The organism is Aliishimia ponticola (genome assembly GCF_004803475.1).
Lineage (GTDB): Bacteria > Pseudomonadota > Alphaproteobacteria > Rhodobacterales > Rhodobacteraceae > Aliishimia > Aliishimia ponticola.
The window spans coordinates 1-112627 of sequence record NZ_SRKY01000003.1; the positions used below are offsets into that span (position 1 = coordinate 1).

Annotated in this window: 109 protein-coding genes, 3 tRNA genes and 1 other RNA gene (1 of these 113 cut by a window edge); 59 read left to right on the forward strand and 54 right to left on the reverse strand. The window is 62.2% G+C overall.

Annotated elements, in window-relative coordinates; translation table 11 throughout:
• Nucleotides 1–567: 567 nt before the first annotated feature.
• The 4 genes from E4Z66_RS11105 to E4Z66_RS19940 form a co-directional block, all read right to left on the reverse strand.
• Complete coding sequence (locus tag E4Z66_RS11105; protein ID WP_136463107.1) at nt 568–945, reverse strand: response regulator; 378 nt, start codon at nt 943–945, stop codon at nt 568–570.
• Complete coding sequence (locus E4Z66_RS11110; protein ID WP_168797783.1) at nt 938–4387, reverse strand: CheR family methyltransferase; 3450 nt, start codon at nt 4385–4387, stop codon at nt 938–940. Before E4Z66_RS11110 ends, E4Z66_RS11105 begins: the two co-directional genes overlap by 8 nt.
• 173 nt (nt 4388–4560) lie before the next feature.
• Nucleotides 4561–7119: an ATP-binding protein gene (locus E4Z66_RS11115; RefSeq protein ID WP_136463109.1), complete on the reverse strand. Its 2559-nt coding sequence runs from the start codon at nt 7117–7119 to the stop codon at nt 4561–4563.
• Nucleotides 7120–7282: 163 nt separating this feature from the next.
• On the reverse strand, nt 7283–9886 hold the full coding sequence (locus E4Z66_RS19940; protein WP_136463110.1) for a pre-peptidase C-terminal domain-containing protein: 2604 nt from the start codon (nt 9884–9886) through the stop codon (nt 7283–7285).
• Between the two features lie 205 nt (nt 9887–10091).
• Here E4Z66_RS19940 and E4Z66_RS11125 point away from each other — a divergent pair, with 205 nt between their 5' ends.
• A complete protein-coding gene (locus tag E4Z66_RS11125; protein ID WP_136463111.1) occupies nt 10092–10865 on the forward strand; it encodes an SDR family oxidoreductase in 774 nt (257 codons plus the stop codon).
• 2 nt (nt 10866–10867) lie between these two features.
• Here E4Z66_RS11125 and E4Z66_RS11130 read toward each other — a convergent pair whose 3' ends face one another.
• The gene (locus E4Z66_RS11130; protein ID WP_136463112.1) at nt 10868–11206 is read right to left on the reverse strand and encodes a hypothetical protein; all 339 of its coding nucleotides are present in this window, start codon (nt 11204–11206) and stop codon (nt 10868–10870) included.
• Nucleotides 11207–11312: 106 nt separating this feature from the next.
• The gene (locus tag E4Z66_RS11135) at nt 11313–11552 is read right to left on the reverse strand and encodes an Lrp/AsnC family transcriptional regulator (RefSeq protein WP_136463113.1); all 240 of its coding nucleotides are present in this window, start codon (nt 11550–11552) and stop codon (nt 11313–11315) included.
• A 124-nt stretch (nt 11553–11676) separates the two neighbouring features.
• Between E4Z66_RS11135 and hisB the strand changes: the two genes are divergently transcribed.
• Nucleotides 11677–12264 (forward strand): imidazoleglycerol-phosphate dehydratase HisB, encoded by a 588-nt coding sequence (hisB, locus tag E4Z66_RS11140; protein ID WP_136463114.1) that lies wholly within the window; start codon nt 11677–11679, stop codon nt 12262–12264.
• Between the two features lie 75 nt (nt 12265–12339).
• Here hisB and E4Z66_RS11145 read toward each other — a convergent pair whose 3' ends face one another.
• The gene (locus E4Z66_RS11145; RefSeq protein ID WP_136463115.1) at nt 12340–13563 is read right to left on the reverse strand and encodes a multidrug effflux MFS transporter; all 1224 of its coding nucleotides are present in this window, start codon (nt 13561–13563) and stop codon (nt 12340–12342) included.
• 98 nt (nt 13564–13661) lie between these two features.
• On the opposite strand from E4Z66_RS11145, the gene E4Z66_RS11150 reads away from it, so the two are divergent.
• Nucleotides 13662–14246: a TetR/AcrR family transcriptional regulator gene (locus E4Z66_RS11150; protein WP_136463116.1), complete on the forward strand. Its 585-nt coding sequence runs from the start codon at nt 13662–13664 to the stop codon at nt 14244–14246.
• Between the two features lie 67 nt (nt 14247–14313).
• Nucleotides 14314–14943 carry an imidazole glycerol phosphate synthase subunit HisH gene (gene hisH / locus E4Z66_RS11155; RefSeq protein ID WP_136463117.1) on the forward strand — a complete coding sequence of 210 codons (630 nt, stop codon included), beginning with the start codon at nt 14314–14316 and terminating at the stop codon, nt 14941–14943.
• 72 nt (nt 14944–15015) lie between these two features.
• On the opposite strand, the gene E4Z66_RS11160 is transcribed toward hisH, so the two are convergent.
• Entirely contained in the window at nt 15016–15396 is a 381-nt protein-coding gene (locus E4Z66_RS11160) for a DUF2147 domain-containing protein (RefSeq protein ID WP_136463118.1), read from the reverse strand.
• Nucleotides 15397–15524: 128 nt separating this feature from the next.
• On the opposite strand from E4Z66_RS11160, the gene hisA reads away from it, so the two are divergent.
• The 5 genes from hisA (at nt 15525) to E4Z66_RS11185 (ending at nt 18416) form a co-directional block, all read left to right on the forward strand.
• Nucleotides 15525–16241 (forward strand): 1-(5-phosphoribosyl)-5-[(5-phosphoribosylamino)methylideneamino]imidazole-4-carboxamide isomerase, encoded by a 717-nt coding sequence (gene hisA, locus E4Z66_RS11165; protein ID WP_136463119.1) that lies wholly within the window; start codon nt 15525–15527, stop codon nt 16239–16241.
• Entirely contained in the window at nt 16241–16576 is a 336-nt protein-coding gene (locus E4Z66_RS11170) for a hypothetical protein (protein WP_136463120.1), read from the forward strand. Before hisA ends, E4Z66_RS11170 begins: the two co-directional genes overlap by 1 nt.
• A 98-nt stretch (nt 16577–16674) precedes the next feature.
• On the forward strand, nt 16675–17436 hold the full coding sequence (gene hisF, locus E4Z66_RS11175) for an imidazole glycerol phosphate synthase subunit HisF (protein WP_136463121.1): 762 nt from the start codon (nt 16675–16677) through the stop codon (nt 17434–17436).
• The gene (locus tag E4Z66_RS11180) at nt 17433–17738 is read left to right on the forward strand and encodes a phosphoribosyl-ATP diphosphatase (protein WP_136463122.1); all 306 of its coding nucleotides are present in this window, start codon (nt 17433–17435) and stop codon (nt 17736–17738) included. The genes hisF and E4Z66_RS11180 overlap by 4 nt, the downstream gene beginning before the upstream one ends.
• Before the next feature lie 138 nt (nt 17739–17876).
• On the forward strand, nt 17877–18416 hold the full coding sequence (locus E4Z66_RS11185; RefSeq protein WP_136463123.1) for a cytochrome b: 540 nt from the start codon (nt 17877–17879) through the stop codon (nt 18414–18416).
• Nucleotides 18417–18469: 53 nt separating this feature from the next.
• Here E4Z66_RS11185 and E4Z66_RS11190 read toward each other — a convergent pair whose 3' ends face one another.
• The 3 genes from E4Z66_RS11190 to rlmB form a co-directional block, all read right to left on the reverse strand.
• A complete protein-coding gene (locus E4Z66_RS11190) occupies nt 18470–18940 on the reverse strand; it encodes a CoA-binding protein (protein WP_136463124.1) in 471 nt (156 codons plus the stop codon).
• Nucleotides 18941–19155: 215 nt separating this feature from the next.
• A complete protein-coding gene (locus E4Z66_RS20005; RefSeq protein ID WP_136463125.1) occupies nt 19156–19437 on the reverse strand; it encodes a hypothetical protein in 282 nt (93 codons plus the stop codon).
• Nucleotides 19438–19452: 15 nt separating this feature from the next.
• On the reverse strand, nt 19453–20235 hold the full coding sequence (rlmB, locus tag E4Z66_RS11200; RefSeq protein WP_211097148.1) for a 23S rRNA (guanosine(2251)-2'-O)-methyltransferase RlmB: 783 nt from the start codon (nt 20233–20235) through the stop codon (nt 19453–19455).
• 82 nt (nt 20236–20317) lie between these two features.
• Here rlmB and E4Z66_RS19670 point away from each other — a divergent pair.
• From E4Z66_RS19670 to E4Z66_RS11220, 5 genes are all read left to right on the forward strand, one after another.
• Nucleotides 20318–20401, forward strand: a tRNA-Tyr gene (locus tag E4Z66_RS19670).
• Nucleotides 20402–20552: 151 nt separating this feature from the next.
• Nucleotides 20553–21554: a hypothetical protein gene (locus E4Z66_RS11205; RefSeq protein WP_136463126.1), complete on the forward strand. Its 1002-nt coding sequence runs from the start codon at nt 20553–20555 to the stop codon at nt 21552–21554.
• Nucleotides 21555–21740: 186 nt separating this feature from the next.
• Nucleotides 21741–22160: a hypothetical protein gene (locus E4Z66_RS11210; protein WP_136463127.1), complete on the forward strand. Its 420-nt coding sequence runs from the start codon at nt 21741–21743 to the stop codon at nt 22158–22160.
• A gap of 35 nt (nt 22161–22195) precedes the next feature.
• A complete protein-coding gene (locus tag E4Z66_RS11215; protein ID WP_136463128.1) occupies nt 22196–23494 on the forward strand; it encodes an O-acetylhomoserine aminocarboxypropyltransferase/cysteine synthase family protein in 1299 nt (432 codons plus the stop codon).
• 136 nt (nt 23495–23630) lie between these two features.
• Complete coding sequence (locus tag E4Z66_RS11220) at nt 23631–26252, forward strand: hypothetical protein (RefSeq protein WP_136463129.1); 2622 nt, start codon at nt 23631–23633, stop codon at nt 26250–26252.
• Between the two features lie 94 nt (nt 26253–26346).
• Here the strand turns inward: E4Z66_RS11220 and hppD are convergent, their stop codons facing one another.
• Nucleotides 26347–27453: a 4-hydroxyphenylpyruvate dioxygenase gene (gene hppD / locus E4Z66_RS11225; protein ID WP_136463130.1), complete on the reverse strand. Its 1107-nt coding sequence runs from the start codon at nt 27451–27453 to the stop codon at nt 26347–26349.
• 142 nt (nt 27454–27595) lie between these two features.
• Between hppD and E4Z66_RS11230 the strand changes: the two genes are divergently transcribed.
• Nucleotides 27596–28051, forward strand: a complete 456-nt coding sequence (locus tag E4Z66_RS11230) for an Lrp/AsnC family transcriptional regulator (protein WP_136463131.1) — start codon at nt 27596–27598, stop codon at nt 28049–28051.
• Nucleotides 28052–28057: 6 nt separating this feature from the next.
• On the opposite strand, the gene E4Z66_RS11235 is transcribed toward E4Z66_RS11230, so the two are convergent.
• Nucleotides 28058–28669: a hypothetical protein gene (locus E4Z66_RS11235; protein ID WP_136463132.1), complete on the reverse strand. Its 612-nt coding sequence runs from the start codon at nt 28667–28669 to the stop codon at nt 28058–28060.
• Nucleotides 28670–28850: 181 nt separating this feature from the next.
• On the opposite strand from E4Z66_RS11235, the gene E4Z66_RS11240 reads away from it, so the two are divergent.
• The 7 genes from E4Z66_RS11240 (at nt 28851) to E4Z66_RS11270 (ending at nt 38190) form a co-directional block, all read left to right on the forward strand.
• On the forward strand, nt 28851–30776 hold the full coding sequence (locus E4Z66_RS11240) for a cation:proton antiporter domain-containing protein (RefSeq protein WP_136463133.1): 1926 nt from the start codon (nt 28851–28853) through the stop codon (nt 30774–30776).
• Nucleotides 30777–30858: 82 nt separating this feature from the next.
• Complete coding sequence (locus E4Z66_RS11245) at nt 30859–31881, forward strand: ligase-associated DNA damage response exonuclease (protein ID WP_136463134.1); 1023 nt, start codon at nt 30859–30861, stop codon at nt 31879–31881.
• The gene (locus E4Z66_RS11250; protein WP_136463135.1) at nt 31878–33467 is read left to right on the forward strand and encodes an ATP-dependent DNA ligase; all 1590 of its coding nucleotides are present in this window, start codon (nt 31878–31880) and stop codon (nt 33465–33467) included. Before E4Z66_RS11245 ends, E4Z66_RS11250 begins: the two co-directional genes overlap by 4 nt.
• The gene (locus E4Z66_RS11255; RefSeq protein ID WP_136463136.1) at nt 33460–34335 is read left to right on the forward strand and encodes an amidohydrolase family protein; all 876 of its coding nucleotides are present in this window, start codon (nt 33460–33462) and stop codon (nt 34333–34335) included. The genes E4Z66_RS11250 and E4Z66_RS11255 overlap by 8 nt, the downstream gene beginning before the upstream one ends.
• Before the next feature lie 80 nt (nt 34336–34415).
• Nucleotides 34416–36233 carry a M3 family oligoendopeptidase gene (locus E4Z66_RS11260; RefSeq protein ID WP_136463137.1) on the forward strand — a complete coding sequence of 606 codons (1818 nt, stop codon included), beginning with the start codon at nt 34416–34418 and terminating at the stop codon, nt 36231–36233.
• A 95-nt stretch (nt 36234–36328) separates the two neighbouring features.
• Nucleotides 36329–36706 carry a thiol-disulfide oxidoreductase DCC family protein gene (locus E4Z66_RS11265; RefSeq protein WP_136463138.1) on the forward strand — a complete coding sequence of 126 codons (378 nt, stop codon included), beginning with the start codon at nt 36329–36331 and terminating at the stop codon, nt 36704–36706.
• A 167-nt stretch (nt 36707–36873) separates the two neighbouring features.
• Nucleotides 36874–38190 (forward strand): adenylate/guanylate cyclase domain-containing protein, encoded by a 1317-nt coding sequence (locus E4Z66_RS11270; protein WP_168797784.1) that lies wholly within the window; start codon nt 36874–36876, stop codon nt 38188–38190.
• A 63-nt stretch (nt 38191–38253) separates the two neighbouring features.
• On the opposite strand, the gene rpoH is transcribed toward E4Z66_RS11270, so the two are convergent.
• Both rpoH and E4Z66_RS11280 read right to left on the reverse strand, forming a co-directional pair.
• Nucleotides 38254–39150, reverse strand: a complete 897-nt coding sequence (gene rpoH / locus E4Z66_RS11275) for an RNA polymerase sigma factor RpoH (protein ID WP_136463140.1) — start codon at nt 39148–39150, stop codon at nt 38254–38256.
• Between the two features lie 173 nt (nt 39151–39323).
• On the reverse strand, nt 39324–40346 hold the full coding sequence (locus E4Z66_RS11280) for an RluA family pseudouridine synthase (protein WP_136463141.1): 1023 nt from the start codon (nt 40344–40346) through the stop codon (nt 39324–39326).
• Here E4Z66_RS11280 and E4Z66_RS11285 point away from each other — a divergent pair, their 5' ends adjacent.
• Nucleotides 40347–40649, forward strand: coding sequence for a DUF6476 family protein (locus tag E4Z66_RS11285; RefSeq protein WP_136463142.1), 303 nt, complete (start codon nt 40347–40349; stop codon nt 40647–40649).
• Nucleotides 40650–40786: 137 nt separating this feature from the next.
• On the opposite strand, the gene E4Z66_RS11290 is transcribed toward E4Z66_RS11285, so the two are convergent.
• Together E4Z66_RS11290 and E4Z66_RS11295 are read right to left on the reverse strand one after the other, a co-directional pair.
• Nucleotides 40787–40863, reverse strand: a tRNA-His gene (locus tag E4Z66_RS11290).
• Nucleotides 40864–40950: 87 nt separating this feature from the next.
• Complete coding sequence (locus E4Z66_RS11295) at nt 40951–41451, reverse strand: GNAT family N-acetyltransferase (protein WP_425456135.1); 501 nt, start codon at nt 41449–41451, stop codon at nt 40951–40953.
• Nucleotides 41452–41514: 63 nt separating this feature from the next.
• On the opposite strand from E4Z66_RS11295, the gene E4Z66_RS11300 reads away from it, so the two are divergent.
• Complete coding sequence (locus E4Z66_RS11300) at nt 41515–41706, forward strand: DUF6324 family protein (protein WP_136463143.1); 192 nt, start codon at nt 41515–41517, stop codon at nt 41704–41706.
• Here E4Z66_RS11300 and E4Z66_RS11305 read toward each other — a convergent pair.
• Entirely contained in the window at nt 41696–42154 is a 459-nt protein-coding gene (locus E4Z66_RS11305; protein ID WP_425456136.1) for an MmcB family DNA repair protein, read from the reverse strand. The two genes, E4Z66_RS11300 and E4Z66_RS11305, sit on opposite strands and share 11 nt — an antisense overlap.
• 119 nt (nt 42155–42273) lie before the next feature.
• On the opposite strand from E4Z66_RS11305, the gene E4Z66_RS11310 reads away from it, so the two are divergent.
• The 3 genes from E4Z66_RS11310 (at nt 42274) to ssrS (ending at nt 44549) form a co-directional block, all read left to right on the forward strand.
• On the forward strand, nt 42274–43560 hold the full coding sequence (locus tag E4Z66_RS11310; protein ID WP_136463144.1) for an AAA family ATPase: 1287 nt from the start codon (nt 42274–42276) through the stop codon (nt 43558–43560).
• Nucleotides 43557–44303 (forward strand): COG3904 family protein, encoded by a 747-nt coding sequence (locus E4Z66_RS11315; RefSeq protein ID WP_136463145.1) that lies wholly within the window; start codon nt 43557–43559, stop codon nt 44301–44303. The genes E4Z66_RS11310 and E4Z66_RS11315 overlap by 4 nt, the downstream gene beginning before the upstream one ends.
• Nucleotides 44304–44393: 90 nt before the next feature.
• Nucleotides 44394–44549, forward strand: a non-coding RNA gene (ssrS, locus tag E4Z66_RS20010) — 6S RNA.
• A gap of 113 nt (nt 44550–44662) precedes the next feature.
• Here ssrS and E4Z66_RS11320 read toward each other — a convergent pair.
• From E4Z66_RS11320 to E4Z66_RS11340, 5 genes are all read right to left on the reverse strand, one after another.
• Entirely contained in the window at nt 44663–45001 is a 339-nt protein-coding gene (locus tag E4Z66_RS11320) for a hypothetical protein (protein WP_136463146.1), read from the reverse strand.
• A 96-nt stretch (nt 45002–45097) separates the two neighbouring features.
• Nucleotides 45098–45565, reverse strand: a complete 468-nt coding sequence (gene nusB, locus E4Z66_RS11325; RefSeq protein WP_136463147.1) for a transcription antitermination factor NusB — start codon at nt 45563–45565, stop codon at nt 45098–45100.
• Nucleotides 45562–46113 (reverse strand): 6,7-dimethyl-8-ribityllumazine synthase, encoded by a 552-nt coding sequence (locus tag E4Z66_RS11330; RefSeq protein WP_136463148.1) that lies wholly within the window; start codon nt 46111–46113, stop codon nt 45562–45564. The genes nusB and E4Z66_RS11330 overlap by 4 nt, the downstream gene beginning before the upstream one ends.
• 1 nt (nt 46114) lies before the next feature.
• Nucleotides 46115–47236 (reverse strand): 3,4-dihydroxy-2-butanone-4-phosphate synthase, encoded by a 1122-nt coding sequence (gene ribB, locus E4Z66_RS11335; RefSeq protein WP_136463149.1) that lies wholly within the window; start codon nt 47234–47236, stop codon nt 46115–46117.
• Between the two features lie 443 nt (nt 47237–47679).
• Nucleotides 47680–48270 carry a riboflavin synthase gene (locus E4Z66_RS11340; RefSeq protein ID WP_136463150.1) on the reverse strand — a complete coding sequence of 197 codons (591 nt, stop codon included), beginning with the start codon at nt 48268–48270 and terminating at the stop codon, nt 47680–47682.
• 130 nt (nt 48271–48400) lie between these two features.
• Here E4Z66_RS11340 and E4Z66_RS11345 point away from each other — a divergent pair, with 130 nt between their 5' ends.
• The 3 genes from E4Z66_RS11345 (at nt 48401) to E4Z66_RS11355 (ending at nt 52970) form a co-directional block, all read left to right on the forward strand.
• Nucleotides 48401–49693 carry a capsule biosynthesis protein gene (locus E4Z66_RS11345; protein ID WP_136463151.1) on the forward strand — a complete coding sequence of 431 codons (1293 nt, stop codon included), beginning with the start codon at nt 48401–48403 and terminating at the stop codon, nt 49691–49693.
• Nucleotides 49694–49850: 157 nt separating this feature from the next.
• Complete coding sequence (locus tag E4Z66_RS11350) at nt 49851–50942, forward strand: polysaccharide biosynthesis/export family protein (protein WP_211097158.1); 1092 nt, start codon at nt 49851–49853, stop codon at nt 50940–50942.
• Nucleotides 50943–50948: 6 nt separating this feature from the next.
• Entirely contained in the window at nt 50949–52970 is a 2022-nt protein-coding gene (locus E4Z66_RS11355) for a capsular polysaccharide biosynthesis protein (protein ID WP_425456137.1), read from the forward strand.
• Between the two features lie 33 nt (nt 52971–53003).
• On the opposite strand, the gene ribD is transcribed toward E4Z66_RS11355, so the two are convergent.
• The 14 genes from ribD to E4Z66_RS11425 all read right to left on the reverse strand — a co-directional run bounded on the left by ribD (nt 53004) and on the right by E4Z66_RS11425 (nt 67583).
• Complete coding sequence (ribD, locus tag E4Z66_RS11360) at nt 53004–54098, reverse strand: bifunctional diaminohydroxyphosphoribosylaminopyrimidine deaminase/5-amino-6-(5-phosphoribosylamino)uracil reductase RibD (protein WP_281276220.1); 1095 nt, start codon at nt 54096–54098, stop codon at nt 53004–53006.
• On the reverse strand, nt 54095–54562 hold the full coding sequence (nrdR, locus tag E4Z66_RS11365; protein WP_136463152.1) for a transcriptional regulator NrdR: 468 nt from the start codon (nt 54560–54562) through the stop codon (nt 54095–54097). Before nrdR ends, ribD begins: the two co-directional genes overlap by 4 nt.
• Before the next feature lie 127 nt (nt 54563–54689).
• On the reverse strand, nt 54690–55106 hold the full coding sequence (locus E4Z66_RS11370) for a secondary thiamine-phosphate synthase enzyme YjbQ (RefSeq protein WP_136463153.1): 417 nt from the start codon (nt 55104–55106) through the stop codon (nt 54690–54692).
• A 24-nt stretch (nt 55107–55130) separates the two neighbouring features.
• Complete coding sequence (locus tag E4Z66_RS11375; protein ID WP_136463154.1) at nt 55131–55529, reverse strand: hypothetical protein; 399 nt, start codon at nt 55527–55529, stop codon at nt 55131–55133.
• Nucleotides 55526–55930, reverse strand: coding sequence for a hypothetical protein (locus E4Z66_RS11380; protein ID WP_136463155.1), 405 nt, complete (start codon nt 55928–55930; stop codon nt 55526–55528). The genes E4Z66_RS11375 and E4Z66_RS11380 overlap by 4 nt, the downstream gene beginning before the upstream one ends.
• Nucleotides 55931–56049: 119 nt before the next feature.
• Nucleotides 56050–56358, reverse strand: coding sequence for a DUF1294 domain-containing protein (locus E4Z66_RS11385; protein ID WP_281276222.1), 309 nt, complete (start codon nt 56356–56358; stop codon nt 56050–56052).
• 14 nt (nt 56359–56372) lie between these two features.
• Nucleotides 56373–58358: an RNA polymerase sigma factor RpoD gene (gene rpoD, locus E4Z66_RS11390; RefSeq protein ID WP_136463157.1), complete on the reverse strand. Its 1986-nt coding sequence runs from the start codon at nt 58356–58358 to the stop codon at nt 56373–56375.
• A 123-nt stretch (nt 58359–58481) separates the two neighbouring features.
• On the reverse strand, nt 58482–60428 hold the full coding sequence (dnaG, locus tag E4Z66_RS11395) for a DNA primase (RefSeq protein WP_136463158.1): 1947 nt from the start codon (nt 60426–60428) through the stop codon (nt 58482–58484).
• A 32-nt stretch (nt 60429–60460) separates the two neighbouring features.
• A complete protein-coding gene (locus tag E4Z66_RS11400; RefSeq protein ID WP_136463159.1) occupies nt 60461–60808 on the reverse strand; it encodes a hypothetical protein in 348 nt (115 codons plus the stop codon).
• Between the two features lie 92 nt (nt 60809–60900).
• Nucleotides 60901–61446, reverse strand: a complete 546-nt coding sequence (locus E4Z66_RS11405) for a sarcosine oxidase subunit gamma (RefSeq protein WP_136463160.1) — start codon at nt 61444–61446, stop codon at nt 60901–60903.
• Complete coding sequence (locus E4Z66_RS11410) at nt 61439–64360, reverse strand: sarcosine oxidase subunit alpha family protein (protein ID WP_136463161.1); 2922 nt, start codon at nt 64358–64360, stop codon at nt 61439–61441. The genes E4Z66_RS11405 and E4Z66_RS11410 overlap by 8 nt, the downstream gene beginning before the upstream one ends.
• On the reverse strand, nt 64357–64629 hold the full coding sequence (locus E4Z66_RS11415) for a sarcosine oxidase subunit delta (RefSeq protein WP_136463162.1): 273 nt from the start codon (nt 64627–64629) through the stop codon (nt 64357–64359). Before E4Z66_RS11415 ends, E4Z66_RS11410 begins: the two co-directional genes overlap by 4 nt.
• Before the next feature lie 119 nt (nt 64630–64748).
• Complete coding sequence (locus E4Z66_RS11420; RefSeq protein ID WP_136463707.1) at nt 64749–66002, reverse strand: sarcosine oxidase subunit beta family protein; 1254 nt, start codon at nt 66000–66002, stop codon at nt 64749–64751.
• Nucleotides 66003–66152: 150 nt separating this feature from the next.
• Complete coding sequence (locus E4Z66_RS11425) at nt 66153–67583, reverse strand: Glu/Leu/Phe/Val family dehydrogenase (protein WP_136463163.1); 1431 nt, start codon at nt 67581–67583, stop codon at nt 66153–66155.
• Nucleotides 67584–67892: 309 nt separating this feature from the next.
• On the opposite strand from E4Z66_RS11425, the gene E4Z66_RS11430 reads away from it, so the two are divergent.
• The 3 genes from E4Z66_RS11430 to E4Z66_RS11440 are packed head-to-tail and all read left to right on the forward strand — an operon-like array spanning nt 67893 to nt 70397.
• Nucleotides 67893–69299 carry a TadE/TadG family type IV pilus assembly protein gene (locus E4Z66_RS11430; protein WP_136463164.1) on the forward strand — a complete coding sequence of 469 codons (1407 nt, stop codon included), beginning with the start codon at nt 67893–67895 and terminating at the stop codon, nt 69297–69299.
• The gene (locus tag E4Z66_RS11435) at nt 69296–69835 is read left to right on the forward strand and encodes a TadE/TadG family type IV pilus assembly protein (RefSeq protein ID WP_136463165.1); all 540 of its coding nucleotides are present in this window, start codon (nt 69296–69298) and stop codon (nt 69833–69835) included. Before E4Z66_RS11430 ends, E4Z66_RS11435 begins: the two co-directional genes overlap by 4 nt.
• Nucleotide 69836: 1 nt before the next feature.
• Complete coding sequence (locus E4Z66_RS11440) at nt 69837–70397, forward strand: TadE/TadG family type IV pilus assembly protein (RefSeq protein WP_136463166.1); 561 nt, start codon at nt 69837–69839, stop codon at nt 70395–70397.
• A 69-nt stretch (nt 70398–70466) separates the two neighbouring features.
• Here E4Z66_RS11440 and E4Z66_RS11445 read toward each other — a convergent pair whose 3' ends face one another.
• Entirely contained in the window at nt 70467–70961 is a 495-nt protein-coding gene (locus tag E4Z66_RS11445) for a hypothetical protein (RefSeq protein WP_136463167.1), read from the reverse strand.
• A gap of 160 nt (nt 70962–71121) precedes the next feature.
• On the opposite strand from E4Z66_RS11445, the gene E4Z66_RS11450 reads away from it, so the two are divergent.
• Both E4Z66_RS11450 and E4Z66_RS11455 read left to right on the forward strand, forming a co-directional pair.
• Nucleotides 71122–72033 carry a pirin family protein gene (locus tag E4Z66_RS11450; RefSeq protein WP_136463168.1) on the forward strand — a complete coding sequence of 304 codons (912 nt, stop codon included), beginning with the start codon at nt 71122–71124 and terminating at the stop codon, nt 72031–72033.
• A gap of 147 nt (nt 72034–72180) precedes the next feature.
• Nucleotides 72181–72801 carry a glutathione S-transferase family protein gene (locus E4Z66_RS11455; protein ID WP_136463169.1) on the forward strand — a complete coding sequence of 207 codons (621 nt, stop codon included), beginning with the start codon at nt 72181–72183 and terminating at the stop codon, nt 72799–72801.
• Nucleotides 72802–72830: 29 nt separating this feature from the next.
• On the opposite strand, the gene E4Z66_RS11460 is transcribed toward E4Z66_RS11455, so the two are convergent.
• The gene (locus tag E4Z66_RS11460; protein ID WP_136463170.1) at nt 72831–73418 is read right to left on the reverse strand and encodes a TetR/AcrR family transcriptional regulator; all 588 of its coding nucleotides are present in this window, start codon (nt 73416–73418) and stop codon (nt 72831–72833) included.
• A 79-nt stretch (nt 73419–73497) separates the two neighbouring features.
• Here E4Z66_RS11460 and E4Z66_RS11465 point away from each other — a divergent pair, with 79 nt between their 5' ends.
• The 10 genes from E4Z66_RS11465 (at nt 73498) to E4Z66_RS11510 (ending at nt 80580) form a co-directional block, all read left to right on the forward strand.
• Nucleotides 73498–73794: a hypothetical protein gene (locus tag E4Z66_RS11465; RefSeq protein ID WP_246035996.1), complete on the forward strand. Its 297-nt coding sequence runs from the start codon at nt 73498–73500 to the stop codon at nt 73792–73794.
• A gap of 84 nt (nt 73795–73878) precedes the next feature.
• Nucleotides 73879–75165: a homoserine dehydrogenase gene (locus E4Z66_RS11470; RefSeq protein ID WP_136463172.1), complete on the forward strand. Its 1287-nt coding sequence runs from the start codon at nt 73879–73881 to the stop codon at nt 75163–75165.
• Nucleotides 75165–75542: a VOC family protein gene (locus E4Z66_RS11475; RefSeq protein ID WP_136463173.1), complete on the forward strand. Its 378-nt coding sequence runs from the start codon at nt 75165–75167 to the stop codon at nt 75540–75542. The genes E4Z66_RS11470 and E4Z66_RS11475 overlap by 1 nt, the downstream gene beginning before the upstream one ends.
• Nucleotides 75543–75569: 27 nt before the next feature.
• On the forward strand, nt 75570–76529 hold the full coding sequence (gene glpX / locus E4Z66_RS11480; protein ID WP_136463174.1) for a class II fructose-bisphosphatase: 960 nt from the start codon (nt 75570–75572) through the stop codon (nt 76527–76529).
• A 57-nt stretch (nt 76530–76586) separates the two neighbouring features.
• Entirely contained in the window at nt 76587–77174 is a 588-nt protein-coding gene (locus E4Z66_RS11485; RefSeq protein WP_136463175.1) for a hypothetical protein, read from the forward strand.
• 84 nt (nt 77175–77258) lie between these two features.
• A complete protein-coding gene (gene recJ, locus E4Z66_RS11490; protein ID WP_246035997.1) occupies nt 77259–79031 on the forward strand; it encodes a single-stranded-DNA-specific exonuclease RecJ in 1773 nt (590 codons plus the stop codon).
• Nucleotides 79032–79119: 88 nt separating this feature from the next.
• A tRNA-Glu gene (locus tag E4Z66_RS11495) sits at nt 79120–79194 on the forward strand.
• Nucleotides 79195–79269: 75 nt separating this feature from the next.
• Nucleotides 79270–79581: a hypothetical protein gene (locus tag E4Z66_RS11500; protein ID WP_136463177.1), complete on the forward strand. Its 312-nt coding sequence runs from the start codon at nt 79270–79272 to the stop codon at nt 79579–79581.
• A gap of 126 nt (nt 79582–79707) precedes the next feature.
• Nucleotides 79708–80058: a hypothetical protein gene (locus E4Z66_RS11505; RefSeq protein ID WP_136463178.1), complete on the forward strand. Its 351-nt coding sequence runs from the start codon at nt 79708–79710 to the stop codon at nt 80056–80058.
• Nucleotides 80059–80172: 114 nt separating this feature from the next.
• A complete protein-coding gene (locus E4Z66_RS11510; RefSeq protein WP_136463179.1) occupies nt 80173–80580 on the forward strand; it encodes a hypothetical protein in 408 nt (135 codons plus the stop codon).
• Nucleotides 80581–80927: 347 nt separating this feature from the next.
• On the opposite strand, the gene E4Z66_RS11515 is transcribed toward E4Z66_RS11510, so the two are convergent.
• Together E4Z66_RS11515 and E4Z66_RS11520 are read right to left on the reverse strand one after the other, a co-directional pair.
• A complete protein-coding gene (locus tag E4Z66_RS11515) occupies nt 80928–81395 on the reverse strand; it encodes a hypothetical protein (protein WP_136463180.1) in 468 nt (155 codons plus the stop codon).
• Nucleotides 81392–81793: a hypothetical protein gene (locus E4Z66_RS11520; RefSeq protein ID WP_136463181.1), complete on the reverse strand. Its 402-nt coding sequence runs from the start codon at nt 81791–81793 to the stop codon at nt 81392–81394. The genes E4Z66_RS11515 and E4Z66_RS11520 overlap by 4 nt, the downstream gene beginning before the upstream one ends.
• 586 nt (nt 81794–82379) lie before the next feature.
• On the opposite strand from E4Z66_RS11520, the gene E4Z66_RS11525 reads away from it, so the two are divergent.
• Nucleotides 82380–84083: a plasmid recombination protein gene (locus tag E4Z66_RS11525; protein WP_136463182.1), complete on the forward strand. Its 1704-nt coding sequence runs from the start codon at nt 82380–82382 to the stop codon at nt 84081–84083.
• A gap of 44 nt (nt 84084–84127) precedes the next feature.
• Here E4Z66_RS11525 and E4Z66_RS11530 read toward each other — a convergent pair whose 3' ends face one another.
• Nucleotides 84128–84823: a hypothetical protein gene (locus E4Z66_RS11530; protein ID WP_136463183.1), complete on the reverse strand. Its 696-nt coding sequence runs from the start codon at nt 84821–84823 to the stop codon at nt 84128–84130.
• A 328-nt stretch (nt 84824–85151) separates the two neighbouring features.
• On the opposite strand from E4Z66_RS11530, the gene E4Z66_RS11535 reads away from it, so the two are divergent.
• From E4Z66_RS11535 to E4Z66_RS11560, 6 genes are all read left to right on the forward strand, one after another.
• Nucleotides 85152–86354: a DNA cytosine methyltransferase gene (locus tag E4Z66_RS11535; protein ID WP_136463184.1), complete on the forward strand. Its 1203-nt coding sequence runs from the start codon at nt 85152–85154 to the stop codon at nt 86352–86354.
• A 44-nt stretch (nt 86355–86398) separates the two neighbouring features.
• Nucleotides 86399–87121, forward strand: a complete 723-nt coding sequence (locus E4Z66_RS11540) for a GIY-YIG nuclease family protein (RefSeq protein ID WP_168797786.1) — start codon at nt 86399–86401, stop codon at nt 87119–87121.
• 23 nt (nt 87122–87144) lie between these two features.
• Nucleotides 87145–87591, forward strand: a complete 447-nt coding sequence (locus E4Z66_RS11545) for a very short patch repair endonuclease (protein WP_136463186.1) — start codon at nt 87145–87147, stop codon at nt 87589–87591.
• A 285-nt stretch (nt 87592–87876) separates the two neighbouring features.
• Nucleotides 87877–89277: a Fic family protein gene (locus tag E4Z66_RS11550; RefSeq protein ID WP_168797787.1), complete on the forward strand. Its 1401-nt coding sequence runs from the start codon at nt 87877–87879 to the stop codon at nt 89275–89277.
• A 749-nt stretch (nt 89278–90026) separates the two neighbouring features.
• Entirely contained in the window at nt 90027–91805 is a 1779-nt protein-coding gene (locus tag E4Z66_RS11555) for an autotransporter assembly complex protein TamA (RefSeq protein ID WP_246035998.1), read from the forward strand.
• Complete coding sequence (locus E4Z66_RS11560) at nt 91805–95563, forward strand: translocation/assembly module TamB domain-containing protein (RefSeq protein WP_136463189.1); 3759 nt, start codon at nt 91805–91807, stop codon at nt 95561–95563. Before E4Z66_RS11555 ends, E4Z66_RS11560 begins: the two co-directional genes overlap by 1 nt.
• Here the strand turns inward: E4Z66_RS11560 and E4Z66_RS11565 are convergent.
• The 5 genes from E4Z66_RS11565 to E4Z66_RS11585 all read right to left on the reverse strand — a co-directional run bounded on the left by E4Z66_RS11565 (nt 95557) and on the right by E4Z66_RS11585 (nt 100276).
• The gene (locus E4Z66_RS11565) at nt 95557–96618 is read right to left on the reverse strand and encodes a GGDEF domain-containing protein (RefSeq protein ID WP_136463190.1); all 1062 of its coding nucleotides are present in this window, start codon (nt 96616–96618) and stop codon (nt 95557–95559) included. The genes E4Z66_RS11560 and E4Z66_RS11565 overlap by 7 nt on opposite strands.
• Complete coding sequence (locus E4Z66_RS11570) at nt 96615–97202, reverse strand: heme NO-binding domain-containing protein (RefSeq protein WP_136463191.1); 588 nt, start codon at nt 97200–97202, stop codon at nt 96615–96617. Before E4Z66_RS11570 ends, E4Z66_RS11565 begins: the two co-directional genes overlap by 4 nt.
• 90 nt (nt 97203–97292) lie before the next feature.
• Nucleotides 97293–98855, reverse strand: coding sequence for a trimethylamine methyltransferase family protein (locus E4Z66_RS11575; protein ID WP_136463192.1), 1563 nt, complete (start codon nt 98853–98855; stop codon nt 97293–97295).
• 423 nt (nt 98856–99278) lie between these two features.
• Nucleotides 99279–99998, reverse strand: coding sequence for an HAD family hydrolase (locus tag E4Z66_RS11580; RefSeq protein ID WP_136463193.1), 720 nt, complete (start codon nt 99996–99998; stop codon nt 99279–99281).
• Complete coding sequence (locus tag E4Z66_RS11585) at nt 99995–100276, reverse strand: DUF3572 domain-containing protein (protein WP_136463194.1); 282 nt, start codon at nt 100274–100276, stop codon at nt 99995–99997. The genes E4Z66_RS11580 and E4Z66_RS11585 overlap by 4 nt, the downstream gene beginning before the upstream one ends.
• A 112-nt stretch (nt 100277–100388) precedes the next feature.
• On the opposite strand from E4Z66_RS11585, the gene E4Z66_RS11590 reads away from it, so the two are divergent.
• On the forward strand, nt 100389–101777 hold the full coding sequence (locus E4Z66_RS11590; RefSeq protein ID WP_168797788.1) for a diguanylate cyclase: 1389 nt from the start codon (nt 100389–100391) through the stop codon (nt 101775–101777).
• A gap of 88 nt (nt 101778–101865) precedes the next feature.
• Here the strand turns inward: E4Z66_RS11590 and E4Z66_RS11595 are convergent, their stop codons facing one another.
• The 4 genes from E4Z66_RS11595 to E4Z66_RS11610 form a co-directional block, all read right to left on the reverse strand.
• Nucleotides 101866–102357, reverse strand: coding sequence for a periplasmic heavy metal sensor (locus tag E4Z66_RS11595; RefSeq protein ID WP_168797789.1), 492 nt, complete (start codon nt 102355–102357; stop codon nt 101866–101868).
• A 1-nt stretch (nt 102358) separates the two neighbouring features.
• Nucleotides 102359–102736 (reverse strand): hypothetical protein, encoded by a 378-nt coding sequence (locus E4Z66_RS11600; RefSeq protein WP_136463197.1) that lies wholly within the window; start codon nt 102734–102736, stop codon nt 102359–102361.
• A complete protein-coding gene (locus E4Z66_RS11605; protein WP_136463198.1) occupies nt 102723–103322 on the reverse strand; it encodes a sigma-70 family RNA polymerase sigma factor in 600 nt (199 codons plus the stop codon). The genes E4Z66_RS11600 and E4Z66_RS11605 overlap by 14 nt, the downstream gene beginning before the upstream one ends.
• A 152-nt stretch (nt 103323–103474) precedes the next feature.
• Nucleotides 103475–103939: an EF-hand domain-containing protein gene (locus E4Z66_RS11610; RefSeq protein ID WP_136463199.1), complete on the reverse strand. Its 465-nt coding sequence runs from the start codon at nt 103937–103939 to the stop codon at nt 103475–103477.
• A gap of 227 nt (nt 103940–104166) precedes the next feature.
• Here E4Z66_RS11610 and E4Z66_RS11615 point away from each other — a divergent pair, with 227 nt between their 5' ends.
• Both E4Z66_RS11615 and E4Z66_RS11620 read left to right on the forward strand, forming a co-directional pair.
• Nucleotides 104167–104589 (forward strand): DUF983 domain-containing protein, encoded by a 423-nt coding sequence (locus E4Z66_RS11615; protein WP_136463200.1) that lies wholly within the window; start codon nt 104167–104169, stop codon nt 104587–104589.
• Between the two features lie 28 nt (nt 104590–104617).
• The gene (locus E4Z66_RS11620) at nt 104618–105358 is read left to right on the forward strand and encodes an NUDIX hydrolase (RefSeq protein WP_136463201.1); all 741 of its coding nucleotides are present in this window, start codon (nt 104618–104620) and stop codon (nt 105356–105358) included.
• A 93-nt stretch (nt 105359–105451) separates the two neighbouring features.
• Here E4Z66_RS11620 and E4Z66_RS11625 read toward each other — a convergent pair whose 3' ends face one another.
• Nucleotides 105452–106360, reverse strand: a complete 909-nt coding sequence (locus tag E4Z66_RS11625; protein ID WP_136463202.1) for a DMT family transporter — start codon at nt 106358–106360, stop codon at nt 105452–105454.
• Nucleotides 106361–106374: 14 nt separating this feature from the next.
• On the reverse strand, nt 106375–107301 hold the full coding sequence (locus tag E4Z66_RS11630; RefSeq protein WP_136463203.1) for a fatty acid desaturase: 927 nt from the start codon (nt 107299–107301) through the stop codon (nt 106375–106377).
• Between the two features lie 108 nt (nt 107302–107409).
• Between E4Z66_RS11630 and E4Z66_RS11635 the strand changes: the two genes are divergently transcribed.
• The 3 genes from E4Z66_RS11635 to E4Z66_RS11645 all read left to right on the forward strand — a co-directional run bounded on the left by E4Z66_RS11635 (nt 107410) and on the right by E4Z66_RS11645 (nt 110962).
• Nucleotides 107410–108267 carry a helix-turn-helix domain-containing protein gene (locus E4Z66_RS11635; RefSeq protein ID WP_136463204.1) on the forward strand — a complete coding sequence of 286 codons (858 nt, stop codon included), beginning with the start codon at nt 107410–107412 and terminating at the stop codon, nt 108265–108267.
• A gap of 230 nt (nt 108268–108497) precedes the next feature.
• The gene (locus E4Z66_RS11640; RefSeq protein ID WP_136463205.1) at nt 108498–109871 is read left to right on the forward strand and encodes an L-serine ammonia-lyase; all 1374 of its coding nucleotides are present in this window, start codon (nt 108498–108500) and stop codon (nt 109869–109871) included.
• A gap of 170 nt (nt 109872–110041) precedes the next feature.
• Nucleotides 110042–110962, forward strand: a complete 921-nt coding sequence (locus E4Z66_RS11645) for a DMT family transporter (protein ID WP_136463206.1) — start codon at nt 110042–110044, stop codon at nt 110960–110962.
• On the opposite strand, the gene E4Z66_RS11650 is transcribed toward E4Z66_RS11645, so the two are convergent.
• Complete coding sequence (locus tag E4Z66_RS11650) at nt 110901–111602, reverse strand: thiamine diphosphokinase (protein WP_136463207.1); 702 nt, start codon at nt 111600–111602, stop codon at nt 110901–110903. The genes E4Z66_RS11645 and E4Z66_RS11650 overlap by 62 nt on opposite strands.
• Before the next feature lie 138 nt (nt 111603–111740).
• Between E4Z66_RS11650 and E4Z66_RS11655 the strand changes: the two genes are divergently transcribed.
• Nucleotides 111741–112627: the 5' end (the start) of a hypothetical protein gene (locus tag E4Z66_RS11655; RefSeq protein WP_211097149.1), read on the forward strand. 1699 nt of this gene lie beyond the right edge of the window; only the first 887 of its 2586 coding nucleotides appear in the window; its start codon is at nt 111741–111743; its stop codon lies beyond the right edge, outside the window.

Sequence of the window (112627 nt, forward strand, 5' to 3'; positions counted from 1 at the left end):
TCGGGCCGAAACCCTAAGAGCGCGATATGCAGTTGTTTGTTCATCGAAATGAACCAAACCGCCCACATATCTCTTCAGATACCATCAATTTCAAATAGCGTAGAGCCAAATAAAGACTGGATGCGCCCTTTACTCTCTGGCGCGCCCCGCCTCAATTGCCTCTGATATCGTTCCGCCTCGTCTGCACCGGCTTGCGCCGCCGCCCCGTCTGGCGTCCCGTCGTGCGCCTCAGCGCCGCCGGTGAAGGGGCTTTTACGGATACCCACCAAAACCCGCAACCCCTTTTTTCATCCAAGAGCCAAAAAATTCGACTTTTTTGTGATGGCCCCTACGCCCGACCCAACAACCCTTTGAAAATCAGGGGATTTCGCCCCTGCCCCGACATTAACCAGTTTGAACCAGGCGGCATGTCAGCGGGGATTGTGGGGCGGGATAGGCGGGCTTGGCGCCCCCTGCCCTGTGGAATCGGGGGTTTCGGCCTGCCATTACTCCCGGAATCGTCGGGATCGTCGCCAGAATTTCGTGAAATTCGTGCTGACACAGGCGGCCAAGGCCGATTCTGCCGACTCAATCGGCCTTCAGATCCAGAATCGCATCCACGAACGTCTGCGGCGGGCATGGTTTGCGACACACCACAGCGTCGGGGAACTCTTTGAGCAGTTCGGAGGACAGCGCATGGCCCGAATGGAAGATCAGCCCAGTGCCCGCCTCCTTGAGCATGGCCGCCAATTCCTGGGGCGAGCCATCCGGCAGCCGCAGGTCCAGCACGGCGATATCGAACGGGCGTGACGCGACCTTGTGAAAGGCATCCTGTACCGTGGTGGCCAGTTCGACATCCTTGCAGCCGATGCTGGTCAGCACATCGGAGAGCGCCATGGATATGACGACCTGATCTTCAACGATCAGGATCGAAACATTGGGCACGCATTGATCGGCTTCAAGCATCCGCAGGCTTTTCCATATCGAACGCCAATGTGAGCTTCAGGCCCGTATCGGCAAACTCGCGATGAACTTCGGCCTTGAGCTGCAACATCGCCATATCGATGAGCTTGCTGCCGAAACCAACACGCTCCTCTTGCGGCTCAAAGCCAGGCACTGTTTCCAACCAATTTACCGACAGGCGCCCGTTGTCGTCCTTGCTCCATTCCACCTTGAGACTGCCCCCGTCTTTCGACAGCGCACCGTATTTCAGCGCATTGGTGGCAAGCTCGTGGAACAGAAGCGTGAGCGTTGTCAGCCCTTCTGAGCCAAGAGTTACAGTCGGCCCCTTAAGATCGAACTTTTGGACAGTGCGGTGCGGTGCGATCACCCGGTCCAGCAACAGCTTTAGATCGACATTGGCCAGATTGTCCTGCTTGCGCGCCAGATCATAGGCATCCCCCAAAGCGGCAATGCGCGAAATCAGGGCCGATGCGAAATCGATGGTCTCGGGGTTCTTCTTCGGTGCGGCCTGCACAAGCGCGCTGATGACGGCAAACAGGTTCTTCACCCGGTGGCTCATTTCCGCGATCAGCACCTCGCGGTTTTCCACCGCCAGCTTGTCATTGGTCACGTCAAGGGTCGGACCAACCACGTGCAGGTCACCATTGACGTCCTCATGCGGCATTCCGCGGGTTCTGATCCACCGGAACGGCTTGCCCGCCTGCTTTACGGTGAAATCGAACTCGTAGCTTTCGCCCAGCTTGATCGCCTTGTCCAAGGCGCTTTCGAACACCGGGACGAATTGCGGGCTCATCACCGACTTCATGTTGTCCAGTGTCACCGTCGGCGCATCTTCCGGCAGGCCCATATGGCTCGCGAAACGGTTGTTGATCGTCACAGTGCCCGTGGCGACATCCAGATCGGCCAGGCCCATGCGCCCCGCCTCCAGCGAGAGGTTCAACAGCTCTGCCTCGATGCGCAGTTCCTCTTTCAGCTGATGCATCTCTGTGACGTCGACCAGAACCAGCGTGACGCCATCGGTATGGCCGTTGGTCCCGATATAGGGGCGGATCTGCGCGAGGTAGGACTGGCGTTCGTCGTCAGAGGTGACTTCCAGGCTGACCGCCTCCCCGCTGTCGAGAACTTGCTGCGCCGCTTCGCGCAGGTTCAGACCTTTAAGCGGCAAATTCAGCTCGCTGATATAGCGGCCGCGATCGCTTTCCTTGATCGGCATGGCCTGCACCGTGGCCTCGGTGAAGTGCCGGATACGGAACGTCCGATCGAGAACGATCATCGGCAGGTCTGAGGACCGCATGAAGTTCTCAAGATCGGCATTGGCGACAGACACCTCTTCGATCTTGTTCTTGAGTTCCTCATTCGCGGTGGTAAGTTCCTCATTCGCCGATTGCAACTCTTCGTTCATCGACATCATTTCTTCGTTGGAGCTTTTCAACTCCTCGTTCGCGGTCTCGATCTCTTCGACCTTGCTGTGCAATTCCTCGCGCGCAAAGTTCAGGTCGCGTTGAAGCTCATGGATGCGCCGGTCGCGCGATGCGGGTTGCACGGCGACGCCTGCGGCTCGGGCTTTCAGCGCCTCCTTCGCGTGGAAGATCAGCGCGACGCTTTCATCGGGCAGCGGATAGGCAAAGACATCGACTTTCTGCGTTCCGAAGCTCGACACCACGTCGATATCCTGCAGCGCCATCTCCTCGCGCCTTTCGACGCATTCAGAGATGAAGGGAATGACAATGTCCCGCAGGCCCGGCTTTGCCAGCGTGCTCAAATCCCGCTCTGACACCGGACGGGATTCAAGATACAGACTCAAATCTCCCGAGGATGCGATGATCCGGCCATCTTCCGCGACCCGCACGAAAGGCGGCGCGAAGCGTTCGTATATCTCCAGGTTGCTCTCATCCAACCGTTTGTGCCGCGGGAAGTCCCGTGACTTCGGCATCGTCCGAGAGCGGATGCCGTTGTGCCGGAACTGATCCCCAAGCGGAAGGTTGAGCATGGCGCGGCGCGGCGCATCCGTGCGGCGGAAAATCCGCATCCGGCGAATGATCGGGGTGAACAGGTCTTCGCGGCGCGAGACATTCTCGGACGTTCCGAGAAACAAATAGCCGTCCTGTTTCAGGCTGAAGTGGAACAGCGGAAGGACTTCTCTTTGCACCTCGTCGCCGAAATAGATCAGCAAATTCCGGCAGCAGATCAGGTCGATCTTGGAAAACGGCGCATCCGCGATCAGACTATGGGTCGAAAAGCGTACCATGTCGCGGATGCTGCGCACGATTTCGAACTGGGTATCAAGACCGACGGTATAGGCGTCCTGATACTTCTTCGGGATCTCTGAAAACACTGCGGTCGGATACCGCGCATTTCGCGCCACGCCGATCATTTGCTCGTCGATGTCGGTGCCGAAAATTTGCACCAGCGGACGTCGGTTCAGCTTTTCGCAGACATCATCCACCAGCATCGCGACGCTGTAGGCCTCCTGCCCGCTGGAACAGCCTGGCACCCAAATCCGGATTTCGTCGGAATTGCGCGCTTTTTCCACTAGCGGGACGATCACGTTATCCCGCAGGGCATCATACGCCTCCGGGTCGCGGAAGAAGGCAGTCACGTTGATAAGGAAGTCCTGACACAAGGTCTGGCATTCCTCTACATCGCTTTGCATCCGCGCGTAGTAGTCTTCGATGGAACTGAGTTCCAAAAGCTGCATGCGTCGTTCGACCCGGCGGAACAGGGTCGAGCGCTTATACCCCGAAAAGTCATGCCCGGTGGTCTGCCGCAGCAGATCGAAAAGACGCAACATCGCACGTTCGGCATCGTCCGCGTCATCGGGAAACAGCATGCCTTGCGAATTATTGAAGAAGCGGAAAACCCGGTCGACGATCTGCTCTGCCGGAAGGACAAAATCGATCAGGCCTGTCGATTGGGCGGACAGCGGCATCCCATCGTAAGCGGATTCCCGGCCGTCCTGACTGACGCAGACCCCGCCATGTTCCTTGATCGCGCGAATGCCAACCGATCCATCAGCCCCGGTCCCGGACAGCACGACGGCAGCAGCGCGGTCGCCCTGCACCTCTGCGAGCGACTTGAAGAAGCTGTCGATGGGGCGCCGCAGGCCGCGCGGTTCGCTGAATTCGGTCAGGCGGAACGTGCCATCCTGCAGCTCAAGGCTGGCCCCGGGCGGGATCACGTGGACCGTGTCGGGTTCCAGAAAGGAGCCATCTTCGATCTGGCGCACCTTTAGCGGTGTCTTCCGCGCCAGCAACTCGACGATCAGGCTTTCATGGTTGGGGTCAAGGTGGAGCACCAAAACGAAGGCCATGCCCGTTTCGAAATCCACCGATTGGAACATCTTGGTGACGGCTTCCAATCCGCCCGCGGACGCGCCAATACCGACGACCGGAAATGTGAATGCCGGGTCGATATAGGTAAGCCCCGGCCTGTCCCCGTCGTCCATCTGTGACCTCCTGCCATGGTCAAGCCTCTGTGAACTCGACTTTTTATTTCGCTTCATATTGTTCTTGGTTTTAACCGCAACGCAACCCTTAGTTGACTGTTGTCAGATCATCAATCGTCACGATGCTGGTCGGAAGATACAATATCCCGCTGTTTGGACAAGGAGGCGTAACCTTACAGCGCGTTGAGGCTGATGGCCTTTCCAATCGCCTCAAGCAAGTCGGCCCGGCGCACCGGTTTCATGAGCCGAATGTCCTGAGAGGTCAGCCCCTTACCGTGTACTTTGGCCTCATCCGCATAGCCGGACAGGAACACAATCGGGAAATCGGGCTGTTCCTGGCGGATCGCGCTGGCCAAATCGGCCCCTTGAAGCGTGCCCGGCATCACGATGTCGGTCAGCACCACATCAAGCCCTTTGATGCTGCGGAAAACCTTGAGAGCTTCGTCACCAGACTTGCTGGAAATGACCGATAGGCCCGCGCGTTCCAGCGTTCTGACAAGCGTGTCGGCAACTGCCGGGTCATCTTCCACGACAAGGATTCGCGTCCCCGGCGGCGCAGGTTCGACAGGGATCGCATCCTCGCGCGTCTCGGACGCGGCGGCCACGGCACCCTCCGCAACCGGGAAGTAGAGCTTGAAGGTCGTGCCCTCCCCCAGCTCGGAATAGACTTGGACGGTGCCGCCCGACTGCTGCATGAACCCCATGACCATCGACAGGCCAAGGCCCGTCCCTTCGCCCGGCGGCTTCGACGTGTAGAACGGCTCAAAAATATGGCGGCGCACTTCTTCGGAAATGCCTGTGCCAGTGTCGGTGACAGCCAGCATGACATAGCGCCCGGGCGGGATTACTTCTTGGCGCGCGGCGATATAGTCTTCATCCATTCGGATATTCGCGGTTTCGACCGTGAGGTGACCACGCCCATCCATCGCGTCACGTGCATTGACGATCAGGTTCAAAAGCGCAGTCTGCAGTGATCCGCGGTCGATGCACACCGGCCAAAGCCCATCCAAGAGAGAGGTTTCGACCCGGATCGTTTCCGGCAACGTGCGCGCAATCCAGTTCTTTGCGTCGCCCACCAACTGATTGAGGTCCATCACCTCCGGCTCCAACCGCGCCTGACGGGCAAATGCGAGCAGGTTTTTCGTCAGATCCCCGCCGCGCAGTGCTGCCTGCATGGCTTCATTGATCCGCTGATTGCGCAGGGCCGGGTCGGCTTCATCACGCATGACCTCCAAGCTGCCAATAATGATCGCGAGCAGATTGTTGAAATCATGCGCAACGCCGCCGGTTAGCTTGCCGACGCTTTCCAGCTTTTGGGCACGGTGCGTAATATCGCGTTGTTCGTCAGCATGCTGCAGCGCCACGACCTCCGAGGTCACATCCAGAACGATCGCATTGAGCAATCTGCGCCCCCCCGAAACGAGGGTATCGCCAAAGAAGTCCACCCAACGCAGGCTGCCGTCGCGATGGCGGATTTTGAACCGGTGGCGGATTGGCGCACCGGTATCGAAACCGGCTTCCAGCTTGCTATAGAATTCAGGCACATCAAGCGGATCATGGGCCCTGAATATCAGCTCGTTATCAGCATGAAACTCAGCGTCCGAGTATCCCCAAATCTCCTCGCATCTGGGGCTGATATACAGCAGTTCTGCATTCCAATCGGCGTTCATATAGGTTTGCACGATTGCGCCGGGCAAGTTGGAGGCAAGCTGGCTCAAGGACTTGTGCGCTTCCAACTGCCGCTGTTCCGCTTCACGGATTTGCGTCAGGTCCATATGGATCGCCGTCACCAAGGTCTGGCCCGTCTCGGCATCGCGGCGGCTCTGCCAATGCGACCTGAGATGCCGCACCTGCCCATCCGATGGCCGAACAATCCGGAAATCGGTAAACCCTTTCCCAACCTCCGGATCGGCTGCTTTATCCATCGCGTGCATCACCAGACCCAGATCGTCGGGATGCAGCAGATCCATCATCTCGGACAAGGGGATTTGGCCCGTCGAGCGTGCAAGCCCACACAGATCGGTCATCCCGTCATCAAAGGCGATGGTGCCCTCCCCGATGATCCATTTCGACGTCCCCAGACCCGCAAGCTGCTGCGCGCTTACAAGGCGGTCGGACAGCTCGCGCACCCTGCGCGCTGCGCGCGCCTGATCATTGGCGAAATTGTTGATTTGCCACATTAAAACCGTCGAGATCACGCCCAGCCCAAGCACCGTGTAGCAATATTCCAAAATCGCGCTGGTCGAATGCAGGCCGGTGTCGAAGGCACCGCCAAGAAATCCCGGCATGAACAGCACGAACAGCGCGCCGAAAAACATGGCCAGGACATGCACGGGTGACACATGCGGCCAGTTATCCGGCGGCAGCACGAAGGCAACAAAAATACCGGTCGAAACAAAACCGATCGCGCCAACGATGTGCCATAGATCGGTAATTTCACCGATGGGCAGGATGGAAAGCGCGCCAAATATCGTGGCGATTGCCCCGCCAATGGGGCCACCCAGAAACCCCGCGAACATCAAGGGCCCCGACGCCAGCAGATGCATGACCTCTGCATGGGACATGATGTGCGACATGACCTCGAAGAGGAACGTGAGCACGCCCAGAATGAGGCCGGTCAAAATCCCCTGCCAACGCCGCTCATTCTTCAGCCGGGGCGACACGCGCACGAAGTACAGCGCGAGCCCCGCCAAGAAGAACCAACCGGTGCTTTCCAAAACAGCAGAGAGCATTCGAGTCCGTTACCCATTAAACAAACGGCGTCCACCAGCCGCCGCTGTTCATGCACTCAATGCCCTTAAAAAATGATTGTTGCCTCGGCGGCCCCGGTCAAAGGGCACGCAGGATCGCGGGTTTTATTACAAAAATTTGACGTAGAAGCCCTGTCAGTCAGGCTTAAACGAACAGGAAATCCGTTTCATCCAGATCGGCCATCAGGCCCGAGAATGTCAGCACATTCGTACCGAAGATGACATATTCCGCGTCCGCCAAGCTGGTGTCGATCAACAGCCCAGCATAGGTGAGCCCCAGCCCGGACAGGTCGATCAGATCGCTTTCGTCGAAACCGACGATCAGGTCCGTCCCCTCATCATGGCCGAATTTGAACACGTCATTGCCGGTGCCGCCATCCAGAATGTCATTGCCCATCCCGCCGATCAGAATGTCGTCATGCTGGCCGCCATACAGCGTGTCATCGCCATCGCCGCCGTCGATCAGATCGTTCCAGCGGTTTCCATAAAGGATGTCGTCGCCAGCGCCGCCCAACACGGTGTCATGGCCGCTTCCGGCATAGATCATATCCGCGCCCGCATCGCCCTCCAGCTGGTCGGAGCCAAGGCCGCCGATCAAAAGATCATCGCCTGCCCCGCCCCGCAGGATATCAGAGCCGTTGCGCCCTTCGATTTTGTTGTCGGCGGCGTTGCCGGTCAAAACATCGTCGCCGGCGCCGCCCAGAATACGTTCCAGTTCAACATCTCGCGCGATCACGAACCCGCTCAGACCGCCCTCCACATAGGAAATGCCGCCCCCGCCCATCTCGGAATAGTCGCCTTCGGCAGCGCGCAGGTCGATCACGACGTCGTCGCTCCCGCCATAGCGGATCCGGTCAATCCCGCCCGTATCCCAGATCGTCATCAGGTAGTCATCTTCGCCCAGAACATAATCGGTGTTGCCTGAGCGGTAATCGGTATTCGCGCCGTACATGTCCTGAAGCGCGATCATATCGAGACTGCCGAACCCCCACAGAAATCCGCTGCCAAGGTCTTCGGGCTCCGCATCGCCCAGACCATCCCAGAAATCATTGTAGGTCATCGCCGTGTACGGCACCTGATTGAGGTCGAAATCCCCAAGGTCGGATTCGTCACGCACGCCCACAAATGGTCGGCTGTCACCACCGTAATCATGCGGATGCGCAAGGCCGATCGCATGGCCCAGCTCGTGCAGGATGACGTGGTTCATGAAACCACCACGGGCCAGCGCGGTTTCGGTCCAATAGTCATCGTCCAGCAAGACGACGCCATCGCTATAGAAGGTGCTGCCCGCCGGACGCGCCTGCCCGATCAGGTTGTCCGAATAGCCAAAGGACGAAAGGTCAGCGACGGCGATCTGGATATCGGCAGCGCCCGCATCGGAGGTTTGAACGAACTCGATATCCGCGAAATCGGACACATGGCGCAACAGGGCCATGATCTCTTGCCGTTCATCCTGGGTGAACCCGTCCGAGACGACCAACTGCCCGACATCATTGACGGTTTGCCCTGCCGCGGCGAAAAATACAGTGACCCGGTCATCGGTTGGAAGCGCCGCATCCTGCCACGTGATCGCCTCCACCGGCGATGCGGTCGTCAGGTTCTGGACACTTAGGCCGACAAGCCCTTCCTCGGACCCGGCGGCCAAGCTCATTTCGATGTAATAGCGCCCGGAATACTCGGCCGTGAAGCTGACATAGGCGTTGGAACTGTCCGCGCTTTCGTCATCATTATCCGCGATCAGGTTGCCAGCGTCGTCGCGCAGGCGCAGGAAAGTATCCGCCTCACCATAGGTGCGCGAAAAGGCTTCGACCCCATAGGTGTTGCCAGCCTCAAGGTCGACGAACAGCACGTCGATATCGCCCATGCCCAGCGCAAAGGGATAGTAGTATTCGGGTTCGACGAACCAGTTGGAACTCAGATTGGATTGCGGCTCTGCAAGGGACCGGATCTCATAGACGCCGCCTTCGGCGCCGGTGGGCATCGTGACCTGCACGTAATAGGCCCCGTTCACCTCCGGATCGACATCGACGAAGGCGCTTTGCACGCTGCCCCCGCTTTCATTCGTGCCGATCACCGTGCCTGCCTCGTCCATGACGGTCAGGATGGGCAGTTCCGCCCCGGCGCTGCCGACCCCGTAGGCCCCGATCGTATATTCGAAGGCGGTGGAATAGCCGTCGATCCGGTATGTATCCACGTCACTTTGCGACAAGACAGACAGGATGACGCCGAAGCGGCCAAGACTTGTCGCGTTGGCCAGCGTGTCAGACGCATCGCGCGTCGCCACGAGCGCATAGCCCCCAACACCGTCATCGGCGGCCTCGACGCTGACAAAATAGCTGCCCGTATCGACGGCCGAGAATACCAGACCCGCTGCCGTGGAACCCGGCGCGAAATCGTCGTTTTCGTCCAGCAGGTTTCCATCGGCGTCGTATAGCTTGAGGAGCGGATCGGCCAATTCGCCGGTGCCATCCCCTGTCACGCCGAATTCGTAATCATTGCCGCCGGTCAGCGTGACTTCGATGAAGTCCACATCGCCATCGCCGATGAACCCTTCGAACGTATCGCCGCTGTCGCCTGAAATCGCATAGTCGGTAGAGGTATCGCCAGCCGCGTCGATCCGGCTTTCGCCAAGCTCTGCCGCAAATGCCGCGTCATCGCCCTCCGTAGGCCCGTTCGCCGCGCCGAGTGTGACGTCCGACTGGGGGACAGACCAATCGCATGAGGGAGAAAATCCGCAAATCAAACACATATCGCGCTCACACCCTGACGCCCACCAACCTAGGAAATCCGTTTACCACGTTGCCGAAATAGTTCAACGCATCGTGGCAATCGACGCCAATCCGGAGATCCGCTTGGGCAAAATCCCGCCCGGTCAGCGCGGCTTGTTGCCGACGCATCGGCGTTTTCCTTCCGTGCTGGCCGCTGTAGGTCTTGCTCAGACAGGAGATTCGCACATGGCTGATTTGACAGGAAAAACCGCAATTATCACAGGCGCTTCGCGTGGCATCGGTGCCGCGACGGCGCGGCATCTGGCAGAACTCGGCGCGCATGTCGTTCTGGCGGCGCGCTCTGAGGGGGCGATTTCGACCCTTGCAGAAGAGATCACATCCGCGGGCGGAAAAGCGCTTGCCGTGGGGTGCGATGTGGGCGCTCAAGCGTCGGTCGAAGCGTTGATCGAAAAGACCAAAAGCTGGTCGGGGCAGATCGATCTTCTGGTGAACAATGCGGGGCTTATCGACCCGATCGCCCGCATCGACGAGAGCGACCCCGAAGCGTGGGGGCATGTGGTCGATGTGAACCTCAAGGGCGTCTATTACGGCATCCGCTTTGCCCTGCCCCACATGCTGTCGCAAGCTGCCGGCGGCACGATCATCAACATCTCGTCCGGGGCCGCGACGGGCGCTTTGGAAGGCTGGAGCCATTATTGCGCGACCAAGGCGGCGGTTCTGTCGCTGACCAAGTGCACCGATGTGGAATATCGCGACAAGGGCATCCGCGTCATGGGGCTGTCTCCCGGTACGGTGGCAACGGAGATGCAGGTTCAGATCAAGGCGTCGGGCATCAACCCGGTAAGCCAGCTTGACCCGAATGTGCATATCCCGCCGGAATGGGTCGCGCAGGCGATTGCATGGATGACGACGGCACAGGCCGACGATTACCGCGGGACGGATTTGTCGCTGCGCGCGGATGAGGCGCGCAAGGCAATCGGTTTGCCGCTGGCGGGTTAAGCTCAGATCGGGAACTGACGCAGGCAGGTCTTTGCCTTGGTCTGGAAGTCGCGCACATGCTCCTGCGAGGAGTAGCGCTGCGTGACTGTCTTGAAGGCATTGGCCTTCTGGCGCTCGTTCCCGCTGACATACTTGGTCAGGATCAGCCCGGACATCAGGTGAAAGAGCGAAACGTCTTTTTGCGAAATCAGGCCGACCTTGGACGCGGCCGTCGGCACAACCGACAGGATCGCGGCGCAGCGCAACGCGGCAGCTTCGGTTCCGGAATATGTCTTGCGGGCGTCAGCCGTTCCAGCGGTCAAGGCAAGGCTCAGCGCCGCCAGAAGTGTGAATTTACGCATCGTGTAACCCTCTCACTCGTTACACTTTGGTTTTGCCAAGCACCCATGGCGAAAATGGGGCAGCCGCCCGGCATCGCCATGGTCATTGCGGGGCACGGCGCCCGCCTTAGAACGCCTTGAACGTCATCGTCGTCAAAGACCGTTCGATGCCGCTGATATCCAGCAGCTTGTCATTGATGTAATGACCGACATCCTCGGTTTCGGGGATGTAGACCTTCATCAGCAGGTCATATTCGCCCGATGTCGAATACAGTTCGGAATGGATTTCCCGCAGGGCGATTTCCTCGGCCACCTTGTAGGTCGTGCCGGGCTTGCATCGGATTTGGATAAACACGCATGTGGTCATGGGATGGCTCCTCTTGCGGGCGACACTGGCACAAGCGCCACGCTGGCCGCAATCGGTGATTTGCCCCTCTTGGCCCGGTTCGGTGTGCCGCCTATAAGGGCGCGGCAACACAAGGGAAAAGCCGATGCGGACCGCCAAGATCACCCGCAAGACTGCCGAAACCGATATTTCCGTCGAAGTGAACCTCGACGGGACCGGGCAGTATGACATGAAGACCGGTGTAGGTTTCTTCGATCACATGCTGGACCAGCTTGCCCGCCATGCGCTGATCGACATGACGGTTCGGGCGACGGGCGATCTGCATATCGACGACCACCACACGGTAGAGGATGTCGGCATCGCGATCGGGCAGGCTCTGGCCAAGGCGCTTGGCGACAAGACGGGCATCCGCCGTTACGGATCGTGTCTGCTGCCGATGGATGACGCGCTTGTGCGTACGGCGCTGGACTTGTCGGCGCGTCCCTTCCTTGTCTGGAATGTCGATCTGCCCACCGCGAAGATCGGCACATTCGACACCGAACTGGTGCGCGAGTTCTTTCAGGCGCTGGCGACCCATGGCGGCATCACGCTGCATGTGGACATGCTGCACGGGGTGAATTCGCACCACATCGCGGAGGCCGCGTTCAAATCCGTGGCCCGCGCGCTGCGCGAAGCGGTCGAAACCGACCCGCGCAAGGCCGATGCGATCCCATCGACCAAGGGCGCGCTCTAAGACGCATGCATCTTTGCGAAACGGTGCCGAGGCGGGGAAAGCCCCGTCCCGGCACGAGTCCCGTCGTGATTTCGGTCAGCTCGCGGCCTCTTGCGCGGTCTGTTCAGAAGCGGCGCGGCGGAAGAAGCCGTGCCACAGCCCTGTCGCGACCAAAGATACTGTCAGCATCGCGGCGGCCATAGGCACGGCCGTTGCGGTTCCCATCAGGGCGACAAGGCTGGACATGCAGAAGGCGACCGCGAATTGCAGCGATCCCAACCCGGCAGAGCCTAGACCCGCCGCCTCCGGGCTACCGGCCATGGCGATGGCCATGCCATTGGCACTCAGCAATCCGACCATGCCCAGGACGCACCACAGCGCTGCGACCAGAACCCACGCCTGTTGGGTGCCTGACACGGTCAGCAGCACCGCAGCCAGTCCTGCAAAGACCGGCAGACCTGCCGACAGGATTTGCGCCGGGCTGAAGTGGTTCAGCAGTTGGTTATTGATCTGCGCAAAGATCACCAGGGCAGAGGCGACCACCCCGAAAAGCACCCCATAGCTGGATGCCGACATACCGAAGCCACCGATGAAGACACCCGAGGATCCGGTGATGAAGGCAAAGATCGGCGCCTGAATAAAGGCGGTCACAAGCGCCGGCACGATGAAGCGGCGGCGGGTGGCAAGGGTTTTGAAATGGCCCAGCGCGTTGCTGAAAGCGCCCGGTCGGCGGTTTTCCTGCGGCAAGGTCTCGGGGATGACGATCAACGTCAGGACCAGCGCCGTCACGCCCACGATGATCAGCGTCACGAAGATGGACCGCCAGCCAAGCGCGGTCAGCAGAACGCTGCCCAGAAACGGCGAGATGATCGGCCCGATGGTCATCAACGTCACCAGAAGGGTCATGACCTTGGCCACTGCCCTGCCCTGATACAGATCGGTCACGATGGCGCGCCCTACGGCCATGCCGGTACATGCGCCAATCGCCTGCAAGAAGCGCAGCACGTTGAAGGACACGATGTCATCGACCATCAGCAGACCAATTGACGTCAGCGTAAACAGCAGCGTGCCGCCCACCAAGGGCAGCTTTCGTCCAAAGGCATCGGACAAGGGGCCGACGATGAACTGCCCAAGACACAGGCCCAGAAAGAAGACCGACAAAGACAGCTCTGCCGCAGAATGCGGCGCATCCATCGCTTCGGCCACCTGCCCGATCGCTGGAAGGTACATATCCGTCGCCAGCGGCGGGAACACGGACAACAGCGCCAGCACGATGATGATGAAGGCTGCATGCAGCCTCGTTTGAGGAGAGATCGGCATAGTGGTATCGTCCTGTTCACATTTGACTGCAGAACAATTAATAGACCGCAGTCTAATAATGAAGGTCTGAATTCGGGTAGCAGGGTTGCAAGCAACGCATGACGCAGGAAACCACACAGGCGGCGGGCCGTCCGCGCAACGCAGAGGCCAGCGATGCCCTGAAACGAGAAGCACTGCGGCTGGTGCGCGAACAAGGTTACGGCGTGAGCATTGCCGCAATCATCAAAGCCGCCGGCGTGTCCCGCCAGACGCTTTACAATCGGTGGTCCACCAAGGCGGAATTGCTGCTTGATGCGCTGTTCGAACTGGCCGACATGCAGGTCGCCATCCCGGACCTGTCTCAGCCCGGACCGCGCCGCGCCGTCCTGACAACCTATATGCGCGAGGTCTTTCACCATGTGCGCAAGGATGCCGATCTGCTGCGGATCTTTATCTCGCAGGCGCAGTCCGATCCCGCGTTTCGGGCGGTGCTGTACGACCGTTTCGTTGAACCGCGTGATCTGATCGTGGTCGATGTGTTGCGGGATGCGCAGGCGCGTGGCGAAATCGCACAGGATCGTGACCCGGCGCTGATCTCGGCCATGATCCACGGTGCCTTCTGGTACAGGCTGCTGCTGGACCTTCCGCTGGACGACGATTTCGCCGCCGCGCTGGTAGAGGACGCCTTCCGCGGCGCAGCCTGACACCGATCCCTCTTGACGCGCGCGGCGTTTCGCGCGACCTCGCGGGGGATTTGGAAAGGAGACCGCCATGCTGACAGCCATCATCGACTACGAAAGCGGCAACTTGCATTCGGCGGAAAAGGCGTTCCAGAAAATGGCTGCCGAAATCGGCGGCATCGAGGTGGTCGTCACCGATGATCCGCAGACCGTGGCGCGCGCCGATCACATCGTCCTGCCCGGCGACGGGGCCTTCCCGTCCTGTATGAATGCCCTGCGCGGCTCTGGCGTGTTCGACGCAGTGATCGAAGCGGTCGAGACCCGCGCCCGCCCCTTCCTTGGGATTTGCGTCGGCATGCAGCTTATGGCGCGGATCGGTCACGAATATGAGGATACGCCCGGACTTGGCTGGATCGATGGCGAGGTCCACCGCATCACGGCGCCCGGCCTGAAAATCCCGCATATGGGCTGGAACGATCTGGTGATCGAACGGCCTCACCCGGTTCTGGACGGGCTGCAAACCGGCGATCACGCCTATTTCGTACATTCCTACCAGATGCAGATGACCGACCCTGCGCAACGGTTGGCACATGTGGAGTACGGCGGCGATGTCACGGCGATTGTCTCCAAAGACAACATGGTCGGTACCCAGTTCCACCCGGAAAAGAGCGCTGACAAGGGGTTGCAGATGATCGCCAACTTCCTGCGCTGGCGTCCGTAACCCCGCGCGGCAGACGGACCCGGTACGGCAGACGGACCCGGCACGGATCAAGCGCGCCGGGCCGGCCCCCTGTTACTGCAAGCGTGTCCAGTTCTGGCTGCGGCAGATCGGACCGACACAGCCCGATACCTTGAGCGTATTTCCGGACAATTGCATCTTGGACCGATAGGTCTTGTCCACATCCGGTGCCCAGATCTTGCCGCCGGAATACTTGCCGCCGCCCTTCGGGGACATGCCCGTGATCATCTGCCGCCCCACGATCGAGGTATTGGCATTGCCGACCACCTTCGCTATCGTGCCGCACAGCTTGGCCCCGCAAGGCGCGATATCCACATGCAGGTATCCGCCGGTCTCGCCGGTTTCGGTCTTCCAACGGCCCGCGGCCGGTTCCGCGATGGCCGCAGAAGACAGTGCCGTCACCAATGTCGCCGTGGCAAAAAGCGTCTTTTTCATGGTATTTTCCTCCCGTATGGGCACCCTGCCCCGCCCCCTGCGCAGCGGGCAAGGCTGACCTTGCGTCCACTTGCATCGCCCCGCGCCCCGTGCCAAATCGCGCCTGCATCAGCACAGGGAGCCGCGCCATGATCCTCTACCCCGCTATCGACCTGAAAGACGGGCAAGCCGTGCGCCTTGTGCATGGCGACATGGACCGCTCCACCGTGTTCAACGACGACCCTGCCGCACAGGCTATGGAATTTGTGAACGCGGGCTGCGAATGGCTCCACCTGGTTGACCTGAACGGCGCTTTCGCGGGGGAGCCTGTGAACGCCGCCCCGGTCGAGGCGATCCTGAAATCGACAAACGTGCCCGCGCAACTGGGCGGCGGCATCCGCGATATGGTCACGATCGAAGCATGGCTGTCCAAGGGGTTGCAGCGCGTGATCCTTGGCACGGTTGCCGTCGAAAACCCCGATCTGGTGCGCGAGGCCGCCAAGGCCTTTCCCGGCCACGTCGCGGTGGGTATCGACGCGCGCGGCGGCATGGTCGCGACGAAAGGCTGGGCGACAGAAACCGACGTGAACGCAACCGACCTGGCCAAATCCTTCGAGGACGCCGGAGTGGCCGCGATCATCTATACCGACATCAACCGCGATGGCGCGATGGGCGGGCCGAATGTCGAAGCGACCGAAGCGCTGGCCCGCGCCGTGTCGATTCCGGTCATCGCCTCTGGCGGGGTATCCTCGCTTGATGATCTCAAGGCATTGAAAGCGACCGGGGTGATTTCCGGGGCGATCTCGGGCCGTGCGCTTTATGATGGGGCAATCGATCTGAAACAGGCGCTGGCTGCTCTGGCCTGATGGGGGTTGAGTTTCTGTTATATCTTGCGGCCCCTTGCGTCGTTGCCTTCCTTGTTTCCTTCCTCTGCCAAAGCCGCCTGGCCCGGCGCATTCTGCGATGGGGCGCAGCGGTCTTTCTGACCTGTTTCGTCGTCGCGGCGATGATCGAAGGCGCCTGTTCGGGCGGCAGCCTGCTCAAAGGCCTTGGCAAGTGCTCACCGGCTTGGGTCCATGACCTTGGCCGCGCGTTGGAGACGCCGCTTGTGCTAAGTGTTATCGCCTATCCGTTCGTTGGCCCCGCCTTGCTGCTGGCCGCGTCGCTGCTGGAAATGGTACAAATCAAAGCGCGGCGCTGATCGGTGCCTGTCCGCCGGCCTGCCCGTCGCTTCATCGGGCCAGCAACACTGTCTTAATCTCCCTTCCCTCGCAGAAGAAACCGCCCTAAACCGTCACCATGTTAAAAACCCGCATCATCCCCTGTCTCGACGTTGCCGATGGCCGAGTGGTCAAGGGCGTCAATTTCGTGGACCTCATCGACGCGGGCGATCCCGTGGAAGCCGCCAAGGCCTATGACGCCGCTGGCGCGGATGAGCTGTGCTTCCTCGACATCCACGCCACCCATGAAAACCGCGGCACGATGTATGATCTGGTGCGCCGCACGGCAGAACATTGCTTTATCCCGCTGACCGTCGGCGGCGGCATGCGCACCCCGCAGGATGTGCGCGATCTGCTGCTTGCCGGGGCGGACAAGGTCAGCTTCAACTCGGCTGCCGTGGCCGATCCCACGGTGCTGCGCCGCGCGGCCGACCAATTTGGCAGCCAATGCATCGTCTGCGCCATCGACGCCAAGACCGTTGCGCCCGGCAAATGGGAAATCTTTACCCATGGCGGCCGCAAGCCCACCGGCATCGACGCTGTCGAATTTGCCCGCACTGCCGCCGCGCAGGGGGCCGGGGAAATCCTGCTGACCTCCATGGACCGGGACGGCACCAAGGCGGGGTTCAACCTGCCCCTCACACGCGCGATTTCCGAGGCCGTGAGCATTCCCGTGATCGCCTCTGGCGGTGTCGGCACGCTTGACCACCTGGTCGAAGGCGTGACCGAAGGCAAGGCCTCTGCCGTGCTTGCGGCATCCATCTTCCATTTCGGCACCTACACCATCGCCGAAGCCAAGGCGCATATGGCCGCCGCTGGCATTCCGATGAGGACCGCATGACTCTCGACGACCTTTTCGCCACGATCGAAGCACGCAAAGGCGCGGACCCGGAGACGTCCTGGACGGCCAAGCTGCTTGCCAAGGGGCCGGAAAAATGCGCTGAGAAGTTCGGGGAAGAGGCTGTTGAAGCCATCATCGAAGCGGTGAAGGGCGACCAAAAACGCCTGACCTCCGAGGCGGCTGATGTGCTCTATCACCTCTTGGTGATGCTGGCCGCCCGCGATGTGGCGCTGAGCGACGTTCTGGCCGAACTTGCGCGCCGTCAGGGCACCTCTGGCATCGCGGAAAAGGCCGCCCGTTAACACGGCATCCCCCGCACGGGGCGCGACTTTGCCGTGCAAGTTTCCGGGTGCGGGAATGTCTGGCATGGGTGAGGCGTTGACATTTGCGTCTGACGCCACGTCAATCGTTCTGACCGACGACATAGGAGACTTCACCATATGGCGACCCTGACCGATACCCCACTGCGTTACGGCTTGGTGTCACGCATCTTTCACTGGGGCATGGCGCTGTTGTTTCTGTGCCAATTCGCCTCCGCCGCCGCCCATTGGGCGCTGCCGCGCGAAAACGCCCTGCTCGAGACGCTTTGGTCCTATCACACGACCTTGGGCACGACACTGTTCCTGCTGGTGCTTCTGCGCGGGCTTTGGGGACTGTCGCAGCTATCAAACCGTCCGGAGCCGGAGCCGGGCCTGCTGGGGCGCGCGGCCCTGTTGGGGCACCTGGCGCTTTATGCGCTGATGGTCATCATCCCCTTGCTGCGGCTCATTGCTGCGGCCGGTGGCACGCGCGGCCTGTCCTATCTGGGGATCGAGATTTTCGCCCCGCGCGCCGAGAAAATCGCGTGGATGGACGCCGCGGCCGAATGGCATGGTGAACTTGGCTGGCTGCTGTTCTTCGTCGTCATCGGGCATATTCTGATGGCGGTGGTCTGGCATAACCGCATCCAGAAAGACGACACCCTGCGACGCATGGCGTGACCTAAGATACTGCCGCTGGCCGGGCGCGTGCGCCGTGCCCGGGTCTGGCCGCCTTACAGCTTGGAAGAGATGATTCCGGTATTGAAGCCGCCCATGCGAAGTTCGCTGAAAAGCCGCTGATACTCGATCTTGGGGCAGCGATTCTGCACCACCTTGATCCCCGCCGCCTCGGCCTTTGCTGCGGCGGCGGCATGTTCCACCCCGATCTGCATCCAGATCGCCTTCAACCCCGGCAAACTGTCCAGCGCCTCGTCGACGATCTCTGGCACATGCTCCGACCGGCGGAAAATGTCCACCATATCAACCGGTTCCTCGATGGACTTCAGGTCCGGCATGATCTTGTGCCCAAACAGGCTTTGCCCCGCATAGGCCGGGTTCACCGGGATCACCTTGTAGCCCTTCAAATCCAGATACCGCCCCACGAAAAAGCTGGGCCGCACCGGGTTGGTCGATATGCCCACGACCGCCACGGTCTTCACCGATTTGAGGATATCGCGCAGATAGCTGTCGGAATACTCTGTCATCCCCTTTGCGTAGCGCGAGTCACCAGCCCTTGAAAGGGCGCGGATCACAAAAAAACCCCGGGGACGAACCCCGGGGGATGAGTCACGGAACGAGGGACAGTGAAATGACCTGCGGAAGTTCCGGCTCCGCCGTCTCTCCAGATGTGGGAACGAACTGGAGGTTAGAAAAGGGTATGTCGCGAAACTGTGAAGATCAGGTTAATCCGGCGCGCGCTTCAGTCGAAAATATCTTCGAGAAAATCGAAAGCTTCCTCGAAGACGCGCGCGGCAAGACCTTTGCGCTTTTTCTTTTTCTGCTTTTTCTTCAGATTCTTGCCGGGGGAAGTTGGCCTTACCCGCTCAGGGGCGGTGGCTTGCACGCGCGCCATGGGAAGCCGCTTGAGATCATGCAGCGGCGCGCCGCAGCTTTGGCACGCCAATTCGTGACGTTCGCTACCGGACAGCACAAGCGCCGCCCGAGTCCCGCAATAGCAGCATGTCGCGATTTTCTGCGGCACTGGCGGCTCCTTTTGTTATCCTCGCAAAGAGGCATATAGGGCGATTGCCGCCGCGTTTGAGACGTTGAGCGACCCAAAAGCGCCCGCTGCGTCGATCCGTACCAACATATCGCAGGTCTCGCGGGTTTTCTGGCGCAAGCCCGGCCCTTCGGCCCCAAGCACCAATGCCACTGGCTGATCCTTTCGCCCGTCGATGGCCTGTTCGACGGTGATCTCCGCCTCACCATCGAGGCCGAGAACAAGGAATCCCATTTTCTGCATTTCTTCAATGGTTTCCGCCAGGTTCCTGACGCGCAGATAGGGTTGGCGTTCCAACGCGCCAGAGGCGGTCTTGGCCAATGCGCCCGTCTCCGGTGCAGAATGGTGGCGCGGTGCGATCACGGCCTGCGCGCCCAGCACTTCGGCGCTGCGCAGAATCGCCCCTACGTTATGCGGGTCGGTCACGCGATCCAGAAGAATCGTCCGCGGCACCTCTGCTCCGATCACCACATCGGCCAGACGCCCCCAGTCGAGAGGCTTCACCTCCAGCGCGACGCCTTGGTGGACAGACCCCGGATCAATCGGCGCCGAGAACTTGCGCGGGTCGGTGATTTCCGGCTCAATCCCAGAAATTTCAACCGCTTCGCGGATCTTTTCCAGCGCATTGGGCGTTACCAGCAGGCGCAATTTTTCCCGGCGCGGATTGCTCAACGCATCGCGGACCGCATGCAGGCCAAAGAGCCAGACGGTTTCCTTGCCGGACGCTTTGCGCGCCTGTTCCTTTTCAACGACCCATTTGGGTTTTTTCACCACGTTCATTTCCGCCCGATTTAGAGGTTGACGCCCATGAAAGCCGCTTGTAATCAACCGCCCACGCCAAGGCCAGCGGCTTTGGGAAAGTGGGCGACAGGCCGCAAGGTGTGGCAGGGGACTGTAACTCCCTCGCGGAGACGCACGCCTGGTTCGATTCCAGGGTCGCCCACCACTTTCCTCCCCTCGATTTTCTTATGCCGGCAGGTCCGGACGGCGGGCAGGACGCGCCATTTCCGCGACACTTTTGGCAGGCCTTTGTAATCCCCCTTTTGCCTGCGCCGATCCGGACGTTAGACTGCAAGGAAAACGGGCCCGGGCAGTCAATGGCACGCAAGTCGAAGAAACAGCAGGTATTCAATGTCGCGCTCGTCGCGCAAGCTGGCCGGCTGCAATATGAAGCGCTGCTTTTCATTGCCTCGCTGCGCAAGACCACCCCGGATTTTCCGGGTCGCGTATTGGTGGCAGAGCCGCAGCCCGGCCCGCTGTGGCCCCGTGATCCGCGCATCAAGCCCGATATCCGCGCGATGATGGAGGAGATGGGCGCCGAAATCGTGCCCTTCCACGCGCAGCATTTCGGCGACGCTTATCCTTATGGCAACAAGATCGAAATGTTGCGCGCCCTGCCCGAAGGCACGCCTTTCGTGTTTTTCGACAGCGACACGCTGATCACCGGCGACCTGACCACGGTCCCGTTCGACTTCGCGCGGCCTACCGCCTCCCTCCGGCGCGAGGGCACCTGGCCGGAGATCGAACTTTACGGCCCCGGCTATTCGGCGATCTGGGCATCGCTATATGACAAGTTCGGGCTGGATTTCGACAGCAGCATCGACCCGGACCAGCCCGACGAATACTGGCGGCGCTATCTCTACTTCAATGCCGGTTTCTTCTTTTACGAATGTCCGCGCGTGTTCGGCGCGCGGTTCGAAGACTACGCCCTTGCGATCCGCGACACCCCGCCGGCAGAGCTTGTCTGCCAATCGCTTGACCCGTGGCTCGATCAGGTGGCGTTGCCATTGGTGATCCACGCGCTTGGCGGCGGCAGAGACACCCTGCCCCCCGGGCTGCTGGATGGCGCCATCTCCTGTCATTACCGGACATTCCCGCTGCTATATGCGCGCGAGGATGACCGGGTGATCGCGCTTCTTGAAGAAATCGCCGCGCCCAACCGCCTGAAGAAACTGCTCAAGGGGCATGAGCCGATCAAGCGCATGGTCTATCAGGGCCGAGGCGCCAAGGCGCGGGCGCTTTTCGATCAACAGAACCTGCCCCGGCGCGAACAGGCGATCCGAAACCAGCTTCGCAAGAACGGGTTCTGGATGCGCTGATCGGCACGGCCAGGGCTTGGGTCGGCAACTTTCCGCCACGCCTGTTTTTGCCCGTGGCCTCGCTAGGCTACAGTGTCTATGGGCCGCCTGTGGTGGAAGTCTTTTACCAGTTGGTCAAAAATGTCGTATGATAACCTCTCCCGATCCGAAATTCAGCTTCTCCTGAACTCCCTCACGCGTCTGGTAGTGTTTCGCGACACGGCTGCCTTGGAGCCGTTCTTTTCACATCCCTTCCCGGTCTATTTCGGCGAACAGATCGCGCTGGTCGGAACGCCGGAAAAGGCGTTGATCGAACTGGCCCGGCAGATCAGCAACGACGCGCAGCAAAAGGTCGTGCGCATCGTGCCGACGATCCTGTCCATCGAGGATCTTGAACCTCATGCCGCGATGATCGTGGTAAGCTGGTCCCATGTCGTTGCCGATGGGCGCTGCCTGTCGTCGTCAACCGTGCGGCTGTTCATCCGGCGCACCGAGGATTTGCAGGCGCTGCGGATCGAGATGACCGAATATCTCGATTCGTCCCTGTCCGACATTCACGACCGCCTGCGCCTGATGGATCGATGCGGCATACCGCAGCTTCTTGTGACCAACCAAGGCTTGGCTTAGCAAGGACGGGACAGATCCAAGAGGAGGACCCCCGGATGACCGATCCCCAAGGGCCGAGCTACGGCTTCGACACGTTGCAAATCCACGCGGGCGCACGCCCGGACCCCGCCACTGGCGCGCGCCAGACGCCGATCTACCAGACGACGGCTTATGTCTTTCGCGATGCGGACCATGCGGCGGCGCTGTTTAACCTTCAGGAAGTCGGCTACATCTATTCGCGCCTGACCAACCCCACGGTCGCGGTGCTGCAGGAACGGATTGCAACGCTGGAAGGCGGCGCGGGCGCGGTGTGCTGCTCTTCCGGCCATGCGGCGCAGATCATGGCGCTGTTCCCGCTGATGTCGCCGGGCATGAATGTGGTGGTCTCCACCCGTCTTTATGGCGGCACCGTCACGCAGTTCAGCCAGACGATCAAGCGTTTCGGCTGGGAAGCGACCTTTGTCGATTTCGATGATCTGGATGCTGTGAAGGCTGCGATCAACGACAACACCCGCGCGGTGTTCTGCGAATCCATCGCCAATCCGGGCGGCTACATCACCGACCTGCCTGCCATCGCCGCTGTGGCCGATGCGGCGGGCCTGCCGCTGATCGTCGATAACACCTCTGCCACGCCCTATCTGTGCCGCCCTATCGAGCATGGCGCGACGCTGGTGGTCCATTCCACAACCAAGTACCTGACCGGCAACGGCACCGTCACAGGCGGGTGCATCGTCGACAGTGGCAAGTTCGACTGGTCGGCCAGCGACAAGTTCCCGTCCCTGTCCGCGCCGGAACCCGCCTATCACGGGCTCAAGTTCCACGAGACCTTCGGCCCGCTCGCCTACACGTTCCATGGCATCGCCGTCGGACTGCGCGACCTGGGTATGACGATGAACCCGCAGGCGGCGCATTACACGCTGATGGGGATCGAAACCCTGTCGCTGCGGATGGAACGGCATGTGGAAAACGCGATGAAGATCGCCAAGTGGCTCGAAGACGATCCGCGCGTCGATTACGTGACCTATGCCGGGCTGGACAGCTCCCCCTACAAGCACCGCGTCGCCACGGTTTGCCCCAAAGGCGCGGGTGGGCTGTTCACCTTTGCGGTTAAGGGCGGCTATGACGCCTGCGTCAAGCTGGTCAACTCTTTGGAGATTTTCAGCCATGTGGCCAACCTTGGGGATGCGCGCTCGCTCATCATCCACTCCGCGTCGACCACGCACCGGCAATTGACCGCCGAGCAGCAGCGCGCTTCCGGGGCCGCGCCAGAGGTGGTGCGGGTGTCCATCGGGATCGAAAATGCCGAAGACCTTATCGCCGATCTGGATCAGGCGCTGACCAAGGCGACCGCCTGACCCTGCCCGGCATGTGACAATCGGCGGGCCGTTCCAGCATCGGCCCGCTTTTCTTTAATCCCCGTTTCACTTATCCTAGATTGCTACGGCGTATGGAGACCCGGCATTAGGTTCGGCAAAGGCGCATGAGCAGACCATGAAGGCGAATTTCGCGCTATCCCTATCCTTCGAGGGCATTCGCTTGCTGCATCGCGCGGCAGGTGGCTGGCGCCCTGTGGATGAGGTGAACCTGTCCGATCCGGATCTGGGCACCGCGTTGGCTGCGCTGCGACGCACCGCGCTGGCGCTGGAGCCATCCGGCCTGCGCACCAAGCTGATCATTCCGGGCAGCCAGATCCGCTATCTGACCATCGACACCGCCGGAATGGCCCCCGACCAGTTGGAGGCGGCCGCCCGCGACGCCCTGAACGGGGCGACGCCCTATGCGGTCGAAGAGCTTGCCTTCGATCTGTCGCCCGATGGCGATCAGACCCATATCGCGGCGGTCGCGCTTGAAACGCTGGCAGAGGCGGAGGCCTTCGCGGTCGAGCATCGCTTTGCCCCGATCTCTGTCGTGGCCGTGCCGGAGGGGGAGCCCTTTCTGGGGGAGCCGTTCTTTGGTGCGACCCGTCATGCGCAGACCCTGCTCGCGCCGGGTGAGACCGTCGAAGCCGATGGCATCGCCGTGGTCGTTCTGGACCCGGTGACGCAAGAGCATGGGCCGGTGGTAGAGGTGGAAGAAACCGCCCCCGTGGTCGATGTGGACGACACCGGCCCGCCGCCAGATGGTGCGGACCCCGCCGGCTCTGCCCCGGATGAGGCCGCGCCGCCGCTGGTCTTGGAAGACAACGTCGCCGCGCCCGCAACAAACGCCGCGCCGGATCAGGCGGAAGAGCCCTCCGCGGGGCTAAAGCGCGCGGCACCAGAAGACGACACGCCCCCCCAGGACGCAGAGCCGGAAGAAGGCGATACAGGCCCGGCTTTGGGCTTTGCCTCGCGGCGCACCGGGGCCGATGCACAATCCGCCGCACCGCAGCTGGGCGGTGTCACACGGCGCTTCACGCCCACTACACCCGCCGCACCGGGCGATCGGGCAGATGCGGCCGCCGAAGCGGACCCTGCGTCGGATGTTCCCCCCGTGCCGCCGCCACCGGTCGCGCCGGAAACCCGGGCCAGCACACCGCCCCTGCGTGACGCAGGTGTCTTGGATGCCGGTCTGCCGGGGCTGGAGGACGAAGAGCCGCCCACGCCGCAGCTTGTCACCCCACCCGCAGCACCCGACGAGGCCGCTGCCGGGCCGAAGAAGACCCGACGCGGCAAACTAGGCGGGCTTGCCCGCAAACGCGCACGAACAGAACCTGACGCGACGCCAGAGGCCCAAGGTGCCGCCCCTGCCACACAAACGATCGCCGCCGATCGCGCCACGCCAACGCCGCACCCCAAAAGCGAACGCCAGCGAATGACCGTCTTTGGCGCGCGTAAACCGGAAGCGGATGTGGCAGTCGCGAAGAAGCCGCGCTTTCTTGGCCTGATCCTGACCGCGATCTTGCTGCTCTTTCTTGCGATGGTGGCCGCGTGGTCCATGGTGTTTCAGGATGGCGGGTTGGCCGGGTTCTTTTCGCCCCGCGCCGCGCCCGAGCAGGTAGAAACCGCCGCCCCGGCACCGGCACCGGCTCCGCCCTCCACGATCCCGGATATCGAGGATCTGCCACCCCCGCTGGAGACAGCCTCTCTCGCCGCGCCGGTCCTGCCGCCCGAGGTGCCCGGCAGCTTGCTGGCGGAACCGGAGCCTCCCGCCGCCTTTGATCCGGCAGAGGCCGAAGCGCAATATGCCGTGACCGGGATTTGGGCGATCCCGCCCGCCGTGCCGCTTGCGCCGGGGCTGTTGGGACTGGACTCGCTTTACATGACGTCGATTGACCCGGCCAACCTGTCCTTTGACGCCGTGGCGCTGCTGCCGGGCGCATCCTATGGCACCGACGGTGCATTCCGGGTGCCCGGCAACCCTGCGCCGCCGGGGACTGCCTTTACGCTTGACCCGTCGGGCCGTGTGACGCCGACCCCGGATGGCGCGGTCAGCCCGGACGGCGTGACCGTCTATCAGGGCCGTCCGCCGCTTGTTGCGCCGCCCGCCCCCCGTGAAGACCCCGCCGCGCCGCTGGACAGAGACGTAACGCCGGAGGGCGAAGCGGCGACCCTCGCGCTGGCCGCGTTTCGTCCGCGTGTCCGTCCCAAGGATCTGATCGAGAATAACGAACGCACGCAATTGGGCGGACTGAGCCGTTCGGAACTGGCGCAAATTCGCCCGCGCATCCGCCCGCGCTCGCAGCAAGAAACCGAACAGCAGGCGCAGGACGAAGAAACCGAAGAAGAAGCGCCCCCATCGGCGCTGGCCGTGGCGGCGTCGCTGCGTCCCGAAAACCGGCCGCGCAACTTCGATCGCGCGGTTGCGCGGGCGCGCGCGGCTCAAGAGCCCGAAGAACCGCAGCAGGTGGCGGCCGTCGCACCGCGCACGGTGCAACCGCGCGCGCCGTCCAAGACCTCTGTCACCCGCGAAGCAACGGTGAAGAACGCGATCAACCTGCGCCGCATCAACCTGATGGGCGTTTATGGCACGCCGTCCAACCGGCGCGCCTTGGTGCGTCTGTCGAATGGGCGGTACAAGAAGGTGAAGGTGGGCGACCGGATCGACGGTGGCCGGGTCTCTGCGATCGGAGACAGCGAGTTGAGCTACCGCAAAGGCGCGCGCAACATCGTTCTGAGAATGCCGAAGACGTAAAAGAGGTAGGCTGAAGCCTACCCTACACACTCTTCTCACGGGGCACCAAGGCCCGTAGGGTGCGCTTCAGCGCACCCCGGTCTGGCACTTGCGATTACTCCGCCGCGACGTCGCCGCCATAGTCACCGCGCGCCATTTCCTCGGCCTCGATGCTTTCGAACAGGGCCTTGAAGTTGCCCTCTCCGAAGCCGTCATCGCCCTTGCGCTGGATGAATTCGAAGAAGATCGGTCCAATCACGGTCTTGGAGAAGATTTGCAGCAGGATCTTCGTCTCGCCCCCGTCCACGACCCCTTCACCATCGATCAGGATGCCGTGTTTTTTCATCCGCTCCACCGGTTCGTCATGCCCGGATACGCGGTCAAAGGACTGGTCGTAATAGGCGTCCGGCGGGCCGGGCATGAATTTCAGACCATTCTCGCTGATCGCATCCACGCTGTCGTAAATCCCGTTGGTGCCGACCGCGATATGCTGAATCCCCTCGCCTTTGTATTTCTTGAGGTAGTTCACGATCTGCCCTGTTTCGCCCCGATCTTCGTTGATCGGGATACGGATGCGACCGCAGGGCGAAGTCAGCGCGCGGCTCAACAGGCCAGTATATTTGCCTTCGATATCGAAGAACCGGATTTCCCGGAAGTTGAACAGATCGCCGTAGAACCGGAACCACGTGTCCATATTGCCCTTGAAGACATTATGCGTGAGGTGGTCGAGGTAATAGAACCCGACCCCTTCCGGCTTGGACTGCGTGATCCAGTCGAATTCCCAGTTATAGGGCGAGGTGTCGTAATAATTCTCGATGAAATAGATCAGGCTGCCACCGATGCCCTTGATCGCGGGTACATCCATCACCTTGCCGGGGCCGGTATATTCCTCTGCCCCGTTCTTGAGCGCATGTTCCAGCGCGTGCTGCGCATCCACGACGCGCCACGCCATGGAGGGGGCGCAGGGGCCATGCTCTTCGACGAAGCGGGCGGCAAAGCTGTCAGGATCGGCGTTCAGCACATAGGTGATGTCGCCTTGCTGCCAAAGCTCGATCGCTTGCGTCTTGTGGTTGGCCACATGCGCATACCCCATCTTGCGGAACACATCGCGCAATTCCTCGGGATCGGGATGGGCAAATTCCACGAATTCGAACCCATCGGTCCCGGCGGGGTTTTCGGGGGTGATCTGCGCTTTCGGCGCGTCATGCGGAAACGGTCCCATGCGGTGCAATCCTCGTCTGCTTGTGATTTTCCCGCACAATATCAGCGCCGCGCCGCGCGAAATGCGCATTATGCGGCACGCAAGCTTGCAAATTTGCGTGATTTACGCGCATAAACGGGAAATTGAGACGAAAGCCCGCACCATGCTGGACAGAACCGACACCGCCCTTCTCGCCGCCCTGCAAAAGAACGCGCATTTGACCGCGCAGGAATTGGGTGAGGCGCTCAACCTTTCTGCCAGTCAGGCCGGACGGCGGCGGCAACGGCTTGAGGCCGAAGGCTATATCAGCGGCTATACCGCGCGGCTCGACCCACGCAAGCTGGGTTTGAGCGTGCAGAGCTTCATTCAGGTGCATCTTAACGTGCATGGCCCGGAAACCTCCGCCGGGTTTGCCCGGCTGGCGCGTACCCGGCCCGAAATCACATCGGCCTGGACCATGACCGGCGAGGCGGATTACCTGCTCCGCGTGTTTTGCGAGGATCTGGCCGCGCTCAACCGGCTTATTCACGAAGTGCTGCTGCCGCATGAGGCGGTCGCGCGGGTGCATAGCCAGATCGTGATGGACCAGCTCAAGCAGGACAGCCCGTTGCCGACCTGACCGCGCCTAGCGTTCTGATCCGGTCAGCGCGGCAAAGCCGAAGCCCGCATCCATTCGCCCGATCCGGCCCACGAGGTCTTCCAGATATGGCGCATCCACCGTCTCGCGGACCATGAGTTCGCGCATCATGGTTTCGACACCGGACTGGCGCTCTTTGTAATGGGCGTAAAAGGCAAAGGTCGCAGCGGCGAGCGCCGTGACAGCGGTCTGTACCGAGGCCGCACCAAGCGCGCGTTGGAGCCACGTTTTCGGCTGCGGGTCTTCGCCCTTTGGCGTGGGGATCGTGAATACCGGGCCCAGAGCCGGATAGATCAACACCGTCACCCCCAGCAGGATCGACGCCCAGAAGCAGATTTTGTTCAGCACCGAATAGGACCAGCCCTTGATGTAAAGATCGTCGATCAGCGCAAGCCGCAACTGATCCTGCGGCGCTTCCGAGCTATCGTAAAGGCAATGGGCGCTGCGCAGCAGGTAATCGGCGCTGGTTTCCTTGGCAGGCGGCATACCGCACGGCACCGGCTCTGCGCTGACGCGGACGCCGCCATGGGCAAGAACCCAAAGGATCGCGGCGGTCGCAATGGCAACCGCCAGCCAGATGGCAATACGCAAGGGTTTCATGGACCGTCCCCCGAAATCGCTTAAAGAAATACCTGCGTTCAGGATACCTCAACCAGAGCGTGAGTCCATTCTTTCAAAATACGCGGCAAGGCGGCCCCAAGATCAGGACAAGGCTAGGTTGTCCCGCCCGGCTCATGTAGACAACTAAAGACCCCCCACGCGATTCATCCGATCGGACCCAATGGAAAACTTCCTCTACCAAGCCTCCATCTATCTTGCTGCCGCTGTGATCGCGGTTCCGATTGCCGCCCGTCTCGGGCTGGGCTCGGTGCTGGGATACCTTGCAGCGGGCCTGCTGATTGGCCCGGCGCTGCATCTCGTCGGGGCCGAAACGCAGGATTTGCAGCATTTCGCCGAATTCGGCGTGGTGATGATGCTGTTCCTCATCGGGTTGGAGCTTGAACCCCGCGCGCTGTGGGACATGCGGCACCGGCTGATCGGGCTGGGCGGTCTGCAGGTCATCCTGTCGGCGCTGGTTCTGATGGGGGTGGCGATGGCCTATGGCCAGCCCTGGGGCGTGTCGTTGGCAATCGGCCTGACACTGGCGCTTTCGTCGACGGCCATCGTGCTGCAAACCCTTGCGGAAAAGGGGCTGATGCAGACCAAAGGCGGGCGCTCGGTATTTTCCGTGCTGCTGACGCAGGACATCGCGGTGATCCCGATCCTCGCGTTCCTGCCGCTGTTGGTGGTGACGCTGCCCACGCAAATTCTGCCGGACGGGTCGATCTATCGCGGGGCGGAGGTCGCCGAGGACGCAGGGCACGGCACAACGCAGGCCGCCGGGCATGCCGGCGCGGGCCATGCCGAAATGAATCTGAGCCTTGTGGACGGGCTGCCCGCATGGGGTGTCACGCTGGTCACGATCGCGGCAATTGCGGTGGTCATCTTCGCGGGCATCTACCTGACGCGCCCTGTCTTCCGCTACATCCACGCCGCGCATCTGCGCGAGATGTATACCGCCTTGGCGCTGCTGATCGTGGTCGGCATTTCCTTTCTGATGATGCTGGTTGGTCTGTCGCCCGCGCTTGGCGCCTTCCTCGCCGGGGTGGTTCTGGCCAATAGCGAGTTCCGGCATGAGCTTGAGACCGACCTCGAACCCTTCAAGGGGCTTCTTCTGGGGCTGTTCTTCATCACCGTCGGGGCCGGGATCAACATCGCCCTGCTGATGAGCAATTTCTGGGCCATCCTGTCCATGGCGCTTCTGGTCATCCTCCTCAAAGGGGTGATCCTGTGGGGGCTCGCACGGGCGTTCAAACTGCGTGGCCGGGATCAATGGCTCTTTGCGCTCAGCCTGGCGCAGGCGGGCGAATTCGGCTTCGTGCTGGTGTCATTCAGCGTGCAATCCAGCGTCATTCCGACCGATATCGCCCAGACCCTGTTGCTGGTCATCGCGCTGACCATGCTGATCACGCCGCTTTTGTTCATTCTTTACGACCTGATCAATCGCCGGATGGAAAAGGCCGCGCCCGAGCAGGAAGAGGACGAATTCGAAGACGACGGCCCGGTCATCATCGCCGGGATCGGGCGGTTCGGCCAGATCGTGAACCGGTTGGTGGTTGCCTCCGGCTTCAAGACGGTGGTGCTGGACCACAACATGGAGACGATCCAACTGATGCGGCGCTTCGGCTTCAAGGGTTATCTGGGCGATCCGACGCGCCCTGATATTCTGCGCCGCGCCGGGTTGATGGAAGCACGGGTGCTGGTGGTCTGCCTCGACGATCCCGACTCCGCCGTGAAGCTGGTCAAATATGCGCGGCGGCTGCGGCCCGATCTGCATATCGTCACCCGCGCCTTTGACCGCCGTGCGGCGTTCCGGCTGTATCAGGCAGGGGCGAATGACATCGTGCGCGAGCTGTTCGATTCCAGCCTGCGTGCCGGGCGCTTTGCTCTGGAACATATCGGCCTGAGCGAGTTCGAAGCCGCCGAAGCGACCCGAGTCTTTTACGAAATGGACCGCTATGGTGTGAAGGAACTGGCGCAGCTGTGGCGCGAAGACGTACCGCTGGAAAAGAACGACGCCTATGTGAAGCGGGCGCGCGAATTGCAGCAGGAACTGGAATTCGCCTTGGCGCAGCGCGCGGAAGAGGACGACCACAAGCGGGCCTGATGGGCGGCGTCGTGGCGGCATCGTGGCGGCGGTCCGCTTGCGCAGGGTTTGAAACCGGGCGCGGCCCGCTATCTTGTCTGCCATGGCACCGCTTCTTACCTTCCGCCCCGAAGGGATTTACTGCGCCCGCGCCGATCTGTTCATTGATCCCTGGCGCCCTGTTGCGCGCGCGCTGATCACCCACGGGCATGCCGACCATGCCCGCGCGGGGATGGGGCACTATCTGGCAACCAATCTGGCCGCGCCGGTTCTGCGTCACCGATTGGGGGACATCTCCCTTGATACGCTGCGCTATGGCGAAACCATCACCCGCAACGGGGTCGAGATCAGCTTTCACCCCGCAGGCCATGTTCCCGGCTCGGCCCAGATCCGGCTGTCCTACAAGGGCGAAACATGGGTCGCGTCCGGCGACTACAAGATCGAGGATGACGGCCTGTCCACCCCCTTCGCGCCGGTGCGCTGCCACCATTTCATCACCGAAAGCACCTTTGGCCTGCCGGTTTTCCGCTGGCAGCCCCAAGCGCAGATCGCGCATCAGATCAACGCATGGTGGGCCGATTGCGCCGCGCGGGGCGTAACGCCCATGCTGGGGGCGTATTCGCTGGGCAAGGCGCAGCGTTTGCTGTCCCTGCTGGATGGTCCCGGACCGATCCTGACCCATGGCGCGGTGGAAGGCACCAACGCCGTTCTGCGCGCGCAAGGCATCGCGTTGCCAGACACCGTACCCGTCACGCCAGACACGAAGGGCAAGGAACATCCCGGCGCGATCGTGCTTGCGCCGCCTTCCGCCCTTGGCAGCACATGGGCACGCCGCTTTGGCCCGCGCGAGACCGGGTTTGCCTCGGGCTGGATGGCCGTGCGCGGTATCCGGCGGCGGCGCGCGGGCGACCGGGGCTTCGTGATTTCCGACCATGCCGACTGGCCCGGCTTGCTGCGGGCCATCACAGAGACCGGCGCGGAAAATATCCACGTCACACATGGTTACACGGATATCTTCAGCCGATACCTCAGCGAAGCGGGCTGGAATGCCGACATCGTCAAGACCGAATTCGGCGGCGATGATGACGATATACCCGACACGCAGGATGCGGCGGGCGCGGCATGAAGGATTTCGCGGCGCTGTTCACGGCGATTGATCAAAGCACCAAGACAACGCGCAAGGTCGCGGCGCTGGCGGAGTTCTTCCGCTCTGCCTCTGACAGTGACCGCCTGTGGACCGTGGCGCTGTTCTCTGGCCGTCGGCCCAAGCGCGCGGTGACGACGACGCGGCTGCGCGAATGGGCTGCGGAACGGGCGGGCCTGCCGCTGTGGCTGTTCGAGGACGCCTACCCCATCGTTGGCGATCTGGCCGAGACGATCGCGCTGATCCTGCCGCCCGGCAGTGACGAGACCGATCGCGGGCTGACCTATTGGATCGACTATCTGAAAGCGCTCACACCCGAAGATGAACCCACCCGCAAAGCGCGCATCAATGCTGCGTGGGATGAACTTGGCACGACACAGCGGTTCTTGTTCAACAAGCTGCTGACCGGCGGGTTTCGTGTCGGCATCAGCCGCAAGCTGATGACCCGGGCGCTGGCGCAGGCCACGGATAAGCCCGAGACCGAACTGGCGCATCGCCTGATGGGCGACTGGACCCCGGACAGCACCGATTGGCACCACCTGATCGAGGCCGAGGATGCCACCGCCGATGCCTCGCGCCCCTATCCGTTCTACCTTGCCTACGGGCTGGAGGACGCGCCCGAGAGCCTTGGCGATCCGGCGGCATGGCAGGCAGAATGGAAATGGGACGGGATTCGCGGCCAGTTGCTCCTGCGCGACGGGCAGCATTTCACATGGTCGCGCGGCGAAGACCTGATGACCGACCGGTTTCCCGAATTCGCCCGCGTGGCGGATTTTCTGCAAGGCGGCACGGTCCTGGATGGTGAAATCCTTGCATGGGACGGCGCGCCCATGTCCTTCGCGGCGCTGCAAAAGCGGATCGGGCGCAAAACCGTCCCGAAAAAGCTGCTGAGCGACGCGCCGGTGATCCTTTACGCCTATGACCTTCTGGAATGGCAGGGGGCGGATTGGCGGGATCGCCCGCTGGCCGAGCGCCGCGCGCAGCTGACCACACTGTGCGACGCACTGCCGCCGGACGCGCCGATCAAACTGTCCCCCGCCGTTCCGTTCGACGCCTGGGACGAGCTTGCCCGCATTCGCAGCACCGCGAGGGACGCGCAGGCCGAGGGGCTGATGCTCAAACGGCTGGACAGCCCCTATCTGTCCGGGCGCAAGAAGGGCGATTGGTGGAAATGGAAACTGGACCCGCTGACCATCGACGCGGTGATGATCTATGCCCAGCAGGGCAGCGGGCGGCGCGCCAACCTGTTCACCGATTTCACGTTCGCGGTTTGGAATGGCAACGATCTGGTGCCCTTCACCAAGGCCTATTCGGGACTGACCGATGAAGAGTTCCGCCAGATTACCGCTTGGGTGCGCAAGAACACGCAGCAACGCTTTGGTCCGGTACGGCAGGTGACGCCAACACATGTGTTCGAAATCGCCTTTGAAGGCATTCAGGAAAGCCCTCGGCACAAGTCCGGCGTGGCCCTGCGCTTTCCCCGCATCGCGCGGTGGCGTAAGGATAAACCGCTGCAAGAGGCAAACACGCTGGATGATCTCAAAGAGATGCTGAGGACCTATGGATAAGCCCATCGCGCCGGCGCCGCCGGCCCCAACCGCGCCACTGCGACCGCTGCCGCCGGGGGCGGTGGACGCGCATGTGCATTTGCTGGCTGGGGCGGATGAATTTCCACTGTGGGAGGGGCGGGCCGAAGATCCGGCGCCGGGCCGCAATCTGGACGACTGGCTGGCGCTTTACCGCGCGCATCTGAACGCATTGGGCTGCACGCGCGGGTTGATCGTGCACTCCATCTTCTATGGCACCGATAATGCAGTGACAGTAGAGGCGCTGCGCCGGCTTGGACCGGGGTTCAAGGGCGTCGGCCTTTTGCCTGACGGGGCCAGCGACGCGCAGCTTGACCAGTTCGCCCGGTGGAACATGGTCGCGGTGCGGCTCAACTATGTGCATGGCGGCGTGCTGTCATGGGACGGGGCCAAGGCGATGGCCCCGGCGCTGGCGGAACGCGGGCTGCATATCCAGATGCTTGCCCATGCCGACCGCCATATGGAGGACATCGCCCAGGATGTGCGCGCGCTGCCCTGCCCCGTTGTCTTTGATCATATGGGCTGGCCCGCCGATGGGCTGACCCCGGACAGTTCGGGGTTTCAAACCCTGTGCGCCCTGCTGGCCGAGGGCAAGGCCTGGGTCAAGCTGTCGGCCCCCTACCGGATGTGCAACGCGCCCTATGACGAGGTGGCAGCCTGCATGTCGGCGCTGATCGCGGCCAATCCCGAACGCTGTCTTTGGGGCTCGGACTGGCCCCACATCATGCTGAACGGCGCGCAGATGCCGCAGGCGGCAGCCATGGTGGATGCGCTGGACGCGCTGATCCCGGATGCGGCCACACGCCAAAGCATCTTCGTCGACGCCCCAACCCGTCTTTTCCACTTGTGAGCCTGCCAAAGCGCCACGCATCTGTTGCCCCGAGCGGTCCCAACGACTAGCTAGGGTGAAACATCCAGAAAGGTCTGACCATGCTGCATTTGCCCTTCCCTGTCCGCGACGCCAATGCCTCCTCCGGAGGCCGCGATCTGGGGAACCTGCCGGAGTGGAACCTCGACGATCTCTACACGGGCGAGGACGCGGCAGAGTTGAAGCGCGATCTGGACTGGCTGGAAGAGGCCTGCGCCTCCTTTGCCGCCGATTACGAGGGCAAATTGGCGACGCTGGACGCCAAGGGGCTGCTGGATTGCGTGCTGCGCAACGAAAAGATCAGCCAGATCGCGGGCCGGATCATGTCCTATGCGGGCCTGCGTTATTACCAGATGACAACCGATGGCGGGCGGGCGAAGTTCATGTCCGACTGCCAGGAAAAGATCACCAACTACACCACGCCGCTGGTCTTCTTCACGCTGGAACTGAACCGGCTGGACGATGACCATCTGGACAAATTGCTGGATCAGAACGGCGATCTGGCGCGCTACAAGCCGGTCTTCGACCGGATCCGCGCGATGAAGCCCTATCAATTGTCCGACGAGTTGGAGAAATTCCTACACGACATGGGCGTGGTCGGCGATGCGTGGGAAAAACTGTTCGACGAGACCATCGCCGGGCTGACCTTCAACGTGAATGGCGAAGAGCTGAACATCGAAGGTACGCTCAACCTGCTGACAGAACAGGACCGCGCCACGCGCGAGGCGGCCTCGCACGAGGTTGCCGCCGTGCTGGGCGAGAATATCCGCACCTTTGCGCGTGTGCATAACACGCAGTCCAAGGAAAAGGAGATCGTCGATCGCTGGCGCGGGATGCCGACGCCGCAGACCGGGCGGCACCTGTCCAACCATGTGGAACCCGAGGTGGTCGAGGCGCTGCGCAATGCGGTCGTGAATGCCTATCCGAAGCTGTCGCACCGGTATTACGAGTTGAAGCGCAAGTGGCTGGGCCTTGATGTGATGCAGGTCTGGGACCGCAATGCGCCGCTGCCGCTGGAAGACAGCCGCGTCGTGGGCTGGGAAGAAGCAGAGAAAACGGTGATGGACGCCTATGGCGCGTTCGACACGCGCATGGCCGATATCGCTGCGCCGTTCTTTAGCAAGGGCTGGATCGATGCGGCGGTGAAACCGGGCAAGGCACCCGGCGCTTTCGCGCATCCGACCGTGACCAACGTCCACCCCTATGTGATGCTGAACTATCTTGGCAAACCGCGCGACGTGATGACGCTGGCGCATGAACTGGGGCATGGCGTGCACCAGGTACTGGCCGCCGATCAGGGAGAGATGCTGTCCTCCACGCCGCTGACACTGGCGGAGACCGCTTCGGTCTTTGGCGAGATGCTGACCTTCCGCAAGATGCTGGATGCGGCACCTGACGCGGCCAAGCGCAAGGTGCTGCTGGCGGGCAAGGTGGAGGACATGATCAACACGGTCGTGCGCCAGATCGCCTTCTACGACTTCGAATGCAAACTGCACGACGCGCGCCGCATGGGTGAGCTGACGCCCGAAGATATCGGGGCGCTGTGGATGTCGGTACAGGGGGAATCGCTGGGCCCTGCCTTCGAATTCATGGACGGGTATGAGAACTTCTGGGCCTATATCCCGCATTTCGTGCATTCGCCGTTCTACGTCTATGCCTATGCGTTTGGCGACGGGTTGGTAAATGCGCTTTATGCCGTCTATGAGAGCGGCGCGCCCGGCTTTGAGGACAAGTATTTCGACATGCTGAAGGCTGGCGGATCCAAGCACCACAAGGAATTGCTGGCGCCCTTCGGGCTGGACGCGTCGGACCCGGCCTTCTGGGACAAGGGGCTGAACATGATCTCTGGCTTCATCGACGAATTGGAAGCGATGGAATAACCGCCTGGACTCAAGGGGGGGGGTGCGCTGAAGCGCACCCTACGGGACGGGTGGCCGCGTCTTGACTCTGCCCGCCCGCACACCACCTTTTTGTCATGCCGATCACCGTCATTCATAACGAGACCTGTCCGATCTGCTCTCGCGAGGTGGCCCAATATGGCCGCGCCGCGGAACGCGCCGGTGTCGATCTGGATATTCAGGGCCTTGAGGGCGAGGCGCGCGACCGTGCCGGACTGACCCGCGAGGCGGCCGCGCAGCGGTTTCACGTCATCCATGAGGGCGCTGTTCTGTCAGGGCTGGATGCGTTCATCGCGCTTTGGCAGGAACTGCCCCGCTGGCGCTGGCTGGCACAGCTGATCCGCCCTCGTCCGGTGCGCGCGCTGGCCGACCCGGTCTATGATCGCATCCTGGCCCCGGCGCTTTACGCCCTGCATCGCCGCCGCGAAGACCGCAGGGCCTGCAAGGCCGAATAACCCCTGCCACGCCGCCCACTACACGTGATGCGGGTGCTTGCGCACACAAACGGCCCCAACATCACGCGAATTTTCGGGAAAAGTACGGAATTCCGGACCCTTGGCGCCCTTACCAGATGCGCCCTGCGCTGCCACGATTGGCACATTCAGGCTTCGGGGAATCGCCTATGGGTACAGAGCTTGCGGTCAGCCGCGTTCCGGCGCTTCGGGATGTGATCACCTTCGCGCAATCGCCCGGCGACGACATCCGCACGCGCGATCTGAAGGCCATGTCCACGGTGACGCTGCTGGTCATCATGGGGCTGTCTCTCAGCTATTGGTTGCTACCGGGGCGATCCGCCTTCTCGCAAACCTTCGATGCGATCATCCTGCTGGTGGAAATCACCGGGTTGATCGTTCTCTACCGGACCCGCTCCACCACGGCGCTGTTCTACGCATTCGTGCCGCCCTACCTCGCGCTGATGGCCTTCTTCGTGACCTTCAACGGCAGCACCGAGGGCGACTTCATGAGCTTCATGGCCACGCCTTGCGCCGCCGTGATCGTGCTCGGCCCGCGCCGGTCGGTCCCATGGTTCCTGCTGTGCCTGGTGACGATGATCGTGCTGCCGCTGATCGACCCGGTGTTGCCGCGCATCTCGCTGCCCTCGGCGGTCTCACCTCTGAATCCCGAAGGGCTGCTGTTTCATAGCCCATGGAAGAAGCCCATCGGCCCGGTAGAAGGCATAGCCTTTGCCACCGTGGTATTCGTGATCTATTTCCTGTTCCGCTCGGTCTATATGCAGCTTGACCGCGCCAAGGCGGCGGTGGAGGTCGAAAAGGCCAAGGTGGACCGGCTGATGCATGCGGTGTTCCCGGCCACCATCAGCGCGCGGCTGCAGGAAAGCACGGGCGAGATTATCGCGCAGACGCATCGCGATGCGACCGTCCTTTTCGCCGATATCGTCGATTTTACACCTTTGGCCAGCAGCCTGCCCGCCGCGGGCGTGGTCCAACACCTGGACCGCATCTTCACGCTGATCGACACGCTGTCGGCCAAGCACGGGGTCGAGAAGATCAAGACGATTGGCGACGCGTATATGGCTGTCTCTGGCCTGCCCGACCCGGCCACGGACCACGCGGCGCGCATGGCGGCCTTCGCGCTGGACCTGCGCGACGAGGTCCATGCCTTCCAACGGGAGGCAGGCAACCATTTCGTCATGCGCATTGGCCTGACATCGGGACCGGTCATCGCCGGGATCATCGGGCAATCCAAGCCGTCCTATGACGTGTGGGGGAACACGGTGAATATGGCAGGGCGGCTCGAAAGCCACGGGCAGCCGGACCAGATACAAGTAACGACCGAATTCGCGGCGCAACTGGCGGACCGCTTCACCTTTTCGCCCCCGCATCAGATCGCCCTGAAGGGCATCGGCACGGTGGAGGCGTGTTTTCTGACCGGCATGCGCGCGGTTCCGGACGGGGCGTCGGCCACCGGCGGGGCATAAGAAAACGCCCGAAGGGGGAAACCTCCGGGCGTGTTCAAACCAATCGATCGTCTGGCAACCACATCAGGCCGTGGCGAGCATCCCCTTGTCGCGGGCAAGCTCGCGCATCTTCTTTTGCAGCTTTTCGAACGCGCGGACCTCGATCTGCCGGATACGTTCGCGGCTGACGCCATATTCACCGGACAAGTCTTCCAGCGTCTTGGGCGTGTCAGACAGGCGGCGCTGCGTGAGAATGTCTTTCTCCCGGTCGTTCAGAACGTCCAGCGCGGCGGCCAGCATTTCGCGGCGGGTTTCAAGCTCATCGCGGGCCTCGTAGTCGCGAGCCTGATCGGCATCCTCATCTTCGAGCCAATCCTGCCATTGCATCGTGCCCTCGCCTTCGGAGCCAACCGTGGCGTTCAGCGACGCATCCCCACCCGACATGCGCCGGTTCATGGAGATTACCTCTGTCTCGGTCACGCCCAGATCGGTGGCGATGCGTTTGACGTTATCGGGGTGCAGGTCGCCCTCTTCCAACGCGCCGATCTTGGCTTTCGCCTTGCGCAGGTTGAAGAACAGTTTCTTCTGTGCCGATGTGGTGCCCAGCTTCACAAGGCTCCACGAACGAAGGATATATTCCTGAATGGAGGCGCGGATCCACCACATCGCATAGGTGGCGAGGCGGAAGCCCTTTTCCGGGTCAAAGCGTTTCACGGCTTGCATCAGACCGACATTGGCTTCGGAGATCACTTCGGCCTGCGGCAGGCCGTAGCCGCGATACCCCATGGCGATCTTCGCCGCCAGACGCAGGTGCGATGTAACCATCTTATGCGCGGCTTCTGTGTCTTGCTCTTCGACCCAGCGCTTTGCCAGCATGTATTCTTCTTCGGGCTCCAGAAGCGGGAACTTCCGGATTTCCGACAGATAGCGGTTCAGCCCGCCTTCGGGGCTGGGGGCCGGGAGATTGGCATAGTTGGCCATGTGTACTTTCCCTTCCTGTGGAATCTCGCGTTATGTTACGCAGCTTAACATCAAATATGGAACGGTCTGGCGCTCTTACAAGAGGTCGAGTCCGGTATAGACGTTCATTTGATTACGAAATGGTAAAAAGGAAGGGGCGTGTCTGCGCACTCACGCACACGTGCCTTAATATTTCAGCCTGTAAGTGCGGCAAGCAGGTTTTGGAAATCTTCCGGAAGGGGCGCATCGAAGCGCAGTATCTCTTTCGACACCGGATGCTCGAATCCCAAAGTGGCCGCGTGGAGCGCTTGGCGCGGGAAGGCCGCCAGCGCTTCTGCCGCGCCTTCCGGCAGCGCCTTGGCGGCGATCTTGCGACGTCCGCCATAGACCGGATCGCCGATCAGCCCGTGCCCGACATGGGCCAGATGCACCCTGATCTGATGCGTGCGGCCTGTCTCCAACCGGCATTCCAGCAGCGCCACGACCGGCGGCGAGCCAAAGCTTTGCTGAACGCGCGCGCGGGTGACCGCATGGCGTCCGCCTTCAAAGATCACGGCCTGCCGCTGCCGGTCCGTCTTGTGGCGGTCCAGATGCGAGGTGATCTTGAGCATTCCGCCCGTCTCAAAACTGACCCCCCGCACGCCACGCAGCCGTGGGTCCGATGCGTCCGGCACACCATAGCACAGCGCGGCATAGCTGCGTTCCGCCGTATGCGCGGCGAATTGAGCGGCCAGCCCGTGATGCGCGGCATCCGTCTTGGCCACGACCAAAAGGCCCGAAGTGTCCTTGTCGATCCGATGCACGATGCCGGGCCGCGCCACGCCCCCCACCCCGGACAGGCTGTCACCGCAATGGGCCATCAGCGCATTGACCAAGGTGCCCGACGGCGTTCCGGGTGCGGGATGCACTACCATGCCCGCCGGTTTGTTAACGACGATCAGATCGTCATCCTCGAACACGATATCAAGCGGGATCGCCTCGGGCAGAATGTGGCTTTCCTGCGCGGCCTCTATCGTGATCGTTATGCTGTCGCCCTCGGCCACCCGCGCCTTGGCATCGGTGACAGGAGTCCCGTTCACCGTCACCGCCCCGTCGGTGATCAGGCGGGCCAAACGGGTGCGGGACAGGCTTGCTTGCTCTGGCACATCCCGCGCCAGCGCCTTATCAAGCCGACCGGGCGGGTTCTCGCCAATGGCAAAGGAAAGCTGGTCAGACAAATGGACGATCTCCCTCAAGAGCCACGAAACCTAAGGTTTCTGCGATACCTCGTGACGGGCCTGACCGCCACCATGATCCTTGGCGTTGCCGCCATCGTGGTGATGCTGTTTCTGCGCCTCAATGACAAGGGGCCTGCCCTGCCCGATCGCGTTTCTTTGCCCCAGGGGATGACGGCCGCAGCCGTGACGATGGGCGAAGGCTGGTACGCGGTGGTCGCGGATGATCAGACTGGCGGGCAACGCATCCTGATCTTCGACGCCGAAAGCGGCGCGCTGCGCCAAACGGTCGAGATCGAAAACTGAAGCGGCCCCGACCCGCAACGCGGCTTACACCTGCGCGCGGGCCCACCGCAGCGTGACCCGCGGCGCTGGGGCAATTATCTTCGGCGACAGGCGCGAATACACCTGAAACACCGAAAACCGCTTCTGTCTGAAGGGAATGGTACCACCTCCCCGGCTCGAACGGGGGACCTCCTGATCCACAATCAGGCGCTCTAACCAACTGAGCTAAGGCGGCCCGGGCATGTGCTGCAAGGCACCGTGCGCCGCGCTATAGCAATAGATCGGGGGGGAATGCAAACCCAAAAATGTGTTTTTCCGCCCGTCAAAACCGGAACGTCCATGTCTGCTCCACAAGGTCCTGACCGAAGGAGTGGACGGGGACGGATCGGGTCAGCGTCCAGCCGGAACGGGCATAAAGCGCACAGGCAGCCTTATGGCTTTCATGGGTCCACAGCGTCATACCTGCATAGCCCGCCCCTTGCGCGAACTGCATGCAGGTCTTCAGCAACCGCTGGCCCAATCCAAGCCCGCGCGCGTCTGGCACCAGCAAGAACAGGCGCAGCTTTGCGGTCGTCGCGTCATGGCGCACGCAAAAGATCGACCCAAGCCGCTGCCCCCCGCGCTGCGCGATCCAGCCCCCCTCGCATTCGGGATCATGGCCTGCTTCGAATTCCTCAAGGATTCGCCGCACCACCGGCCCGAAAGTATCGTCAAAGCCTTCATCGCGCGCGTAGAGGGTCTGATGCCGTTCCACCAGCCAATCCAGATCAGGTCCGGCGAAAGGGCGCAGCAAGATGTCCCCCGCCATGGTCGTATCGGTCATGTGGGAACTTTCCTCCCCCTGTCAGAGCGACTATAGACATATCTTCATCGAAGGAGTGCGCAAATGAGCATCAATACCGAACGCGATCTGGAAGCCAATCTTCAGATCGGGCCAACGGATCAGGGCATGGTACGGCTGTTTATCGAGGCCGGGGATATCGAAATTCCGATGGATTTCGAACCCGAGGAAGCCGAAGAAATCGCGCAGGAAATCATGTCGGCGGCGCAAGCGGCAGCACGGCGCGCTAAACGCTGAGCCCCGCCCCCGGGTCGCGCAGCACATGCAAGCGCCGCGCGGCATGGGTCGCGAATTTCTGGATCATCACCTTGCGCCGCGCCGGGGCCAGCTTGTCCTCCGGGGCCATGCGCAAAATCTCGGCGTCATAAGAATCAGCGATGATCAGACCGGACTCTTCTGGCAGCAAGTCGGTGGGAAACCCGTCATCCACCGCCCAGAAGAACCGGTCACACCACTCAAGATACCCTTCCCACTTGGAATCGGACATGAAATCCGCGCGGGAGGATTTGCATTCCACCACCCAGATTTCGCCCTTCGGCCCCAGTGCCATGACATCCACGCGCAGCCCCCGCGTCGGCACCAGTTCTTCGACCGTAACCCAGCCCAGCGAGGCAAAGTGCCGCGACACGCCGCGCGCCAAAAGCTGGCCGGGCATCATGGTCAGGGGATCAGGGGGCATCTGCATGGGGCAACTATGAACAAAGTGAGAACAAAAGCAACCCCGCCGCGCCCGCGCAGTCGCGCCAGACTTGGCGCTGCGCCCTTGCGCCCCTACCTATACCCGAAGCGAACCGGGGGAATCTGATGAATAGCGACAACCGCCTGACCGAGGCCGAGCAACGCGGCGTGCGCTATGCGCGCGAATTGGAAGGCCATCTAAGTTGGCTCGACACGTTTTCCGGCACCGCGCTTGGCGTGCTGGCGACCGCGTCAGGCATCTACACCTATCTTGGGGTGTCGTCGCTGCTGGATGAAATCGGCGCCATGTCGGTCTTTGCCGCGATTGCCTATTCAGTGGCGGTGTCGGTCGGCATTTTCGTCTTCTGGTCCTATATGTTGCGCCTGTTTCCTGCGGTTCGGTCGGCGCGCGCGCGCACCGGGCTTCTGGCGGCGATGGGGCTGGGATCGCTGGCCATTGTCGCCATGTCATCTTGGCTGAACGCTGCCGCGCTGGCCGGGTCGGCGGCGGTGGAACAGCATTTGGCCAAGACCGTGCAAGACTATCAGTCGAGCCTTGAGCGCGCCCATGAGGTTGCGATCACGGCGCAATCACTGGAGCGCGACGTGGCCCGTGTGCGCCAATCCTTCGAAGACCTGAGTGAACAAGAGGCCGCCGGGTCGCTTTCTGGGTTGGCCGGGCGCGGCGCGGTGTTCCGCGTTTTGCGGCAAAAAGCCGAAGAACTGGACGCGCTGGAAGCGCAGATCAACGCCCAGACGCCGCTGGTCGATCAGGCCTTTGCCGAGGGCAACGCGATCCTGTCGCGGATGCGGGCACTGACAGTGGAACCCGGCCCGGTAGAGGCGCGCAGCGTCGAGTTTTCAGAACAGGCGGTGCGCTTGGCCGGGCTGATCACGCAGATGCGCCAACTCTCCGTCGCGCCACTGGTGGAGCGTGCAGCGCAGGATTTGGCGGCGTCGGTGGTGCTGCCGGAACTCGACAGTCAGACCGAGGCCGGGCGCAGCGATCAGGCCTCGACGATTTCCTCGGTGCTGGAGGTTCTGGCCCAACGCGCGGCCACACTGGAACGCGCCGCCGAACAGGTTCAGGCGCTGCAACCTGCGGCGGATGTGACCTATACGCCGATTTCCTCGGCCGATGCGGTGATCCTTTATGCGCGCAACTTCGTGCCCAGCTGGGCCGGGGCCATCGCCATCGACCTTCTTCCCGCTGTGCTGGTCTTTATCCTTGCGATCACGCAGGGCGCGATCCGGGGCGGGCGCGAAGGCACCGGGGTCGAGGACACGATGACCCTTGCCGAATTGCGCGCCGCGATGAGCGCGATCCGCGATGTCGAACAGGCGATGAACGCCATGCCTGATGCGGTGGCCGCCCGTGAGGCGCAGCCCAAGCCACGGCCCGCAGCAGAATGAGCAACACACGCAGCCGAAATCCCGTCGCGCGCGTTCTGATGGGCGTGCTGGTGTTTCAGCTTGGTCTGGGCGCGCTGTTGATCCTTGGCGATATGCAGGGGCTGCGGCTGCCCTCTTTCGGCCCGTCGGCCCCGCGCCTGACAGAGCCGGTCCAGCCCGGCGACCAAAGGCGCACCTTTCGCCCCGACCGCGACCGCCCGGTGACACGCCCGGCGCGCGACCCCGGCACCCTGCCCGACCGGCTGATACTGACCCAATCGGAAGGCACGACCTATCGGCTGGAAGGCGGGATCAAGGCCGGCGATGCAGAGCGGATCATCGGCCAGTTGCGCAATCTGACGCCCACGCCGGAGACAGTGATCCTGCAATCGCCCGGCGGCTCCGTGCAGGACGCCCTGACACTGGGCCGCCACCTGCGCAGCGCCGGGATCAAGACGCAGATGTTGGCCGGGGAATTCTGTTATTCCGCCTGCCCCTACGTGCTCGCCGCCGGGACAGAGCGAATGATTTCCGAGGATGCCAGCGTCGGCGTTCACCAGCATTACTTCGGCGAGAACTCCTTTCTGCCCGCTGCCTTCGCGGTGGAGGATATCCAGCGCGGCCAGGGGGAGGTCATGCAGTATCTCAACGATATGGGAATCGACCCGATGGTGATGACCCGCGCGCTGAGCACTCCGCCGGACGAGATTTACGTTCTGCTGCCAGAAGAACTGAAAGCGTTCGGTTTCATCCCCCCTGATTGACGGCGCGATCAGGTGTCACAAATTCCACAAGTCCGCGAGAGATCTGCGCCCTTGCAACACCCCACACCGCGCCCTATTTGAATCGGCAGGCGGGTTCTGCCCTTCTCGTGACAGGTTGCATTCCGGTGGCCTTAAGCAATTCCGAGGGAGCTGGCTCTGTTCGGACCGTGGTCCGTTTACCTGGCGCCCACCTGTATATACAGGTCCTCGGGAATGAGAGAACCAAACGGTTGTGGTGGTCCCGCCGCTTTTCCCACCTTTGACGACAGTGCCATAAGACGCGCCGCGCGGAATGTCCACGCGGCTGTTTGATGCTTCCTTCGGTCTGCACCCTCTGGCGCGGGGCGGACCTTTTTGTGTCAGCTGTGATTACGGCGATGCGGCAGGATGCTGTTCCGCTTCGGCTCCGCCGCGACGCGTACCGGCACGGGTTCCGACCGGACCCCATGGCCACCGCGCGGCCCGCGATCTTCGGGTTTTTCCGCCATGGCCATTACGGCGATGCCGAACTGAACGCCCGCGAAAACGATGCCGTGAAAGAACCACAGCATGAACAGCGCAACCGCCCAGACATCCGACGTGAAGATCAGGTGGGTCAGGTTTGCGACGTTGAACCAAAGCAGCATGGCCACGAAGGCCGCCGCGACGGCAAAGCCGATGAGAACGTGAGTGATGTAGAAGCGAATGAGTTTTGGCATGGCACGACTCCTCTTCTCTTCAAGGTAGAGCATGACGCGCCGGAGTCGAGACCGTCATCTTGCCGCAGGCGGGAATCGCCCGATACGGCAGGAGGCTCAGAACGCCTCGGGCCGCATTTCGCGCGCCATGTGATCCAGTACCGCGTTGACGAAGCGCGATTCCTTGCCATCCGGAAAGAAAGCCGCCGCGATATCCACGAATTGGGAAATCACGACCTTGGGCGGCGTATCTTCGCCGCGCAATTCCGCCCCGGCGGCCCGGAACAGGGCCCGCAGCGTGGGATCGATCCGCGCAATCGGCCATTTGGCGACCAGCGCCCGGTCCGTCGCCTGGTCGATCGCCGCCTGATAGTTGACCGCATCATCCATCAGCGTGCCGAACAGATCGACATCGCCTTCCATCATCTCGTCGCCTTCATAGACGGCACCAAAACGGTGATCGAGAAACTCGCTCTTCACCGCATCCACCGTCTGCCCAGAGGTTTCCATCTGGAACAGGGCTTGCACTGCGTAAAGCCGCGCCGCCGATTTCATCTTGCGTTTCTGATTACCGGAAAGGGTCATGCTACCGTGTCGTCGCTTGTGTTGCCTGCCAGCAGAATATCCTCGACCGGGGCGTTGAACCCCACGCCCTTGCGCTGGCCGGCCCACTTACGCGCCAATGCGATCAGGTGCAAGGCCGCAGCCGCAGCGCCTCCACCCTTGTTCTGATCTGACGGGTCCGCGCGGACTTCGGCCTGTTTGCGGTTCTCGACCGTCAGGATGCCGTTGCCGATGCACAGCCCCTGAAGACCCAGAAGCTGGATCGCGCGCGAGCTGTCATTGCACACCGTGTCATAGTGAGTCGTCTCACCCCGGATCACGCAGCCCAGCGCCACATAACCATCGAAATTGCTGCCGCGATCCGACAGGCCAATCGCAGTGGGAATTTCCAGCGCGCCGGGCACCTCGATCAGATCCCATGTGCCGCCTGCTGCCTCGATCTCGGCCTTGGCGCCAGCCACGAGGTTGTCGGCAATATCCTTGTAATACGGCGCAACGACGATCAGCAGCTTGACCGGCTTGTCGAAAACCGGGCGCGGCAGGATGTAATGAGTTTCGGTTCCGGCCATCTTAGCTCTCCTTCATGATCGGGCGCGTGCCCGCGATCTCCAGATCATAGGCATCCAGCCCCACATAGCGCGTCGCCGGGCTGTCGGTCAGCAGGATCAGTTTGTGAACGCCCAGCTTTGACAACATTTGCGCGCCAAGGCCGATTTCCTTGACCGTGCGTGGGCCGTCATCTTCTTCGGCAAAAAGCTTCTTGCGCGGCTGGCGGAACAGGCAGACGACGCCGCGCCCCTCCTCGGCAACGATCTGCATCGCGCGGGAGAGCTCCGCCGCCGGCTTCGGTCCAATACCCAGCACATCGGATTGCTCGTTCAGCGCATGGGTCCGCACCAGGACAGGCTCATCAGTGGTGATATCGCCCTTGATCAACGCCACATGTTCGATCCCATAGGTGAAGTCGGTGAAAATCCGCATTTCCCAGTCGCCACCATGTTCGGACGTGACCCTGCGCTGATCGGTTTCCCGCACAAGGTTGTCGTGGCGGCGGCGATAGGCGATCAGATCGGATATGGTCCCGATCTTCAGCCCATGCGCCTGCGCGATCTCGACCAGTTCGGGCAAACGCGCCATGGTGCCATCGGCATTCATGATCTCGCAGATCACGCTGGACGGGTAATGCCCAGCCAGACGCGCTACATCGCAGCCCGCCTCGGTGTGGCCTGCACGCACCAGAACACCACCCTGACGCGCGCGCAGCGGGAAGACATGGCCCGGCGTCGCCAGATCGGCCGCCCCGGCTTGCGGGTTGATCGCCGTCGCAACCGTCAACGCGCGGTCGGCAGCGGAAATCCCCGTCGTCACCCCTTCGCGCGCCTCGATAGACACCGTAAAGGCGGTCTCATGGCGCGACGAATTGTGCTGCGCCATCATCGGCAGCCCCAGTTCTTCGATCCGCTCTGGCGGCAGCGTCACGCAGATCAGCCCGCGCCCATGGGTGGCCATGAAGTTGATCGCCTTGGCATCCGCGAAATTCGACGGGATCACCAGATCGCCCTCGTTCTCCCGATCCTCGTGATCGACCAGAATGAACATCCGTCCAAGACGCGCATCCTCGATGATGTCTTCGATGGGCGAAATCGCTTCCTTGAGCGAGCTTTCAACCGGTCCCGGGGTCTCGTATCCCATAGGCGTCCTCATCAGCAGCTTCAGGGCCGACACATAGGCACAAGCCACGGCAAGCGCCACCCCTTCGCACTTGTTTCGTTACGATACGCTTCCTACGATCGAAGCGTTCGAACACTCAGCCTGCGACGTCCATGCCAAGGGCACGCCGCGCCGCCCGGCACCCCTTTCACCAGCGGCATCAAAGACTGCGCGCAAATCGGCCCGACGCCGCGATCCGGCCAAAACTCCAAGACCAAGACTGGATCTCAGGCAAATCCACCGACCTGCGCGGCAATTCCGATCCCTTCCCGGGCGGCGGCACGACCGGCGATATCAGGTCGGCATGCGCCCTGCCATTCGCCTGTTCGGAAATACTTTGGGGAGTTTGAGGGGCAACGCCCCTCATCCACGGCTTTGCCGCAGGCAAAGCAATCATCGCGCCGGGCGCGGCAGCGCCCGTCCGGTCAGGCGTTGGCCTCGGCCAGCCGCGCGACATAGCGCGCCAAGGTGTCGATCTCAAGGTTCACCGCATCGCCTTCGGCCACATCGCCCCACGTGGTGACCTCCTTCGTGTGCGGAATGAAATTGATCCCGAACAGATCCCCCTCCACTTCGTTCACGGTGAGCGAGGTGCCATTGAGCGCAACCGATCCTTTGGGCGCAATGAACTTGGCAAGGTCCGCCGGGGCACGCAACTGCACGCGAGTGCTGTCACCTTCGTCGCGCACCAGAACGACCTGCGCCACGCCATCCACATGCCCTGACACGATATGGCCGCCCAATTCGTCCCCGACCCGCAGCGCCCGTTCAAGGTTCACGCGCTTGCCTTCGGTCCATGCCCCAAGATTGGTCTTGGCCAGCGTCTCCGCGCTCACATCGACCTCGTACCAATCCGGGCCGATGGACACCACGGTCAGACAGACCCCATCCGAAGCGATGGATGCGCCCAGCTCCACGCGCGCCATATCATAGGTGCACTGGATGCGCGCGCGCAGATCTCCGCGCCGTTCAAGCGCCGAAACAGTGCCGATATCGGTAATGATCCCCGTGAACATGGTTTTTCCCCTTGCTTGGCGCAGGACACCTAGACACCTTCGCGGCCAAGAACAAGGCGGCACAGCGACACAAATTCGCCGCCATGAGCAGTTAACCGGATGGGAATATTTGAACATCTACAAGGATTCCATGACCCAAACGCCCCCCTCATCGCGCGTCTTCCTGCTGTTGCAGGGGCCGCATGGGCCGTTTTTCTATCGGCTGGGGCAGATGCTGCGCCGCGCCGGGGCGAAGGTGTGGCGCGTGGGGTTCAACGCGGGCGACCGGGCGTTCTGGCCGCAGCGCGCCTCGTATATCCCGTATCGCGGCCCCGCCAGCGACTGGGCCAGCACATTCGACCGCATTCTTGCCGAAAAGGGCGTCACCGACATTGTTCTTTATGGGGATACCCGCCCGGTCCACGCCGCGGCCGTGGCCCGCGCCAAGGCGCTGGGGCTACGTATCCACGTGTTCGAAGAAGGCTATATGCGCCCCTATTGGGTCACGTATGAACGGGGCGGCAGCAATGGCAATTCGCGGCTGATGCAGATGGATGTGGACCAGATGCGCGCAGAGTTGGAGGGGATCGCCGCCGAAGGGCCGCCGCCGCCCGATCATTGGGGCGATACGCGGCACCATGTGTTCTATGGCGCGCTCTATCATTGGTTTGTCATGTTCGCGAATGGCGGCTACCGCAATTTTACGCCACATCGCGCCCTGCCCGTCACGCGCGAGTTTCTCTTGCACTTGCGCCGCCTTGTACTGATGCCCTTGCTTGCACTGGAGCGCATGGCAGCCACCTCTCGCATCAAGCATGGCGGCTTCCCCTATCACCTTGCCCTGCTGCAACTGGAACATGACAGCTCCTTTCAGCAGCATTCGCCCTTCTCGACCATGACCGAGTTTCTGGAACTCACCATCGCCGGGTTTGCGCGCGGGGCGCCCCGGCACCATCATCTCGTCTTCAAGGCGCATCCTCTGGAAGATGGGCGCGTGCCGCTGAAAAGGGATATTCGCCGTCTTGCCCGCGCGCATGGCATCGCCAAACGGGTGCATTTCGTGCGCGGCGGCAAGTTGGCGCGCCTGCTTTCGGACAGCCGCAGCGCGGTCACAATCAATTCCACCGCCGCGCAGCAGGTGCTCTGGCGGGGTATCCCGCTGCGCGCTTTTGGCAATGCGGTCTATGGCAAACCGGAATTCGTCTCGACCCAGCCGCTTGAGGAATTCTTTGCCGATGCGCAGCGCCCGGATGCCCGTGCCTACCGCGCCTACCGGCGGTATCTTCTGGAAACCAGTCAGGTGCCGGGCGGCTTCTATTCGATCCGCGGACGCCGCCAATTGCTGCGCCACGTCACCGATATGATGCTGTCGGACGTCGATCCATACGATGCGCTCAAGTATGGAACCGCTGCGCCAAGGCAACAGTTGCGGCTCGTTCGCTGAGGCCCACAACCCCTAGCGCTTCCATTTTTATCAGGATTCCTGTAGCTTGCTGACAAATCAGACCGGAAAACCGGCTGTTCGAGGCAGATAAAAACAAGGTCGAGGAGACCGAGCAGTGAGTTCTTTCATCACCCGTTGGGCCCGTCCGGTGGCCCTCATGGCCGCATTGGGCGTGCTGTCTTCATGTGGTTTGCCGCAGGTCGGCCCCAACAAGCGGCAGATTTTCGCCGGCTCCGTCCAGCGCGAAGGCGACGCTTTCATCGTCACCGTGAATGACCGCGTGACGCGGTCTACGGCCGTTGTTCCGGCGCTTGGCTTCTCCGAAGCGTTTCTGAATGCCGGTCAGGTCGGTTCCGACACGATCAGCGCGGGCGACACGCTTGGCATCTCTGTCTGGGAAAACGTGGACGAGCCTTTGCTTGGCGCTGCGGGCGCCCCCTTTGCGTCGTTGGAGGAAATCCAGGTCGACGGCAACGGGTTCATCTTCATCCCCTATGCTGGCCGGATCAAGGCGGCGGGCAACAGCCCCGAAGCCATCCGCCGCATTATCACGGCCAAGCTGGCCGAACAGACACCGGACCCGCAGGTTCAGGTGCGCCGCCTTGCCGGTGACGGATCGACCGTCACACTGCTGGGCGCAGTTGGCGGCCAGGGCGTCTATGCCATTGAACGTCCGACCCGCACCCTCGCGGCCATGCTGGCACGTGCAGGCGGCGTCGTGATCGAGCCGGAGATCGCGCAGGTCACTGTGACACGCGGCGGTCATCAGGGCACCATCTGGTTCCAAGACCTGTATCAGAACCCCAGCTTCGATATTGCGTTGCGCAACGGCGACCGCATTCTGGTCGAAGAGGATCAACGCTCCTTCACCGCGCTTGGGGCGACCGGCGGTCAGGCGCAAGTCCGCTTCGAAAGCCACAACCTGTCGGCGCTGGAAGCCATCGCGCAAGTGGGCGGCCTGAATTCCAGCACGGCGGACCCCACCGGCGTCTTCGTTCTGCGTAACGAAACCGCCGTCATCGCGAACGCCGTTCTTAACCGCAACGACCTCGTGGGCGCGCAGCGCATGGTCTATGTGCTGGACCTGACACAGCCCAACGGCATGTTCATGGCCCGCGATTTCGTCATCCGCGACGACGACACGATTTACGTGACCGAAGCGCCGTTCACCCAATGGAACAAGGCGATTTCCGCTCTGACCGGGTCGGCGACCTCGATCAACGCGCTCAACACGCTGGCCGGAAACTAACCAGCTTTGTCAGCCGGGCCACATAGCCCTGATGCCGCCGGGTCCAATCCCCGGCGGCTTTTCGTTTTCAACGGCGGCTTCTTGTGGCAGCCGCGTTTGCGCCACATCCTTGGGGCGGCAGGTTATCACGTGACGACCGGGCGTCCGACCGAGGATGATCTGGTCGGCGTCTGGGGCAAATCCCCCTATGCTCATCGCGGTGAGGCCATCGCTGCCAAGACGGGGGCCAAGCTGGTGCGCATCGAAGACGCCTGGCTGCGGTCACTTTTTCCTGGCCGTGTGCGCGCCGACGCCCCGATCGGATTGCTGATCGATGAAAGCGGCGTGCATTTCGACCCCAGCCAGCCTTCCGACCTTGAGACATTGCTGGCAAGCCATCCTTTTGACGATACGGCCCTACTGGACCGCGCGCGCGGTGCCGTGCGCCGGATGATCGAAGCCAATCTGACGAAGTATACCGCCTGCGATCCGGACGCCCCCTGCCCGCCCCCCGGCTATGTTCTGGTGATCGACCAAACGCGGGACGATGCCTCGGTCCTTGCCAGCGGCGCGGACCGCAACCGCTTTCTTGAGATGCTGTACTGGGCGCAGGAGAACCACCCCGGCGCGCGTGTGCTGATCAAGACGCATCCCGAGACCACGCAAGGCGCGCGCACAGGCTATTTCAGCGCCGAAGATACCAATGCGCGCGTCTCTCTTTGCACGGATGCGATCAGCCCGTGGCGGCTGTTTGACGGCGCCATCGCGGTTTATACCGTGTCGTCGCAAATGGGGTTCGAAGCGATCTATGCCGGGCACCGCCCCCATGTTTACGGCCAGCCCTTCTATGCCGGATGGGGCCTGACGGAAGACGCCTTTCCGCCCGCGCGCCGCCACCGCCGACTGACCCGCGCGCAGCTTTTTGCCGGGGCCATGCTGCTTTATCCCAAGTGGTACGATCCCTATCGCAACCGCCTGTGCCAATACGAAGACACAGCCGAGGCCTTGGCCGCGCAGACCCGTGCCTGGCAAGAGGATCGGCACGGCTGGGTCGCCTCCGGGATGCGGCTTTGGAAACGCCCGTCGATGAAGCGCGCCTTTGGCCGCCATGCCCCCGTCGTCTTTCAGGACGATCCAGCCAAGGCACGCGCGACAGGGCTGCCGTGGATGGTCTGGGCGGGCAAGGCTGATGTCGGGCATGGCGACGCGGTGCGGGTCGAGGATGGTTTTCTGCGCTCCAACGGGCTGGGTGCGGAACTGGTGCCGCCCCTCTCGCTGGTGACGGATGATCTGGGGATTTATTACGATCCGCGCAAACCCTCGCGGCTGGAAACCTTGATTACAGAACGGGCGGTGCTGCATCCCGATCAGGCAATCCGGGCGCGCGCATTGATCCGGGCACTGACCGCGCGTGGGCTGTCGAAATACAATCTCGGCGCAGCGCCCCCGCCCCTGCCGGACGGGCACCGCATTCTTGTTCCCGGACAGGTCGAGGACGACGCCTCCATCCTGTGCGGCGCGGGGGATATCGCCACGAACCAAGCCCTGCTGAAGGCCGCGCGGCGCGCCAATCTGAACGCCGTCATCCTGTATAAGCCGCATCCCGATGTGGAAGCCGGGCTGCGCCCCGGTGCGATCGATGCCACGGGTCTGGCCGATCTGGTGGTGACCGGGGCCGATCCGTCCGCGCTGCTTGAGCATGTGCACGAGGTCTGGACCATGACCTCTCTCATCGGGTTCGAGGCGCTGCTGCGCGGGGTCCGCGTCACGACGCTGGGCGCGCCGTTCTATGCCGGATGGGGTCTGACGACGGACCTTGGCGATGTGCCGCAGCGCCGCCGCCATGATGTCAGCCTTGAGGGGCTGGTTCACGCGGCGCTGATCGACTACCCCCGCTATTTCGATCCCGTAACAGGCCGCGCCTGCCCGGTCGAAGTCATCGTGGACCGTCTGGCAGAGGGCAGCGCCGCCCCAACCGGGCGGGCGATCCGCATATTGTCGAAACTACAGGGGGTGTTCGCGTCTCAAGCGCATCTGTGGCGCAGGTGAAAGCACGCTTACGCGCGCCCGGATGGTGACCTGCTAGGCGCGGGTCCAGACATGCATGATATCGGGTCCAACCGGCGTCACATCCCGCAAGGTAAAGCGCGGCGCGTCCTGAAGATGTGACAGCCCCATCGCGCCGATTGCGGGCAGGCCTTCGGCCCCGATCCCGATCCCGGCGGTGAAGCCCACCAATTGATCGACCAAGCCGCCATCCAGCAATGAGGCGGCAAGCATCCCGCCCCCCTCGCAAAAGATGCGGGTCAGCCCCTCTGCTGCCAAGGCTTCGAGAACCGCGCGCATATCCAGATGGCCACCATGTGCGTCACAGGAAAAGAGCCGCGCGCCCAAGCCCTCCCACGTGCTGCGCAGATTCGCATCGGCGTCATGGCCGTGGCAGATCCAAACGGGAATGTCCCGTGCGCTGCGCGCCAGATTGCTCATCAATGGCAGATCAAGACGGCGCGACACGGCTATGCGCACGGGCTGCCGATCTATGCCCAGATCGCGCACGGTGAGGGACGGATCGTCATGGCGCACCGTACCAGCGCCCACCATCACCGCATCATGCGCGGCGCGCAGCGCATGTACCCTGCGCCGTGCTTGCGGGCCGGTAATCCACTGGCTTTGGCCGCTGCCCGTGGCAATGCGCCCATCGAAGGAGCTTGCCAGTTTCAGCGTCACCATCGGCCGCCCGAGTGTCACGCGGTGCAGGAACCCCACCTGATCGGCCAGCGCCTGCAATGCCAGCACATCGCGCGTGACTGCGATCCCCGCCTCTTCAAGCCGGGCCAGCCCCGCGCCACTGACGCGCGGATCAGGATCGGTGATCGCCACCACGACGCGGGCGATCCCGGCGTCAATCAGCGCTTGCGAGCATGGGCCGGTTTGGCCGACGTGATTGCACGGCTCCAATGACACGTAAGCCGTCGCGCCCTTGGCCGCGTCCCCGGCCTGCGCCAAAGCTACGACTTCCGCATGGGGCCGCCCGCCATCCTGCGTCCACCCTCGCCCGACGATACGCGCCCCTTGAACGATCACGCAGCCGACGGCCGGATTGGGCCAAACACGACCCAACCCACGACGCCCCAGCGCCAAGGCTAGGGACATGTATCGTTCGTCGGTGGCGCTCACTCTTCCGGCTGCACTGGCGGGCGCAATTCGCTGACAAATTTGTCGAAATCGTCCGCGGCCTGGAAATTCTTGTAGACGCTGGCAAAACGCACATAGGCGACCGTATCGATACGGGCCAAAGCCTCCATCACGATTTCGCCGATGGTTTTGGACTGAATGTCCGTCTCGCCCATGCTTTCGAGGCGGCGCACGATGCCAGAGATCATCTGATCAATGCGCTCCGGCTCCACCGGGCGTTTCTGCATGGAGATCCGGATCGACCGTTCCAGCTTGTCACGATCGAAATCTTCGCGCTTGCCAGAGGATTTGATGACCACCAGATCGCGCAGCTGCACGCGTTCATAGGTTGTAAACCGCCCGCCACATGCGGGACAAAAGCGCCGACGCCGAATGGAAACGTGGTCCTCCGCCGGGCGTGAATCTTTGACCTGAGTATCGATATTTCCGCAAAACGGACAGCGCATCGTATAGTGTCCCTTGAAATGTCCCGCCTTATCGTGGGGTGCGTTGCCCACTTATCCACAAGCTATAGAACATTGCACCAGCTTTGGGTAGGCCCGAAATGCGCGCCCCCCGCATCTGTCCCGACGGTCAATCGGCGCGGAAATGCGCGGCGACGCGGCGCGTTTGAGGCCGCGCGCGGTGCTCGAACAGATAGATGCCTTGCCACGTGCCCAGAACCAGCCGCCCTGCGCGAACCGGCACCGACAGGCTGACAGGCAGCATGGCGGCCTTGATATGGGCGGGCATGTCATCGGGCCCTTCGCAGGTGTGGCGCAGATAGGCCATGGCGGGATCGCTCGTCGGCGGCACGAGACGGTCGAAATAGGCGCGCAGGTCGGTCTGCACGTCGGGATCGGCATTCTCCTGGATCAGCAGGGACGCAGAGGTGTGCTGGACCAACAGCGTCACCAACCCATCGCCCTGCCCCGCGACCCATCGCGCAACCTGATCGGTAAACTCGGTCAGGCCCGGACCATGGGTGGAAATCGTGAAATCGGTCTGCATCAGATCCGCCCCGCCGCCGTTTGGTCAACCACGGCGCAGATTGCGGTCCGCGCAAAAGCTGATGGCGTGACCGACCCGGTGGGTTGCCCCCTCGCGCCGCACGCTCTCGCCAAGAATCCAGGCCGAGCTTGGCGCGACATCCCCCGGCACGGTGCTGAACCCGATGGAACGGTCGCCGCGCTCATACGGGTCGCTGACGTAGATCGGCGCATTGCCCGGCAGGCCCAGCACCCGGCTGGCATAGGAGGCGGCGGCGCACCAGTAATCGCGCGCCCAAAGCTCGGCCATGCCGCTGACTTCGAAACTATGTGGTCCTGTGGCCGTGACCCGCATCCCGTTCGGCGCTTTGTAATCCTGCGCGGCTATGGATGTGGCGAACAGGCCCATACAGATGGTGGCGGCGGCGCGTGTGAGTTTCGTCAATCTTCCAACTCCAATACATAATTCCAGCAGAATTGCCGCGCATGGGCCAGCAGCAGGCCCTGCCCCTCTACATTGACCGAGACGGAGTAGCTTTTGCTGGCATTGGCCGGGGTGTCGATCGTGAACAGAACCCCTTTCGCGCCCGGCGCTGTTTGGGCAGGCCCGCGGGCCTTGGCGACATAGAGACGCCCGCGCTGCTTGCCAAGAACGTCTTCGGCGAACCGCGCGGCGGCGCACCAGATATCCTGCGCGCCCGCGCCACGCTTTTCGATAACCTCGAAGGTCGTGGCGGTCACGCGGTTGACGGGAAGGTGCGGATCGCTCTCTGCGCTCCACACGGCATGGGCCGGTCCGGCGCTGGATACGGCGGCGGCGAGGATTAAGGCACTGAATTTCTGCATCTTGGCGTCCCCCTTTGGGATTAAGATAGGAACGATGTGGTCACGATCCCAATCACAATTGAGGAAACATCCGTTGATCGGTGTCCGCCATGTATGGTGCCGGCGCGGAAATTGGCGATTCAACCGGCCATTGCGCCCGGCCATCCCAGCCAAAGCGCCACCAAGGGCAGCGCACATACGACAGCCAGACACAGGTTCAGTACCATCGCGAATGGCTGCTTGCGTGTCTTGTGCCGAAAATGCTGCTGCGCCAGTTTCGCACCCGGCGCGCCGCCAATCAGCGCCCACAGCAGCAGCGTGCGTTCAGGAATCCGCCGCCCGGCCTTGATCGCGCACCGTTTGTCCCACGCCATCATGGCATAGGAAACGACACTGGCCGCCCCTATCCAAAGGAGCGGCCAGAGCCAAAAGTCCGATGTGCCCAGCACTGACCGCCCAGCACTTATTGGTCGAGGAAAGACCGCAGCTTGCGCGACCGGCTTGGGTGCTTGAGCTTGCGCAGCGCCTTTGCTTCGATCTGACGGATCCGTTCGCGCGTGACGCTGAACTGCTGGCCGACCTCTTCAAGCGTGTGGTCGGTATTCATACCGATACCGAAGCGCATCCGCAGAACACGTTCTTCGCGCGGTGTCAGGCTTGCCAGAACGCGGGTCGTGGTTTCCTTCAGGTTTTCCTGAATGGCGGAATCCAGCGGCAGGACCGCATTCTTGTCCTCGATGAAATCGCCAAGCTGGCTGTCTTCCTCGTCCCCGATCGGGGTTTCAAGACTGATCGGTTCCTTGGCGATCTTCATCACCTTGCGAACTTTTTCCAGCGGCATTTGCAGCTTTTCGGCCAACTCTTCTGGCGTCGGCTCCCGGCCGATTTCGTGCAACATCTGGCGACCGGTGCGGACCAGCTTGTTGATCGTTTCGATCATGTGGACCGGGATACGGATCGTGCGCGCCTGATCCGCGATGGACCGGGTGATCGCCTGACGAATCCACCATGTCGCGTAGGTGGAGAATTTGTAGCCGCGGCGATATTCGAACTTATCCACAGCCTTCATCAGGCCGATATTGCCTTCCTGAATAAGATCAAGGAATTGCAGGCCACGGTTAGTGTATTTCTTGGCGATGGAAATCACGAGGCGCAGGTTGGCTTCGACCATTTCCTTCTTGGCCTGACGGGCCTCTTTCTCGCCCTTCTGCACCTGGTTCACGATGCGGCGGAATTCGCTGATATCCAGACCGACATATTGGCCGACTTGCGCCATATCGGCACGCAGTTCTTCGACCTTGTCGGACGACCGTTCGATGAACATCTGCCAGCCGCGCCCGGATTTGGTCGCCATGTCGGACATCCAGTTGGGGTCCAGCTCGCGCCCGCGATAGGCATCGACGAATTCCCGGCGGTTGATCCGCGCCTGATCCGCCAGCTTCACCATGGAACTGTCGATCTGCATGATCCGGCGGTTGATGCCGTAAAGCTGGTCGATCAGCGCTTCGATCCGGTTGTTATGCAGGTGCAATTCGTTGACGAGGTCGACGATTTCCTGACGCAACTGCTGATATCGCGCCTCTTCCTTGTCCGAGAAAGAGCCATCTTCGTTCAGGGTCGCGCTGATCCGGCTGTCCTGCATTTCGGACAGGTCGGCATAGTCTTCGGCGATGCGGTCCAGCATCTCAAGTACTTGCGGCTTGAGCGCGGCTTCCATCGCGGCAAGCGACATATTGGCCTGATCGTCGTCGTCCTCATCGTCTTCCTTGGCGATGGGATTGCCGTCCGCGTCCAGTTCGGGCTGGCTTTCCTCCGACTTTTCCTCCCCCGCCGGGCTGGCGGCGTCGATCACCGGCTCGCTGACTTCGCCGTCTTCATCAAGCTGATTGCCGAATGTGGCCTCAAGGTCGATGACGTCGCGCAGCAGGATGTCTTCGCTCAGAAGTTCGTCGCGCCAGATGGTAATCGCCTGAAAGGTCAGCGGGCTTTCGCACAGCCCTGCGATCATCGTGTTGCGACCGGCCTCGATCCGCTTGGCGATGGCAATCTCGCCCTCGCGCGACAGCAACTCGACGCTACCCATCTCGCGCAGATACATCCGCACCGGGTCGTCCGTGCGGTCCAGCTTTTCCTGCCCGGTGGAGCCAAGCGTCAGGTCCCGCGTGCCTTCGGTCGTGACAACGTCGGTGGAGCCCTTCTGCTCCTCCTCCTCGGCTTCCTCATCCTCGATGATGTTGATGCCCATTTCGGACAGCATCGACATCACGTCTTCGATTTGCTCGGACGACACCTGATCCGGCGGCAGGACGGAGTTGAGCTGGTCGTAAGTGATGTACCCCTTCTCGCGCGCCTCGCCGATCATCTTCTTGACCGCAGCTTGGCTCATATCGAGGGAGATTTCCTGTTCGCCTTCGTCCGTCTTGCTCTCGTCGTTGTCCTTGGGGGCCATTCAGATCTCCTCGTGCACGCAGGGAAGTGTGAGTGATTCGCTAAATCCGAATCATCCGGGCTTTCAATTGATTCGGCCACCCGTATAGCCAGATTTTGTCAATTTTTTCCCACTATTGTGGGCTTAGCGCCGCTCTTTCGTAAACCGAATCGTTTCCAAAAGCGAATCAAGGTTGCTCCGCTCCTCTCGGTTGATCGCAGCGCCGTTATTTCCAACATCGTATTCCGCCCGATCTTCGTGGGCGGCCATCTGTGCGCGCGCCATCGCATCGGCGGCTTGCCGCAAGCGCCATGTGAGCGCCTCGGCCTCCTCCGATGCCACGTCTTCTGCGGCTTCCGCGATCTCTGCTTCCAGCCCGCGAATGGCTTGCAGCTTGGCAAGCTCTTCGACAACGGTCATGCGGGCGTTTTCAGGGTCGCCGGGCGTCCTGATGCACGGCACGACTGCTAAGTGGGATTGGGCAAAGAAACTTTCAAGGCGTTCGGGACCGACGGCTTGCTCCACCTGTGACATCAATGCCTCGCCCGCTTCGATGTGGCGCAGGATGGCATCCCGGATCGGCTGCTGCCCTTCGCTGCGGCATTGCAGCGACTCCAGACCGCTTTCGAATTCCGGCGCCAATTCGGGGCATTTGAGGATGACGCCAAGGATCACCGCTTCGCGCAGATGCGAGGTCACGTCCTCCGGCCCGGTGGCGAGCATGGAGGCGCGGGTCGAGGGCTGTGCCGGGGGCGGTGCCTTCCAGTCGCGCCGGGGACGTCCGCCCCCCTGCCCGCCGGGGCGGGCTGGACGGAACAGTTGCCAACGCAATTCCTTGATCGCGGTGCCGTAATGCTGACGGACCGATGGGTCCTTGATCAGCGTGATCTTTTCGCGCAATGCCTTGTCCAGCGCGGCCTTGCGTTCGGGGCTGTCAAAGACCTTGCCCTCGGTCTCGCGCCGCCACAGCAATTCGACCATCGGCATCGCCGCATCGAGGATCGCCTGCACCGCAGGGGCTCCCTTGGCCCGCAGCAGATCATCGGGGTCTTGCCCCTCGGGCATCATGGCAAAGCGCAGCGATTTGCCCGCCTCCAGCATCGGCAGGGCAATGTCGATCACCCGCATTGCCGCGCGCAGGCCTGCGGTGTCGCCATCCAGCGCGATGATCGGTTCATCCGCGATGCGCCACATCATCGCCAGCTGGTGTTCCGTCACCGCCGTGCCCAGTGGCGCGACCGCAGCTTTGAACCCGGCCTCGGACAAGGCGATCACATCCATATAGCCTTCGGCGACCAGAAGCGTATTGCCTTTCCCGGCGGCCTCCCGTGCGGGGCCGTGGTTATACAGGCTTCGCCCCTTGTCGAAGAGTTCCGTTTCCGGCGAGTTGAGGTATTTCGCAGGGTCGTTCGGGTCCATCGCGCGCCCGCCAAAGGCGGTGCAGCGCCCGCGCGCATCGCGGATCGGGAACATGATCCGCCCCCGGAACGTGTCATAGGGCTTGCCGCCCTTGGACGAATTCTTTGCCAGCCCGGCGGCAAGGATCAAGTCATCCTCGACGCCCTTTTCCTTCAGATGGCCCCACAGCCCCTGCCACGTGTCGGGGGCAAAGCCGATTTCCCAGCGGTCCTGCGCCGCCTCGTCCAGCCCGCGCCGCGCCAGGTAATCGCGCGCCTGCGCCCCCGCGCCAGAGCGCAGCAGCATACGGAAATGGCGCACAGCCATATCCATCACTTCGGACAGCTGCGTGCGCCGGTCGGCCTTTTCCTGCGCGCGCGGATCGCGGGCCGGCATTTGCAGCCCCGCCTCCGTCGCGAGGATTTCCACCGCCTCCATGAAAGAGACATTCTCGGTCTCGCAGACGAATTTGATCGCGTCGCCCTTCGCGTGACAGCCGAAGCAATAGTAAAAGCCCTTGCGGTCATCCACGTGGAACGACGCGGTCTTTTCCTGATGAAACGGACAGGGCGACCACATATCGCCCTTGCCCGGATTGGACTTGCGGCTGTCCCACATGACCTTGCGCCCGACAACCTGAGACAAGCTCAGTCGGGTGCGCAGTTCATCCAGAAAACCGGGGGGCAGACTCATGGCCGGAGTATCCGGCTTATCGCGCCGAAAGTCTAGTTGGACACGTTGTTGCGGAGCGCCTGAATCTGCTCGAAATTTTCGATGCAGGTGATTTTTGTGTCCGCCTCAAGATCGGTGTTCCGCAGATCGCGCATCTTCAGCGAATAGACATATTCGACCACCGCAGGCAGCGCTGAAGAGATCCCCTCGGGCCATTGCGGGTTCTCGCTGACCAAGGTTTCAACCGCCTTGTTCTTGCGCACGCGGTCAAGACGGGCCTGCTGCACCTTGCCCATAAGCTGTGCCTGCAACGCACATTGCGCTTCTTTTTCCGCGTCACTTGCTGCCCAAACAGGGGCCGCCAGCCCCACACTCAATACCGTCGCCAAAATCCGCGTCATAGCAGTCTCCATTCGATCCTTGCGGCAGCAAACTAGTCGCCAATGCGGGAACAGCCAAGCCTGATCGGCGCTCTCGCACTATTGTGCAAAGATCAGCCGCGCGCCGCGACCGTGGTCATGGCTTGGCTCAGGTCATGCACCAGCGTCGCCGCCATCGAGCGGAAAACCATCAGCAGGAACCGATCCGCGCCGATCCGCGTGACCGAAGCGTTCACATGCTGGATTTGCGTGCGTGCCGTGTGGCCGCGTTTGAAATGCGCTGCCCGCAGGTCCAGCGGCACAAGCCGCGCCAACACGGCCTCGGCCTTGGGGCCGGACAGTTCCACGCAGGCCCAGGCATCGCTTTGATCGACGACCGCCGCGTATTCCGCCAGATCGGCGACCGGCTCCGGCCCGGCCAGCACCACCTGACCGCGTCCGAACCAGATCGCCCGCGCGCCATCCTTCCCGGTGGCCCGGTTCGGTCCCGGCAAGGCCATCCCATGCGCCGTTTCCAACGCCTTGGCCAACCCGGCTTCCGCGCCGTTATAAGCCATGAGCGAGGTCAGCGGGCCCAGCTTTGCCTCTGTCAGCTTTTGCGCACCGATTTCCAGCGGCACCAGCCCATCCACGGCGCTTTTCGCAACAATTTCAACCACGTACACGCTCCCCTTCTGGATCGAATTGCACCGGATCGACGATCTCAAGCACGGTTTCCACGTCGCGCAGATGATCGACCATGCGGACCCGTTCCCCGACCCGCGCCATGCCGCCACGGACAAAGCCCAGCGCCACGTAACGCTCCAGCGATGGGGACCACCCGACCGAGGTCACATAGCCCTGATCATGCACCCGGTGCGCCGCGTCGCCTTCGTTGAAAAGATGCGCGCCCGCCGTGATCTGCTTGACCGGTCCCACCGCCTTGAGCCCCACAAGGCGTTCGCGGTCCGGATCAAGCAGGCCTTCACGCTGCGCCATCGTCTTGCCGATGCAGTCTTTCTTGGCGGAGATCATACGCTCCATATGGCAGTCGAAAGCCGTCACGCGCCCGGTGATTTCCGCGTGGGTGATGAAGCCTTTTTCAATCCGCAGCACATTCAGCGCCTCCATGCCGTAGGCTCCGCCCTCCAGCGCTTCGGCCCGTTCGACCAACAGCTTGAACAGGCTCTCGCCATAGCGCGCGGGCACCGCGACCTCATAGGCATGTTCGCCCGAGAAGGAGATGCGGAACAACCGCCCCGCGACCCCGGCCACAGACACGTCACCGCAGGCCATGAAGGGGAAGCTGTCATTGTCGATGGGTGTGTCCAGCAGCCCGTTCAGCAGATCGCGCGCTTTAGGACCGGCGACGGCGAATTGCGCCCATTGCTCTGTCGCGGAGGTGATCCGCACATCCCAATCGGGCCGCAGCGCCTGGGTGATGAACTCCAGATGTCGCATCACCGGCCCGGCCGCCGCCGTGGTCGTGGTCATGACGTAATGCGTCTCGCCCAGCCGCGCGGTGGTGCCGTCATCCATGACATGACCGTCCTCGCGCAGCATCAAGCCATAGCGCACGCGCCCGACCTTGAGCGTTGAGAACATGTTGGTATAGGCGAAATCCAGTAGCGCCGCCGCGTCCGGGCCCTGAATGTCGATCTTACCCAGCGTGGACACGTCACACACACCCACCGAGTTGCGCACATAGCCGACCTCACGGTCACAGCTGTCGCGCCAGGTGTTTTCCCGTTCGCGCGGGAAGTAGCTGGGCCGATACCACAGCCCCGTGGCGACCATCGGCGCGCCCATCTCGACAGAGACCGCGTGGGACGTCGTGAACCGCTCGGGCGCGAAGCCCTTGCCGCGTGCGCCCGCGCCCAGTGCCGCAATCGCCACCGGCGTGTAGGGCGGGCGGAAGGTGGTGGTCCCGGTTTCGGGGATACCGCGCCCGGTCGCATCCGCCAGCAATGCCAGCGCCTGCATGTTGGAATTCTTGCCCTGATCGGTGGCCATGCCTTGGGTGGTATAGCGCTTCATATGCTCGACCGACCGGAAGTTTTCGTGCGCCGCCTGTTTCACATCCTTCACGCTGACATCATTCTGGAAATCAAGCCACGCGCGGCCCTTGCCCGGCACCGCCCAGATCGGGGACAGACGATAGGGATCGTCTTCGGCCTGCGGCAGATCCACCGAAATCTCGCGGCCCAGCGCCTGCCCGGCTGCCGCAACACCCGCCGCAAGACACGCCGCCGTGGACATCTGCCCATTGCAGGCCCCCGCCGCGACCATGCCCGGCACCGCGCCCGCCATGGGCACGAAGGACGCGATCTGTTCGGACCATTCCGGGCGCGCGCCCAAGTGACAGGTCAGGTGTACCGTCGCGTTCCAGCCGCCTGAAACGGCAAGGCAATCGGTCGCTATGCGCTCTTCTCCCAGCGGCGTGCGCAGCGTGATCGCCTCCAGCCCATGCCGCCCGGCGGCATTGGACACGACCGATCCCTTGAACACCTGCACCCCCGGCAACAGCGGCGCATCCTCGCGGCTGTCAATCAGCGCCGCCACGTGAACGCCTGCATCCTGCAAATCGCGCACGGTCTGATGCGCGCCGTCATTATTGCCGAACACCGTGACCGTCTTGCCCGGCGTCACACCCCAGCGGTTGAGATACGCTCGCACCGCGCCCGCCTGCATGATCCCCGGCCGGTCATTGTTGCGAAAGGCGATTCCACGCTCCAACGCGCCCGCCGCCAGAACCGAGGATTTGGCCACGATCCGCCAGAATGTCTCTAGCGGCACCCCGTCGCCGCGCGTGCCGCGATGATGCGAAACCCGCTCAAGCGCGCCGAACGTGCCGCCGTCATGCACCCCGGTAACCGTGGTGCGGACCATCCGGCGCACATTGGGCAGGCTGTCCAATTCGGCCAGCACGTTATCGACCCACAGATGACCGGGCTGCCCGCCCACCTCCTGCGTCTCGGCCAGCAAACGCCCGCCCATGCGGCTATCCTCATCGACCAGCAGCACATCGGCCCCGGCGCGCCCCGCCGCCAAAGCCGCCATCAACCCGGTCGGCCCCGCCCCGATCACCAGCAGATCGCAGAACAGATAGCCTTTGTCATAGTGATCCGGGTTCGGCGCACCGCTAAGCCCGCCAAGCCCGGCAGCGCGGCGGATGAACGGCTCATAGACCTTCTCCCAAAAGCTCTGGGGCCACATGAACGTCTTGTAATAGAAGCCCGCGCCCAGAAACGGCGCACCCAGATCATTGAGGCTGAGCACATCGAACCCCAGCGACGGCCAACGGTTCTGACTTACCGCCTCCAAACCACCATAAAGCTCTTGCACCGTGGCGCGGATATTCGGCTCCGCCGCCGCGCCGCGCCCCACCGTGACCAGGGCATTGGGCTCTTCCGACCCGGCGGAATACACCCCGCGCGGGCGGTGATACTTGAACGAACGGCCCATCAGCTTGATGCCATTGGCCAACAGGGCCGAGGCAAGCGTATCGCCCGCCAACCCGTCATAGCTGTGCCCGTCAAACCGGAAACTCAGCGGCGCCGCCCGGTCGATCAATCCCTTGCCCGCAACCCTCATGCGCTCGCTTCCTTCACCGATTGCGCCAGCTGCACGTCCCTTATCTCGTGGGTCGTCAGGTTGCGCGTCACGACAACCCATGCGCCGCACCCGGCCTCATGATGCCAAAGCTCATCATGCCAGCCCGCAGGATTGTCCCGCAAATGGACGTAGTCATCCCATGCTTCGGCCCCGGCATCCGGCGCCGGACGCGCCACAGCCACCGCTGCCCCCTGATAGTAGAATTCCCGCCGATCCCGGCTGCCGCAAATCGGACATTCAATCCGCATGACCGTCCCCGTTCGTTACCCGTGTGTGATGCGGCCCAAACGCCGCGCAGGCCAAGCGCACCGCGCCGCCCTTCATTGTTCGAAAAATACTCCCGCCGGAGGCGCCCATGATCCGCTCCTCAGTGCAGGTTGTGTTGAGACCCGGTGGCCTCTTCATCCATGATCCCGCGCCCGCTGCGGAATCGGTCCAATCGGAATTTCGCCGCCGCAGGGTGATGCTGCCCTGTCGCCAACAGATGCGCCATGACATGCCCGCCCGCAGGCACCGCCTTGAAGCCCCCGTAGCACCAGCCGCAACTGACATGCAGCCCATCGATATGCGTGCGGTCGATAATGGGCGAGCCGTCCGAGGACATGTCCATGATCCCGCCCCAGCTGCGCAGCATCTTCGCCTTGCCGATCATCGGCATCAGCGTCATCCCCGCCTCGGCCACATGCTCGACCATGGGCAGGTTTCCCCGCGCCGCGTAAGAGGCATACATGTCCAGATCGCCGCCAAAGACCAACCCGCCCTTGTCGGACTGGCTGATATAGAAATGCCCGGCGCCGTAACTGATCACGTGATCGATGCAGGGCTTCAGCCCCTCGGTCACGAAGGCCTGCAAGACGTGGCTTTCGACCGGCAGCCGCATTCCGGCCATTTCGGCCAGTTGGCTTGACCGCCCTGCCCCCATCATCGCGACCTTCTTGGCGCGGATCGGGCCGCGCGTGGTCTGAACGCCGGTCACCTTGCCCTCGCTCACATCGATGCCGGTCACTTCGCATTGCTGGATCAGATCGACACCGCGGCTGCTCGCCCCGCGCGCATAGCCCCAGGCCACCGCGTCATGGCGCGCAGTGCCGCCACGCGGATGGTAAAGGCCGCCGAAGATTGGAAAGCGCGACTGCTCGTAATCGAGGAAAGGCAGCATCTTCTGCAACGCATCGGGCGTCAGAAAGATCGCGTCGTCCCCCTGATTGACCATCGCATTGCCGCGCCGGATGAACGCATCGCGCTGGCCATCCGAATGGCACAGGTTGATGATCCCGCGCTGCGACAGCATCACGTTGTAATTGAGGTCCTGCTCCAGCCCTTCCCAGAGTTTGAGCGAATGGGAATAGAACTCCGAATTGCCCGACAGGCCATAATTGGCGCGCACGATCGTCGTGTTCCGCCCCACATTGCCGCCGCCAAGATAGCCCTTTTCCAGCACCGCGACATTGGTGATGCCGTGCTCCTTGGCAAGGTAATGGGCGCAGGACAGCCCATGCCCGCCGCCGCCGATGATGACGATGTCATACTCCGGTTTGGGCTGAGGGTCGCGCCAATGCGCCGTCCATCCCTTGTTGCCGGTCAGGCCTTCGGCAAGAATCTTGAGGGCCGAGAAACGCATCTGCATCCCCACTGTCATGTCACGCTTTCGACAGGGGTATCAAACAGGACGAAACATGCCAGAGCCTTTTGCGCCAAATTGCAGCCCGTTGGCGACGTCATGCCGGGAGCGCCCATCTGGCGGGCACTCCGGCAGCGGCACTGGCGGCGCTTAAAGCCCCTTTGCGCGGTAGCTGCGCGCCACCTTTTCGATGGCCACAAGATAAGTCGCGGTGCGCAGATCAGACACATCGTCGCGCCCATGCCAGACCTCGCGCATCGCCTCGTAGGACGCCCGCATCGTGTCATCGAGGCCAGAGCGCACCAATTCCAGCTCCCCCGCCCCGCGCAGGTACTTGTCCTTGAAATCGGGGCTGAGCGTCCAGCCAAGCCCCTTATCCTTGCTCAGCCGTTCCAGTTCATCCACCACAAGCTGATGCCGCGCCTCTTCCTGCCGCCGCTGCATCCGGCCAAAGCGGATATGGCTCAGGTTCTTGACCCACTCGAAATAAGACACCGTGACGCCACCCGCATTGGCATACATGTCCGGAATGATGACCGTACCCTTCTTTTGCAAAACCTCGTCCGCGCCCGCTGTCACCGGGCCGTTCGCGGCCTCGATGATCAGCGGCGCCTTGATACGGTCCGCGTTGGACAGGTTGATCACCCCCTCCAGCGCCGCCGGAATCAGGATGTCGCACTCTTCTTCCAGCACCAGGCCGCCTTCGCTGTGATGGGTCGCATCGGGATAGCCCGCGATACCGCCATGCTTATCGAGCCAGCCTTTGACCCGCTCCACATCCAGCCCGTCCGGGTCGAACAGCGCGCCATCGCGTTCCACGATGCCTGTAATCAGCGCGCCATCCTCTTCCGACAGGAATTTCGCCGCGTGATAGCCCACATTGCCAAGCCCCTGCACGATCACGCGCTTGCCTTCGAGCGTACCGGAAAGCCCGGCGGCGGCTTTGTCCTCTTCATAGCGGAAGAAGGCCTGGAGCGCGTATTGCACGCCGCGCCCCGTCGCCTCTGTCCGGCCCTGGATACCGCCCGCATGAATCGGCTTGCCCGTTACGCAGGCGCGCGCGTTGATGTCCGTCGTATTCATCCGCGCATATTGGTCCGCGATCCACGCCATCTCACGTTCGCCCGTGCCCATATCGGGCGCAGGCACGTTCTGCGACGGGTGGATCAGATGCCGCTTGGCCAGCTCATAGGCGAAGCGCCGGGTGATCATCTCAAGCTCTTGTTCGTCATATTCGCGCGGATCGATGCACAGCCCGCCTTTCGAGCCGCCGAACGGCGCATCCACCAGCGCGCATTTGAAGGTCATCAGCGCCGCAAGCGCCTCCACCTCGTCCTGATTGACGCCCAGCGCATAGCGAATCCCGCCTTTCACCGGCTCCATATGTTCGGAATGGACGGACCTATATCCGGTGAATGTGTGAATCTGCCCGCGCAGCCGCACCCCGAAGCGCACCGTATAGGTGGCGTTGCAAACGCGGATCTTTTCCTCAAGCCCCGGTGGCAGATCCATCAGCGCGACGGCGCGGCTGAACATGATATCGACACTTTCACGAAAGCTCGGCTCATTAGGGGCGGACATGGATGATTCCTCCTGCTGGACATCGTGTCTTTCCGGTCGAGGCGTTTGTGCCAGCGCCTTGTGACCGCAGAGTTAACGTAACCCAAGTTTTTCAATCGTCATGAGATTCTCTCGCCCCATTCGCAAAGTCATTGTCCCGCAATCACCCGGGAACCCCGTCAGAAGGCCCCGACCATTTCCAAAACGCGGACAATTCGCGCCAAAAAACCACCCATCTGCCAAAATCGCGCCACTTTTCCATGGCTTATGATAATCAAGTTCGAGTGCGACTTGGCCGTTGTGGGGCGGCCTCCGTGAAAGGTGGATGGGATGAAGACCAACAGAACAATGACCCGGACCATGTTCGGCGCTGCGGATCGTTTCGCCCGCGATGAAAGCGGCGTGGCGACGATCTTTGCCTGCTTCATGATCATGATGATGGTGCTGGTCGGCGGCATCGGCGTCGACCTCATGCACGCGGAAATGGAACGCACGCGCCTGCAGAACACGCTGGACCGCGCCGTGCTGGCGGCTGCTGACCTCGACCAATCGCTCAAGCCGTCCGACGTTGTCACCGACTATTTCGAGAAGTCCGGGATGGAAGACAACCTGATCTCGGTCACCGTCAGCCAAGGTCTGAACTACCGCACCGTGACCGCCGCAGCCGAGGCCGTGACAGAAACGCAGTTCATGCACCTCATGGGTGTCGAAGAGCTGTCCGCGCCCGGGCGCAGCGCTGCGGAAGAGCGGATTTCCAAGGTTGAAGTGTCCCTCGTGGTCGACGTCTCCGGTTCGATGGAGTGGAACTCCAAGATGACGAACCTGATCGACGCCGCCAATACGTTCACGACGTCGCTGCTCAAGCCGGAATCGGCCGACCTGATCTCCATCTCGCTGGTGCCGTATAGCGAGCACGTGAACATCAGCCCCGCTATCTTCAACCTGCTGAATACGAACCACCGCCACGATTTCTCGCACTGCGTCGAGATTCCCGACTACGAATTCGACAACGCCGAGCTGGATACCTCGCTGACCTACGACCAGGCGCAGCACTACCAGTGGAACTACAGCTCAAGCGATGGGAACGTGGTCGACGACACGGTGTGCCCGCACGAGGATTACGAATCCATCCTGCCGCTCAGCCAGTCGCTGAGCGACCTGCAGGGGAACATCAACCAGTTCACACCGCGCGCCGGTACGTCGATCTTCATGGCGGTGAAATGGGGCGCTGCCCTGCTGGATCCGTCGACCCGCGGGATCGTCACGAGCCTGATCGGCAGCGGCCAGATCGACAACGCGTTCTCCGGTCGTCCGGCCGATTACAGCGATGACGAAACGCTCAAGACCATGATCGTCATGACCGACGGCAAGAATGACCGTTCGAACCGTATCGTCAGCGCCGCCTACGGGAACAACTCACACTACGTACACTGGTCGAACTACAATTTCTGGTGGTACCTGAACAAATACGTAAGCTCGAAGTATCACAAGAACTACTACTTCCAGAAATACGACGCAGACAAAGGCGACGAATTGACCGAAGCCATCTGCACCGCCGCGAAGGACAAAGGCATCATCATCTGGGGTGTCGGGTTCGAAGTGGATAGCCACGGTGAATCGGTCCTGAAAGCATGCGCCTCCTCGCCCAGCCACTACTTCGGGGTGGAAGGTGTCGAAATCAGCGAAGCGTTCTCCGCCATTGCAAGCCAGATCAACCAACTGAGGCTGACCCAATGATCCAGCGTTTGTCACAAGCCCTGCGGCGCTTTGGCCGCGACGAAGACGGGCACATGATTGTCGAATTTGCCCTGGTCATTCCGCTGATCTTCACGATCTTCATGACCTCGGTGGAACTGGGCATCTACCAAGTGCGGCAGATGTTCCTTGACCGGGGAACGGATATGACCGTGCGCCTTGTCCGCCTGAATACCGGCGCGGATTACACCCACGCCGAACTGAAGCAGATGATCTGCGAATTCTCCGGCTTTCTCGATGATTGCGACGATCAGCTGAAGTTGGAGATGAACCCGGTCGATCTTCGGGACTTCGCAGGGTTTGACGGTGCCGCGGACTGCACGGATGCGTCCGAACCCGTCACCCCGAACCGGTCGTTCAAGCACGGTATCCAGCACGAAATGATGCTGCTGCGCGCCTGCTACAAATTCAAACCCGTCTTTGCCAGCACTGGCCTTGGCTATGAGCTGAAGAAACACGGCGATGGCGCCGGTATGTCCAAGATGGTGTCCGTCACAGCCTTTGTTCAGGAGCCTTGATATGTCGCTTCTTTCCAGCTTCAAACGCGCCATGCTGCGCTTTAACCGGGACGAAGAGGGCAGCATCGCCGTCGAAGCGGTGATCATCCTGCCGATGCTGTTCTGGACCTATCTGGCGCTGTTCTCGACCTTCCACTCGTATCGCACCTATGCGATCAACCAGAAGGCCGCCTACACCATCGCCGATATGATCTCGCGCGAGACGAACCCGATCGACAATGATTATCTCGACGGGACCAAGGCGCTGCTGCGCTACCTGGTCAACTCGCATTCCTCCAGCGATATCGCCGTGCGCGTCACGCTGGTGAAATACGATGCGGCGACCAAGTCCTATCAGCGCGACTGGTCGCAGAAGAAAGGGGACGTTTCGGTTGCCTCCGCGTCCGATGTCGCTGGCTGGAACACGCGCCTGCCCGAGATGCCCGACAACCAACGTGTGATCGTGGTCGAGACCTTCTATGACTATGACCCGCCGTTCAATACGGGGCTGGAAGATCGGAATGTCTACAACTTCGTCTTCACCAAGCCGCGCTATGCACCGCAGGTGCTTTGGACCAGCTGATCCGGTCCGCCCTGTCTGGCGAATTCTTCCGCCCCGGCCCTTGCGCCGGGGCGTTTTCGTTTGAACGGGTCAGCTTTCCTCGATGTCGCGCATCGCGATCATCGTTTGCAGATATTCGGCCACGAATTTCGACTGCGAGCCGGGGGTGACGCCGCCAATTCCGATGCGCCGTCCCGACCGCCACCACAAGCCCGGCTGCCATGTGGATTTCCCAGCAGCGCTGCACGTGCGGATCAGGAACCCGTTCGACGGTTTGAAGGCAAAGAAGCCCCGATCGATCTGTTCGATATCCGCAATCCGCGCGATTACCGCGCCGCTATTGTCGCGCAGTTCGTCTTCGGTCAGTTCGATCACGCGCGATGTCGCATCCCACATCCGCACGCCCAGCCACAACGACCCGGCCCCCAGCATCAGCAGGAAGACCAGCCAGCCCAGCGCGGGCGGTTTGGCCAGCGCCACATAGATCAGCAGCAGTCCAAGGCCGACCATGGAAAGAACGCCCAGCCAGCGGCGCGGCTGGGAGGCAGAGATCGTGGCGATGATGTCGGTTTTGTTTTGTGTCATGGCGCGAGGCCATACAGCCCCGCCCCTGCCCTTTCAAGCGCGGGCGCGTCCCGCCCCGGGGTGCTGCATGGCTGCACAGACCCGGTTCGCCGGTGCAAGATTGCCCGGTGCCGGCCCGCCCCCTAAGTTTCAGGCAACCGATGAAAAAGGAGTGATCTTGATGTCTCTCAGACCCACACTCGAAACCCGTCAGGCCGCACTGACCATGGAGGGCGCAGGCGTTCGGCTGCACCGCGCTTTCGGCTTTCACGACCCTAGCGAGCTTGATCCGTTCCTGCTGTTCGACGATTTCCGCAACGAGCGGCCCGAAGATTTCATCAAGGGCTTCCCGTGGCACCCGCACCGGGGCATTGAAACCATTACCTATGTGCTGTCCGGCACGGTCGAACATGGCGACAGCCTTGGCAATACCGGCACATTGGGCGCGGGCGACGTGCAATGGATGACTGCGGGTTCCGGCATTCTTCATCAGGAGATGCCCAAGGGCAATGCGCAGGGGCAGATGCATGGTTTCCAGCTTTGGGGCAACCTGCCCTCCAGCCAGAAGATGACCGCGCCGCGCTATCAGGATGTGCAGGGCAAGGATATCCCAGAGATCATCGACGATGATGGCACCCGTGTGAAGGTGATCGTGGGCACGTTCTGGGGCCAGACTGGCCCGGTGGACGGGATCGCCGCCGATCCGCAATACCTGGATGTTTTCGTACCTGCCGGGGTCAAAAAGACCTTCCCTATCGACACGTATCGCCGGGCCTTTGCCTATGTGTTCGACGGCGCAGGGGCCTTTGCCGACGCGTCTGCCCCGCAAGGCGTTCTGCTGGAAAAAGAGGTGGCGGGCGAAGAGGTGAACATCCGCGATCTGTCCGGCGACCGCACGCTGATCCGCTTTGGCAGCGGCGATGAGGTCACGGTGCAGGCCGGGCCGGAAGGGATACGGTTCCTGCTGATTTCCGGCGCGCCGATAGATGAGCCTGTGGCGTGGCACGGTCCCATCGTGATGAACACGCAGGCCGAATTGCAGCAGGCGATGCGCGATTTGCAGAACGGCACGTTCATCAAACCCGCGCATTGATTGGCGAAAATTCACCGGCGAAACCAGCGCGCGTGGGTGTTGTTGCGCCGGCAACATCGCCATTCGTGATGAGCCCGCGCACAAATTTGCACTTGGCCCGGCACGGGCTTTCGGCAAACCTGCGCGAATGCGACAGGAGCCAAACCCATGACAAAACTGCATCTTTACGGCCACCCCGATAGCGGCCACGCCTGCAAGGTTGCGCTTGCCCTGTCGCTGGCGGAACTGCCGCACGAGATCACGTTTGTAGACATCTGGGCCCCACGCGACACGCGCGATCCCGGTTTTCTGGCGGCCAGCCCACTGGGCGAGGTGCCGCTGCTGCTGATCGACGGCGCAGCCTTCACACAATCGGGCGCGATCCTTCTGGAACTGGCGCAGCGCTTTGGCGTGCTCGGCGGCGACAGCGCCGAGGGTCTGGCCCGCGCGCGGCAATTGCTGATGTGGGAAGGCAACCGGATCGGCCTTTGTCTGCCGCAACTCAAAGAGGCGCGCCGCCCCGGCAGCGATGGTCTTCCCGCCGACGTGATCGCTTGGCTCACCGCCCGGTTCGAGGTCGACCGCGGCAATTTCGGCACCCTTCTGGGCGATGCGCCGTTCTTTCACGGCGACGCGCCCGGTATCGGGGATTGCGCGATCTGGGGCTATGTTCAATGGCTGGACGCGGCCGGTGTTGCGCCCTCGGACGCGATGACGGGATGGATCGAGAGGATGCGCGCCCTGCCCGGCATGAAGACGCCCCAAGGGTTCTTTCCAGCCCCGGCCTGAGGGGGCATTTGACAGGGCACCTGACGCCGCTAGCCGCCGCCGACTGCGCCGCGCGCCATGTCCCAATAGATGTCCTGCACCTCGTCCAGACGGCGCGGCCCGCTTTCGCGGAACCATGTGTTCACACCGTTCAGCATCGCGATCAGCGCGCGCGCTGTGATGCGCACATCAGTGATTTTGAACGCCCCGGCCTCGACTCCGGCGACGAGAACATCTTCCAGCCGCGCCTCATAGGCCCGGCGCAGCGCCTCGACACGGGCGAAATTCTCGTCCGTCAGGCTGCGCAATTCCATATAGGCGACAAAGACCGCATCGCCGCGCTCGCGGTTCTGATCGATGTGAAAGCGGACGAACTCTTCCAGACGGGCCAGCGGATCGCCCCCTTGCAGGGTCTGCGCCGCTTCAAGCAGGTCTTCCATATGGCCGATCATCAACCGCGCCAATAGCGTCTGCTTGTCCGGGATGTAGTTGTATAGCGCACCCGCCTGTACCCCGACCTCCGCCGCGATCTGCCGCATGGAAACCGCCGCAAAGCCATGGCGGGCAATCAACCGCAGGGCCGCGGCCTCGATCCGGGGACCGGTAATGTCGGAATGCGATCCTGCTGTACGCGCCATAAGCGCAATTTAACTGAACAGGCGTTCAGGATGAAACCCCTTCTTGCGCGCAGGTGGCCTCGCATGGCACATGGGCCACATGAAACGGATGGTTTTTGCCTTGCTCATACTGGTGTCCGGCTGCGCGCAGTTTCCGGAACTGGATTCGGCAATCCCGGCAGAGGCAGAGGCCGCCGCCTATCCCGATCTGGTGCCGCTGAATGGCAGTTTTGACCCTGCCGCCCCGATCGCCGCGCAAGAACAGACCGAAGCGGGACTTAGCGCACGGCTGGCCCGGCTTCAGGCCCGTGCGGCGCGGCTGCGGGGACGTGTGATCGACAGCGGCACGCGCGCGCGCATGGCCAAAGGTGTCGCCCCGATCCCAGAGCAGGGCTAAACGCCGGGATATCCCGCGTTGCAAGGCCCGGCCCAAGCGGCTAAAGCCCACTCAACACAGGACTTGCCGGAAAGGACCGCCCCCATGACTGATACGCTTCGCCTCGGGATTGCAGGTCTTGGTACGGTCGGCGTCGGCGTGGTCCGCATCATCCGCCAGAAAGCGCCGCTGCTTGAGGCGCGCACGGGCCGCAAGATCGAGATTTCCGCCGTCAGTGCCCGCACCCGCGACAAGGATCGCGGCGTGGCGCTGCAAAGCTATGGCTGGGAAGACGACCCGGTGGCGCTGGCCACACGCGATGACGTGGATGTTTTCGTGGAACTGATGGGCGGATCGGATGGCCCGGCCAAGGCCGCGACTGAGGCTGCGTTGAACGCGGGCAAGGACGTCGTTACCGCCAACAAGGCGATGCTGGCGCTGCACGGTCAGGCGCTGGCCGAACTGGCCGAATCCAAGGGCTGCGCGCTGCGTTACGAGGCCGCCGTCGCGGGCGGTATTCCGGTGATCAAGGCGCTGACCGAAGGGCTGGCCGGGAATGAAATCACCCGCGTTCTGGGCGTGATGAACGGCACCTGCAACTACATCCTGACGCGGATGCAGGATGCGGGCCTGCCCTATGAAGACGTGTTCGAAGAGGCCAACCAGCTTGGCTATCTCGAGGCGGACCCGACGCTGGATGTGGGCGGGATCGATGCGGCGCATAAGCTGGCGATCCTGTCCTCCATCGCTTTTGGCACCCGCGTGGATTTCGACGGGATCGAAATCGAAGGGATTGAGCGGGTCACGATCGACGATATCCGCCATGCCGACGATATGGGCTATCGCATCAAGCTGCTTGGCGTGGCGCAGAAATCCGGTCGCGGGCTGGAACAGCGCATGATGCCCTGCCTCGTGCCCGCGGGATCGCCCTTGGGCGTGTTGCAGGGCGGCACCAATATGGTGGTGATCGAAGGTCACGCGGTCGAACAGGTCGTGCTGCGCGGCCCCGGCGCGGGCGAAGGGCCGACAGCCTCTGCGGTGATCGGCGATGTCTGCGATATCGCACGCGGGCTGCGGCTGCCGGTTTTCGGGCAACGGGCCGAAACGCTGCAAGAAGCGCCCGCCGCCCGGTCGGTGCTGCCGGCCCCCTATTATCTGCGTATGGGACTGACCGACAAACCGGGCGCGCTGGCGAAAGTCGCGGCGGTGCTGGGCGAAGCTGGAGTCTCCATCGACCGGATGCGCCAACGCGAACATACCGGTGATGTCGCGACCGTCATCATCGTCACACATAAGACGACCCGCACGGCACTGGACGAGGCGCTGACCGCAATGGCCGCCACGGGCGTGGTGCAGGAACTGCCTGTCGCCCTGCGCATCGAAGCCCTTTGATGGCTTATAAGCCCGAGGGATACACCGATATATCGCCCTATCTTCTGGTGGCGGACATTGCGGCGACCCTCGATTTCCTGGAGGCCGCGTTTGGCGCAACCCGTCTGCGGCTGCACCATCGGCCCAATGGCGACCCGATGCATGCCGAAGCGCGGATAGGCGACAGCGTGGTGATGCTGGGGCAAGCGCCCGGCGGCGATGGCGCCCATGTCCACATTTATGTGCCCGACGTGCGCGCGACCTATGCGGCGGCGCTGAAAGCGGGCGCGACCTCGGTTCAGGAGCCTCTGGATCAGGGGGACGGTGACCTGCGCGCCGGCGTTCAGGACAGCCAAGGCACGATTTGGTGGCCTTCGACGCAGCTTTCAGTAAGATAAAGATCACGGACTTTACAGGATATTCCCATGACGAACTCTCCCGAATTTCACGACCGTATGCTGTCGCTTGGCCTCGCCCGTGTGGCAGAGCAAGCGGCCATCGCCAGCGCGGATTGGATTGGCCGCGGCGATGAGAAAGCCGCCGATCAGGCTGCGGTCAACGCGATGCGCGAACAGCTTAACCAGCTTGATATCGCCGGCACCGTGGTGATTGGGGAAGGTGAACGGGACGAAGCCCCGATGCTTTATATCGGCGAAGAGGTCGGCACGGGCAACGGTCCCGGCGTGGATATCGCGCTGGACCCGCTGGAAGGCACGACGCTGACCGCCAAAGACATGCCCAACGCGCTGACCGTGATCGCAATGGGGCCGCGCGGGTCCATGTTGCACGCGCCGGATGTCTATATGGAAAAACTGGCGATCGGCCCCGGTTATCCCAAGGAGATCGTCACGATGGACATGCCGCCAGCCACCCGGATCTCTGCGCTGGCCACGGCCAAGGGCTGCATGCCCAAAGACATTACCGTCTGCGTTCTGGAACGCCCGCGCCACGACGACATGGTGGCAGAAATCCGCGCCACGGGGGCATCGATCCGACTGATCACCGATGGCGATGTGGCCGGTGTGATGCATTGCGCCGATCCGGCAACCGGGATCGACATGTATATGGGCAGTGGCGGCGCGCCCGAGGGCGTTCTGGCGGCGGCCGCGCTCAAATGCATGGGCGGGCAGATGTGGGGGCAACTCACCTTCCGCAATGACGACGAAAAAGGGCGCGCGGCCAAGGCCGGGATTACCGATCTCGACAAGGTCTACAGCCGCGATGAAATGTGCACGCAAGACGTTATCTTCGCCGCGACTGGCGTGACGGGCGGCACCCTGCTGCCGGGCATCAAGCGCGAGCCGGGCTGGGTCGAAACCGAAACCCTGCTGATGCGCTCCAAGACCGGCTCCGTCCGACGGATGCACTACCGCAACCCGACCTGACGTGGCGGAAAACGGGACGTTTTCCGGTTCGATACCCGGCGCGGGTATCGGGAAACCGTGCCGGTTTCCTGCCGCGATCCGCGCCGGATCGCGCTTGTGCTGACGGAACTTCTGCGGCGACTGGGGCTCAGCAGGGCCCCGGTCCAGCCCGATGTCTCCGCCTTCACCATCCTCAATATGCTCGACCAGTTGCACCGGCAGCCGGACGTGCTGCGCCCGGCGCTGGGGTCGGTCTATGAAGAGGTGGTGGAAGGGCAGCAGCCCGATCCATCTGTGCCCGGCGCGCTCTTGCTGGATCTGCGCCGCGCGGGCCAGACATATGCCCAGCTGTCCTGCCATCGCATCCTAACCGACAACGCGCCATCCGCACAGCACGACGCCTTGATCGATCAGGCGCGCGCCGCGCCACTGGCAAAGGGTGCGCGACCCGTCTACTGCCGCTTCACCTATTGGGACGGCCCTGACGAAGTGACAGCCTTTTTGCTGCAGGCCGAGATGTGGGCCGAAAGCCATGTGGGGCCATTGGCGCCAGCGCCGCGTCGTCTGACCGCGATTGGCACAGGCCGCGCCATCGCGCTGGACCGGCGGACCAAAGGACCGCAAAGCGAGGCCCTATTGCATCTGGTTTTGGCCCTGTCCGAATAGCGCGGCTGCCCGCGATGCGAATTTTCTGTGGATAGGTCTGGGCCCGGTCTGGCCAGACGCACACCTACCCGATAGAGTAGCGGCATGAACAGCCACCCCAATATGTTGCATCAACCCGCCTTCCTCGATGTCGAAAGCTCACTCAGCGGACGGCGCTGGGTTGGCCCGTCGATCGAACTGGACCGCGCGGCAGAGGCGCTGACCCAAGCCACCCGCCTGCCCCGCCCCGTGGCGCAGGTACTGGCTCGGCGCGGCATTGCCGCGGACGAGGCGGACGGCTTTCTCAACCCGGCTTTGCGCGACTTGCTGCCCGACCCGCGTTCGCTCCGCGATATGGAAAAAGCCGCAACGCGCCTTATCCAAGCGGTGCAGCGCAAGGAACGGATTGCCGTCTTTGCCGATTACGACGTGGATGGCGGCACCTCGGCGGCGCAACTGATCGTCTGGCTGCGCCATTTCGGACGCCCCGCAACGCTGTATGTGCCCGACCGGATCGACGAAGGTTATGGCCCCAACGCGCCAGCCATGGCCGATCTTGCTGCCGCCCATGACCTGATCATCTGCGTCGATTGCGGTACGCTCTCTCATGATGCGTTGGCCGCTGCGACAGCGGCGGAGGTGATCGTGCTTGACCACCACCTTGGCGGCGAAACCCTTCCCCCGGCGCTGGCCGTGGTAAACCCCAATCGGCAGGACGAAAGCGGCGATCTGGCGCATCTATGCGCGGCCGCCGTCGTGTTCCTTTGCCTTGTCGAAGCGAATCGGCAATTGCGCGTCTCGGGTCAAAGCGGCCCCGACCTGATGCGCTTTCTCGACCTGGTGGCCTTGGCGACCGTGGCCGATGTGGCCCCGCTGATCGGCGTGAACCGCGCCTTTGTGCGCCAAGGGCTGAAGGTCATGGCCCGTCGCGACCGCCCCGGCCTCGTCGCGCTTGGCGACTGCGCGCGTATGGATACCGCGCCTGCGGCCTATCATCTTGGCTATGTGCTGGGTCCGCGCGTGAATGCTGGCGGGCGTGTGGGCCAGGCCGATCTGGGCGCGCGCCTTTTGTCCACCGATAACCCGCATGAGGCGCAGGCGCTGGCCGAACGGCTGGAAGGGTTCAACACCGAGCGGCGCGAGATCGAAGCCGCCGTGCGCGCCGCCGCCATGACCCAAGCGGAAGAGCGCGGGCTTGACGCGCCGCTGGTCTGGGCTGCGGGCAATGGCTGGCACCCCGGCGTGGTCGGTATCGTCGCCTCGCGCCTCAAGGAGACCGCCGGCCGCCCTGCGATCGTAATCGGGGTCGAGGATGGGATCGGCAAAGGCTCCGGTCGGTCTGTCTCTGGCATCGACCTTGGTTCGGCCATTCAGCGGCTCGCAAGCGAAGGGCTGTTGATCAAGGGCGGCGGGCATAAGATGGCCGCAGGTCTGACGGTGGCCGAAGATCAGATCGATGCCGCGATGGCGCGCCTGTCAGAGCTGCTTGCCCGGCAAGGCGCTGGCGCGCTGGGTCCGGCAGACTTGCGGCTGGACGGCATGTTGATGCCCGGAGCGGCCAATGTGGACCTTGTCGAAATGCTGGAAAACGCAGGGCCGTATGGCGCGGGTGCATCCGGGCCTCGCTTTGCCTTTGGCGATTGCGCGATTCTCTTTGCCAAACGCGTGGGCGAGTCGCATCTGAAGATCACCTTCGGCGACGGTTTGGGCGCGCGGCTGGACGCGATTGCATTCTCTGCCTTTGACGGTCCGCTCGGCCCCGCTTTGCTGGATCACGGCGGCAAACGCTTTCACCTTGCCGGGCGGCTCGACATCAATACATGGCAGGGCCGCCAGTCGGTTCAACTGCGCCTTGAGGACGCCGCGCTTGCCACGTGATCCGCGATTAGGAAAAACTTGAGGATCGGTGTTTTTTCTACTTGCGCCCCCGCGCGCGATTGCCTAAACGACCGCTCACAGCAGCGCTGGCCCGTTCGTCTATCGGTTAGGACGCCAGGTTTTCAACCTGGAAAGAGGGGTTCGATTCCCCTACGGGCTGCCACTTTTCTCCAATTTCCTCTGTTTTACTGGGCTTTTTGCCACCCAGTGTCCCACGATTTGTGGGGCGTGGGACACTTTGACCGGCAGCGGCAGCTTCGGCACGCAGCGCGGCACGCTCGGCGAGACGCGCACGATCGACGCGCTTCGTATAAATCGCAGCAGTTTTCGGGTCGCTGTGCGACAGGTGAGCCATGACCTCGTAGACAGAACCCGATGCTTCGGCGATCTGCTCGGCGCGGCGCTTTCGAATGCCATGTTGCGACCGGGTGGCGCGCATCTTGGGTATCCCGGGCTTTTCCATGACTGGAGCACCAGCATCGTCGAGGACCGGCTCGCAGAGCCCGGCAGCAACGATCCACTTGCGCACCGCGTTGTCGAGCGAACCTGACGACGCGAACGGTGTGCCCTTCTCGGTCAGGAGATATGCCCGGGCGTCAACGGGCAGGTTTGCGGCTTCGAGCATGAAACTCCACGGCAGAGGAAGCTGGACCTCGGAGGAACCCTTTTTCGACGGTTGAAACCGGATATAGAGACGCTCGTTCCGGGTAATTTCGTGCTGCGGGCCAAGGATGTGCATGTCGCCAATACGTCCCGCAGTGGCCTCAGCGAGAAGAAACCACCGGCGGGCCATAGTGCCGGGTCCGTGGTGCGCCAGAAACCGTTCCGCATCCGCATCGCTCCAAGGTTCTGCGCCACCCTTTTCGACATGTCCGCTCTGGACCTTGTGGACCGGACTATCGATCGGATACCCGTAATCCTCGCCCCAGCGGTATGCTGCGCGGAGAGCCTTCAGGCAGGTGTGCGCCGCCCCAGTGCGTGCCCCGAACGAGTCTCGGATGTGCGCGAAAGCTTCCCTGGGGAGTGAGGCCTTCATCGAGCCCATTCGCATTTTCTTGTTTGGCGAGAGGCAATCCCGAGCCTGTTGCAAGCCGGTCCTGCGGCTATTTAGTGTGGCCTGCTTCAGGTTACCCGCTTCGACTTGAACCTCCATCCGTTCGAGAAACCTCTCGCAGAGTTCGTCGAGCGTATTCTTGGCCGGCTGGGGCTTGGCTTCCTTCGTCAGTTTCAGCCCAGCTCGTGCAGCGAGGTAGTGGTCTTCGAAGTCGTCATGATCGGGACTGACCGGGATAGTGATCTTCTTCGTTTTCTGCCCTTCAACGCGAACACGCCAGCGAGGTGTCCCCGCCGGCGTCTTCTCTTCGCAGAGGCCTTCGTAAGTCTTGCTGATCTTCATATTCCATCTTCCCAGGATGGGGCGTCGTCTCCATCTGGTGCGACCTTCACCCTGTTGTTTGTTGCGATTTCTTCCGACGGGGGCTCGTTCGAATTGCCCGCCACGTCGACGCAGAACGATCCGTCCGCATGCACTCTGACCGCACCCGGCTGAAGCCCGGCCGAAATCATCGCGTGGATCACGTTGGAGATCGATGAGCGGGATGGCTGAGCAGCGGGCATTGGCATTCACTTCCTTGGACGGAAGAATAGTGGGTTGATCGCTCTCGGCCGACTCGTGAAAAACCGGGGAAAAACTCGGTTCAGTTTAGTTTTTGCCGCAAGTCATTGTTTTCAATTGAATCATTTTTCTTCGCCAAAGGCGTTTTCGGTCAAGCGGCGTTTCGACTGAGCAGCAGATGGAGTGAGGTCGAAACGCCAACGTCCAGTGATCCGGCCGGACGCTGAGACCCCGAGGGGGCTTCAAGGGGCGGCGCCTTGTGAAGTGGCACCGCCCTCGGGTCAGGCGTCCAGAATCTCCTGGGATACGCGCATGGCACGGGCGCCATGCAGCACGGCGCTGACCATATCTCTGACTCCGTGCAGTTCGTTCGCGCATTGGATCAGAGCATGTGTCTGACAGTCAGCGTAGATGACTTCGTAGCCGCCCCTCACGTGGTTCTCATCCGCCTCCCAACCGACATGTGTCGTGGAATTGATCTTCGCGGTGAGAGTTTCGAGAAACGTGCCAAGATCATCAACGAACGCATCATCGAAAATCTGTGCTTTCTCGAGACGCCGAGCGAGGAGCTCGGGAAACGCCCGGCGCGACGGCGGAAGCGCCGGAACGACTGTATGGCGCAGACCAGCGGCGGCGATCCACGCTTCAGTGAGGGCCGCAGCAACCAGAGCGACCAGCAGATCCTGGTTCATTTCGGTGCTGTCGTTGGCATCCGCGGAGCGAACTGGAGATACGGTTGCGACGCTCATGCCGCCACCTTCCGCGCGGCGGGTGCAGATGCTGCTTCTTCGGCATCGCGAAAGCGGCCAACTGCGCCCTGAAAACCGTCGGCGAGCAGACAGATCTCCTCAACAACCGGGCTCGCTGGATCGATCAACGCAAAGCACGCGGCTTCGATCCGTTCGGGATCATGGACGTTCTCGAGCATGAGCAGGTCCAACAAATCGTCGAGTGCCTCCAGGGTCCGGCGGGATGGCATAGCGTCGGCGGCGAGGCCATCGATAAGGGAATGTGCGAGGCGTGCGCCAGGATGGCCGCCGAGCAGTGAAGCGGCATTGAGTAGTCCCTCGCGTTGCTCAGCAACGTAGGTGCGCAACTCGCCCAGGGCAGACGGAGGGGCAGCGTAGGTTTCGGTGGTGTCGAACATGATATCTCCCAATCGGAGGTTTCCGGCGCGGGGCCGGGTCAAGCGTTCGTTCTTCTTCACCGTCGGTTCTGTTATTTGCGCCTTTCGCCTCATCCTTTCGCTTCGGCTCTCGCAATGAGGAGCCGAAGCGAAAGGATGGGCCAGCGCCTACCCAAATTTGCTCGCCGCACGCGGCATGAGGGGCCTGCTTCGAACGGCGTTGCCGGGGGCGTGAATGGGAGAGGTCAAGGAGAGGGCATGTCCTCTCTTTGCTGTGGCCGGGGAAGCCAGAGCAGAGGGGGGTCCGGGCGGAGAGTGCGGAACGACTCCATCAGGCCGCCGGAGGCGCAGGTGGGCGCATGGCGCGCACCTGTCGGCTGTCCGCCCAGGACCGCCCGCCGCGTAGGCGCCCCGCCGGAGGCGCGGGGTCCCGGGGCAGCACCCCGGGCGAACGGGGAGCAGAGCGCAAAGGCCAACGGCCGGTGCGCTCTGCTCCATAGTGAGTAGACACCTGAGCGCATCCACAAATGCGCGCACGCGGGGCCGCCGAAGGCGGCCCCGGTCCCGAAAATTAGGGACACCCTCTACTGGGGCGTAATTCCCTGCAATGACGGAGCCTGCGAACCTCATTGTCCTGCGATACGAGCGCGTCACCTACCACGGGGTCGGTGGCATTGAGGTGCATGGCAAGCGCCAGGGCGGGGACCTGTCGAACGTCGACCCCACACGCACGCATCTCAACGAATTCCCGATCGGTCACGCCGGCCTCCGCGAGATCGTGGATGCGCACATCGTCCAGATGCAAATGGACAATGCCGATCGTAAGCGCGCGTCGCTGAAGCGTCGTCGGCGCAGGACCGAACTCGAGGAACTTGACAACGCCCTCGAGGTGGCTGGTGACGATCCCCATGCACTTGCGGAGGTCATGGGCTGGCCCTGGGACCAGAAGAACGTGCACCCCTTCACCGAGGGCATCCTGTCGGTTTCCCATGAATGGTTTCTCAACCAGGACGGCCAGATCGATGTGACCAAGGTGGATACCTTCCGCGAATTCGCGCTCGGATACCTGGCGGAGGAATTCGGCGATGAGGTTCTCTACGCCCGTCTCGATCTCGATGAAAAGACCCCGCATCTTTCGTTCCTGATCGCGCCGGAGCATGAGAACCGGAAGACCAAGCGTCGCGAGCTGAGCCACCGGCAGCACCGTCTCTTCGGGATGGAAGAGGTCCAGTCACTTTTCGACGACGAAGAACCCGACCCAGCGCTCACGCGCAAGAGCTATGAGCTCCTCCAGGACCGCGTGGCTGATTACGCGCAGGCTCGTGGTCTCGATTTGGTTCGCGGGGAGCGGAGGGCGGCGCAGGAGCGCGTCCAGCGGCAGGCTGGCGAGGAGGTGACGAAGCGCAAAAACATTTCGCCATCCCGTGGGCGTGAAATTGCTGCGATCGAGGCTGCTGAGGCCACGAAAGACAGAGAGCAAGCTGCCATGGAAAAAGCTGCCGCCGAGCGCGATGCGTTGGCAGCGAGCAATTTGCGGGAGGAGATCAGTCAGGCCTTGGATGAAGCGCAGGCGTCACGGGTAGCTGCGGAACGGGAGCTGCGGAAGGCAAAGGAAGAGCGCGCCGCGCTGGCGGCGAGGGAGGAGACTCTGCGCATCGGAACGCAGGCGATCATCACGGAAGAGCTCACCTATGCGCCTCCGACTGCGGAGAGGGCCGAGGGGCTTACGTGGGGCCGGAACAAGCCAAAGACCGCAGAACGGCGAGCTTGGCTCTCCGAGAAGATCAAGCCGGCGCGCGACTGGCTCGTCGGGTTCGCTCGGTCCATTTTCGGGTTTCAGCAACAGCGCGATGCCGCCCTCGCCGATCAAGAGGCTCGGGCGCAGGCGATCATTGAGGCGGAGAGCCGACAGGGACGGAAGCCGGCGCAGACAATGCTCGATCTGGTCAATGAGGCCGGCGCGGCTCCAGGAAAGGAGCTACCAATTCCAAATGCTTGGGCGCTGCCCCGGGAAATGACGGCGGATCAGATCGACAAGCATCTGGCTGCCATGACGAACACCTCGATCTGCGATGCCTATGCGCCTACGCGGGATGCACGGGATCTGACCGAGCACAGCGACATGCAGGCGCGCTACACGGCCGGTTTGCATCACCTCCTCAAGGAGGCAGAGAGGCGTGGACTGAATGTCGAGTTGCGCGAGCACCATCCCGCGAAGGCAACTGACCCGAAACGAGCGCGGCTGCACGCAGACTCGCCGCCAATGGCGATCCACGTGGTTCGTTACGATCGCACGCTTCAGCGGAGTTGATGCACCGAGCTTCCTTGACCTGTCGTTTGCCCGTTTGAGGATACTCAATCGCCGCCAAGTGCGTCAGCCTTGGCCGAAGGTGTCGACATGGGGAGGTCGGCGGTTTCTGGACCGTCCGAGGAACGCGGCCGCCGCGCACCCTTCCGGGCTTTCGCATCCTCACCGGTTTCATCTTCAGTATTTCGAAATGGTGAGAGCATCGCGAAGATCGCATCGCGCTCTGCCAGCCGGGCGTTTGCCGCTGCAAGCTCTGTAGTGGCCGCCTCGAGCCGGTTGCGAAGATCGGCACATTCTACGTCTGCCGCGTCAGCCCTCGCCACCTCCTGATCACGGGCCGCCTCAAGCAGTCCGATGATCCCCTGCATCTCAACCATGTCTTGGCGGTGGCTATCATCCTTGGCTGCCTGGGCGCGGCGCAGATCGACGATCTCACCGTTCTGAAGGTCACGGGTGCGGGCCCAGAGATCCTTCAGCATCTGCTCGTGCGCCAGACGTAGGTCGTCCGGGATTTCGGGCATGTTGGCGAGCTTGGTCTGGGTTGCGAGTAGTCGATCCTTTACCGCTCGGGCCGCTGGCCCGAGGCGCGTGAACGACGTCTTCACAGTCTCGTTCAACTGCTGCTGTGTCGGCATCTTGCCATTGTTCTCCGCCATGAAACTCAGGATGGCGGCTTCGGTCCTGCGCAGCAGGTCCGGGTCTATCTCGCTCGCGGGCGCGAAGGTGCTCTCGTGCTTCGACATGATTGTTCTCCAATCGTGGGTGTAACGCCCGGTAGCGATATTACCGGGTATTACCGCCCCACCACGGGGCGGCAGGAAGGAAGTTGGTTCGATTGATCCTGACCGGAAGCTGAATACGCGTCATCTCCACATAATTCGGGTAGATTAGTAGCTTCGCGCCTGCTGGGATGCAGGGTTCGGGGCGAGTCGAAGGCGCGATGTAGGCATTTTCTCAAACACCACAAATAGCGTGCGCCGCTGCGCATCCATCAGTATATTGTCAACTCTGTGGTTGTAACCAAGCTCGTGTTCTGGCTTTATTCCAGAAACGAAAATCCAGGGGAGAACCATGTCGAGGCAGGCTACCGGTCGCGCATCAATAGAGCTCTTCGCAGGCGCGGGGGGGCTGGGAATTGGCTTGTCCCAGGCCGGTTTCGAGCCGCGCATGGTCGTGGAATACAACCGCTGGTGCTGTGACACCCTGCGAGACAACCATGGGGCCCTTGCTGATGATGAGAGCGATCCTGACGCTGCCTGGCGGGTTGTCGAAGGCGACATCCGCAACGTCAGCTTTGAGCAGTTCGAAGATAAGCTTGATCTCGTCTCGGGAGGTCCACCCTGTCAGCCGTTCTCGCTCGGAGGTCGGCATCGCGCATTTGATGACGCTCGAGACATGTTCCCTCAGGCCGTTCGTGCCATTAGGCAAGCCAGGCCGCGCGCGTTCGTGTTTGAAAATGTGAAGGGGCTAACCCGGGCTTCGTTCATGAGTTATTTCGAATATGTGAAACTTCAGCTGGAACACCCGGAATTGATCGCGAAGGACGACGAGGACTGGCAAGATCATCTGGCTCGCCTGGAGCAGCACCACACCGCAGCGAAGAGGGATGGCCTTCATTACAAGGTCGTCACAAAGCTCCTGAATTCCGCAAACTTTGGCGTGCCTCAACGGCGAGAACGCGTTCTTTTCGTTGGGTTTCGAGATGACGTCGACGCGAAGTGGAGCTTCAAGGAGGATGGAACTCACACACAGGCTGCGCTCGTCTGGGATCAGACGTTCGGAGATTACTGGGATCGTCATGAGGTCCCGAAAAAGGACCGTGTTTTGGAAGGTCGTTCAAAACTGATGGCGAAGCGCCTCTCGAAAGACGAGATGCCAGAGTCGCTTCCATGGCGCACGACGCGTGAAGCGATAATTGATCTCCCTGACCCAGAGAAGGCACCGAAGGCGGCGGCGAGGATCGATAACCACCGTTTCCAGCCCGGTGCGCGGGTCTATCCTGGCCATACCGGCAGCTATCTGGACGAGCCGTCGAAGACGTTGAAAGCCGGTGTGCACGGCGTCCCTGGAGGAGAAAACATGTTGCGTCGAGCAGACGGGTCAGTGCGCTACTTTTCGACGAGGGAAGCTGCACGAATCCAAACATTCCCTGACGATTACCGCCTACACGGCGCCTGGTCTGAATGCATGCGCCAGCTCGGAAATGCCGTCCCTGTGGAACTCGCCCGTGTCGTCGGCGAGAGCGTTGCGAAGCAACTTGACGAGGCCGCTTGATGCCCGGATTCGCGGAGCTCGAATTTGACCTCCCAGGAGCGCTCTTGAAAGCGATCTTGGAACGCCTCGACGATATTGAAGCGGCTGACCTGACTGTTGCCAACATGACTGACATGCCTGAGGAGCAGGGCGTATACGCCCTCTATCTCAAGGACCCACAGCGACTGGTCTATATCGGAAAGACAGACAGTGAAGCCGGGCTGAAGCACCGCCTGACGCGTCATGCCAGGAAACTCATCGGACGAAAAAACATCACCGCAGCGGATGTGCAGTTCAAAGCTATCCGCCTCTATGTTTTCACTGCCATGGACTTGGAATATGCACTGATCCAATATCATGGTGGGGTCTCGCAAGTCGCTTGGAATAACTCGGGCTTCGGGTCAAACGATCCTGGAAAGGAACGAGACACAACAAGCTACAAGCCAGACCACTGGGACACGCAATATCCGATCGATCTGGATCATGTCTTCGTCCAGTTCGACCCTGGCGACTACAGTGTGGACGAGGTGATGGGGCGGCTGAAAACGGAACTGCCCTTCCTATTGCGGTATCAAAGGCCCGGCCGTTCTCGAAACTCCTTCCACGAAGACTTTGAACGCGCGAAAGTAACGGTTGCTCACCGGGGCGCCACAACCCGCGAGTTACTCCAGCTATGCATGCGCGCGCTACCGCACGGCTGGCATGCGACGGCTCTTCCGAGCCACATTATCGCCTACAAGGATGATCGGCGCCGCTTTCCCAGTGGCGAGGAAATCGCCCGATCCTGATGCCGAATCCGGCGCGCCCTCCGATGACCCGCTCCGAGGTTATGTCTCGCGTGCGCGGCAAGGACACCAAACCCGAAATGATCATCCGGCGCGGCCTTCATAGCCGGGGGTTTCGATATCGCCTACATGACAAGAAGCTGCCCGGTCGGCCTGACATCGTTCTGCCACGGTGGGGCGCGGCAATTGAGGTCAGAGGTTGCTACTGGCATGGCCACAGAGGCTGCGGCCGGATACCTAAGACGCGCCGGGAGTTCTGGGGCCCCAAGATCGCTGGAAACAGGGAGCGCGATGCCCGGAACGAGGCTGCGCTGCTCGGTGCCGGATGGCGGCTCCTGATCGTGTGGGAATGTTGCCTCGTCGGCACTGGCCGCTGGGATCGCGAAGAGCTCCTCGACCAGATCGCTGAGTGGGTTCGTAACGGCAGAGAGTTTCTCGAGTTGGAGGGGGCCGGCGCTTCTGAAGTCACGTAAGGTTGTGAATTTGCCCCCTCGCCTGGGATGTCGCCTTTCAGCCCTTCTATGCCGGTCGAGCAGGGGTTTGCACCACGGCGGCTATGTTCGGTTAGCAGATCTTTATGCCTTTTCTACGAGCACATGACCTCGGCTGAGTGCGCGTGGCCACTGGACCTGTGGACGGGAAATGGATTTGAGACAGCGCGAGCGTCCAAGATGTAGGTTAGAATGAGGGCTATGGGCTTGACCGCCTAAGGTGGTGAGCGGCAGGGTATCTCGGTAGTAATGGAGGCCAGCGGCAACATGACAATCATTCTTGATCCGAATTCGATCAACCTAAGCCCTGAAACGGTGAATTTGCTTGAAGAGGTGAGTGAAGCTGCTGAGAAATTGAATTCGCTCAAGCCGTTTGATGAAGACGTCGACCACCGGGTTACGAGAGAATTCTTGCCCGACAGGGTTACAGCAAGCCTCAATATCGAAGGCATAGCAGTCACCCGACGCCAAACTCTCTTAATGATGGACTCAATGACGCTATCTGCGAGTGGATCAAAAGAGGAGAGGGAACTCCTGAATGCGTTGCGGGCTGATGAGTTTGTTTACGATTTAGCGAAAAGAGATGAAGGCATTTCCTCCCTAAGCATTCGGGAGATCAACAAATTGATCTTGGACGGCGTTCGTGATGGGGCCGGAAGCTTTCGAGATCAAGATGTCCAGATTTCTGGATCGCAATTTCAACCTCCTGACTTTATGAGCGTCCCTCCGCTCGTTTCTGAGATGATTGACAAATTTCAGCATACCTTGGGATTGCATCCAGTCGTTCGCGCTGCTTGGCTCCACGGGACGTTCACAAAAATACATCCTTTTATTGACGGCAATGGGCGCACGGGTCGACTGATCCAGGATTTTGTTCTTATGCAGGGAGGGCTTTATCCTACGGGTATCCCATCCAGCATGCGAGACAACTACTATGATGCATTGGAGCAAGCTGATAATGGAAAGTGGGACGACCTTTGTCAGATGATCTGCCAAGTTGAACTCAATCTAATTTCTCGAGTTCAGGCAATTGTTGATGAAGTCAAGTCCCGGGGCCAATTTGTTTCACTCCTCGCCGCGAAGGCGAAGGAAAAGAAAGTTGGAAGACTTCATAAGCAGTATGTCGTCTGGCGACAAAGGATGGAAAATTTTCTGCACCTACTGACAAAAACCTGTGATGAAGTAAATAACGCGAGTGATGTCATTCAGATACGAACTGAGACCTTCGAAATCATTAGCTTCGAAAAATGGAAAGAGGTCTCGGACAACGGTCGTGCAGCAAACACGTGGGCGGCCAAGCAGACCTGGCTGATTGATGGTGTGGCACTCTATCGAACGATCTTATTCTTCCGACGGCACGATTTTCGACCAGATGATGTTTTCAGCACAGACGTTCTTTACGGCACAGTTGCACTGAAGATTACTGGGGGCGAACCAATTTTGGGCGTGAAGTATAATTTCGATGCCTTTGGGGATGCGGAAATTCATTTTCGGGAAATTTTGTGGGTGGATGAGCGCCTTCAACTATTGACCTTTGCCGGAGAGACGCGAACAGGAAGATTTGGCAATGAAGAAGTCTGGAAAACGGAGGAGCTAACTGAAAGCTCTTCTGCAATTCAAGGCCTCATCGAAGACATATTTATGAGAAAGCTCGGCTTGGGCGCGTAACCTGACGAACCTCGAGTGATTGGATGAGAGCAAAACGGGTCTGCTTGACGTTCTCCTCTATGGCATAAAAAGACTTTGCAAAGCCTGCTTCCCGCGTGATCTCTGACACGCGCGCAAAGTGCAGCGAACGGCTGCTCTCCGCCCGATCTGCGCGTCATCGTCTTGAGAACGCTGTCTCGGGGCTGGCCACGGTTCAGTGTTTGGTTGCCAAGTTCGCGGGCGAAGTGGGCGACGCCCCTCGTCTTGGTCTCAGTGTGGCCAAGAAAGCTTTCGCGTCCATTCACGTGCAATGGCCGAACCCCGAACATTGAGACCTGGGATCGAAGTTACCGAGCGCCTACGCAATAATGAACGAGAACAGCGGTGATCACGACGCAACGGCTCGACGCCCACTGCCTATGAGTAGACGCCGATAGAGTCGTGACTGAGAGCAATGTTGGTGGGACACCCTGACGCCAAGTAATTGTTTCTCATAGGCCCGATTCCAAGGGGGTGTGGGACACATTCCTCCTTATTTCTTGGGCATTTTGTCTGAGTGTGAATCCCCTACGGGCTGCCACCGCTGACGTCCCCCAGACCATTCGATGACCGATCGCGGACTGCCGCGACTTTGACCGTTCACGGTGACGTGTTGCGTTCCGCCGCTTATCCACATGCATCGGCTGGCAACCCGCGGGGTGGCACGCTACGTTCTTAAGTAGACCCTTGCTGAGTATGGATCGCGCGTGCCTGTTTCCCGCCCCTTTCGTTTGACTGCTGCCCTCTGTCTAAGCCTGTGCGCCACGGGGGCTGCTGCCCTCGACACGCTGAAATTCAATATCGCGTCCGAGGATGACGACCTGCGCGATGCGCTGCGATCTGCCTCTCTGGTACGTCTTGCCAGAGACGAAGAACGCACCGGGTCCGAGGACATCATCGCCGCCGCGCTGGCCGATTACCGGCGACTGCTGAGCGTGCTGTATCAGAACGGGCGCTATTCGGGTGTGGTCAAGATCAGCATCGACGGGCGCGAGGCGGCATCGATCAACCTGCTGCGCCTGCCTGAACGGATCGCCCGTGTCGAGATCAGCGTGACACCGGGCCCGCGGTTCCGCCTTGGCCGGGCCGAGATCGCGCCGCTTGCGCCCGGTGACAGCCTGCCGCCGGAGTTTCGCACCGGAGAAACGGCGCGCAGCACAGTCATTCAAGACGCGGTCCAAAGCGGGATCGATGGCTGGCGCCAAGAGGGCCACGCCAAGGCTGCCGTCGCCGCACAAAAGCTGACAGCAAACCACGCGGATCGCCGGGTCGATGCGCAGATCACGCTCGATCCGGGGCCGCAACTGCGCTTTGGCACGCTGCAAATCGACAGCAGCAGCAAGGTGCCCGAAAACCGCCTGCGCAAAATCGCCGGGCTGCCCTCGGGCGAGGTCTATGACCCCGATGAGGTCACGCTGGCAGCAAAACGGCTGCGCCGGACCGGCACGTTTTCTTCCGTGACACTGACCGAGGCCGAGGCCGCCAACCCGGACGGCACGCTGGATTTCGGGCTGGAAGTGGCCGATTCCAAACCGCGCCGGTTCGGTTTCGGGGCCGAAATCGCGTCGCTGGAAGGGCTGACCTTGTCCGCCTTCTGGATGCACCGCAACATCACCAACCGCGCCGATCGGCTGCGCATCGACGGCGAGATCGCGCAGATCGGCGGCCAGTCGGGCGGCTATGAGGGCGGCGTCGATTATTCCATCGGGCTGCGCTTTGACCGGCCTGCGGTCTATGGCCCCGATACCGGCGGTTTTGCCTATATCCGGCTCGAACGCGAGGATGAGCCGACCTATCTGCAGGACTCCTTCGAGATCGGCATCGGCGCCACGCGCTATATCTCTGACGAGTTGGAGGCCGAACTGGCGGTGGCCTATACCTATTCCGAAGAAACGGACGATTACGGGACCGACACGTTTTCCTATATCTCGCTGCCCGGCAGCCTGACATGGGACACCCGCGACACCCTACTGGACGCCACCGAAGGGCAATATGTGGAACTCACCGCGACGCCCTTTGCCGGGTTCAAGGGCACCGGATCGGGTGGGCAGATCACGGCGGATGCACGGGTCTATCGCCGCACGAGCGACCGGCTGGTGCTGGCCGGGCGGCTGCAATTCGGATCGCTCATTGGCCCCGATATCGAAGACACCCCCGCCGATTTCCTGTTCTATTCCGGCGGCGGCGGCACTGTGCGCGGACAACCCTATCAATCGCTCTTCGTGACACAGGATACGGGCGAGGAAACCGGCGGGCGCAGCTTTCTTGGTCTGTCCGCCGAAGTACGGGCCGAGGTCACCGAAGCGATCGGTTTGGTCGCTTTCGCCGATGCCGGTTACATCGGCGAAGAAAGCTTCATTGATGGCAGCGGCGAGTGGCACGCGGGGGCCGGGCTGGGCCTGCGCTATAACACCGGGATCGGGCCAATCCGGCTGGATGTCGCGGCCCCGGTCAGCGGCGATACGGGCGATGGTGTGCAAATCTATGTCGGCATCGGGCAGGCCTTCTGATGCGGCGGGTTCTGATCCTTTGGCTGGTCATCCTTTGGCCCTTTGCCGCCGTGGCACAAGACAGCGACGACCGTGGCCGCCTTCAGGCGTTCCTTGAAGACAGCCTGTCGGATGCCGGGCGCACGGTCTCCATCATCGGGTTCGAAGGCGCGCTCAGCTCGCAGGCGCGGCTCGAAGAACTCTCCATCGCGGATGAAACGGGCACCTGGATCACCCTGCGGGACGTGGTGCTCAGCTGGAACCGCTCTGCCCTGCTGCGCGGCGCGTTGGAGGTGGAGGAACTCTCCGCCGCTGAGCTGATCCTGCCACGTTTGCCCAGCAGCGACGACAGCGGCCCCACGGCCGAGGCGAGCGGGTTTGACGGCTTCTCCGTCCCCGAACTGCCGGTCTCTATCGAGATTGGCGCGTTGGTGATCGACCGGGCGGTGATCGGCGCGGATATTCTGGGACAGGACGCAGTGTTCCGCCTGTCCGGCGCGGCGCAATTGGCGGGCGGCGCGGGCGAGGCAAGCCTATCCGTGACCCGCACCGATGACGGCCCGTCCGGCGCATTCGAACTGGCGGCCAGCTTTGAAAACGACACGCAGGAACTGGAAATCGATCTGTCGCTGGCCGAGGATTCCGGCGGCATCGCCTCTGCCCTGAGCGGCCTGCCGGGCGCGCCCGCAATCGACTTTGCCGTGACCGGCGACGGCGTGCTGAACGACTTCACTGCGGACATTGTCCTTGCCACCGATGGCACCGAACGGCTGGGCGGGCAGATCACCCTGACCGGCCTGACGGACGATACGGAACGGCGGCTTGCAGCTCAGATCGACGGCGACATCCGCCCGCTGTTGCCCGAGGGCGAGGCACGCGATTTCATCGGGCCACGCGCCGCGCTGGATGCGGTGACGCTGCTGCGCTCCGACGGGGGGGTGACGTTGGAACGGCTGACGCTGTCGGCGCAAGCCTTCGAAGTCGAAGGTGCGTTGGCGCTGGCCGCCGATGGCTGGCCCGAAGCCTTTGACCTGACGGGGCAAATGCGGCCCGTGCGAGGGAACCGGATCACCATTCCGGGCAGCGATGTGACTGCGGCAACTGCCGACCTGTCGCTGCAGTATGATAGCGCCGAGGGCGCAGGCTGGACCGGAACGGTCCGCCTGACCGATGCCCAAAGCGCGCAGGCCAACCTTGGCGCGGCGCGGCTATCTGGCGCGGGGACCATAACCCGGAACGGCACAGGTCTGGGCGCGGTGGATGGCGACGTGACGCTGGACATCACCGGGCTGGAGCTTGCGGACCCGGCGCTGGCGCAGGCGGTGGGCGCGGAACTGACCGGCGCGCTGTCCTTCGCCTATGCCGAAGACCAGCCGCTGCGCTTCACCGAGATCGACCTGATCGGCGCGGGCACCACCGCACGCGGGCAGATCACGCTTGCCGGGCTCACCGATGGGCTGCGCTTGACGGTCACCCCCGATCTGACCGTGAACACGCCGGACCTTGGCCGGTTTTCCGCGCTGGCGGGCCGCGCATTGGAAGGTGCGGCGCGGCTGCGCCTGACCGGACGGGCCGAACCCATTGCAGGCCGCTTCGATCTGGCGCTGAACGGCAGCACCTCTGGCCTTGCGGTGGATATCGCACAGGTCGACCCGCTGCTTGAGGGCACCGGCGCGCTGGACGCCAAGGTGCGGCGCACCGAAGAGGGCACCTTTCTGGAGACCTTCACGCTGGGCACCGACCACGTGACATTGACAGCCGAAGGAGCGCTGCAAACGGGTAAAAGCCGCATCGATTACAGCTTTGACCTGCCCCGGCTGGAACGCGCCCTGCCCGAGCTTCCCGGTGCGTTCAGCGCCACAGGCACGGCCCGACAATCGGGCGAGACATGGACCGTCACCACCGATCTGAATGCGCCCGGCAATGCCACCGCCCAGCTTGAGGCGCGCGCCACACTGACCGACGCTCTTGGCCCGATCACCGGGTCGCTCACCGCGCGGATCGACCAGCTGTCCGCCTATTCACGTCTGGCGGGGCGCAGCCTTTCGGGCGCTCTGGACGCTCGGGCGACGGGCACGGTCAATCCCGAAACGCTCGCCTTCGAGGTGGATGCGACCACCACGGGACAAGACCTGTCCATCGCGCAGGCAGAGGTCGACACATTGCTGCAAGGCACTTCGACAGTCACGGCCAAGGCCCAAGGCGACGGCAATGGCGCCTATCAGATCGAAAGCCTGCAAGCGCGCAGCAGTCAGTTGCGGGCCGATCTTTCCGGCACCTACAGCGCGGCGCAGACCAATTTGCAGTTTGACGTCGGGCTGAGCGATTTGGCGCGTTTCGTCAGCGGCTTGACGGGCGGAGCAACCGCCCAAGGCACGCTGTCCCATGATGGCGGACCTTGGCAGATTGCCACCGACTTCACCGGACCGGGCGGCACCTCTGCGCGGGTATCCGGCACTGCGGCACAGGATTTCCAGACGGTGAACCTCGCCGCCAGCGGCAGCGCGCATATCGCGGTCGCCAACCGCTTCATCGCGCCCAACATCGCCTCTGGTCTGGCGCAGTTCGACCTGCGGATCGACGGCGCACCGGGGCTGGATGCCGTGTCCGGGACCGTGCAGACCAGCGACGCTGCATTGGTGGCCCCTGGCCAACCTGTCGGGCTGCGCGATATCGCGGGCACGATCCAGCTTGGCGCGGGCACGGCGCAGGTCGACATAACGGCAGATGTCACGCCGGGTGGGCGGGCAACCGTCACGGGCCCTGTCACGCTCAGCGGCGATTACAACGCCAATCTTGCGGTCGGCTTGCGCAATATCGAACTGGAAGAACCCGGCCTGCTGGATACGACCGCAACCGGGAACCTGACCGTGCGCGGGCCACTTACCGGCGGCGCGTTGATCGCCGGGCGCATTGACCTTGGCGATGTGAATATCCGGATTTCCGACGCCTTTGGCAGCAGTGCGGGCGATTTGCCCGGCCTGACCCACATCAATACGCCGTCCGACGTGCGCCAGACGCAAATCCGGGCGGGCGTCACGGACACGAAGCAAGGCGACAACAGTGAGGAAAGCAGCGGGCCTGCCTACCTGCTTGATGTCACGGTCGCTGCCCCGTCACGCGTGTTCGTGCGCGGACGCGGGCTGGATGCGGAACTGGGCGGCACCATTGCGGTTGGCGGTACGACCTCTGCCATTGCCCCGTCCGGGCGTTTCGACCTGGTGCGCGGTCGCATGGATATTCTGGGCAAGCGGATCGACCTGATCGAAGGCTACGCACAGCTGCGCGGCGGGCTTGATCCGGCGATTTACCTGCTGGCGCAGACCGATAGCGGCGATATCGTCATCAATATCACGGTGGAAGGCACCGCGTCGTCACCAGAAATTTCCGTGTCTTCGACCCCCGATCTGCCGCAGGATGAGGTCTTTGCCCAGCTTCTCTTTGGCAAGGACTTGACCGAGATCAGCGCCTTTCAGGCCCTGCGCATCGCCTCGGCGGTGGCCACTTTGCTGGGCAAGGGCGGCGATGGGATCGTCAGCCAATTGCGCGAGGGCTTCGGCCTCGACGATCTGGATGTGGTGACGAACGACGACGGGACCACCGCCGTGCGCGCGGGCAAATATATATCCGAGAACGTCTATTCCGATGTTACGACCTCCAGCGATGGCGATACTGAGATCAACCTGAACCTCGATGTCAGCCCCAACCTGACCCTGCGTGGATCGGCCGGATCGGATGGCCAAACCGGGCTGGGGATTTTCTTCGAAAAGGACTACTGACCGGTCCGGGCCGGATCGGCCGCAGGTTTCGCCCCAGTCCGCCGCGGCCTTGCCGGAACCGGCGGAATATTCGCGTCAAGTTCCGGATCATAGAAGGTCTGGCGCCCGCGCCCTGCGCGCTTGGACGCATAAAGCGCCACGTCCGCCTGGTACATCACAAGTTCTGACGAAGTGGCAGCAGCACCGTCCCAGATCACCGTACCGATACTGCCGGAGATCCGGCTGATCTGGCCCTGATAGTCATGCGGTTGTTCCAGTTGGCGAATGATCCGCGTTCCGATGCACCCCAATTCCTTGGGCGACAGAAGCCCCGGCAGGACGACCACGAATTCATCGCCCCCCACACGGGCCACGATATCGGAGGCGCGGGTGCAGGCGCGAAATGCCTTGGCGGTTTCCACCAGCACGAAATCGCCCGCAGCATGTCCCAGCGTATCATTGACCTGTTTGAAGAAATCCAGATCCACATGCATCAGGGCAAAGGCCGTGCCGCGTTCGATCATCCGTTCCAACGCCAGATCCAGCGCCCGGCGATTTTCCAGACCGGTCAGCATATCGGTAAAGGCCTGCGCTTCGGCTGCCGCGCGGGCCTGTTCCAATTTGGTGTTGAGCTTGCGAGAGGCATCCATCGCCACTGTCTTCGCCTCGATCAGGTACAACATCTCAATCGCGTGGTCGGTCGCGGCGAAATCGGTCTGGGTCAGGGCAAAATCATCCACCGCTTGCAGCAGCGACAGGCCGAAGGACAGATTGAGAATGAATGTCCCATCCTCCAGCGGAACGGCCACACCGCTGAGCGCCGTGCGCGGCCCGTCGCGCAGGCTTAGATGCAGCCGCCGTCCAAAGATCGCTTCGAGTTCGCCGATTGTCTGCACCTCGCGCGGGCGCGTGAGGTAGAACACCTCCAGCAGGCGTTCCCCTTCCCAAGTGGCGTGCGGGCGCAATTTTCGCGTGGTCGGGCCGGCATGCAGGATATGCCCGGTGCGGCTGACGCGCAGGTGCATCGGCGCGAGGATGTCCAGCGCCTGCGCCGTGGGCAGGGAATGTAGGCTCATGGCACCATCGCCCGCAGTTGGAAGTCTCGGCCCTGCGCGAAACGGGGTTCCAACAGCTCGATCGAGACGATTTCCGTTCCCGCCCCGCTGCCGCCGTGGTTGACCAGCGCCAAGGCCCCGTAGTCATCCGCCATGGTGCGCAAGATACCCACAAGCACATGGCCGAACCCCGGGAAGTCGCCCCGGCAGGTCAGCGAGAACCGCTGCACGGAATGTTCCCGCAGGCGAATTTCTGGCAGCAGCAGGTCTGGCACCGCGAGTTTGGCGCGGCCCGGCAGATCATCCAGCGAATGCAGAAAATCGTCGAACGTGACGCCGCCAAAACGCAGCAAGCGTCGCACCGGCTCCATATTTGGGCGGCTCACGAGATAGGTGCCGATATCCTCTAAAATATCGTCAAGCGGCATATTCAGTTCGACGCTCAGCTCTTCCAGAACGCGGTGCCCCACCGCTTTGGAATAGAAGAACATCGGTTCGAATTCCCGTTCCCCCATGCCGGCGCGATCCATCACGCGCGCCCAACGCACAGGACCGTAAAGGTCCTTCGTAAAAACTTGAACCGCACTGAGTACCAAACCATGCATATCGCGCCACCTTCTCAACCAAGGATAGGCGCTGGAATGTGAATAATCTGCGAACAGGTCGAGTTTTACTTATTTCGCTCCGGCCCGGACTTAGAAATCCGTGGGGGCGCCCCCCTCTTCCTTGCGGCGTGCAACGAAGGCGGCAAGCTCGTCGCGGCGTCCTTCATCAAAGGCCGGGGCCTCGAATTCTGCCAGGATTTCCTTGAACTTGAGATGCGCGCGCTCTGCCGTCCAGACCCCGCCCGAGGCCTCCCATGCTTCGAAATTCTTCCAGTCCGAAACAAAGGGCTGATAGAAGGCGGTGGCATAGCGTTTCTGCGTGTGTTCGATCCCGAAGAAATGGCCGTCACTGCCGACCGAACGGATCGCATCCAGCGCGATATCCTCCGGCCCGGTCGCGACGATCTCCGGCTCGAAATAGCGCTGGATCATCTGCAAGACTTCGCAATCCATGATGAACTTTTCGGGGCTGGCGATGAGCCCGCCCTCCAGCCAGCCTGCCGCGTGATAGACCATATGCGTGCCCGACTGCACGGCGGCCCAAAGGCTGTTCGAGGTTTCCCACATCGCCTGACCATCCGGCACATTGGCGGCGCAAACGCCCGAAGACCGCATCGGCAACCCATAGAACCGCGCCATCTGCCCCGTCATCTGGGTGGAGCGCATATACTCTGGCGTGCCGAAGGCAGGCGCGCCCGATTTCATATCCACATTGGACGTGAACGTGCCGATGACGCAGGCACAGCCCGGCGCGACATACTGGAACAGCGCAATCGCGCAAAGCGCCTCGGCTATGGACTGGGCCACCGCCCCCGCCATCGTCACCGGGGCCATCGCGCCCGCCAGCGTAAAGGGGGTCACGACCACCGCCTGACCGCGCCGGATACACCGCAGGCAGCCGTCGATCATCGGGAAGTCATGCTTGAGCGGCGAGGTCGAGTTGATGTTCGTATACATGCGCGGGCTCTGCACGAATTCTTCTTCCGTCACGCCATGGGCGATCTTGACCATCTCCATCACGTCTTCGACCCGCTCTTTACCCAGCGAATAGGCGTGCATCACCTTATCGGTCAGCGTCAGCTTGTCATAAAGCACGTCCAGATGGCGCACAGAGGCGTGGATATCCACCGGTTCCACCGGATAGCCGCCCGCAAAGTGGATGCAGTTGAAATACTGCGTCAGTTTCAAAAGGTTCTGGCATTGCTCGCGCGTGCCGGACACCTTCTTGCCGATCTCCATGTCGAAATAGTTGGGCGGCGAAGAGACATTGCCGAACAGGATGTGATTGCCGCCAATCGTGATGTCATGGGCCGGGTTGCGCGCCGCGATATTGAACTGCGACGGGGCTTTGGCGATCATTTCCATCACGAAATCGCGGCCCATGAAGACCTTCTCGCCCTCGATCTTGCAGCCAGCTTCGCGCAGGATTTCCAATGCTTCCGGGTTCAGAAAATCGATGCCGATCTCTTCGAGAATGCGCATCGCGCCATCATGGATCGCTTCGACACCTTCGGGCGTCAACGGCTCTGTCGGGCGGTCCGTGTTGACCGGCAGCCGCCAAGGCATTTGTTCGATCGCCGCGCTGCCGCGCCGTTTGGCTGCGCCCGCGCGCCCGCCACCACGTGTCCGTCGCTGTGTCCCGGTCTCCGACATTTCTGTCTCCTCGCTTGACTTAAGCCGAACAATGACCGCTTTCGGCGGGCACATCTTGTCAATTACGACAGCAGGTGTCGCGTTTGGCAAAGGGGCTGGCAGGAAATTTCGCAGAGCCTCTGGTGCGGCCTGATCCGGCGGCGCGCATAGCGCGGCGCGCCGTTGCACCGACCGCGCAGCCTTATCCGCCCGTTAACCTTAACGCCCCAGCAAGGTTAACGCCGTGGCGGATCTTCACCGGCCATATGCCCGCGCCACGCGCTGCCAAAGCCGCGCAAGCTGGGCCGCCAGCATTCAGGGACTCAGGCACAGCAGCACATTCGGCAAATTTCGCCTTATCTGCATGTCATTGCGCGCGGTTTTCGTGTCGGTTTCAGGCCGTTTGGCCCGGCAATCGGCGTATGGACCACCGCGGCGCTGCGATCAGCGCGGTGTCGGTGCCTCGTTCCGGGTGGTCAGCCAATCCGGCATATGGCCGATATCGGGCAGCACCGCGTCGGCCAGATCGGCGAGGTCTTCGGCCACCGCGTAGCCGGTCAGAACCCCCACCGTCGTAAAACCCGCAGCGCGCCCGGCCAGCAGGTCGTGACGGCTGTCACCCACCATGATGCAGCGGTCCGGGGCCAGCCCCATCGCGTCGGCAAAGGCCAGCAACTGGCCCGGCGCGGGCTTGCCGCCATACCCGCTGTCGAAACCGGCAATAAAATCAAAGATCTCGGCCACACCCGCGGCCCTGAGATGGGCGTGGGCGGGCGCTTCGGCGTCGTTCGTGGCAACGCCAAGACGCAAGCCCCGGTCCCGCAGGTGTTCAAGCAGCGGGCGCAGCGGGACGGCCTCCACCTGCGGCGCGCGGGCAGCCTCTTCATTCATCAAATTCACGATTTGAGGCAAGGACTTACCGGGCAAGTGGCGTTCCAGCGCCCGCGCGACCTCCATCGGTGTTCCGGCAATCACCACGCTATGCGGTGCAAAGCGCCCCGCCGCCAGATCATAACCCACCGCATCGCCCAGTTCGCGCGCGTGATCCGCGTTATCGGCAAGCCGGGTCAGAAAGGCTTTGGCCCAGGCATCCCATGTGCGCGAAAAGTCCAGAAGCGTGCCGTCCTTGTCGAAAAGGATGCCCGCGAAATCGGAAGATGTCATGTCCAGTGAACCTGTTCCCCGCCGGGCAAGGCGGCCCGGGCCTGCATGAGACTCTCATAGGGTTGCTCCAGGTGATCGCAGCATTGCCGGACCCACTGATCGTCCATCATGACGAAGTCGAGAACCGCGCCCAGAACCTCTGGATCGCCAGCCCGTTCGCGCAGCCCCTGCTCTGACAAACCGCTGGCCCCCAGAAACACGCCCAGCAGGTCATCCTGCCCCGCCAGCCATTGCAAAACACCCAGGGCGAATGTCTCGGCGGATTCTTGCGACAACATGAAGAACTCCCCACAGTTTTACGGTTTTGTGAAACCCTTTGTTAATACTTGCACGGCAGTAATATCGCCATCCGATTTTCCGAGCGAAGGGCGTTATACGGTGCAGGCATCCTTGTTAATCGTTGACAATATCGCGACGAACCGCGCCGCGCTCAAGGTCAAGTTGTCCGCTGCTTGGTATGATGTTTCAACCGCAGCGACCGCACATGAAGCGATAGAACGCGCCGCCGACATCATGCCCAACCTCATCATCGTCAGCAACCAGTTGCCTGACATGAACATGGCGGAGTTCAGCGCGCATCTCAAATCCCGTTTCGACCGTGCGACACCGCCGTTGATCGTTCTGACCGACCCCATGACGGAGCATGAGCCGCTGCTGCGCTCCGGGGTGGAGGTGGTCCTGAGCCAGCCTGTCGACGACAACCTGTTGATCGCGCGCATCCGCTCAGTGCTGCGGATGACCGCGGCAGAGATGGAGTGGCGCCTGCGCGAGGGCACGTCGCGCGCCTTGGGCTTTGCCGAGCCCAAGCAAATGTTCGACTGCCCCATTCCCGTCATGTGCCTGAAAACCGGCGACCGGGTTCTGGACCACACGCTGACCGAATTGAACGAAAATGCCGGCGTCAACATGAACGTCATGGATATGCAGGCCGCCATGTGCGAGCGGAACAAGCTGACAGCTTGTTCGGTCATCCTGCTCGATCTTGATGGTCCGGCCCCGCAGCGGGCACTGACCCTGGTGCCGGAACTGCGGTCAAATTTTGCGACCCGGCATAAATCCATCCTGGTGATGGTGCCGACCAACCGCCGCGACCTTGCCGCGCAAGCGCTTGATCTTGGCGCGGATGATGTCGTGACACGCAATGCGACGGCTTCAGAGCTGTCGATCCGAGTTCAGCGTTTGCACAAGCGGCGCGAGATCAACGAAAGCCTGCGGTCGGTCATCAGAAACGGTGCGGAATCGGCCCTGCTGGACCCGCTGACCGGGCTGTATAACCGGCGCTATGCGATGCCGCATCTGGACCGGGTCGCTGAACAGTCGCGCATCTCCGGGCGCCCCTTCGCGGTGATGGTCGCCGATCTGGACCACTTCAAGCAGGTGAATGACTGGCACGGACATGACGCGGGCGATCAGGTGCTGACCGAATGCGCCCAGCGTCTGAAACAGAACATGCGCGCGGTGGATCTGGTGGCGCGGATCGGGGGCGAAGAGTTCCTGATCGTCATGCCCGCGACCGAACGTGCGGCGGCGCGTCAGGCGGCGCTGCGGCTGTGCCGCAAGATTGCGGAAACGCCGATCACCCTGCCCGGCACGGACAAGAAAATCGACGTCACGATCTCTATCGGGCTGGTGCTGAGCAATGGGGTCAGCGCGGATGTGGCCAGTGGGATGTTGCCGCCGGAATCACCCGATACGTTGATTTCCCGGGCGGACCGGGCGCTTTACCGGGCCAAGGAAATGGGCCGAAACCGGTTCATCATCGAACGCTCCGCCGCGTGACAGCCACCTGACTGCCGCGCGGCGCTTTTGCGTCATATCCAAAATCGCCTAGCCTACCGAAATATGCGCCGCATTTGTGCCACGAGGATCAGTCGCGTTTCGGCTTATGCCCGTCTTTGCGGTCGGGTTTGCGCCGCTGCAAGTGGCTTTCCAGCCGGTCTGCATAAGCTTCGCGCTCCTGCACGGTCATGGCTGTCACCCGTTCCAGCCATGCGCTTTCGATGGAAGCCTGGATCAGCCTGCCACGCTCTGCCTGCGAGGTGAGAACATCGGTCAGCACCTGCGTGTCAAGATCCTCGGCCCGCAATGCACTGAGCAACGCGCGCATATCCGCGGTGGTTCTGGACCGGTCTGCTCGCCGATCCTCGCGCAATTTGGACAACACGGCCCGGCGGTCCGAAGGTTCCAGCGCGGCGACCAGCGACAGCCCCGGCGGCGGCTTGCCGCTTGGCCCGTCCTTTGAAAACCGCCACGCCGTGCCAACTGCCAGCCCGGCGACCAGCAGGTTCATCCCGAGGGAGGCCACAAGCAGCAGTTTGATCCACATCGGAACCCGTGGGTTCGCGTTTTTCTCTGCCATGTCAGCCATCCTCCAGCGCGTACCAGTCGTCTTCGACCGAGCCTAACCAATAATCTGCATCCGCTGCCGCCTCCCCCGCCGCGAGGGACACGAATACCGCCGGATCCGGCAAGACAGACGGCGGCGCCACACCGATCCACAGCCCGGCAACCGTTGCGGTGACCAGTCCGCTCATGCCCAGCCAACCGCCGACCGAGGCGCGCAACATCTGAAACAGGCCCGGCGCTTTCGCGCGGCGGGGCTGTTCAGGGGTGCGCAATGCTGTCACCGCATCGCGTTGAATCCGTGCCAGAAAGGCCGGGTCCGGCGCAGGCACTTCCTCGCGCGCCAAATCGAACAGCGCGTCAAGTTCCGCTTCGTTCAGATCAGACTTGTTCATCTTCGAACCCCAGTTCAGCTTTGCGTCTGCCAAGCAATTGCGCTAAAGCGCGTTTTCCCCGCGCGGTCAGACTTTCCACAGCCTCCACGCTAATGTCCATGATCCCGGCAATCTCGGGATTGCCCAGACCTTCGATGTGCCGCAGCACCATCGCCTGTTGCTGCCGATCCGGCAGGCTGTTCAGCGCAGCATAAAGCGCCGAGAGCCGCGACTTGGCCTGCAAACGGGCCTCAGCCCCCGGCTGTTCGTCCATCGGCTCGGCCACACCGTCATCATCGAGCGAGGCCGTGCGCCCCCGGCGGAGCCGGTCGATACACAGGTTGGCCACCACCCGGTAGAGCCATGTGGACGGCTGCGCGCCGCCACTTTCGTCCCAATCGGGTGCGACCCGCCAGAGCCGCAGAAGCGCCTCTTGCGCGACATCCTCCGCCTCGGCATGGCTGCGCAGCATCCGAAAGGCTTGCGCGAACGCACGCCCCCCCAACGCATGTGCCAACTGCTGCGCGGCATGGTCGTCGCCAGCGACGGCCTTGCGCAGCAACGAGGTCTGCGTGTCACCATCGATATCCGGGGCCGTGGACGTCATGCGCCCAAAATCCCGGACTTACGATCCGACGTTTCCGTAGTCTTTCTAGTCATACGCGGGCGCTGTCTGCTCCAGAACTCGAACACGTCGAACGGTATCAGATGGGCCGCGCCGCAACCAGCCGAAGCTCTGCGGCGGCGCGGCCCCTGCTCTTAGCCTTTGTCGTGGTGCTTTTTGCCGTGACGCTTCTGCATCTTCTCGACAGCCGCTTCGAACTCTTCCTTGCTCAGCGCGCCGTCATCATTGGCATCGGCACGGTCGAACATACGCTCGCCACCGCCGCGACGCGGCTTGGGAAGCTCGTCCTGGCTGATCTGGCCATCGCCATTCTCATCCATACGCTCGACCATCTTGGCTGCGCGATCCTTGGCGCGTGCCGCCATCTGCGCTTCCAGCTCCTCTGCGCTCAGCATTCCGTCACCATTAGTGTCGGCGCTGGTGAAACGTGCCTCGCGGCCCGCTTGCATCTCTTCCTTGGTGATCTGGCCGTCGCCATTGGCGTCGATCTCTTCAAAGCTGGGACGCGGGCGCGGTTCGCCACCGCGTGCATCGGCCATCGCCATTCCGCCTGCCAGGATTGCTGCGCTCAGGACACTCAGTTTTACGAAGTTATTCATTAGGTGTTCACTCCTGCTTTCAGGTTTGCAACAGACCGTTTTTGGCCTGTGATGTCCCCTTCCACGGAGCCCGTTCGAACTTCCGTCGCTTTTTTTTTGCAGTTTTTGAAAACCTGCGGCATGGCGACGCGAGGACAACGGGACGCCTTCTCATCTGCACGCGAAACACCGATGTTAGCGTATATAAGCGACCGCGTGACGACACGTGTGACGAAAGGCTGAACCAAATGACCGCAGATTCGACCCCGATCCCACAGGACATCGCGCCTGAGACCGCCACCGAAGACGACCGCCCCCTTGGCGTTGCCTTGGCGCGCGGGTTTCGGCGCAAATGCCCCAATTGCGGCTCTGGGCCGTTGTTGCGCAGCTATCTCAAGGTGAACGATGTCTGCCCGGTCTGCGACGAAGAGCTGCATCACCACCGCGCCGATGACGGACCCGCATATCTGACGATCCTGATCGTGGGGCACCTGATGGCACCACTGCTGCTTTATGTCTTCATGACGTGGCGCCCCGAACCTTTGGTGCTTTTCACGATCTTTGCGGTTGGCTGCGTCGGCTTGTCCCTTTACCTTCTGCCAAGGCTCAAGGGGGCGGTGGTCGGATTCCAATGGTCGCGCCGCATGGGAGGCTTCGGCGCGTCCACGTGACCCCCGCCATGCGACAACGGGAGACCGCATGACCACAGACAATACGGCTGACACACCGGCTCGGGCACCGGCTGACAAATCGGCAGTGCGCAACGCGGCCACGGTCATCGTGCTGCGCGATCGGCATAGCAAACCCCATATCTTGATGGGACAGCGCGGCGCGAAAGCCGCCTTCATGCCCAATAAATTCGTCTTTCCCGGCGGTGCCGTCGATCCCGGCGACGCGGAAATCCCGCTTGCCCGCCCCCTGCCCGGCACCTGCCAGACCCGTCTGCGCGAAGATATTCTTGTCCCACCGATCACGCCCGAGGCTATCGCTGCCGCTGCGATCCGCGAGCTTTGGGAAGAAACCGGTCAGGTTCTGGGCCAGCCGGGAGATTGGACGGATGCGCCAGCCGATTGGGACGGGTTTGCCGCAACGGGCCATGTGCCTGATGCCGGGCCGCTGCAATTCGTGTTCCGCGCCCTGACCCCGCCGGGCCGCCCGCGCCGCTTTGATGCGCGGTTCTTCCTGGTGGATGCCGAGGATCTGGCGTCAGACCCCGATGATTTCTCTGCGGCCTGCGACGAGCTTTCGCATCTGCAATGGGTCGATCTGGCCGATGCGCGCCGCTTTGACATGCCCTTCATCACGGAAGTCGTGCTGAGCGAGGTCCAATCCCGGGCACGCGACCTGACCCCGCCCGGATCGGTGCCGTTCTTCAAGAACAATGACGAAGAGAACCTGTTCCTGCGCCTGCGCGGTCGCCCGATGCCCGACGCGGACTGACCCGTGACAGGTCCACTGGGGTTTGGGGGCATCCCCAAGGCCTGCGTGGCCGGAACGCATAGCCTCTGATGCGCCCCAAGGGGGGCGCGCCGCTCAGGTTGGGACGGCCAAGACCAGGCCAAGGATGGACAGCGCCAAAATCGCCATACCCAACAGCTCTCGTCGGCTGATTGCCTCCTTGAAGACCAGGGTCGCCGCCGCCAGTCCGAAGATCAGTTCCACCTGCCCCACGGCTTTGACATAGGCCGCGATTTGCAGCGTGAAGGCGGTGAACCAGCAAAATGACCCCGCCATGGAGGTCAGCCCGATGAACCCCGCGCTGCGCCACGCCGCAAGGACGCGCCCGGTCTGCCCCGCCTCGCGCCAGCGCAGCCAAAGCCACATGCCCAGCATCTGCATTGAGGTCACTGCCGCCAGCGTCACACCAGCGCGCAGCAGCGGGTCACCGGACACCACCTGCAAGGACGCCGCCCGGTAGCACACGCCCGAACAGGCAAAGAGCAGGCCCGAGGCGATCCCAAGCCCCGCCGCCCGGTTGGTCAGCCGGCGCCAGCCGGTTTCCACCGCCGCCGGATCGACCGACAGCAGGACCACCCCGACCACGCCCAGCGCAATCAGCATCAAGCCTCCCGCGCTGACCCCTTCGCCCAGCACGATCAGGCCGACGAGCACGGTCAGGATGACCTCTGTCTTGGCAAAAGCCACGCCTACAGCGAAATTCCGGCTTTGAAACAGCAGAACGACGCAGATCGTCGCGATCACCTGTGTCAGCCCGCCGAACGCGCCAAAGGCCCAGAACGCAGGCGGCAAAGGCGGCAGAGACTGCCCAGAAAGGCTTAGGTAAGCTGTGATGCCCGCAACCGCCAGCGGCGCGGAGTAGAGAAACCGCGCAAATGTCGCGCCCCCCGCCGACAGTTTGGTTTGCGACAAGGTTTTTTGCAGCATGAAGCGCAGGGTTTGAAACACCGCCGCCGCAAGAGAAAAGACGATCCAAAGGCTCATGCGCCTCTAGTGGATCATCCGTCGCGATCTGGCCAGAGGGGATGTGGCACCGGGTCTTTCGCGCGCCAGAGAAACTGCCGGAAAATCTGCCCGTAAGAGCGGTAGAGATACCCGTCATTGCGCGCCAGATACCGCGCCTTGTTCTGCGCATAGAGTGCAGGCAGCCGATACCAGGGCACCTTGGGGTGCATATGGTGTACGACATGCAGATTGTTGTTCAGGAACAGAAAGGCCAGCAGCCCGCGATCTTCGATGATGACCGTCCGGCCCGATGCGCGTTCATGGGCGCGGTGTTCGAGGAAGGTGCGAATTTTCAGCACCGACAGCGCCGCATAGCAGCAGACCAGATACAGCCAAAGGGGCAGCGGGCTGACATAGACCAGCGCCAGAACCAGCGCCGCGCCCGGCAGATGCCAAAGCCAGCCGCGCAGCACCTGCCTCTCGCCGCGGCGGATCGCACGCCAGTCGCCTTCCATGAAGGCCACCTGCCCCAAGATGGGACCGAGGATCATGCGGCCCGCCAAGGTGTTATTGGCCCGGCGCAGCGCCTGCGCCCAGATCGGCATCCGGCCCCAATGCGCCGGGTCAAGGTAATTGCTTTCAGGATCGTCATAGGGATCGGTCAGGATCGAATCCTGGTGGTGCGCCAGATGCGTGTCGCGGAACCGCAGATAGGGCACGGCAAGGCCGGGGTTGATCCAGACCAGTGCTTCGGAGGCGATGCGCGAGGGGAATGGGTGGCCGTGGCAGACTTCATGGGTCAGCGAGGCGTGCAGCACCAGCGCAAGGACCAGCACCGGAACCGCCAGAGCGGGTGACGCCGCGCCGATCCAGAATACCGCTGCGGCCCACCCCGCGTAACACAAGGTAATTAGCCCGAATGTGGCCCATTCGATCCTGAGGGCCTGCGATATTGGAAAGCGCGCGGAAGTGCCGTTCATGGTCTCTTTCTGCCGGTTGGAGGAACCCTTGCAGGCTACGACCTCACGCGGATGTGACCATTCTGAATTTCGTTAACATTCCCATCATTCTGTGATATTATTCACGCCATGCCCGATATTATCGACAAAAGAGCCCGCGCTCTGGCGTTCCGCGACAGGCTGTCTCGCGCCATGGTGGACGCCGGAACGAACCAGTCAGCGCTTGCACGCGCGATCGGCGTGGATCGTTCGACCCTGAGTCAGGCGTTGACCAGTGACGGGCCGCGCCTGCCCGGTGCGCAGGTGATCGCGGCCTGCGCCACGGCCCTTGGCGTGTCAGCCGATTGGCTGCTGTCCCTCTCCGACCGGCCCGAAAGCGCGCAGGATATCGCGGCGTCCTCTCTTGGCCTGACAGCGGCGGCACGCGCGCTGGTGGATGATCAGATTTTCTCGTGGCACCAAGAGGCGCAGGGCTACAAGATCCGCCATGTGCCTGCCGCACTGCCCGATATGCTCAAGACCGAAGACATGCTGCGTTGGGAATACAGCTCACATCTGGGGCGCCGCCCGGATGAGGCGATTTCCGCCAGTCAGGCGCGGCTGGATTGGATGCGCACGGCGCAATCGGATTACGAGATCGCCCTGCCCCTGCACGAGGTGGAAAGTTTCGCCCGCCAGACTGGATATTATGCCGGGCTTCCGGGTGATATCCGCGCGGCTCAACTGGATCACATCATTTCTGTATGCGGTCAGCTTTACCCCCGCCTGCGGCTGTACCTGTTCGATGCGCGCAAGCTTTATTCCGCGCCGATCACGGTCTTCGGTCCGCTCTTGGCGGTGCTGTATTCGGGCGGGCATTACCTGACCTTCCGCGACCGGGAGCGCATCGAAACCCTGACCCTGCATTTTGACCGCTTGGTGCGCGAAGCCGAATTCACCGCCCGTGACGCGCCTGCTTTTCTGGCACGGTTTTCCGCGCAGGTCTGAGAACGCCGGGAAAGCGTCGTTTTAAGCTGCGGCCCCGGTGCCGGTCCGGATTAGATATCCCCCATGTATGTGCTGCATGACGCCCCGGCCAACGCCTGTCTCATGGACTTGGCCCAAGATTTGAAACCGCGCGGCGAAGTGCGGGCTGCGATGACCGCCGAAGGGTTGGGAGAGACTCCGCTTTCCCGGCCACAGCTTGCCATACCGCCAGAAGGGAGCGCGCTTTAATCATGTTTCTGTCCGTGTTCGATATGTTCAAGGTGGGGATTGGCCCATCCTCTTCCCATACGATGGGGCCGATGGTGGCAGCCGCGCGGTTTCTGGACATGATGCGCGCCGCGCCGTTCCGGTTTGCCGGGATGCGCGCGTCGCTACATGGCTCGCTGGCCTTCACCGGTGTCGGCCACGCCACCGACCGGGCCACCATTCTTGGCCTGATGGGCTTCACCCCTGAAAGCTATGACCACGACAAGGCCGAGGCCGCGCTGGCCGATCTGGCGCAAACACGGCGGGTCACGGTGGACGGGCTGCCGGAGTTGCAGTTCGACCCCAAGGCCGATCTTGTGTTCGACTATGACACAAAGCTGGAAGGCCACGCCAACGGCATGATCCTGATGGCGACCGATGCGCAGGGCGACGTGATCTTGCGGCAGGTCTTCTATTCCATTGGCGGCGGCTTCGTGATGACCGAAGAAGAGCTGGCCGCGGGCAAGGCGACCGATGAGGGCGACCCGGTCCCCTTCCCGTTCAAATCCGCCGCCGAAATGTTGGAGATGTCCAAGTCTTCCGGCAAGACCATCGCCGAGATGAAGCGCGAGAACGAACATGCCCGTGGCGGGCCGGAAAGCCTGAAAGCGGGCACGGCCCGGCTGTGGCAGGTGATGAATGACTGCATCGATCGCGGGCTGACCACCGATGGGGTTTTGCCGGGCGGGCTTGGTGTCAAGCGCCGCGCCAAGGCGATCCATGACAAGCTGCTGGAAGAGCGCGGCATGAACCTGACCGCGCCGCATACCATCAATGACTGGATGAGCGTCTATGCCATGGCAGTGAACGAGGAAAACGCCGCCGGAGGCCAGGTCGTCACCGCGCCGACAAACGGGGCCGCCGGGGTGCTGCCCGCGACGCTGCGCTATTACCTCGACCATGTGCCGGGGGCGACGGAAAGCCGTGTCGAGGAATTCCTGCTGACCGCCGCCGCGATTGGCGGGTTGGTCAAGTTCAACGCCTCCATCTCCGGCGCAGAGGCAGGATGTCAGGCAGAGGTCGGCAGCGCCTCTGCCATGTCGGCAGCGGGCTTATGCGCCGTGCTCGGCGGCACGCCCGAGCAGATCGAGAACGCTGCGGAAATCGCGTTGGAACATCATCTGGGGATGACCTGCGATCCGGTGCGGGGTCTGGTTCAGGTGCCGTGTATCGAACGCAATGGTCTTGGCGCGATCAAGGCGGTCTCTGCCGCGTCGCTCGCCCTGCGGGGGGACGGCACGCATCTGGTGCCACTGGACGCCTGTATCGAAACCATGCGCCAGACCGGCGCGGACATGAGCGAAAAGTACAAGGAGACGTCGCTTGGCGGATTGGCCGTCAATGTGCCAAACTGCTGACACGACTTGCGCGGCGGGCCCTGACCCTGCCGCACAACCTGTTTCATCGCCTGACCAAACCTGTGGCAGCGCGTTACAAGTTAACTCTTTATCAACCATTAGCTGAACCTATGATATTTCGTGGAGTGGGGTCCGCCCTTTAAATCGATTCAACCTTTTAGGTCGCATTCATGGCTCAAGACCGTCCAGTGCTTGGAATTCTCTTGATGCTCGGCTTCTGTGTCGTGGCCCCTATGGGCGATGCGGTCGCTAAACTTCTGGGAGAGCGGCTGCCGCTGGGCGAGATACTGTTCGTGCGCTTCGCGGTTCAGGCCCTGATGCTCGCGCCGCTGGTCTGGCTGACCGGCCGGGCGTGGCGGATGCGGGGACGCGTGCTGGCGCTGACCTTCCTGCGCACGATTTTGCACATCATCGGGATCGGCGCGATGTTCACCGCGCTGCAGTACCTGCCCCTCGCCGACGCCGTTGCCATCGCGTTCGTGATGCCCTTCATCATGCTGCTTCTGGGCAAGATGGTTCTGGGCGAAGAGGTCGGCGCGCGGCGTCTGATTGCCTGTATTGTCGGCTTTATCGGCACGCTTTTCGTGATCCAGCCCTCTTTCGCCGAGGTGGGTTGGCCGGCCCTGCTGCCGCTGGCGGTTGCGGTCAATTTCTCTGTCTTCATGCTGGTCACGCGGCAGATCGCCAAGGATACCGATCCGGTGGGCTTGCAGACCGTGTCCGGCTTTATGGCCATTGCGATCATGGCCCCGCTTTTGCTGGTGGCGCGCGGCTCTGGGCTGGAGGTGTTGGAGATCGTGCCCCCGGATGGCTATGAAACGATGCTGCTTCTGGGGATCGGAGTGCTGGGCACGGTCGCGCACCTGCTGATGACATGGTCGCTGCGCTATGCGCCCTCGGCGACGCTGGCCCCGATGCAATATCTCGAAATCCCCTTCGCGACGATCTTTGGCTGGGTCATCTTCAAGGATCTGCCCAATACGCTGGCGACGGTCGGGATCATGATCACCATTTCCGCCGGGCTTTATATCATCTTCCGGGAGCGGGCCACCGCGCGTGCTCTGGCGCGCAATTCAGTAGCGCCCGCGTAACCTGCGCCAGCTGCGCCCTTGGCAGCAGCGCGATCATCCCCGGCCCGTCCATCTCAAGCCGCAACAGCCCCCCTGTCGCCCGGTTCGATGTGCCGATCTGCTGGCCCGGCGCCATGGCAAGCCCGTCGATCGGCCAATGCAACCCGGCGCTGCGCCCCGTGACCGGCTGCAACGGAAAAAGCGATACGACCGCGCCTTCCCTCATCTGCAATTCGAAGCGCGGCGGGCAGTGCAGGATCACCTCGCGTTCCGCCAGAAGGATGCAGGGCCGATCCGCGTGACGCAGCATCCCGTGCAGCACCGCAAGCTGGTGATCGATCCGCGCGCCAGAGAACCCGACGGCGATAATCAGCGGTGCGTCGATCCGCGTGAGTGCTTTTTCAAAATCCGTGCTATCCTGTTCGGACACAGGGTGCAGGTTATCCGGGGGGATCATGGCCTTTGTCTGCGAATCGAGACTGTCGAAATCGCCAATCACGGCGTCGGGCACATGCCCGTATTGCAACGCGGCGGCAGCGCCACCATCTGCGGCAACGATGCGGGGCGCGAGGCCGAAGGCCAGCGCAATGTCCTGCGCACCAACCATGCCGCCACCTACCAAAGTCGTTGGCTCTTTAGATAAAATGACCGGATCAATCATGGCATCTTAATGGCTTTTTGGGAAAGGTGTCACAATTATGCCTAGAAATGATACGCTTAACGGCACAGATTCGGGCCGCTTTCGACGCGTGTGACATGGTAAACATTACTCCGCAATCTTGCAGAGGACGAGCATCCGATGATGAGCAATAATAAAATTCTCACGGTCTCCTACGGCACATTCTCTTGTACGCTGGAAGGGTTCGAAGACAGTTTTGACACAATGAAGGCGATTGCGGAATACTTCCGCGACCTCGCATCCGAAGACAGGTACTTCGGTGCGGAACCGCCGCAGCCGGATGCGGAAATGCTCGCCCGGATCGCTGAGCGCGAGATTGCCCGCCGGGTCGAAGCGCATACCAATGACAGTGGCATCCATCTGCGCGCTGGCGCATCTGCGCCGGCCCTTGGTGTTGCTGCGGTTGCCGCCGCCAGCGTGGCCGCTGAGGCCGCCCCTGAAGTGGCCGCCGAAGAAGTCGCCCCAGAAGCGGCCCCGGTTGAAGCAGCCCCGGTTGCAGAAGACCAAGCCGTGCAAGATGCTGTGGCTGAGGCGGTCCAGGAAGACGTCGCCGAAGAAGCTACCGAGGCCGACACTGCCGAAATCGCAGCAGACGCCCAAGAGCCCGTTGAAGACGTGATCGAAGACGCCGCCCCGCTGGCGGCTGAAGATGATTCTGCAATCGAAGAGGTTGCGGATACCGACGACGTTCAGGACGCGGCCGAGACCGAAGAGACCATCGAACCCCAGGAAGCGGCTGAAGTTGAAGAGATTGCCGAAGTTGAAGACGCTGCCGAGGTCGAAGAGGTTGCGGAAGTCGAAGACATCACCGATGCCGTCGCCGCGCCTGAAGTAATCGAAACGAAAGAGCCCGAGGTTGCCAAGGCAGCTCCGACCACGAATTTCGGTTTCTCCACATCGCAATCCAGCGTCATGCACGCCAGCCTGCGCTATGCGATGAACACCGTGCGTTCCAGCAGCAGCGCCCCGGCGGTTCCGGCACTGGATGACAACGCGGCGAAACCGAC

Excerpts from the sequence above, each read along its gene's own strand:
- E4Z66_RS11265 (WP_136463138.1), top strand. The coding sequence starts at position 36,329 with ATGCCGATCACCGTCATTCATAACGAGACCTGTCCGATCTGCTCTCGC.
- E4Z66_RS11520 (WP_136463181.1), bottom strand. The coding sequence starts at position 81,793 with ATGTTCGACACCACCGAAACCTACGCTGCCCCTCCGTCTGCCCTGGGC.
- rpoD (WP_136463157.1), bottom strand. The coding sequence starts at position 58,358 with ATGGCCCCCAAGGACAACGACGAGAGCAAGACGGACGAAGGCGAACAG.
- E4Z66_RS11585 (WP_136463194.1), bottom strand. The coding sequence starts at position 100,276 with ATGTTGTCGCAAGAATCCGCCGAGACATTCGCCCTGGGTGTTTTGCAA.
- E4Z66_RS11640 (WP_136463205.1), top strand. The coding sequence starts at position 108,498 with ATGTTTCTGTCCGTGTTCGATATGTTCAAGGTGGGGATTGGCCCATCC.
- E4Z66_RS11425 (WP_136463163.1), bottom strand. The coding sequence starts at position 67,583 with ATGTCCGCCCCTAATGAGCCGAGCTTTCGTGAAAGTGTCGATATCATG.
- E4Z66_RS11570 (WP_136463191.1), bottom strand. The coding sequence starts at position 97,202 with ATGCATGGTTTGGTACTCAGTGCGGTTCAAGTTTTTACGAAGGACCTT.
- E4Z66_RS11320 (WP_136463146.1), bottom strand. The coding sequence starts at position 45,001 with ATGCCAAAACTCATTCGCTTCTACATCACTCACGTTCTCATCGGCTTT.
- dnaG (WP_136463158.1), bottom strand. The coding sequence starts at position 60,428 with ATGAGTCTGCCCCCCGGTTTTCTGGATGAACTGCGCACCCGACTGAGC.
- E4Z66_RS11630 (WP_136463203.1), bottom strand. The coding sequence starts at position 107,301 with ATGAACGGCACTTCCGCGCGCTTTCCAATATCGCAGGCCCTCAGGATC.
- E4Z66_RS11135 (WP_136463113.1), bottom strand. The coding sequence starts at position 11,552 with ATGACCACATGCGTGTTTATCCAAATCCGATGCAAGCCCGGCACGACC.
- hppD (WP_136463130.1), bottom strand. The coding sequence starts at position 27,453 with ATGGGACCGTTTCCGCATGACGCGCCGAAAGCGCAGATCACCCCCGAA.
- E4Z66_RS11610 (WP_136463199.1), bottom strand. The coding sequence starts at position 103,939 with ATGAATAACTTCGTAAAACTGAGTGTCCTGAGCGCAGCAATCCTGGCA.
- E4Z66_RS11370 (WP_136463153.1), bottom strand. The coding sequence starts at position 55,106 with ATGCAGACCGATTTCACGATTTCCACCCATGGTCCGGGCCTGACCGAG.
- E4Z66_RS11110 (WP_168797783.1), bottom strand. The coding sequence starts at position 4,387 with ATGGACGACGGGGACAGGCCGGGGCTTACCTATATCGACCCGGCATTC.
- E4Z66_RS11580 (WP_136463193.1), bottom strand. The coding sequence starts at position 99,998 with ATGACATCTTCCGATTTCGCGGGCATCCTTTTCGACAAGGACGGCACG.
- hisH (WP_136463117.1), top strand. The coding sequence starts at position 14,314 with ATGCTGACAGCCATCATCGACTACGAAAGCGGCAACTTGCATTCGGCG.
- E4Z66_RS11250 (WP_136463135.1), top strand. The coding sequence starts at position 31,878 with ATGAAGGATTTCGCGGCGCTGTTCACGGCGATTGATCAAAGCACCAAG.
- E4Z66_RS11575 (WP_136463192.1), bottom strand. The coding sequence starts at position 98,855 with ATGTCGGAGACCGGGACACAGCGACGGACACGTGGTGGCGGGCGCGCG.
- E4Z66_RS11205 (WP_136463126.1), top strand. The coding sequence starts at position 20,553 with ATGGCACGCAAGTCGAAGAAACAGCAGGTATTCAATGTCGCGCTCGTC.
- E4Z66_RS11270 (WP_168797784.1), top strand. The coding sequence starts at position 36,874 with ATGGGTACAGAGCTTGCGGTCAGCCGCGTTCCGGCGCTTCGGGATGTG.
- E4Z66_RS11170 (WP_136463120.1), top strand. The coding sequence starts at position 16,241 with ATGGGGGTTGAGTTTCTGTTATATCTTGCGGCCCCTTGCGTCGTTGCC.
- rlmB (WP_211097148.1), bottom strand. The coding sequence starts at position 20,235 with ATGAACGTGGTGAAAAAACCCAAATGGGTCGTTGAAAAGGAACAGGCG.
- E4Z66_RS11550 (WP_168797787.1), top strand. The coding sequence starts at position 87,877 with ATGACAATCATTCTTGATCCGAATTCGATCAACCTAAGCCCTGAAACG.
- E4Z66_RS11645 (WP_136463206.1), top strand. The coding sequence starts at position 110,042 with ATGGCTCAAGACCGTCCAGTGCTTGGAATTCTCTTGATGCTCGGCTTC.
- E4Z66_RS11440 (WP_136463166.1), top strand. The coding sequence starts at position 69,837 with ATGTCGCTTCTTTCCAGCTTCAAACGCGCCATGCTGCGCTTTAACCGG.
- E4Z66_RS11465 (WP_246035996.1), top strand. The coding sequence starts at position 73,498 with ATGAAACGGATGGTTTTTGCCTTGCTCATACTGGTGTCCGGCTGCGCG.
- E4Z66_RS11545 (WP_136463186.1), top strand. The coding sequence starts at position 87,145 with ATGACCCGCTCCGAGGTTATGTCTCGCGTGCGCGGCAAGGACACCAAA.
- E4Z66_RS11600 (WP_136463197.1), bottom strand. The coding sequence starts at position 102,736 with ATGAACAAGTCTGATCTGAACGAAGCGGAACTTGACGCGCTGTTCGAT.
- E4Z66_RS19940 (WP_136463110.1), bottom strand. The coding sequence starts at position 9,886 with ATGTGTTTGATTTGCGGATTTTCTCCCTCATGCGATTGGTCTGTCCCC.
- hisA (WP_136463119.1), top strand. The coding sequence starts at position 15,525 with ATGATCCTCTACCCCGCTATCGACCTGAAAGACGGGCAAGCCGTGCGC.
- E4Z66_RS11615 (WP_136463200.1), top strand. The coding sequence starts at position 104,167 with ATGACCGCAGATTCGACCCCGATCCCACAGGACATCGCGCCTGAGACC.
- E4Z66_RS11415 (WP_136463162.1), bottom strand. The coding sequence starts at position 64,629 with ATGCGGATTGAATGTCCGATTTGCGGCAGCCGGGATCGGCGGGAATTC.
- rpoH (WP_136463140.1), bottom strand. The coding sequence starts at position 39,150 with ATGGCCAACTATGCCAATCTCCCGGCCCCCAGCCCCGAAGGCGGGCTG.
- E4Z66_RS11220 (WP_136463129.1), top strand. The coding sequence starts at position 23,631 with ATGAAGGCGAATTTCGCGCTATCCCTATCCTTCGAGGGCATTCGCTTG.
- E4Z66_RS11185 (WP_136463123.1), top strand. The coding sequence starts at position 17,877 with ATGGCGACCCTGACCGATACCCCACTGCGTTACGGCTTGGTGTCACGC.
- E4Z66_RS11620 (WP_136463201.1), top strand. The coding sequence starts at position 104,618 with ATGACCACAGACAATACGGCTGACACACCGGCTCGGGCACCGGCTGAC.
- E4Z66_RS11565 (WP_136463190.1), bottom strand. The coding sequence starts at position 96,618 with ATGAGCCTACATTCCCTGCCCACGGCGCAGGCGCTGGACATCCTCGCG.
- E4Z66_RS11535 (WP_136463184.1), top strand. The coding sequence starts at position 85,152 with ATGTCGAGGCAGGCTACCGGTCGCGCATCAATAGAGCTCTTCGCAGGC.
- E4Z66_RS11650 (WP_136463207.1), bottom strand. The coding sequence starts at position 111,602 with ATGATTGATCCGGTCATTTTATCTAAAGAGCCAACGACTTTGGTAGGT.
- E4Z66_RS11635 (WP_136463204.1), top strand. The coding sequence starts at position 107,410 with ATGCCCGATATTATCGACAAAAGAGCCCGCGCTCTGGCGTTCCGCGAC.
- E4Z66_RS11340 (WP_136463150.1), bottom strand. The coding sequence starts at position 48,270 with ATGTTCACGGGGATCATTACCGATATCGGCACTGTTTCGGCGCTTGAA.
- E4Z66_RS11625 (WP_136463202.1), bottom strand. The coding sequence starts at position 106,360 with ATGAGCCTTTGGATCGTCTTTTCTCTTGCGGCGGCGGTGTTTCAAACC.
- E4Z66_RS11400 (WP_136463159.1), bottom strand. The coding sequence starts at position 60,808 with ATGACGCGGATTTTGGCGACGGTATTGAGTGTGGGGCTGGCGGCCCCT.
- E4Z66_RS11345 (WP_136463151.1), top strand. The coding sequence starts at position 48,401 with ATGACCCAAACGCCCCCCTCATCGCGCGTCTTCCTGCTGTTGCAGGGG.
- hisF (WP_136463121.1), top strand. The coding sequence starts at position 16,675 with ATGTTAAAAACCCGCATCATCCCCTGTCTCGACGTTGCCGATGGCCGA.
- ribB (WP_136463149.1), bottom strand. The coding sequence starts at position 47,236 with ATGGGATACGAGACCCCGGGACCGGTTGAAAGCTCGCTCAAGGAAGCG.
- E4Z66_RS11180 (WP_136463122.1), top strand. The coding sequence starts at position 17,433 with ATGACTCTCGACGACCTTTTCGCCACGATCGAAGCACGCAAAGGCGCG.
- E4Z66_RS11105 (WP_136463107.1), bottom strand. The coding sequence starts at position 945 with ATGCTTGAAGCCGATCAATGCGTGCCCAATGTTTCGATCCTGATCGTT.
- E4Z66_RS11125 (WP_136463111.1), top strand. The coding sequence starts at position 10,092 with ATGGCTGATTTGACAGGAAAAACCGCAATTATCACAGGCGCTTCGCGT.
- E4Z66_RS11475 (WP_136463173.1), top strand. The coding sequence starts at position 75,165 with ATGGCTTATAAGCCCGAGGGATACACCGATATATCGCCCTATCTTCTG.
- E4Z66_RS11450 (WP_136463168.1), top strand. The coding sequence starts at position 71,122 with ATGTCTCTCAGACCCACACTCGAAACCCGTCAGGCCGCACTGACCATG.
- E4Z66_RS11285 (WP_136463142.1), top strand. The coding sequence starts at position 40,347 with ATGGACGATCTCCCTCAAGAGCCACGAAACCTAAGGTTTCTGCGATAC.
- E4Z66_RS11605 (WP_136463198.1), bottom strand. The coding sequence starts at position 103,322 with ATGACGTCCACGGCCCCGGATATCGATGGTGACACGCAGACCTCGTTG.
- E4Z66_RS11310 (WP_136463144.1), top strand. The coding sequence starts at position 42,274 with ATGAATAGCGACAACCGCCTGACCGAGGCCGAGCAACGCGGCGTGCGC.
- E4Z66_RS11215 (WP_136463128.1), top strand. The coding sequence starts at position 22,196 with ATGACCGATCCCCAAGGGCCGAGCTACGGCTTCGACACGTTGCAAATC.
- E4Z66_RS11150 (WP_136463116.1), top strand. The coding sequence starts at position 13,662 with ATGACGCAGGAAACCACACAGGCGGCGGGCCGTCCGCGCAACGCAGAG.
- E4Z66_RS11145 (WP_136463115.1), bottom strand. The coding sequence starts at position 13,563 with ATGCCGATCTCTCCTCAAACGAGGCTGCATGCAGCCTTCATCATCATC.
- E4Z66_RS11115 (WP_136463109.1), bottom strand. The coding sequence starts at position 7,119 with ATGCTCTCTGCTGTTTTGGAAAGCACCGGTTGGTTCTTCTTGGCGGGG.
- E4Z66_RS11515 (WP_136463180.1), bottom strand. The coding sequence starts at position 81,395 with ATGAGCGTCGCAACCGTATCTCCAGTTCGCTCCGCGGATGCCAACGAC.
- E4Z66_RS11430 (WP_136463164.1), top strand. The coding sequence starts at position 67,893 with ATGAAGACCAACAGAACAATGACCCGGACCATGTTCGGCGCTGCGGAT.
- E4Z66_RS11595 (WP_168797789.1), bottom strand. The coding sequence starts at position 102,357 with ATGGCAGAGAAAAACGCGAACCCACGGGTTCCGATGTGGATCAAACTG.
- E4Z66_RS11455 (WP_136463169.1), top strand. The coding sequence starts at position 72,181 with ATGACAAAACTGCATCTTTACGGCCACCCCGATAGCGGCCACGCCTGC.
- E4Z66_RS11235 (WP_136463132.1), bottom strand. The coding sequence starts at position 28,669 with ATGAAACCCTTGCGTATTGCCATCTGGCTGGCGGTTGCCATTGCGACC.
- E4Z66_RS11260 (WP_136463137.1), top strand. The coding sequence starts at position 34,416 with ATGCTGCATTTGCCCTTCCCTGTCCGCGACGCCAATGCCTCCTCCGGA.
- E4Z66_RS11525 (WP_136463182.1), top strand. The coding sequence starts at position 82,380 with ATGACGGAGCCTGCGAACCTCATTGTCCTGCGATACGAGCGCGTCACC.
- recJ (WP_246035997.1), top strand. The coding sequence starts at position 77,259 with ATGAACAGCCACCCCAATATGTTGCATCAACCCGCCTTCCTCGATGTC.
- E4Z66_RS11380 (WP_136463155.1), bottom strand. The coding sequence starts at position 55,930 with ATGCAGAAATTCAGTGCCTTAATCCTCGCCGCCGCCGTATCCAGCGCC.
- E4Z66_RS11460 (WP_136463170.1), bottom strand. The coding sequence starts at position 73,418 with ATGGCGCGTACAGCAGGATCGCATTCCGACATTACCGGTCCCCGGATC.
- E4Z66_RS11330 (WP_136463148.1), bottom strand. The coding sequence starts at position 46,113 with ATGGCCGGAACCGAAACTCATTACATCCTGCCGCGCCCGGTTTTCGAC.
- hisB (WP_136463114.1), top strand. The coding sequence starts at position 11,677 with ATGCGGACCGCCAAGATCACCCGCAAGACTGCCGAAACCGATATTTCC.
- E4Z66_RS11160 (WP_136463118.1), bottom strand. The coding sequence starts at position 15,396 with ATGAAAAAGACGCTTTTTGCCACGGCGACATTGGTGACGGCACTGTCT.
- glpX (WP_136463174.1), top strand. The coding sequence starts at position 75,570 with ATGACGAACTCTCCCGAATTTCACGACCGTATGCTGTCGCTTGGCCTC.
- E4Z66_RS11435 (WP_136463165.1), top strand. The coding sequence starts at position 69,296 with ATGATCCAGCGTTTGTCACAAGCCCTGCGGCGCTTTGGCCGCGACGAA.
- nrdR (WP_136463152.1), bottom strand. The coding sequence starts at position 54,562 with ATGCGCTGTCCGTTTTGCGGAAATATCGATACTCAGGTCAAAGATTCA.
- E4Z66_RS11245 (WP_136463134.1), top strand. The coding sequence starts at position 30,859 with ATGGCACCGCTTCTTACCTTCCGCCCCGAAGGGATTTACTGCGCCCGC.
- E4Z66_RS11315 (WP_136463145.1), top strand. The coding sequence starts at position 43,557 with ATGAGCAACACACGCAGCCGAAATCCCGTCGCGCGCGTTCTGATGGGC.
- E4Z66_RS11350 (WP_211097158.1), top strand. The coding sequence starts at position 49,851 with ATGGCCGCATTGGGCGTGCTGTCTTCATGTGGTTTGCCGCAGGTCGGC.
- E4Z66_RS11530 (WP_136463183.1), bottom strand. The coding sequence starts at position 84,823 with ATGTCGAAGCACGAGAGCACCTTCGCGCCCGCGAGCGAGATAGACCCG.
- E4Z66_RS11410 (WP_136463161.1), bottom strand. The coding sequence starts at position 64,360 with ATGAGGGTTGCGGGCAAGGGATTGATCGACCGGGCGGCGCCGCTGAGT.
- E4Z66_RS11255 (WP_136463136.1), top strand. The coding sequence starts at position 33,460 with ATGGATAAGCCCATCGCGCCGGCGCCGCCGGCCCCAACCGCGCCACTG.
- E4Z66_RS11230 (WP_136463131.1), top strand. The coding sequence starts at position 27,596 with ATGCTGGACAGAACCGACACCGCCCTTCTCGCCGCCCTGCAAAAGAAC.
- E4Z66_RS11240 (WP_136463133.1), top strand. The coding sequence starts at position 28,851 with ATGGAAAACTTCCTCTACCAAGCCTCCATCTATCTTGCTGCCGCTGTG.
- E4Z66_RS11190 (WP_136463124.1), bottom strand. The coding sequence starts at position 18,940 with ATGACAGAGTATTCCGACAGCTATCTGCGCGATATCCTCAAATCGGTG.
- E4Z66_RS11560 (WP_136463189.1), top strand. The coding sequence starts at position 91,805 with ATGCGGCGGGTTCTGATCCTTTGGCTGGTCATCCTTTGGCCCTTTGCC.
- E4Z66_RS11305 (WP_425456136.1), bottom strand. The coding sequence starts at position 42,154 with ATGCAGATGCCCCCTGATCCCCTGACCATGATGCCCGGCCAGCTTTTG.
- E4Z66_RS11470 (WP_136463172.1), top strand. The coding sequence starts at position 73,879 with ATGACTGATACGCTTCGCCTCGGGATTGCAGGTCTTGGTACGGTCGGC.
- nusB (WP_136463147.1), bottom strand. The coding sequence starts at position 45,565 with ATGACCCTTTCCGGTAATCAGAAACGCAAGATGAAATCGGCGGCGCGG.
- E4Z66_RS11445 (WP_136463167.1), bottom strand. The coding sequence starts at position 70,961 with ATGACACAAAACAAAACCGACATCATCGCCACGATCTCTGCCTCCCAG.
- E4Z66_RS11295 (WP_425456135.1), bottom strand. The coding sequence starts at position 41,451 with ATGACCGATACGACCATGGCGGGGGACATCTTGCTGCGCCCTTTCGCC.
- E4Z66_RS11130 (WP_136463112.1), bottom strand. The coding sequence starts at position 11,206 with ATGCGTAAATTCACACTTCTGGCGGCGCTGAGCCTTGCCTTGACCGCT.
- E4Z66_RS11300 (WP_136463143.1), top strand. The coding sequence starts at position 41,515 with ATGAGCATCAATACCGAACGCGATCTGGAAGCCAATCTTCAGATCGGG.
- E4Z66_RS11420 (WP_136463707.1), bottom strand. The coding sequence starts at position 66,002 with ATGCGTTTCTCGGCCCTCAAGATTCTTGCCGAAGGCCTGACCGGCAAC.